The sequence below is a fragment of the Streptomyces sp. NPDC029164 genome (assembly GCF_055563995.1).
Genome location: NZ_JBVHWW010000011.1, coordinates 1 through 102,937, shown reverse-complemented (window position 1 = coordinate 102,937; position 102,937 = coordinate 1). Strand labels below are relative to the sequence as shown.

121 protein-coding genes are annotated in these 102,937 nt (G+C 70.5%); 83 read left to right on the top strand and 38 right to left on the bottom strand.

Translation table 11 applies throughout. From position 1 onward, the window contains the following. Positions 1–125 precede the first annotated feature (125 nt). From ACZ4VT_RS13180 to ACZ4VT_RS13165, 4 genes are all read right to left on the bottom strand, one after another. Positions 126–428, bottom strand: coding sequence for a hypothetical protein (locus ACZ4VT_RS13180; protein WP_467949081.1), 303 nt, complete (start codon positions 426–428; stop codon positions 126–128). A gap of 109 nt (positions 429–537) precedes the next feature. Further along, positions 538–765: a DUF3107 domain-containing protein gene (locus tag ACZ4VT_RS13175; RefSeq protein WP_030709995.1), complete on the bottom strand. Its 228-nt coding sequence runs from the start codon at positions 763–765 to the stop codon at positions 538–540. 141 nt (positions 766–906) lie between these two features. Next, entirely contained in the window at positions 907–1,560 is a 654-nt protein-coding gene (locus ACZ4VT_RS13170; RefSeq protein WP_362797309.1) for a TetR/AcrR family transcriptional regulator, read from the bottom strand. 149 nt (positions 1,561–1,709) lie between these two features. After that, on the bottom strand, positions 1,710–1,925 hold the full coding sequence (locus tag ACZ4VT_RS13165; protein WP_362797307.1) for a hypothetical protein: 216 nt from the start codon (positions 1,923–1,925) through the stop codon (positions 1,710–1,712). Between the two features lie 138 nt (positions 1,926–2,063). Here ACZ4VT_RS13165 and ACZ4VT_RS13160 point away from each other — a divergent pair, with 138 nt between their 5' ends. From ACZ4VT_RS13160 to ACZ4VT_RS13130, 7 genes are all read left to right on the top strand, one after another. Beyond that, complete coding sequence (locus tag ACZ4VT_RS13160; protein ID WP_467949078.1) at positions 2,064–3,065, top strand: alpha/beta fold hydrolase; 1,002 nt, start codon at positions 2,064–2,066, stop codon at positions 3,063–3,065. Between the two features lie 5 nt (positions 3,066–3,070). Next, positions 3,071–4,456 (top strand): DUF3152 domain-containing protein, encoded by a 1,386-nt coding sequence (locus ACZ4VT_RS13155; protein ID WP_467949077.1) that lies wholly within the window; start codon positions 3,071–3,073, stop codon positions 4,454–4,456. Between the two features lie 70 nt (positions 4,457–4,526). Then, on the top strand, positions 4,527–4,622 hold the full coding sequence (locus ACZ4VT_RS13150; RefSeq protein WP_319729120.1) for an Ms4533A family Cys-rich leader peptide: 96 nt from the start codon (positions 4,527–4,529) through the stop codon (positions 4,620–4,622). A 172-nt stretch (positions 4,623–4,794) separates the two neighbouring features. Further along, positions 4,795–6,534 (top strand): ABC transporter substrate-binding protein, encoded by a 1,740-nt coding sequence (locus ACZ4VT_RS13145; protein WP_467949213.1) that lies wholly within the window; start codon positions 4,795–4,797, stop codon positions 6,532–6,534. Then, positions 6,531–7,511: an ABC transporter permease gene (locus tag ACZ4VT_RS13140; protein ID WP_467949075.1), complete on the top strand. Its 981-nt coding sequence runs from the start codon at positions 6,531–6,533 to the stop codon at positions 7,509–7,511. The genes ACZ4VT_RS13145 and ACZ4VT_RS13140 overlap by 4 nt, the downstream gene beginning before the upstream one ends. Beyond that, on the top strand, positions 7,508–8,500 hold the full coding sequence (locus tag ACZ4VT_RS13135; protein WP_467949073.1) for an ABC transporter permease: 993 nt from the start codon (positions 7,508–7,510) through the stop codon (positions 8,498–8,500). The genes ACZ4VT_RS13140 and ACZ4VT_RS13135 overlap by 4 nt, the downstream gene beginning before the upstream one ends. After that, positions 8,497–10,140 (top strand): dipeptide ABC transporter ATP-binding protein, encoded by a 1,644-nt coding sequence (locus ACZ4VT_RS13130; RefSeq protein ID WP_467949071.1) that lies wholly within the window; start codon positions 8,497–8,499, stop codon positions 10,138–10,140. The genes ACZ4VT_RS13135 and ACZ4VT_RS13130 overlap by 4 nt, the downstream gene beginning before the upstream one ends. A 329-nt stretch (positions 10,141–10,469) precedes the next feature. On the opposite strand, the gene ACZ4VT_RS13125 is transcribed toward ACZ4VT_RS13130, so the two are convergent. The 14 genes from ACZ4VT_RS13125 to ACZ4VT_RS13060 all read right to left on the bottom strand — a co-directional run bounded on the left by ACZ4VT_RS13125 (position 10,470) and on the right by ACZ4VT_RS13060 (position 22,760). Continuing rightward, positions 10,470–10,724 (bottom strand): hypothetical protein, encoded by a 255-nt coding sequence (locus tag ACZ4VT_RS13125; protein WP_351599075.1) that lies wholly within the window; start codon positions 10,722–10,724, stop codon positions 10,470–10,472. Continuing rightward, the gene (locus tag ACZ4VT_RS13120; RefSeq protein ID WP_467949069.1) at positions 10,721–11,023 is read right to left on the bottom strand and encodes a hypothetical protein; all 303 of its coding nucleotides are present in this window, start codon (positions 11,021–11,023) and stop codon (positions 10,721–10,723) included. Before ACZ4VT_RS13120 ends, ACZ4VT_RS13125 begins: the two co-directional genes overlap by 4 nt. A gap of 71 nt (positions 11,024–11,094) precedes the next feature. Continuing rightward, the gene (locus ACZ4VT_RS13115; protein ID WP_467949067.1) at positions 11,095–11,994 is read right to left on the bottom strand and encodes a peptidoglycan-binding protein; all 900 of its coding nucleotides are present in this window, start codon (positions 11,992–11,994) and stop codon (positions 11,095–11,097) included. A gap of 250 nt (positions 11,995–12,244) precedes the next feature. Next, positions 12,245–12,610: an ATP-binding protein gene (locus ACZ4VT_RS13110; RefSeq protein WP_467949065.1), complete on the bottom strand. Its 366-nt coding sequence runs from the start codon at positions 12,608–12,610 to the stop codon at positions 12,245–12,247. Between the two features lie 10 nt (positions 12,611–12,620). Next, positions 12,621–13,334 (bottom strand): hypothetical protein, encoded by a 714-nt coding sequence (locus tag ACZ4VT_RS13105; protein ID WP_467949063.1) that lies wholly within the window; start codon positions 13,332–13,334, stop codon positions 12,621–12,623. Then, a complete protein-coding gene (locus ACZ4VT_RS13100) occupies positions 13,334–14,446 on the bottom strand; it encodes a hypothetical protein (RefSeq protein ID WP_467949061.1) in 1,113 nt (370 codons plus the stop codon). Before ACZ4VT_RS13100 ends, ACZ4VT_RS13105 begins: the two co-directional genes overlap by 1 nt. Next, positions 14,443–15,537, bottom strand: coding sequence for a hypothetical protein (locus ACZ4VT_RS13095; RefSeq protein WP_467949059.1), 1,095 nt, complete (start codon positions 15,535–15,537; stop codon positions 14,443–14,445). Before ACZ4VT_RS13095 ends, ACZ4VT_RS13100 begins: the two co-directional genes overlap by 4 nt. Positions 15,538–15,586: 49 nt before the next feature. Beyond that, entirely contained in the window at positions 15,587–16,771 is a 1,185-nt protein-coding gene (locus tag ACZ4VT_RS13090; RefSeq protein ID WP_467949058.1) for a hypothetical protein, read from the bottom strand. Between the two features lie 31 nt (positions 16,772–16,802). Further along, positions 16,803–17,999, bottom strand: a complete 1,197-nt coding sequence (locus tag ACZ4VT_RS13085) for a hypothetical protein (protein ID WP_467949056.1) — start codon at positions 17,997–17,999, stop codon at positions 16,803–16,805. Positions 18,000–18,048: 49 nt separating this feature from the next. Further along, positions 18,049–18,960 carry a phage distal tail protein gene (locus tag ACZ4VT_RS13080; RefSeq protein WP_467949054.1) on the bottom strand — a complete coding sequence of 304 codons (912 nt, stop codon included), beginning with the start codon at positions 18,958–18,960 and terminating at the stop codon, positions 18,049–18,051. Between the two features lie 51 nt (positions 18,961–19,011). Next, entirely contained in the window at positions 19,012–20,295 is a 1,284-nt protein-coding gene (locus ACZ4VT_RS13075) for a tape-measure protein (protein ID WP_467949053.1), read from the bottom strand. Then, on the bottom strand, positions 20,292–21,491 hold the full coding sequence (locus tag ACZ4VT_RS13070) for a phage tail protein (RefSeq protein WP_467949051.1): 1,200 nt from the start codon (positions 21,489–21,491) through the stop codon (positions 20,292–20,294). Before ACZ4VT_RS13070 ends, ACZ4VT_RS13075 begins: the two co-directional genes overlap by 4 nt. A gap of 28 nt (positions 21,492–21,519) precedes the next feature. Next, positions 21,520–22,473 (bottom strand): hypothetical protein, encoded by a 954-nt coding sequence (locus ACZ4VT_RS13065; RefSeq protein ID WP_467949049.1) that lies wholly within the window; start codon positions 22,471–22,473, stop codon positions 21,520–21,522. A gap of 92 nt (positions 22,474–22,565) precedes the next feature. Next, positions 22,566–22,760: a hypothetical protein gene (locus tag ACZ4VT_RS13060; RefSeq protein ID WP_384347880.1), complete on the bottom strand. Its 195-nt coding sequence runs from the start codon at positions 22,758–22,760 to the stop codon at positions 22,566–22,568. 306 nt (positions 22,761–23,066) lie between these two features. Between ACZ4VT_RS13060 and ACZ4VT_RS13055 the strand changes: the two genes are divergently transcribed. Continuing rightward, positions 23,067–24,011: a hypothetical protein gene (locus ACZ4VT_RS13055; RefSeq protein ID WP_467949048.1), complete on the top strand. Its 945-nt coding sequence runs from the start codon at positions 23,067–23,069 to the stop codon at positions 24,009–24,011. Positions 24,012–24,032: 21 nt separating this feature from the next. On the opposite strand, the gene ACZ4VT_RS13050 is transcribed toward ACZ4VT_RS13055, so the two are convergent. From ACZ4VT_RS13050 to ACZ4VT_RS13020, 7 genes are all read right to left on the bottom strand, one after another. Next, positions 24,033–24,272, bottom strand: coding sequence for a hypothetical protein (locus tag ACZ4VT_RS13050; protein ID WP_467949047.1), 240 nt, complete (start codon positions 24,270–24,272; stop codon positions 24,033–24,035). Between the two features lie 188 nt (positions 24,273–24,460). Beyond that, positions 24,461–24,751, bottom strand: a complete 291-nt coding sequence (locus ACZ4VT_RS13045; RefSeq protein ID WP_351596947.1) for a hypothetical protein — start codon at positions 24,749–24,751, stop codon at positions 24,461–24,463. Positions 24,752–24,853: 102 nt separating this feature from the next. Continuing rightward, positions 24,854–25,456 carry a phage tail tube protein gene (locus ACZ4VT_RS13040; protein WP_362806198.1) on the bottom strand — a complete coding sequence of 201 codons (603 nt, stop codon included), beginning with the start codon at positions 25,454–25,456 and terminating at the stop codon, positions 24,854–24,856. A 109-nt stretch (positions 25,457–25,565) separates the two neighbouring features. After that, complete coding sequence (locus ACZ4VT_RS13035) at positions 25,566–25,973, bottom strand: hypothetical protein (RefSeq protein ID WP_467949045.1); 408 nt, start codon at positions 25,971–25,973, stop codon at positions 25,566–25,568. Positions 25,974–26,316: 343 nt separating this feature from the next. Next, positions 26,317–26,535, bottom strand: a complete 219-nt coding sequence (locus ACZ4VT_RS13030) for a MerR family transcriptional regulator (protein WP_467949043.1) — start codon at positions 26,533–26,535, stop codon at positions 26,317–26,319. Next, positions 26,532–27,284, bottom strand: coding sequence for a hypothetical protein (locus ACZ4VT_RS13025; RefSeq protein WP_467949041.1), 753 nt, complete (start codon positions 27,282–27,284; stop codon positions 26,532–26,534). Before ACZ4VT_RS13025 ends, ACZ4VT_RS13030 begins: the two co-directional genes overlap by 4 nt. Next, positions 27,235–27,648 (bottom strand): WhiB family transcriptional regulator, encoded by a 414-nt coding sequence (locus ACZ4VT_RS13020; protein WP_467949039.1) that lies wholly within the window; start codon positions 27,646–27,648, stop codon positions 27,235–27,237. The genes ACZ4VT_RS13025 and ACZ4VT_RS13020 overlap by 50 nt, the downstream gene beginning before the upstream one ends. Before the next feature lie 191 nt (positions 27,649–27,839). Between ACZ4VT_RS13020 and ACZ4VT_RS13015 the strand changes: the two genes are divergently transcribed. The 5 genes from ACZ4VT_RS13015 (at position 27,840) to tuf (ending at position 32,984) form a co-directional block, all read left to right on the top strand. After that, a complete protein-coding gene (locus ACZ4VT_RS13015) occupies positions 27,840–28,301 on the top strand; it encodes a helix-turn-helix domain-containing protein (protein WP_467949037.1) in 462 nt (153 codons plus the stop codon). A gap of 326 nt (positions 28,302–28,627) precedes the next feature. Then, a complete protein-coding gene (rpsL, locus tag ACZ4VT_RS13010) occupies positions 28,628–28,999 on the top strand; it encodes a 30S ribosomal protein S12 (protein ID WP_007265893.1) in 372 nt (123 codons plus the stop codon). A 2-nt stretch (positions 29,000–29,001) separates the two neighbouring features. After that, complete coding sequence (gene rpsG, locus ACZ4VT_RS13005; protein WP_007265894.1) at positions 29,002–29,472, top strand: 30S ribosomal protein S7; 471 nt, start codon at positions 29,002–29,004, stop codon at positions 29,470–29,472. Between the two features lie 39 nt (positions 29,473–29,511). Next, positions 29,512–31,644 carry an elongation factor G gene (fusA, locus tag ACZ4VT_RS13000; RefSeq protein ID WP_467949035.1) on the top strand — a complete coding sequence of 711 codons (2,133 nt, stop codon included), beginning with the start codon at positions 29,512–29,514 and terminating at the stop codon, positions 31,642–31,644. 146 nt (positions 31,645–31,790) lie between these two features. Further along, positions 31,791–32,984 carry an elongation factor Tu gene (gene tuf / locus ACZ4VT_RS12995; protein ID WP_031146566.1) on the top strand — a complete coding sequence of 398 codons (1,194 nt, stop codon included), beginning with the start codon at positions 31,791–31,793 and terminating at the stop codon, positions 32,982–32,984. 179 nt (positions 32,985–33,163) lie between these two features. Here tuf and rfbC read toward each other — a convergent pair whose 3' ends face one another. Both rfbC and rfbA read right to left on the bottom strand, forming a co-directional pair. Next, positions 33,164–33,763, bottom strand: coding sequence for a dTDP-4-dehydrorhamnose 3,5-epimerase (rfbC, locus tag ACZ4VT_RS12990; RefSeq protein ID WP_351592938.1), 600 nt, complete (start codon positions 33,761–33,763; stop codon positions 33,164–33,166). After that, on the bottom strand, positions 33,760–34,635 hold the full coding sequence (gene rfbA / locus ACZ4VT_RS12985; RefSeq protein ID WP_319725466.1) for a glucose-1-phosphate thymidylyltransferase RfbA: 876 nt from the start codon (positions 34,633–34,635) through the stop codon (positions 33,760–33,762). The genes rfbC and rfbA overlap by 4 nt, the downstream gene beginning before the upstream one ends. 81 nt (positions 34,636–34,716) lie before the next feature. Between rfbA and rfbB the strand changes: the two genes are divergently transcribed. The 45 genes from rfbB (at position 34,717) to glmM (ending at position 69,183) form a co-directional block, all read left to right on the top strand. Further along, positions 34,717–35,694, top strand: a complete 978-nt coding sequence (rfbB, locus tag ACZ4VT_RS12980; protein ID WP_467949032.1) for a dTDP-glucose 4,6-dehydratase — start codon at positions 34,717–34,719, stop codon at positions 35,692–35,694. Then, the gene (rfbD, locus tag ACZ4VT_RS12975; RefSeq protein WP_467949031.1) at positions 35,691–36,611 is read left to right on the top strand and encodes a dTDP-4-dehydrorhamnose reductase; all 921 of its coding nucleotides are present in this window, start codon (positions 35,691–35,693) and stop codon (positions 36,609–36,611) included. The genes rfbB and rfbD overlap by 4 nt, the downstream gene beginning before the upstream one ends. Then, entirely contained in the window at positions 36,608–37,942 is a 1,335-nt protein-coding gene (locus tag ACZ4VT_RS12970) for a lipopolysaccharide biosynthesis protein (RefSeq protein ID WP_467949029.1), read from the top strand. The genes rfbD and ACZ4VT_RS12970 overlap by 4 nt, the downstream gene beginning before the upstream one ends. Before the next feature lie 68 nt (positions 37,943–38,010). Further along, positions 38,011–38,700, top strand: a complete 690-nt coding sequence (locus ACZ4VT_RS12965) for a glycosyltransferase family 2 protein (protein ID WP_351290792.1) — start codon at positions 38,011–38,013, stop codon at positions 38,698–38,700. Beyond that, positions 38,697–39,140, top strand: a complete 444-nt coding sequence (locus tag ACZ4VT_RS12960) for a DUF2304 family protein (RefSeq protein WP_467949027.1) — start codon at positions 38,697–38,699, stop codon at positions 39,138–39,140. Before ACZ4VT_RS12965 ends, ACZ4VT_RS12960 begins: the two co-directional genes overlap by 4 nt. 6 nt (positions 39,141–39,146) lie before the next feature. Further along, the gene (locus tag ACZ4VT_RS12955; protein WP_467949025.1) at positions 39,147–40,046 is read left to right on the top strand and encodes a glycosyltransferase family 2 protein; all 900 of its coding nucleotides are present in this window, start codon (positions 39,147–39,149) and stop codon (positions 40,044–40,046) included. 31 nt (positions 40,047–40,077) lie between these two features. Further along, positions 40,078–41,925, top strand: coding sequence for a hypothetical protein (locus tag ACZ4VT_RS12950; RefSeq protein ID WP_467949024.1), 1,848 nt, complete (start codon positions 40,078–40,080; stop codon positions 41,923–41,925). 192 nt (positions 41,926–42,117) lie between these two features. Then, a complete protein-coding gene (locus ACZ4VT_RS12945) occupies positions 42,118–44,724 on the top strand; it encodes a peptidoglycan recognition protein family protein (RefSeq protein ID WP_467949022.1) in 2,607 nt (868 codons plus the stop codon). Positions 44,725–44,825: 101 nt separating this feature from the next. Further along, entirely contained in the window at positions 44,826–45,926 is a 1,101-nt protein-coding gene (locus tag ACZ4VT_RS12940) for a hypothetical protein (protein ID WP_467949021.1), read from the top strand. Between the two features lie 469 nt (positions 45,927–46,395). Next, positions 46,396–46,704: a 30S ribosomal protein S10 gene (rpsJ, locus tag ACZ4VT_RS12935; protein WP_003948644.1), complete on the top strand. Its 309-nt coding sequence runs from the start codon at positions 46,396–46,398 to the stop codon at positions 46,702–46,704. A 14-nt stretch (positions 46,705–46,718) separates the two neighbouring features. Then, positions 46,719–47,363, top strand: a complete 645-nt coding sequence (gene rplC, locus ACZ4VT_RS12930) for a 50S ribosomal protein L3 (RefSeq protein WP_007265899.1) — start codon at positions 46,719–46,721, stop codon at positions 47,361–47,363. A gap of 4 nt (positions 47,364–47,367) precedes the next feature. Further along, positions 47,368–48,018, top strand: coding sequence for a 50S ribosomal protein L4 (rplD, locus tag ACZ4VT_RS12925; protein ID WP_030388861.1), 651 nt, complete (start codon positions 47,368–47,370; stop codon positions 48,016–48,018). Further along, positions 48,018–48,341 (top strand): 50S ribosomal protein L23, encoded by a 324-nt coding sequence (gene rplW, locus ACZ4VT_RS12920; protein ID WP_030154694.1) that lies wholly within the window; start codon positions 48,018–48,020, stop codon positions 48,339–48,341. Before rplD ends, rplW begins: the two co-directional genes overlap by 1 nt. Before the next feature lie 39 nt (positions 48,342–48,380). Further along, complete coding sequence (gene rplB, locus ACZ4VT_RS12915) at positions 48,381–49,217, top strand: 50S ribosomal protein L2 (protein ID WP_008739715.1); 837 nt, start codon at positions 48,381–48,383, stop codon at positions 49,215–49,217. Between the two features lie 12 nt (positions 49,218–49,229). Continuing rightward, a complete protein-coding gene (gene rpsS, locus ACZ4VT_RS12910) occupies positions 49,230–49,511 on the top strand; it encodes a 30S ribosomal protein S19 (RefSeq protein WP_008739713.1) in 282 nt (93 codons plus the stop codon). 43 nt (positions 49,512–49,554) lie between these two features. After that, positions 49,555–49,902 (top strand): 50S ribosomal protein L22, encoded by a 348-nt coding sequence (gene rplV, locus ACZ4VT_RS12905; protein WP_037792011.1) that lies wholly within the window; start codon positions 49,555–49,557, stop codon positions 49,900–49,902. After that, a complete protein-coding gene (gene rpsC, locus ACZ4VT_RS12900) occupies positions 49,902–50,744 on the top strand; it encodes a 30S ribosomal protein S3 (protein ID WP_030230639.1) in 843 nt (280 codons plus the stop codon). The genes rplV and rpsC overlap by 1 nt, the downstream gene beginning before the upstream one ends. 5 nt (positions 50,745–50,749) lie before the next feature. Continuing rightward, complete coding sequence (gene rplP, locus ACZ4VT_RS12895) at positions 50,750–51,169, top strand: 50S ribosomal protein L16 (protein ID WP_008739704.1); 420 nt, start codon at positions 50,750–50,752, stop codon at positions 51,167–51,169. Continuing rightward, positions 51,169–51,393 (top strand): 50S ribosomal protein L29, encoded by a 225-nt coding sequence (gene rpmC, locus ACZ4VT_RS12890; RefSeq protein WP_008739703.1) that lies wholly within the window; start codon positions 51,169–51,171, stop codon positions 51,391–51,393. The genes rplP and rpmC overlap by 1 nt, the downstream gene beginning before the upstream one ends. Then, on the top strand, positions 51,393–51,674 hold the full coding sequence (rpsQ, locus tag ACZ4VT_RS12885) for a 30S ribosomal protein S17 (RefSeq protein WP_030008467.1): 282 nt from the start codon (positions 51,393–51,395) through the stop codon (positions 51,672–51,674). The genes rpmC and rpsQ overlap by 1 nt, the downstream gene beginning before the upstream one ends. A gap of 106 nt (positions 51,675–51,780) precedes the next feature. Continuing rightward, positions 51,781–52,149 carry a 50S ribosomal protein L14 gene (gene rplN / locus ACZ4VT_RS12880; protein ID WP_008739701.1) on the top strand — a complete coding sequence of 123 codons (369 nt, stop codon included), beginning with the start codon at positions 51,781–51,783 and terminating at the stop codon, positions 52,147–52,149. Between the two features lie 2 nt (positions 52,150–52,151). Continuing rightward, positions 52,152–52,463, top strand: coding sequence for a 50S ribosomal protein L24 (rplX, locus tag ACZ4VT_RS12875; protein WP_030008468.1), 312 nt, complete (start codon positions 52,152–52,154; stop codon positions 52,461–52,463). Beyond that, positions 52,463–53,014 carry a 50S ribosomal protein L5 gene (gene rplE / locus ACZ4VT_RS12870; RefSeq protein ID WP_030388859.1) on the top strand — a complete coding sequence of 184 codons (552 nt, stop codon included), beginning with the start codon at positions 52,463–52,465 and terminating at the stop codon, positions 53,012–53,014. Before rplX ends, rplE begins: the two co-directional genes overlap by 1 nt. Positions 53,015–53,019: 5 nt before the next feature. Further along, complete coding sequence (locus ACZ4VT_RS12865) at positions 53,020–53,205, top strand: type Z 30S ribosomal protein S14 (protein ID WP_003956452.1); 186 nt, start codon at positions 53,020–53,022, stop codon at positions 53,203–53,205. A 223-nt stretch (positions 53,206–53,428) separates the two neighbouring features. After that, positions 53,429–53,827, top strand: coding sequence for a 30S ribosomal protein S8 (gene rpsH / locus ACZ4VT_RS12860; protein ID WP_007265911.1), 399 nt, complete (start codon positions 53,429–53,431; stop codon positions 53,825–53,827). Positions 53,828–53,847: 20 nt separating this feature from the next. After that, a complete protein-coding gene (gene rplF, locus ACZ4VT_RS12855) occupies positions 53,848–54,387 on the top strand; it encodes a 50S ribosomal protein L6 (RefSeq protein WP_030008470.1) in 540 nt (179 codons plus the stop codon). Positions 54,388–54,389: 2 nt separating this feature from the next. Then, entirely contained in the window at positions 54,390–54,773 is a 384-nt protein-coding gene (gene rplR / locus ACZ4VT_RS12850; protein ID WP_030008471.1) for a 50S ribosomal protein L18, read from the top strand. Between the two features lie 45 nt (positions 54,774–54,818). Then, complete coding sequence (rpsE, locus tag ACZ4VT_RS12845; RefSeq protein ID WP_030298218.1) at positions 54,819–55,424, top strand: 30S ribosomal protein S5; 606 nt, start codon at positions 54,819–54,821, stop codon at positions 55,422–55,424. After that, complete coding sequence (rpmD, locus tag ACZ4VT_RS12840) at positions 55,424–55,606, top strand: 50S ribosomal protein L30 (RefSeq protein ID WP_005313525.1); 183 nt, start codon at positions 55,424–55,426, stop codon at positions 55,604–55,606. The genes rpsE and rpmD overlap by 1 nt, the downstream gene beginning before the upstream one ends. A gap of 1 nt (position 55,607) precedes the next feature. Then, on the top strand, positions 55,608–56,063 hold the full coding sequence (rplO, locus tag ACZ4VT_RS12835; protein WP_008739693.1) for a 50S ribosomal protein L15: 456 nt from the start codon (positions 55,608–55,610) through the stop codon (positions 56,061–56,063). Between the two features lie 187 nt (positions 56,064–56,250). Then, positions 56,251–57,564 carry a preprotein translocase subunit SecY gene (gene secY, locus ACZ4VT_RS12830; protein ID WP_467949018.1) on the top strand — a complete coding sequence of 438 codons (1,314 nt, stop codon included), beginning with the start codon at positions 56,251–56,253 and terminating at the stop codon, positions 57,562–57,564. Then, a complete protein-coding gene (locus tag ACZ4VT_RS12825) occupies positions 57,564–58,211 on the top strand; it encodes an adenylate kinase (protein ID WP_362806229.1) in 648 nt (215 codons plus the stop codon). Before secY ends, ACZ4VT_RS12825 begins: the two co-directional genes overlap by 1 nt. Positions 58,212–58,303: 92 nt before the next feature. Beyond that, a complete protein-coding gene (map, locus tag ACZ4VT_RS12820) occupies positions 58,304–59,155 on the top strand; it encodes a type I methionyl aminopeptidase (RefSeq protein ID WP_467949016.1) in 852 nt (283 codons plus the stop codon). Between the two features lie 142 nt (positions 59,156–59,297). Continuing rightward, complete coding sequence (gene infA, locus ACZ4VT_RS12815; RefSeq protein ID WP_003956442.1) at positions 59,298–59,519, top strand: translation initiation factor IF-1; 222 nt, start codon at positions 59,298–59,300, stop codon at positions 59,517–59,519. A 74-nt stretch (positions 59,520–59,593) separates the two neighbouring features. After that, entirely contained in the window at positions 59,594–59,707 is a 114-nt protein-coding gene (gene rpmJ / locus ACZ4VT_RS12810) for a 50S ribosomal protein L36 (protein WP_003956441.1), read from the top strand. A gap of 201 nt (positions 59,708–59,908) precedes the next feature. Further along, positions 59,909–60,289: a 30S ribosomal protein S13 gene (gene rpsM, locus ACZ4VT_RS12805; protein ID WP_030710357.1), complete on the top strand. Its 381-nt coding sequence runs from the start codon at positions 59,909–59,911 to the stop codon at positions 60,287–60,289. 54 nt (positions 60,290–60,343) lie between these two features. Then, entirely contained in the window at positions 60,344–60,748 is a 405-nt protein-coding gene (gene rpsK, locus ACZ4VT_RS12800) for a 30S ribosomal protein S11 (protein WP_003956432.1), read from the top strand. A 150-nt stretch (positions 60,749–60,898) separates the two neighbouring features. After that, positions 60,899–61,921, top strand: coding sequence for a DNA-directed RNA polymerase subunit alpha (locus ACZ4VT_RS12795; protein ID WP_008739666.1), 1,023 nt, complete (start codon positions 60,899–60,901; stop codon positions 61,919–61,921). Between the two features lie 104 nt (positions 61,922–62,025). Beyond that, complete coding sequence (gene rplQ, locus ACZ4VT_RS12790) at positions 62,026–62,487, top strand: 50S ribosomal protein L17 (RefSeq protein WP_030154710.1); 462 nt, start codon at positions 62,026–62,028, stop codon at positions 62,485–62,487. A 99-nt stretch (positions 62,488–62,586) separates the two neighbouring features. Beyond that, the gene (gene truA, locus ACZ4VT_RS12785) at positions 62,587–63,438 is read left to right on the top strand and encodes a tRNA pseudouridine(38-40) synthase TruA (RefSeq protein ID WP_467949014.1); all 852 of its coding nucleotides are present in this window, start codon (positions 62,587–62,589) and stop codon (positions 63,436–63,438) included. A 44-nt stretch (positions 63,439–63,482) separates the two neighbouring features. Further along, positions 63,483–65,111 carry an ABC-F family ATP-binding cassette domain-containing protein gene (locus tag ACZ4VT_RS12780; protein WP_362806291.1) on the top strand — a complete coding sequence of 543 codons (1,629 nt, stop codon included), beginning with the start codon at positions 63,483–63,485 and terminating at the stop codon, positions 65,109–65,111. Positions 65,112–65,180: 69 nt separating this feature from the next. Further along, positions 65,181–66,449: a glycosyltransferase family 87 protein gene (locus ACZ4VT_RS12775; protein ID WP_467949012.1), complete on the top strand. Its 1,269-nt coding sequence runs from the start codon at positions 65,181–65,183 to the stop codon at positions 66,447–66,449. A gap of 231 nt (positions 66,450–66,680) precedes the next feature. Further along, positions 66,681–67,124, top strand: a complete 444-nt coding sequence (gene rplM / locus ACZ4VT_RS12770) for a 50S ribosomal protein L13 (RefSeq protein ID WP_008739660.1) — start codon at positions 66,681–66,683, stop codon at positions 67,122–67,124. Between the two features lie 42 nt (positions 67,125–67,166). After that, the gene (gene rpsI, locus ACZ4VT_RS12765) at positions 67,167–67,688 is read left to right on the top strand and encodes a 30S ribosomal protein S9 (protein WP_326588501.1); all 522 of its coding nucleotides are present in this window, start codon (positions 67,167–67,169) and stop codon (positions 67,686–67,688) included. 136 nt (positions 67,689–67,824) lie between these two features. Next, positions 67,825–69,183 carry a phosphoglucosamine mutase gene (gene glmM, locus ACZ4VT_RS12760; protein ID WP_467949011.1) on the top strand — a complete coding sequence of 453 codons (1,359 nt, stop codon included), beginning with the start codon at positions 67,825–67,827 and terminating at the stop codon, positions 69,181–69,183. Here the strand turns inward: glmM and ACZ4VT_RS12755 are convergent. Both ACZ4VT_RS12755 and coaA read right to left on the bottom strand, forming a co-directional pair. Further along, positions 69,180–70,151: a DUF389 domain-containing protein gene (locus ACZ4VT_RS12755; protein ID WP_467949010.1), complete on the bottom strand. Its 972-nt coding sequence runs from the start codon at positions 70,149–70,151 to the stop codon at positions 69,180–69,182. The two genes, glmM and ACZ4VT_RS12755, sit on opposite strands and share 4 nt — an antisense overlap. Positions 70,152–70,167: 16 nt before the next feature. Beyond that, the gene (gene coaA / locus ACZ4VT_RS12750; RefSeq protein WP_467949008.1) at positions 70,168–71,217 is read right to left on the bottom strand and encodes a type I pantothenate kinase; all 1,050 of its coding nucleotides are present in this window, start codon (positions 71,215–71,217) and stop codon (positions 70,168–70,170) included. A 260-nt stretch (positions 71,218–71,477) separates the two neighbouring features. On the opposite strand from coaA, the gene ACZ4VT_RS12745 reads away from it, so the two are divergent. The 8 genes from ACZ4VT_RS12745 (at position 71,478) to ACZ4VT_RS12710 (ending at position 79,444) form a co-directional block, all read left to right on the top strand. After that, positions 71,478–72,239 (top strand): hypothetical protein, encoded by a 762-nt coding sequence (locus ACZ4VT_RS12745; protein WP_467949006.1) that lies wholly within the window; start codon positions 71,478–71,480, stop codon positions 72,237–72,239. A 108-nt stretch (positions 72,240–72,347) separates the two neighbouring features. Further along, entirely contained in the window at positions 72,348–74,195 is a 1,848-nt protein-coding gene (gene glmS, locus ACZ4VT_RS12740) for a glutamine--fructose-6-phosphate transaminase (isomerizing) (protein ID WP_467949004.1), read from the top strand. Positions 74,196–74,218: 23 nt separating this feature from the next. Beyond that, positions 74,219–74,587, top strand: a complete 369-nt coding sequence (locus ACZ4VT_RS12735) for a holo-ACP synthase (protein ID WP_467949003.1) — start codon at positions 74,219–74,221, stop codon at positions 74,585–74,587. Between the two features lie 26 nt (positions 74,588–74,613). After that, positions 74,614–76,002 carry an NAD(P)H-hydrate epimerase gene (locus tag ACZ4VT_RS12730; RefSeq protein ID WP_467949002.1) on the top strand — a complete coding sequence of 463 codons (1,389 nt, stop codon included), beginning with the start codon at positions 74,614–74,616 and terminating at the stop codon, positions 76,000–76,002. A gap of 281 nt (positions 76,003–76,283) precedes the next feature. Next, entirely contained in the window at positions 76,284–77,420 is a 1,137-nt protein-coding gene (alr, locus tag ACZ4VT_RS12725) for an alanine racemase (RefSeq protein ID WP_467949000.1), read from the top strand. A 23-nt stretch (positions 77,421–77,443) separates the two neighbouring features. Next, positions 77,444–78,628, top strand: coding sequence for an alpha/beta fold hydrolase (locus ACZ4VT_RS12720; RefSeq protein WP_467948998.1), 1,185 nt, complete (start codon positions 77,444–77,446; stop codon positions 78,626–78,628). Next, positions 78,579–79,145: a tRNA (adenosine(37)-N6)-threonylcarbamoyltransferase complex ATPase subunit type 1 TsaE gene (gene tsaE, locus ACZ4VT_RS12715; RefSeq protein WP_467948996.1), complete on the top strand. Its 567-nt coding sequence runs from the start codon at positions 78,579–78,581 to the stop codon at positions 79,143–79,145. Before ACZ4VT_RS12720 ends, tsaE begins: the two co-directional genes overlap by 50 nt. 116 nt (positions 79,146–79,261) lie before the next feature. Further along, on the top strand, positions 79,262–79,444 hold the full coding sequence (locus ACZ4VT_RS12710; protein WP_362806253.1) for a hypothetical protein: 183 nt from the start codon (positions 79,262–79,264) through the stop codon (positions 79,442–79,444). Between the two features lie 32 nt (positions 79,445–79,476). Here the strand turns inward: ACZ4VT_RS12710 and ACZ4VT_RS12705 are convergent, their stop codons facing one another. Continuing rightward, positions 79,477–80,037 (bottom strand): hypothetical protein, encoded by a 561-nt coding sequence (locus tag ACZ4VT_RS12705; protein ID WP_467948994.1) that lies wholly within the window; start codon positions 80,035–80,037, stop codon positions 79,477–79,479. A gap of 167 nt (positions 80,038–80,204) precedes the next feature. Here ACZ4VT_RS12705 and tsaB point away from each other — a divergent pair, with 167 nt between their 5' ends. The 5 genes from tsaB to ACZ4VT_RS12680 are packed head-to-tail and all read left to right on the top strand — an operon-like array spanning position 80,205 to position 83,477. Then, positions 80,205–80,867 carry a tRNA (adenosine(37)-N6)-threonylcarbamoyltransferase complex dimerization subunit type 1 TsaB gene (gene tsaB / locus ACZ4VT_RS12700; RefSeq protein WP_467948992.1) on the top strand — a complete coding sequence of 221 codons (663 nt, stop codon included), beginning with the start codon at positions 80,205–80,207 and terminating at the stop codon, positions 80,865–80,867. 38 nt (positions 80,868–80,905) lie between these two features. After that, positions 80,906–81,385 carry a ribosomal protein S18-alanine N-acetyltransferase gene (gene rimI, locus ACZ4VT_RS12695; protein ID WP_362806295.1) on the top strand — a complete coding sequence of 160 codons (480 nt, stop codon included), beginning with the start codon at positions 80,906–80,908 and terminating at the stop codon, positions 81,383–81,385. After that, positions 81,378–82,532, top strand: coding sequence for a tRNA (adenosine(37)-N6)-threonylcarbamoyltransferase complex transferase subunit TsaD (gene tsaD, locus ACZ4VT_RS12690; RefSeq protein WP_467948990.1), 1,155 nt, complete (start codon positions 81,378–81,380; stop codon positions 82,530–82,532). Before rimI ends, tsaD begins: the two co-directional genes overlap by 8 nt. Continuing rightward, positions 82,529–82,801, top strand: a complete 273-nt coding sequence (locus ACZ4VT_RS12685; RefSeq protein ID WP_030710389.1) for a hypothetical protein — start codon at positions 82,529–82,531, stop codon at positions 82,799–82,801. Before tsaD ends, ACZ4VT_RS12685 begins: the two co-directional genes overlap by 4 nt. Positions 82,802–82,853: 52 nt before the next feature. Then, positions 82,854–83,477 carry a hypothetical protein gene (locus ACZ4VT_RS12680; protein ID WP_467948989.1) on the top strand — a complete coding sequence of 208 codons (624 nt, stop codon included), beginning with the start codon at positions 82,854–82,856 and terminating at the stop codon, positions 83,475–83,477. A gap of 255 nt (positions 83,478–83,732) precedes the next feature. Here the strand turns inward: ACZ4VT_RS12680 and ACZ4VT_RS12675 are convergent, their stop codons facing one another. Next, positions 83,733–84,929 carry a class I SAM-dependent methyltransferase gene (locus ACZ4VT_RS12675; protein WP_467948987.1) on the bottom strand — a complete coding sequence of 399 codons (1,197 nt, stop codon included), beginning with the start codon at positions 84,927–84,929 and terminating at the stop codon, positions 83,733–83,735. 195 nt (positions 84,930–85,124) lie between these two features. Here ACZ4VT_RS12675 and ACZ4VT_RS12670 point away from each other — a divergent pair, with 195 nt between their 5' ends. Next, positions 85,125–85,997: a polysaccharide deacetylase family protein gene (locus tag ACZ4VT_RS12670; protein WP_467948985.1), complete on the top strand. Its 873-nt coding sequence runs from the start codon at positions 85,125–85,127 to the stop codon at positions 85,995–85,997. Next, positions 85,994–86,890: a polysaccharide deacetylase family protein gene (locus tag ACZ4VT_RS12665; RefSeq protein WP_467948983.1), complete on the top strand. Its 897-nt coding sequence runs from the start codon at positions 85,994–85,996 to the stop codon at positions 86,888–86,890. The genes ACZ4VT_RS12670 and ACZ4VT_RS12665 overlap by 4 nt, the downstream gene beginning before the upstream one ends. 520 nt (positions 86,891–87,410) lie before the next feature. Here the strand turns inward: ACZ4VT_RS12665 and ACZ4VT_RS12660 are convergent. Both ACZ4VT_RS12660 and ACZ4VT_RS12655 read right to left on the bottom strand, forming a co-directional pair. After that, a complete protein-coding gene (locus tag ACZ4VT_RS12660; protein ID WP_467948981.1) occupies positions 87,411–87,626 on the bottom strand; it encodes a hypothetical protein in 216 nt (71 codons plus the stop codon). Further along, positions 87,619–87,774, bottom strand: a complete 156-nt coding sequence (locus ACZ4VT_RS12655; RefSeq protein WP_467948979.1) for a hypothetical protein — start codon at positions 87,772–87,774, stop codon at positions 87,619–87,621. The genes ACZ4VT_RS12660 and ACZ4VT_RS12655 overlap by 8 nt, the downstream gene beginning before the upstream one ends. 196 nt (positions 87,775–87,970) lie before the next feature. Between ACZ4VT_RS12655 and ACZ4VT_RS12650 the strand changes: the two genes are divergently transcribed. From ACZ4VT_RS12650 to ACZ4VT_RS12640, 3 genes are read left to right on the top strand one after another with little or no spacing between them, the layout of a single operon-like run. Beyond that, on the top strand, positions 87,971–88,405 hold the full coding sequence (locus ACZ4VT_RS12650; protein WP_467948978.1) for a hypothetical protein: 435 nt from the start codon (positions 87,971–87,973) through the stop codon (positions 88,403–88,405). Further along, positions 88,402–88,731 (top strand): hypothetical protein, encoded by a 330-nt coding sequence (locus ACZ4VT_RS12645; protein ID WP_467948976.1) that lies wholly within the window; start codon positions 88,402–88,404, stop codon positions 88,729–88,731. Before ACZ4VT_RS12650 ends, ACZ4VT_RS12645 begins: the two co-directional genes overlap by 4 nt. Continuing rightward, the gene (locus ACZ4VT_RS12640) at positions 88,718–89,185 is read left to right on the top strand and encodes an NUDIX hydrolase (protein ID WP_467948974.1); all 468 of its coding nucleotides are present in this window, start codon (positions 88,718–88,720) and stop codon (positions 89,183–89,185) included. Before ACZ4VT_RS12645 ends, ACZ4VT_RS12640 begins: the two co-directional genes overlap by 14 nt. Positions 89,186–89,632: 447 nt before the next feature. Here ACZ4VT_RS12640 and ACZ4VT_RS12635 read toward each other — a convergent pair whose 3' ends face one another. Beyond that, on the bottom strand, positions 89,633–91,027 hold the full coding sequence (locus tag ACZ4VT_RS12635; protein WP_467948972.1) for an FtsW/RodA/SpoVE family cell cycle protein: 1,395 nt from the start codon (positions 91,025–91,027) through the stop codon (positions 89,633–89,635). 911 nt (positions 91,028–91,938) lie between these two features. Here ACZ4VT_RS12635 and groES point away from each other — a divergent pair. Together groES and groL are read left to right on the top strand one after the other, a co-directional pair. Then, entirely contained in the window at positions 91,939–92,247 is a 309-nt protein-coding gene (gene groES / locus ACZ4VT_RS12630) for a co-chaperone GroES (protein WP_030011064.1), read from the top strand. 112 nt (positions 92,248–92,359) lie between these two features. Then, a complete protein-coding gene (gene groL / locus ACZ4VT_RS12625) occupies positions 92,360–93,988 on the top strand; it encodes a chaperonin GroEL (RefSeq protein WP_467948970.1) in 1,629 nt (542 codons plus the stop codon). 73 nt (positions 93,989–94,061) lie between these two features. Here groL and ACZ4VT_RS12620 read toward each other — a convergent pair whose 3' ends face one another. From ACZ4VT_RS12620 to ACZ4VT_RS12610, 3 genes are all read right to left on the bottom strand, one after another. Then, the gene (locus ACZ4VT_RS12620; protein WP_467948968.1) at positions 94,062–94,772 is read right to left on the bottom strand and encodes an ester cyclase; all 711 of its coding nucleotides are present in this window, start codon (positions 94,770–94,772) and stop codon (positions 94,062–94,064) included. Positions 94,773–94,883: 111 nt separating this feature from the next. Further along, entirely contained in the window at positions 94,884–95,657 is a 774-nt protein-coding gene (locus ACZ4VT_RS12615; RefSeq protein ID WP_467948967.1) for an SDR family NAD(P)-dependent oxidoreductase, read from the bottom strand. Between the two features lie 31 nt (positions 95,658–95,688). Beyond that, positions 95,689–96,375, bottom strand: coding sequence for an MOSC domain-containing protein (locus ACZ4VT_RS12610; protein ID WP_467949212.1), 687 nt, complete (start codon positions 96,373–96,375; stop codon positions 95,689–95,691). A gap of 91 nt (positions 96,376–96,466) precedes the next feature. Between ACZ4VT_RS12610 and ACZ4VT_RS12605 the strand changes: the two genes are divergently transcribed. After that, positions 96,467–97,366, top strand: a complete 900-nt coding sequence (locus ACZ4VT_RS12605; RefSeq protein WP_467948965.1) for a LysR family transcriptional regulator — start codon at positions 96,467–96,469, stop codon at positions 97,364–97,366. Between the two features lie 197 nt (positions 97,367–97,563). Here ACZ4VT_RS12605 and ACZ4VT_RS12600 read toward each other — a convergent pair whose 3' ends face one another. Beyond that, positions 97,564–97,890 (bottom strand): WhiB family transcriptional regulator, encoded by a 327-nt coding sequence (locus ACZ4VT_RS12600; RefSeq protein ID WP_030710411.1) that lies wholly within the window; start codon positions 97,888–97,890, stop codon positions 97,564–97,566. Between the two features lie 388 nt (positions 97,891–98,278). Here ACZ4VT_RS12600 and ACZ4VT_RS12595 point away from each other — a divergent pair, with 388 nt between their 5' ends. The 4 genes from ACZ4VT_RS12595 (at position 98,279) to ACZ4VT_RS12580 (ending at position 102,752) form a co-directional block, all read left to right on the top strand. Further along, positions 98,279–98,890, top strand: coding sequence for a response regulator transcription factor (locus ACZ4VT_RS12595; RefSeq protein WP_003948568.1), 612 nt, complete (start codon positions 98,279–98,281; stop codon positions 98,888–98,890). 348 nt (positions 98,891–99,238) lie between these two features. After that, positions 99,239–99,868 carry a sigma-70 family RNA polymerase sigma factor gene (locus ACZ4VT_RS12590; RefSeq protein ID WP_030389108.1) on the top strand — a complete coding sequence of 210 codons (630 nt, stop codon included), beginning with the start codon at positions 99,239–99,241 and terminating at the stop codon, positions 99,866–99,868. 114 nt (positions 99,869–99,982) lie between these two features. Further along, positions 99,983–101,482: an IMP dehydrogenase gene (guaB, locus tag ACZ4VT_RS12585; protein ID WP_467948962.1), complete on the top strand. Its 1,500-nt coding sequence runs from the start codon at positions 99,983–99,985 to the stop codon at positions 101,480–101,482. A 145-nt stretch (positions 101,483–101,627) separates the two neighbouring features. Then, positions 101,628–102,752, top strand: a complete 1,125-nt coding sequence (locus ACZ4VT_RS12580) for a GuaB3 family IMP dehydrogenase-related protein (protein WP_467948960.1) — start codon at positions 101,628–101,630, stop codon at positions 102,750–102,752. Positions 102,753–102,937: the final 185 nt, after the last annotated feature.

Genomic DNA, 102,937 nt, shown 5'->3' with positions numbered 1-102,937 from the left:
TCCCCCCCCCCCCCCCCCCCCCCCCCCCCCCCCCCCCCCCCCCCCCCCCCCCCCCCCCCCCCCCCCCCCCCCCCCCCCCCCCCCCCCCCGGGGCCGACGTACGTCCGTCAGGAGACCCTCAGGGATCAGCCTTGCGACGGGAGTGAAAACGGAGTCCTGCGGGCGGGCCTGCGGGCCCCGGCGGCCGGACGGAGCAGCAGGGACAGGACCACTGCCGACACGAGCACCCCGCCGACGAAGGTCGCGGTCAGGGTGTTGTGCCCGGGGCCCAGCGCGAAGTGGGTCAGATACGCCCCGAACAACGCCCCCAGCACACCGCTGACCAGCACCACTCTCGGGGACGGCAGCCGGCGTGCGAGCACTCGGGCGGCTGTTGCGGACAGGGCGAGGCCCAGCAGAGCGGAGCCGAGCACTTCCATCAGCAGCATGAGGTCTCTCCCATACGTCAGGGCAAACCGGGTCACTGCCGTCCTACCCGAAGCGGAAGAAAGGGAAACGGCCCGGTGGAAGCAACCACCGGGCCGTTTGCGACAGTTCTCAGAGCGCGCCGAAGCCGACCTTGCGCACGCTCGGCTCACCCAGGTCGACGTACGACAGGCGGTCGGACGGCACCAGGACCTTGCGGCCCTTGTTGTCGGTGAGGCTCAGCAGCGGCTCGTTGCCGGACAGCGCCGCGGTGACGATGCTCTCCAGCTCCTCGGCGCTCAGGTCGCTCTCCAGCACGATCTCCCGGGGTGCGTGCTGCACGCCGATCTTGACCTCCACGGCTTTGTCCCTCCGACGATCCGGTTCGCGCGATCAGCCGCGCCGTACGCGGTCCACATTAGCCCGGTGAGGGGATGGGGACCGCGCGGAACGGACATGCTGGCAGCGAACAACGGCAGGTACGGGCGGGGGCCCCTCGGCTCAGCCCAGTTCGGGACTCGGCTCGGCGCCGTGCAGCGGGAAGCCCGCGATACCGCGCCAGGCGAGCGAGGTCAGCAGGCCGACCGCCGTGTCACGGGCCACCGGGCTCTCGCTGGACAGCCAGTAGCGGGCCACGACCTGCGAGACCCCGCCCAGGCCCACGGCCAGCAGCATCGACTCGTCCCGGGACAGGCCGGTGTCCTCGGCGATGACCTCGCAGATGGCCTCGGCGCACTGGAGCGAGACGCGGTCCACACGCTCGCGCACCGCCGGCTCGTTCGTCAGGTCGGACTCGAAGACCAGCCGGAAGGCGCCGCCCTCCTCCTCCACGTACGCGAAGTACGCGTCCATCGTCGCGGCCACGCGCAGCTTGTTGTCCGTCGTCGACGCGAGCGCGGTGCGCACCGCCAGCAGCAGGGCCTCGCAGTGCTGGTCCAGCAGCGCCAGGTACAGGTCGAGCTTGCCGGGAAAGTGCTGGTACAGCACCGGCTTGCTCACTCCGGCACGCTCGGCGATGTCGTCCATCGCCGCGGCGTGGTAACCCTGCGCGACGAAAACCTCCTGGGCCGCGCCCAGGAGCTGGTTGCGTCGGGCTCGGCGCGGCAGTCGCGTGCCCCGCGGACGCGCTGCCTCGGTCTGCTCGATGGCTGTCACGCCGCCTCCCACTTTCTCTAAGAACACAGTGCGCTCTGCGCCGCGCCCGCCATCGTACTTTTCGGTAACCGAATCTGGAGGGTTCAAGCCGAGTTTTCTCGCGGTACGGACGGCCCGGAGGCGCTGGTCAGCGGTCGGTCGGAGGCCGGTCAGCGGTAGTCGTCCTCGTCCAGCGGCACCACCCGCGCCTGCTCGGCAGCATCCCCGTCCGCGGCCTCGCCCACCTCCGCCCCGGTCATCGGGTCGTCCTCGTCCGGCCGCAGGTCGGCCAGCTGCTCCGCCACATCCGCCTCGGGCGCCTCGGGATCGAGGGTTTCCGGAAACTGCTCCCGGAAGGTGTCCGGCTCCGCTGGGTCGACAGTCATGCCGCTCCCCTCCCTTCCTTGCTCTCACCTATGAGCCTAGGAGGATCGCGGATGCACCGCTATGCGGATCCGGATCCGCTTGTGTCTGTGACCGCGAACACAGGAAGTGGAGCGTGATCGTCTCGTAACATTGCCCGCATGTCTTCGACCGAGCTGCCGGGCGTACGGTCCACCGCCGAGCTGTCCTCCCTGGTGGGGGCCGTCCGGGTGGCCGAGGGAGAGCAGCTGCGCACCGCCGCGCTGCCCGGGCTGGAACTGGCCGTGCGGGTGCGCCCGCCGCTGCGCGCGGGGCTGCCGCCCGCGCTGTTCGTGCACGGACTGGGCGGTTCCTCGCAGAACTGGTCGGACCTCATGGCGCAGCTGGCCGACACCGTCGACGGCGAGGCCCTGGACCTGCCCGGCTTCGGCTGGTCCCCGCCGCCCGCCGACCGCGACTACTCCGTCACCGCGTTCGCCCGCGCCGTCATCCGGCACCTCGACGCCGCCGGGCGCGGTCCGGTCCACCTGTTCGGGAACTCCCTGGGCGGCGCCGTCTCCACCCGGGTCGCGGCCGTCCGGCCCGACCTCGTGCGCACCCTCACGCTGGTCTCGCCCGCCCTGCCCGAACTGCGCGTGCAGAAGTCGGCCGTGCCGACCGCGCTGCTCGCCGTACCGGGGGTGGCGGGGCTCTTCAGCCGGTTGACGCGGGGCCTCAGCGCCGAGCAGCGCACCCGCGGGGTGACGGACCTCTGTTACGGAGACCCCTCCCGGGTGACACCCGAGGGGTTCCGCCACGCCGTGGAGGAGATGGAGCGGCGGATGGCCCTGCCGTACTTCTGGGAGGCGATGACCCGCTCCTCGCGCGGCATCGTCGACGCCTACACCCTCGGCGGCCAGCACGGACTGTGGCGCCAGGCACAGCGGGTTCTCGCGCCGTCCCTGCTGGTCTACGGTGGCCGGGACCAGCTGGTCTCGTACCGTATGGCGCACAAGGCCGCCGCGGCCTTCCGGGGTTCGCGGCTGCTGAGCCTGCCCGAGGCCGGGCACGTGGCGATGATGGAGTACCCCGAGGTGGTCGCCGCCGCCTTCCGGGAGCTGCTGCGCGACACCGGCACGGGCGAGGGCGAGACCGACCGAGATACCGAAGACGGCAGAGGCTGAGGACCGTGGGACGACATAGTCGCAAGGGCCCGAGCCCGGCACCGGCTCCTGCCCCGGCCCCCGCTCCCGTCCCGCCGCAGGCGGGGTACGAGCCGTGGCCGTACGAGGAACCGGCCGACTCGCAGTGGCCCGAACCCACCGTGAACCACCAGGGGTACGTCGCCCAGGACCCGCCGTTCGCCGGCGCGCGGGCCGGGGGCCATCCCCAGCAGTACGAGCCCGGCGGCGCCTGGGGCGCCCGCCCCGACTCCGTGTACGGGGACTGGCGCGGCGTTCCGCGCCCCCGCCGCGCCACCGGCGGTGCGGCCCCGGCGGCCCCCGCGGCGGGTGCGGCCCTCCTGGATTCCGACACCCCGGCCTTCGGCACGCCCGCGGTGGGCTTCCCGCAGGTGGTCCTGGAGCAGCCGGCCCCGGTCCCGGCCCCGGCCCCGTTCCAGGCCCCCGTGCGGGCCCCCGTGTCGGAGCCCGACCCCTTCACCTCCACGGGCTCGCACCGCCGCGTGCCCGGGCCGCGAAAACCGGTCGATCCCGTCGAGGATCCGCCCGGCTCAAGCCGCGGCCAGAAGGTCCGTACGTACACCGGCATGGCCGCCGCGGCCGTCACCACCGTCCTCGCCGTCGTCGTCGCCGGCCAGGTGATCGCGGACGGTGACGGCGCCAAGACCCCGACGGCCGCCGCCCCCGGCGAGGGCCGGTCCGACACGGCCGCCTCCCGCTCGGACGGCCGCCCCACCCCCGAGGCCCCCGCAGCGGCGCCGGCGGCGCCCTCCGCCGCACCCGCGCCGGAGCTGACGTACGAACAGCAGATGGCGCAGCAGCTGCCGATCGACGCGAAGCTCACCGGCCCCGGAACCTTCGACACCGTGCCCGGCGTGGCCAAGGCCCCCGGCAAGGGCAAGCTCGTGCGCTACCGCGTCGACGTCGAGCAGGGACTGGGCCTGGACCCGCAGCTGTTCGCCGAGGCGGTCCAGCGCACCCTCAACGACCCGCGCAGCTGGGCCCACGGGGGCGCGATGACCTTCGAGCGGGTGCCGGGCGGCGAGGCCGATTTCGTGATCACCCTGGCCAGCCCCGGGACCACCGGGGTCTGGTGCGCCAAGTCCGACCTCGACACCACCGTCGACAACGTCTCCTGCGACTCCGCGTCGACCTCCCGGGTCATGATCAACGCGTTCCGCTGGGCGCAGGGCTCCACGACCTACGGGCCGGACCAGATGTTCGCCTACCGCCAGATGCTCATCAACCACGAGGTCGGCCACCGGCTCGGACACGGGCACGTGAACTGCCAGACCCCGGGCGCGCTCGCGCCGATCATGCAGCAGCAGACGAAGTCCCTCGACATCGGCGGAATCCAGTGCAAGGCCAACCCATGGGTGCACCCCGGTAGTTGATGCCCCGGACCGCCGCCCCGGCGGGAATCCGCGTTGACAATCCGTCCGATCATCGGCGATGGTTCTCCGCATGTCGCAGCACCACACCATGACCGCGAGCGCCGCCATTGAGCTGGCGCTGCTTGGTGTGACCGCGCACAGCGTGGCCGACATCTTCTGTCGCTGACGCTCGCCTGAAGCGCCGCGACCCCTTTCCGCATTTCGCCGCGCCCGGGTGTACGCATGCCCGCAGGCGCGGCTCCTTTCTCACCGGTGACCCCTTTCCGGCGCCGATCGCTGCCCCTGGCGTGGCCTCCTCCTCCTTTTCCTCCCTCACGCCGAGAGGTCCTTCTCCGATGTTGCGTCAGTCGTCCCACATATCGCGCCGCGTGGCCGCGGTCGCCGTCAGCCTCGTACTGGCCGGGGGCGCCGCCGCCTGCGGGCCCAAGGACAGCGCGGACAAGGCCGGTTCGGGTGACAAACCGGGCGCCGCCGGGGGTGCGCCGCAGAAAGGCGGCACCCTGACCGTCCTCAACTCCGAGCCGCAGAGCGACTTTGACCCGGCCCGCCTCTACACCTCCGGCGGCGGAAACGTTCCCTCGCTGGTCTTCCGCACGCTGACCACCCGCAACCGCGAAGCCGGGGCGGCCGGCACCAAGGTCGTCCCCGACCTGGCCACCGACACCGGCAAGCCCAACGCCGACGCGACCGAGTGGACGTACACGCTCAAGGACGGGCTGAAGTACGAGGACGGCACCCCGATCACCACCGCCGACATCAAGTACGGCATCGAGCGGTCCTTCGCCGGCGAGCTCTCGGGCGGCGCCCCCTACCTGCGCGACTGGCTCGTCGGCGGAGAGGCGTACGAGGGCCCCTACAAGGACGGCGGCAAGGGCCTCGACTCGATCGTCGTGCCCGACGCGAAGACGATCGTCTTCAAACTGCGCAAGCCCGAGGGCGAGTTCCCCTTCGTCGCCACCCAGACGCAGTTCGCGCCCGTCCCCAAGGCCAAGGACACCGGGGTCACGTACGAGGAGCACCCCGTCTCCTCCGGCCCGTACAAGGTCGTCAAGAACGACAACGACGGCGAGCACCTCACCCTGGAGCGCAACGAGCACTGGGACGAGAGGACCGACGAGGAGCGCAAGGCCTACCCGGACAAGATCGACGTCCGCTCCGGGCTGGACTCCGCCGTCATCAACCAGCGCCTGTCCACCAGCTCCGGCCCCGACGCGGCGGCCATCACCACCGACACCAACCTCGGGCCCGCCGAACTCGCGCAGATCGGCAGCAACAAGGAGCTGGAGGGACGCGTCGGCACCGGCCACTTCGGCTACGTCAACTACCTCGCCTTCAACCCGAAGGCGGCCCCCTTCGACAACCCGAAGGTCCGCCAGGCCGTCTCCTACGCCATCAACCGCACCAGCGTGATCAACGCGGCCGGCGGATCCGCGCTCGCCGAGCCCGCCACCACCTTCCTGCCCGAGCGCGAGGCCTTCGGCTTCACCCCGTACGACCACTTCCCCGCGGGCAAGACCGGCGATCCGGCCAAGGCCAGGCAGCTGCTGGCGGAGGCGGGCTTCCCCGACGGCGTCACCGTCACCCTGACCCACTCCACCGCGCAGAACCGCCAGACCAGCCCCGAGGTCGCCACCGCCGTCCAGCAGTCGCTCGCCGCCGCCGGCATCACCGTCAAGCTGGAGGGACTGGAGAACAACGCCTTCAACGAGAAGCGCTGGGACGCCAAGAACACCCCCGGCTTCTTCCTCTCCCGCTGGGGCGCCGACTGGCCGTCCGGCGGCCCCTTCCTCGCCCCGATCTTCGACGGCCGGCAGATCGTGGCCAACGGCTCCAACTACAACCACGCGCAGCTCGACGACCCGGCCGTCAACGCCGAGATCGACGAGATCGCCAAGCTGACCGACCTCGCGGCGGCCGGCAAGCGCTGGGGCGCCCTCGACAAGAAGATCGGCGAGCAGGCCCTCGACGTGCCGCTCTTCCACCCGGTCTACAAGCGGCTCGTCGGCAAGGACGTCAAGAACGTCGTGATCAGCGACTGGACGGGCGTCCTCGACATCTCGCAGGTCTCCGTCAAGTGACCGTCACCGCCGAACGATCGGTGCCCGTGCCCGGGATCGTCACCCCGGGCGCGGGCACCGTCCGCCAGATCGGGCGGCGCCTGCGCCGCCCCGCGGCGCTCGCGGCCGCCGGCGTCCTCGCCCTGCTCGTCCTGGTCGCCCTCACCGCGCCCCTGCTCGCCCAGCTCACCGGCCAGGACCCGAACGCCTACCACGACGACCTCGTCGACTCCGCGCGCGGCGGCGTCCCGTACGGCTCCTTCGGCGGGATCTCCGCCGACCACTGGCTCGGCGTCGAACCGGGCACCGGCCGCGACCTGTTCACCCGGCTCGCCCACGGCGCCCGGGTCTCCCTGCTCGTCGCCCTCGGCGCCACCGCCGTACAGACCGCCGTCGGGGTGGCCGCCGGGCTCACCGCCGCCCTCGGCAACCGCTTCGTGGGACAGCTCATCGGCCGGTTCACCGACGTGATGATCGCCCTGCCCATGCTGGTGCTCGGCATCGCCCTCACCGCCGTGGTCCCGCCCGACTTCCCGCGGCCGCTGCTGCTGATCCTGATCATCGGACTGCTCGACTGGGGCGGCATCGCCCGGATGGTGCGCGCCCAGACCCTCGCCCTGCGCGGACTGGACTTCGTGGACGCCGCCCGGCTCTCCGGCAACAGCACCCTGCGGATCGCCCGCCGCGAACTGCTGCCCTCGCTGGCCGCACCCGTCATCACCTACGCCGCGATCAAGGTCCCCACCGCCATGGTGGCCGAGGCCTCGCTGTCCTTCCTCGGCGTCGGCGTGAAACCGCCCACCCCCTCCTGGGGGCAGATGCTGTCCAGCGCCCAGACCTGGTTCCGCGCCGACCCCGCCTACGTCCTGCTCCCCGCCGGGCTGCTCTTCGTCACCGTGCTCGCCTTCACCGTGCTCGGCGACGCCGTCCGCACGGCCCTCGACCCGCGCGAAGGCTCCCGCCTGCGGGTCGGCACCGGAAAGGAGCGCAAGCAGTGACCCTCTTCGTGCTCAAACGGACCGGCGGCGCACTGCTCGTGCTGCTCACCCTGTCCGTCCTCATCTACGCCCTCTTCTACCTCGCCCCCGGCGACCCCGCCCGGCTCGCCTGCGGGGAACGCTGCAACCCGGCGCAGATCGCCCAGGTGCGCGAACAGCTCGGACTCGACGAATCGGCGCTCACGCAGTACCTGCACTTCCTCCAGGGGCTGCTGGCGGGCCGCGACCACTCCGGCGGCGCCGGGCTCGTCCTGCACTGCGACGCGCCCTGCCTGGGATTCTCGTACCAGAACGACCAGCAGGTCACCGAGCTCATCCTGGAGCGGCTGCCCGCCACCCTCTCCCTCGCGCTGGGCGCGCTGGTGATCTGGCTGGTGGTCGGCGTCGGCACCGGACTGCTGTCCGCGCTGCGCCGCGGCGGCATCACCGAACGGGCCCTCACCGTCCTCACGCTCGCCGGGACCGGCACCCCCGTCTTCATCCTGGGCCTGCTCCTGCTCATGAGCGTCTGCGCCTACCTCCAGTGGCTGCCCTTCCCGACGTACGTGCCGCTGACCGAGGACCCCGAGCAGTGGGCCTGGAACCTGCTCCTGCCGTGGGTGACGCTCGGCCTCTTCGAAAGCGCCAAGTACGCCCGGCTCACGCGCAGTTCCACCCTGGAGACCCTCGCCGAGGACCACATCCGCACCTTCCGCGCCTACGGGGTGGGGGAGCGGGCCGTCGTCACCCGGCACGCGGTGCGCGGCGCCGTGGCCCCCGTGATCGCGCTCAGCGCCGTGGACTTCGGCACGATGATCGGCGGCGCCGTGCTGACCGAGTCGCTGTTCGGGATCCCCGGACTCGGCAAGACCCTCATCGACGGGGTACGGGTCGTGGACCTGCCCGTCGTGGTCGGCGTCGTCCTGGCCATCGGCACGGCCGTGGTCCTCGCCGGCGCGATCGCCGACCTGCTGTACGCCGCCGCGGACCGAAGGGTGACCCTCGCATGACGGAACCACTGGTGGAGGTCGACGGCCTCGTGGTCGACTTCCCGGTCGGCGGCGCGGGGGAGTACGTACGGGCCGTGGACGCGCTCTCCTTCACCCTGGACGCGGGACGTGCCCTCGGCATCGTCGGCGAATCCGGCAGCGGCAAGTCCACCGTGGCCGCGGCCCTGCTGGGACTGCACCGCGGTACGGGCGCACGGCTGACCGGGACCGTCCGGGTGGGCGGCACCGACGTGGCCGCGGCCCCGCCCGCCGAGCTGCGCCGGCTGCGGGGCGGGACCGCCGCCATGGTCTTCCAGGACCCGCTGAGCTCCCTCGACCCGTACTACGCCATCGGCGACCAGATCGCCGAGGTGTACCGGGTCCACGCGGACGTCTCCCGGCGGGCCGCGCGGGCGCGGGCCGTCGAGGTGCTGGACCGGGTCGGCATCCCGGACGCGGTACGCCGCTCCCGCGCGCGGCCGCACGAGTTCAGCGGCGGCATGCGGCAGCGGGCCCTCATCGCGATGGCACTGGCGTGCGCGCCGCGGCTGCTGATCGCCGACGAGCCGACCACCGCGCTGGACGTCACCGTCCAGGCGCAGATCCTGGACCTGCTGCACGGGCTGCGGGAGGAGCGGGGGCTCGGGCTGCTGCTGGTCACCCACGACGTGGGGGTGGCGGCGGAGAGCGTGGACGAGCTGCTGGTCATGCGGGGTGGTCACGCCGTGGAGCGGGGGGCGGTGGCTTCCGTGCTGGCCGCACCGGCGCAGCCGTACACGCGGGCGTTGCTGGCGGCGGTGCCGAGGCTGGACGGGCCGCGGGCCTCCCGGGCTCTGCCCGGACCCGCGCCTCAATCGCCGGCGGGGATGGATGAGCCCGTGGTCGAAGTGTTCGGGCTGCGGCGGGAGTTTGGGCGGGGGAAGCGGCGGGTCGTGGCCGTGGACGGGGTGTCGCTCGCCGTGCGGGCCGGCGAGACGCTGGGGATCGTCGGGGAGAGCGGCAGCGGCAAGAGCACGCTCGGGCGGATGCTCGTCGGACTGCTGGAGCCCGGTTCCGGGCAGGTGCGCCGGGACGGCGCCGAGGCCGTCGGGATCACGGACGGCGTGCAGATGGTGTTCCAGGACCCGGTGTCCTCCCTCAACCCGCGCCGTTCCATCGGCGAGTCCATCGCCGACCCGCTGCGCGCCGCCGGGGAGCGGGACGAGGCGGCCGTGCGGGCCCGGGTCGGGGAACTGCTGCTGCGCGTCGGGCTGGAGCCGGGGCACTACGACCGCTACCCGCACGAGTTCAGCGGCGGCCAGCGCCAGCGGGTCGGCATCGCCCGGGCCCTGGCGCCCCGCCCCCGGCTGATCGTCTGCGACGAGCCGGTCTCCGCCCTCGACGTGACCACGCAGGCGCAGGTCACCGCCCTGCTGGCGGAGCTCCAGCGGGAGCTCGGCATCGCCCTGGTCTTCATCGCGCACGACCTCGCGGTGGTCCGGCAGGTCAGTGACCGGGTGGCCGTCATGCGGGCCGGCGAGATCGTGGAGGAGGGCCCCGTGGACGAGGTCTACGACCGTCCGGCCCACGCGTACACCCGCCGCCTGCTGGCCGCGGTCCCGGCACTGGACCCCGTACTGGCCGCCGCGCGCCGCACCTCGCGCCAGGGGGCCTTCGCCTAGGTCGCATGGGTCTCAGACCGTACTTCTAGCGTGCTCGAACGCGAACCGTACGGGAAAGTTACGACTCTTCACCCCTTCCGGTGGCGGGGGGGGGGGAAAGAGGGGGGGGAGGGGGGGGGGGGGGGGGGGGGGGGTGGGGGGTGGGGGGGGGGGGGGGGGGGGGGGGGGGGGGGGGGGGGGGGGGGGGGGGAGCATCCACGATTGCGTTCTGTTCCGGTACCACGTCCCCCAGTTTCCTGCTCCCTCCTATTCGACGGCAACCCGCAGTTTGGGGTCCCCGGGGTGGGGCGCCCCGCGGGACGGCCCCCCCCGTGCCCCGGCGGGAGCGCCTACTGGCCGGTGATCTGCCAGGCCGTGACGGCGACGGCGGAGACCGCCGCGAGCGCGGTCACGCTGGCCAGGGGCCAGCGGGCGCGCTCCAGGGAGTCCAGCCGGGCCTCGTGGTCGGCGAGGCGCGCGTCCGTCTGGTCACTGCGCTGCACCAGCAGTGCGAGTGAACCGTCGACGCGGGCGAAGCCGGCCTCCATGGTGCCGCGCAGGCGCTCCAGTTCCACGGCGACGGAGAGCGGGTCGGGGTCGGTCATGCGCGGTCGTCCTCCTCGCGGTCGCCGGTGGCGGTGGCGGTGTCGTTGCGGACGGCGAGGGCGAGGAGTTCCCGGTCGGCGTCGTACGGCCATTCCGTGCGCAGCCAGCCGGGCAGCACCGCCTGGACGCCGGGTACCGCCATCACCCGGGCGAGGGCGCCGGCCGCGGCGAGGGCGCCGGCCACCCAGGGGAGGGTGGCGGGGATCCCGGACGCGTCGACGAGGGCGGGCAGCAGGACGGCTATGGCCAGGGCCGTCTGGACGACGGTGCGCGCGGTGCGCTTCGCGGCATCGGACATGGTGGGCCTTCTTTCGTGGTGCGTGTGCGTGTGTGCGTGTGTGCGCGGTGCGTGTGCGTGGGCGGGTGCGGTCAGCCGGAGTACGGGACCTTGAGGGCGTCCCAGGAGGTGCGGCCCGGCCAGCCGTCGGCGTCGGCGCGACGGAAGCCGAGCTTCTGCTGCCAGCGGGCGTACGAGCGGCGGTCGGCCTCAGACCACTGCGGGCCGGGGCCCACGGAGTAGGCCGAGCAGCCCTCGGCGACCAGACGGCGGCCCATGGCGGTGATGACCGGCGAGTCCGGGGCGGAGGTGAAGAAGCCGGCGCCGGGGAACGGCTGGTAGCCGGAGCCGCCGGTCGCCGGGGCGGGGACCGGCCGGGCGGACCCGCCCCGGCCCGCGGAGCCCGCGAGGCGGGACGCGATCCGGGCGCGCATCGACTCCATGGTGAAACCGCGGGGGTCGACCTTGGTGCCGGTCCACTCCTTGTGACCGATGACGGAGGGGGCCTGCCAGCCGTGGGCGCGGCAGAGGGCGGCGGAGGCGCGCTCGATGGCGCCGAGCTGGGCCTCCGGCCAGGGGTCGCGGCCGTCGCCCAGGTTGACGCACTCGAAGCCGTAGAAGTGGGCGTTGCCGTCGGTGTCGTTGCGGCGGGGGGCGGGGAGCGTGGTCTCGGCGGTGACGGCGTCGAGGACGTCGCCGTCGCCGAGGCCGGCGTGGTTGGTGCGGCCGTGGCCGATGAGGTGGACGACGCCGGCCTTGTCGATCACCGCGTGGCAGAGGGGGCCGGGGAGTTCGTCGTAGCCGTCGTGGCAGAGGGCGACGCTTTCGGCGCTGCCGCTGCTGACGGTGTGGTGCACGATCACGCCGTTGACCGGGCCCCAGGCGCCCTTGTGGTTGCGGTTGTGGGTGCGCCAGCCGGGGTACTCGACGACGTTCACGCCTTCGGCTTTGAGGGCGGCGAGGAGGGTGTCGGCGGTGAGGGGGGTGGCCATGGAGGCTCCTTTGGGCATGGGAAAGCCCCGGCCGCGGGTGTTTTCGCGGGCGGGGCGGGGCGGGGCGATGGGGTGGGGTGGGGGTGCGGTGCGGTGCGGTTGGGCGGGCGGGTGCGGGCCGTTGCCGGGGCCCCGCGGGCCCCGCGCCTCAAACGCCGGCGGGGCTGGATGGGGTGCGGCGGGGCTGGACTGGGTGCGGTAAGGCTGGAGGGCGGGGCGCAGGCGGAAGACCTGGGCTTCGCCCAGGGCCTCAAGCCGGCGTGGGGCCGAACTTGCTGCAGAGGGTGGCGTACGCGGCGGCTCGGGCGTCGAAGTCCGTCAGGGCGGCGGCCACCGCTGTGGGGATGGCCGTGGGGTCGGGGAGGACCGGGCCGGTGGGCGAGGGGTCCAGGACCACCTGGCCGAAGCCGCGGAGCTGGGCGCCGAGGTCGCCGTTCTCCGTGAACTGGGCGGTCACGTACACGGCCGGGTAGCCCGAGACCGGGTCCGGTTCCAGGCTGCCGCCGAGGCCGGCGTCGTAGACGCGGACCAGGACGGTGTGGCCGCCCTCGGTGACGGTGGCGCGGCCCGCGTAGTCGATGGCGATGCCCCAGGGCTGGGTCGGGTCGGTGTTCATGGGAGTCTCCTCAGCTTTGGGTGCCGTACATCATCAGAGGCTGGGCGTAGACGAGCCCGGTGCCGCCGGTGACCATGGCCTGGATCTCGACCTTGAGCAGGCTGCCGAAACGGGCCCCGAAGTCCTCGGTGACCAGCGCCGTGCGGTCGAAGGCGGCCGGTGTGGTGACGGGGTCGCCCCACTGGGTGCCGTCGACGAGGACCCGGACCTGACCGGTGACGCCCGCAGCGGCCGCGGTGAGGAAGTGCAGCCGCATCCGGGGCTGCCAGACCGGGTTGAACGAGCGGGCGACGGTGGTCCAGCCGGTCGCGTTGGTCTGCGGCCAGCGGGTGGTGCTGGTGTCCTGCGGGGGCAGCATGGCCAGCCAGGGGCGGGCCAGGCCACCGGTGACCACGTCGTCCGAGAGGATCTCGTCGTTGTGGGCGTCGAACACGCGCAGCGCCTGGTCGTAGGTGCCGCCGACGACGTTGCGGACGCTCAGGACGGTCTTGCCGCTCTGCCGTTTGATCTCCATGCCGTACTCGGTCGGGGACCAGGCACCGACGCCGAGGATCTTGGTGCCGGCGGGCTCCACCACGGACAGCGAGCCGCCGTCGGCGATCCGGACCTCGCCACCGGAGACGGTGTTCAGCGCCGGGCGCGTGTTGACGGCGGTGGACAGCTGCTGGATCCGGCGCTCCATCGCGGTCAGCCGGTCGATGATGTCCTCGGGCAGCTGGGGCATCAGACCTCCTCAAGGTAGAGCTCGGCGGTGTCCGGACGGCCCCGCTCGGGCGGGCTGACCTTGGCGCCGATGATCCGGTAGCGGGCGTCGAGGCCCTGCGGGAACCACTCGTCGGTGATGCGGATGCGGGCGGTGCGGCCCAGCAGGGTCGGGGGCACGACCCCGCCCAGCCGGATGGTGATCGCGGGGATGACCACGGCGCCGCGGGCCTGGGCCAGCTCGGCGGTGGCGAGCGAGTCCAGGGCGGCCTTGTCGGAGACCTCGTTGTGGTCCGAGGACAGGTCGATGCGCGGCCAGCCGCCGTCGATCAGGTCCTGGGCGACCCGCTCCTCCGAGGCCAGCGGCCGCGACTCCTCCGCCTGGTTGGTGTTGACGGAGGCGCCGCGGGCCCGGGCCGTGGTGCCGCCGCGCGTGGCGTCGCGGGGGAAGGAGTACGCGAGGATCGTGCCGGGCCGGTCCAGTACGAGATCGGTGACGCCCGTGTGGATGCGCGGGCTGCCGAGCCGCAGCTGGCGGGTCCGGGAGCCGGTGACCGGGTCGCGGAAGACGGAGATGTAGTGCTCGAAGCCGTTCTCCGCCGCGGCCAGCGACTCGATCGCCTCGGAGTAGAGGGTCTCGTCGCCGTCCCGCCAGGACGCCGTGCGCAGCCGGGCGGGGGTGGACGTCTCCGTGCCGTAGGTGATGCCGATGCGGCCGCCCGGCGCGGACTGGAGCTTCTCCCACAGGTCGCGTACGAGCTGTAGCTGCTCGGTGCCGGGCGCCGGGCGGGAGATGGTCTCGCGGATCCGGCGCCTGGCCGCGTACGAGTCGAAGGTCGCGGCCTGGATGGAGAGGGTGACCACGCCCCGCTCGGTGCTCTGCAGGGTGCTGGTCCAGATGATCCCGCCCCACCACAGGTCGCCGCCGCGCTCCAGGTAGACCGCGGTGCGGCCTTCCTCGATCCGTGCGACGCGGGCGGCGATGGCGGAGTCCGGCACGGGGATGGTGCCGGACAGGGCGCCCGGCTTGCCGATGAAGTCGTCGATGGAGACGTCCCGCAGGGGCAGGATGTCGATGGTCCGGTCGGTGCGCAGATCGCAGAAGATCGCGCGGTAGGGGGTGTCGGTGGTCACTGGGCCGCCTCGTACGTGGCCGTGCCGAAGATGGTGTGGCCCGCGACCCAGGTCCAGGGGGTGAGGGCGTCGACGAGGCCGGCGTAGAGGATCGAGTCGCCGCTGGGCTGGCCCGAGCTGATCTCCAGCTCGAAGAAGTCGGGCGAGGTGAGGCGTACGCGGGCCACGGCGCGCTCGCGGGTCGTCGCGGTGAGATCGGCGAAGCCGATGCACTTGAAGGCCGAGGCCGCCTTGACCGGGAGGCTGAAGCGCCAGTTGTCGGTGGTGGCCGGGTTCGTGCCGCCGCTGCTGGTGGTGCCGAAGGTGATGGCGAAGTTGAGGTGCACGGTCGGGCCGTTGCGGATGTAGCGGCATTCGACGACGGCGTTGCCGAAGGACGGTGTGGCCAGGCCGGTGGCCGTGGTCCACGCCGGGGTCCAGTTCTGCCAGACCGGCTGCGGCGGGTACGCCTGCCACGCGGTGCCGTCCCAGCGCTGGAGCCCGTTGCCGAAGTCGCGGTACTGGCCCGGGTAGGCGCCGATCGCGGTGTCGGTGGTGACGGGAACGATGCCGCCGATGGCGACGGTGGCCGTGCGCAGGCCGGTCAGGGCGGTGTTCCAGTTGATGCCGCCCGTGCCCGCGCTGGTGCCGGCCGGGACGGCGACCGTGTAGAGCGGGAGGGAGAGCTGCGGCGTCGCCGGGGGGACCGGGGCCGCCGACGGGGCGCCTTGGATGACCTCGACGGAGGCGTCGGTGCGGCCGGTGGCGTCGTACTCGTCGTCGCGGACGCGTATGACGATCAGGTCGATCCGTCCGTACTGGGCGTGCCCGTCGGCGAACGTCAGGGCGGCGGTCTGGGTGAGCGCGACCGGGTAGGCGCCCTGGGAGTCGGTGCCCTGGATGACGGCCCGGCCCGGGTACACGGTCGCGCCCATCGCGGTGGAGCCGGTCACGGTGAAACCGGAGATCCGCCACTTGCCGTCGGTGGAGCCGGGCAGGACACCCGAGCGGGTGGCGACCGGGGAGGTGGGGGTGAGGGCGCCGAGCGAGGCGACGCGGGTGTCGGAGCGGGTCTGGCCGGTGACCGGGAGCCAGGCGGATCGGATGTTCACGGACTTCTCCTCGTGAGGTGCTCGGAAGGGGGAGGGGCGCGACCGGACCTCAGAACAAGTGGTCGATGCGGAGGAAGATGTTGTCGAAGTAGGTCGTCACCCCCGCGGTGCTGGTGCGGTGCATCACCGTCACCGTGTACGGCGCGTCGCCGTTCAGCGGGCCGAGCCGGAGCATGGTCGACACCGAGGAGGCGCGGTCGCCGTGGTGCAGGGCGGAGCGTTCGTCGTCCGGTTCCCAGACGACCGTGGCGCCCTGGGTGATGCGCACGCTGGTGTAGCCGTACGCGTTGTTGTTCGCGACGTTGGTCGTACGGGCGCCGAAGTGCAGCAGGACCTGTCCCGAGGTCGGGGCGTTGAAGGTGGTCTTCACGGCGGTGACCGCGGTGCCCTGCAGGGTCTCGGTGTAGGTGGTCGAGGTGGTGGAGCCCGCGTCGAGGCTCTGCACGAACACCGGGGCCGGGAAGGCGGGCAGCCAGGCGGTGCCGTTCCAGCGCTGGAGCACCCGCTGCGGGGTGTCGCGGTACTGGCCCACGTAACTGGCGGTCGTCAGCGTGCCCTTGGGGGCGATGCCGCCCAGCGCGGACGGGTACGAGACCCAGGCGCTGCCGTCCCAGCGCTGGAGCGCGCCGCCCGAGTCCTGGTACTGGCCGGGGTAGGCGCCGGGGGCGATCTCGCCCATGACCGGCAGGATCCCGCCCAGGGCCACGGTGGCGACGCGGAGGTCGGTGAGGGCGTTGCTCCAGTTGATGCCGCCCTTGCCCGCGCTGGTGCCGGCCGGGACGGCGACGTGGTAGAGCGGGAGGGAGAGCAGCGGGGGCGCCGGGGCGACCGGGGTGGTGGCCGGGGTGCCCTGGATGACCTCGGCCGTGGCCTGCCACTTGTTCGACGAGTCGTAGGAGCCGTCGTAGATGCGCAGGCAGACCAGGTCGATGCGGCCGGCCTGGGCGTCGCCGTCGGCGAAGGTGAGGACGGTATCCTCGATCATGGCCACCGGGTAGACACCCTGCGGGTGCAGGCCCTGGATGGCGGCCCGGCCGTTGTAGAGGGTGGCGGCCATGGCGGACTTGCCCTCCAGCCAGAAGCCGGAGACCCGGTGCTGGCCGCTGTACGAGCCCGGCAGGATGCCCGAGCGGGCCCGGATCGGGTCGATCGGGGTGGTGGCCCCGATCTGGGTGAGGCGGGTGTCCTCGCGGGTCTGGCCGGTCTGGGCCACCCAGCTGGCACGCACGTTCATCGATTGACTCCGTTTCCGGTAGGGGTGAAGGTCAGGACCTGATCCACTCGGCGGCGAGCGAGCAGGCGTAGCCCGAGCCGCCGAGGGTGCGGACGGCGGCGCCGCTGTTCTGGTGGGCGTGCAGCTGGAGGGTCTGGCCGGCGGTCAGCTTGACCAGGGCCTGGCCGCCGACGGAGGTGGCGCCGGGGCCGGCGCCGACGAGCCAGGTGGCGCGCGGGAGTCCGGAGCCGCCCACCATCAGGCGGGCGCCGCGGGAGCCGGTGGTCGAGTCGGCGCTGAAGACGACCTGCCCGGACACCCGCCACCAGCCGGTGCGCGGCACGGTGTAGGTGTCGCTGCCGTTCCAGCCGGTCAGGTCGTCCACGTCGACGCTCTGCAGGGTGATCGCGTACCAGCCGCTCGACGAGGACGAGGGGATGGACTGCAGGGCGGTCTGCGAGGCGCTGAAGAGGACCGCGGTGCGGCCCTCCGCGTACTGCCAGACCGTGCCGTCCCAGCGCTGGAGCACGCCGCCGGCGCCGTCCCGGTACTGGCCGGTGTAGGTGCCCGCGGTCAGCTTGCCCGCCGGGGCGATGCCGCCGACGTCCGGCGGGTACGACACCCAGGTGGTGCCGTCCCAGCGCTGGAACTTGCCGCCCGCGTCGCGGTACTGGCCGACGTACGCGCCCTTGTACCCGTCGCTCGGGACGATCCCGCCGAGGGCGACCGTCGCGTACCGCAGGTTCGTGACGGCCTCGGCCCAGCTGATGCCGCCGTTGCCCGCCGAGGCACCGGCCTTGACCCGGATCGAGTACAGCGGGACGGCCGAGCCGGAGGGGGTGGCCGGGGCCACGGGGACCGCCGCCGGGGTGCCCTTGACCAGCCGGACCAGGGCCTCCGTCTTGCCGCTGCCGTCGTACGCGTCGTCCAGTACGACCAGTTCGATCAGGTCGATCCGGTCCAGCTGGGGATCGCCGTCCGCCAGGGTCAGGTTCTCGGACACGGTGACGGCCACCAGGTAGGCGCCGGGGCTGGTGTTGCCCTGGATGACGGCGCGTCCGGTGCCGATGGAGCACTGCATGGCGGAGACGGGGGTGAGGAGCAGGCCGCCGGGGATGATGCCGCCCCGGGACTTGAGGGGGATGTTGGCGTCGCTCTGCCCGTTGGGGGTGAGCAGGGCCGACAGCGTGATGCGGGTGTCCTCGCGGGTCTGGCCGGTGGGGGTGAGCCAGGCTGCCCGGACGGTCATGATCGGTTCCTTTCGGGAAGGCGGACGAAGGCAGCGGGCCCGGGCCCGGTTACCACTCCGCGCTGCGCCAGCGGACGGACATCTCCGCGCCCGCCTCCGCGCTGTCCGGGCGGAACGACAGCTCGGCGACGCCCGGCCCGAAGGCGAACAGCTCCTCGGGGCTGCTGTCCGCGGTGGCCGTGTGGCGGCGGGACGCGGTGCCGTTGAGGGTGACCGTGCCGGCCGCCGTGTCGACCACCAGCTCGTCACCGGCCGTCAGGTCGATGGCGTAGCGCAGGCGGCGGCGGGTGGTCCGCTCGGTCACCGACGGGGTGCCGCACGGGCCGCGGAAGGTGATCACCGGGTGGGTGGGGGCGGAGCCGGTGTTCTCGGCCCCGGCGTCGCCGGTCTTGGCGGCCCGGCCCCAGTCGAGCGGCCACACCAGCGGCCAGGTCAGGCCGCTTTCCGGCTCCGGGGCCGCGACGATGGCGCTCTGCTCGCCGGTCAGGTACCGGCGCGGATCCGTGGCGGTCCACTGGACGGAGGCCTTGGCCGCGCCCTGGGTGGCGTACACCCGGTCCGCGGGCAGTACCCGCTGGGTGATCCGGGCGCGTACGGCGAGGACCTCGCCGTGCAGCCGTACGGCCAGCCAGCGCTCCTCGTCGCCCAGGGTCATCGCCTGGCGCAGGAGGCGGACGGTGGCCAGCGAGGCGCCGCGCTCGGGCAGCATCCACACGGTGCCGCCGACCTTGCGGGGCTTGGCGTAGCGGGCGCCGGGCCAGGAGCCGTGCCCGGTGGGGCGTTCGGCGTCGGAGCTGTCGAACTCGGGCAGGTCCTCCCAGCCGGTCAGTCCCGCCTTGTCGACGGTGAACGGGGTGCCGGGCCCCATGAGCAGTCCGGCCCACTGCATCTGCCCGTCCTGGGTGATGAGTGAGCCGGGTGCGTGGTCGGCGGTGTAGGTGGTCGTGGTGGTCTCGGCCATGGCGGGCCGTCACCTCGCTCTCAGGGATGGGGGGTGCTGGACACCCCCGTGTCATGCGTGGGCGGCGGCGAGGAAGAGCAGGTCCTCGGCGGTCGATCGGGGGCCCGCGCCGGCCGGCTCCCGGTACTCCCGTATGCGGTGGGGGCCCTTGTTCAGGGACTGCGGGGCGGCGGGTGCGACGCGGCGGTGGTCGAGGTCGGAGACCGGGTTGATCCGCGGGGCCGAGCCCATGGACATCGGCCAGACGACGCCGCCCTCCGCGAGCATCGGGATCTTGTCGAGATCGACGCCGAACTTCTTGCCGAGGATCTCGAAGCTGAGGTCCTCCAGGCCGTCGATGATCCAGTTGGCGAAGGCGATCATGCCGTTGAACGGGCCGGTGACCACGGCGAGCACGGCTTGCAGGCCGGTGGTGACGAAACGGCCGATGCCGCCGAGGGAACCGGCGAGGGAAGAGCTCACCCGGGCGAAGGCGCCGGGGAGGGTGCCGGTCAGGAAGGTGATCACCGGGCGGATCGGGGCCATGATCGCGTTGAAGGCGCCGGAGGCGATCCCGCGCAGCGCGCCGGTGGCCGAGCGGGCGGAACCGCCGGTCTGGGAGAAGCCGTTGACGGCCCCGCGCAGACCTCCGACCACCGACGAGACGACCGTGAAGTACCCCTTGAAGTACGTGGTCACGATCGTGGCGACGGTGGCCAGCACCGGGATGAGGAACTTCAGGTAGCCCTCGAACACCTGGAGGACGACGGTGAAGGTCTGCTCGATGAGGCGCTGTCCGGTCTCGGAGTTCAGGGCGAGCTCGATGAGCCAGGCGCCGAGCGGGATCAGGATGCCGAGCACGAAGCCGAGCGGGTTGGCCCGCATGGCGACGTTCACGGCGGTCATGACGACCGAGCCCACGGTCATGGCGATGCCGAAGGCGCTCATGAGCGTGGAGACGATCCCGATGGCCGGCAACAGGCCGCCGATGACGGCCAGGACGCCGCCGGTCTTCCCGCCCAGCCTCCGCAGCGAGGCCACGACCCCGCGGGCCCCGGAGTCCACCCGCTTGGTGCCGGTGGACGCCCGGGTCGCGGACCGGGTGAGCTTGGCCGCCGACGTGGCGGCCGTACCGGCCTGGGTCTTCAGACCGGCCAGCACCCGGCCGGCCTGGTCGGCCGCCGGCGCGAGCGATGCCGTGTCGGTGGCGGCCTTCCCGACCGCCGAGCCGGCCTGCTTCAGCGACGAGGTGACCTCGCGGGCGTTGCGCGTGGCCGCGCCGGCCTGGGTACGGACGTTGCCCATCGACCGCGTGAGGCGGGCGAAGGGGTTCACCACGACGACGGCCGCACTCATCCGCGCGCCTTCGCCAGGTACATCAGCGCGTCGGCGGTGCGCTGCGGGTCGGTGTTCTGGGCGGCGTAATAGTGCTCGATGTGCAGGGCGGAGCCCTCGCCGGAGCCCGGGGCGGCGGAGGCCATCCGGGCGCGAGCGGCCGTACGGGCGAGCAGGCGGTCGAGCTTGGACAGCGGCAGGACGGCCTCGGCCTCACCGGCCTCGGCGAGGATCGCCGGGACACCGCCGCTGCGCGGCATGACCACACCGCCGGTGGCGAGCATGGGGATGGTGGGCAGGCTGACGCCGAAGCTCTTGCCGCCGACGAAGGGGACCCAGCCGGGGACGCTGACGCGGATCCGGTTGATCCGGCCGATCATCGAGTTGATCAGGCCGATGACGGAGTTGATGGGGGACCGGACCGCTCCGAGGATGGCCCCGAACGCGCCGGAGGCGATGCCCTTGAGCCCGTTCCAGGCGCTGGACATCGCGTTCTTGACGGAGTTGAAGGCGTTCGGGATGGCCGACTTGATCCAGTTGACCACCGGCATGATGACGGCCTTGATGCCGTTCCACACGCTGCTGATGACCGAGCGGACGGCGTTCATGACGGTGCTGATGACCGAGCGGATGCCGTTGAAGGCGGACTGCACGGCACTGCCGATGGCACGCACGATCGGCATGACGGCGCTCTTGACGCTGTTCCACACCGACTTGATGAGGTTGCCGGCGCTGCGGATGATCGGGCCGATGGCCTTGATGACCGTGGAGATCACGGTCCGGATGGCGTTGAACGCGGTCCGGATCACGGTCTGCATGGTCTTCGAGCGCATCGCCATTTCGACGATCTTCTCGATGAGCGGCATGAACAGTTCGAGCAGGCGGGCGAGGAAGTTGCCCCGCATGGACTTGTTGAGCTTGTCCTGGCCCGAGGCGGCGCGGTCGGCGCCGGTCTTGAACCTGCCCAGCTGGGTGCCGGCGCGCTGACCGGTCTGCCCGGCCTTGGACATGGACCGTTCGGCCTGGTCGGCGGCGGTCTTGAGGCTCTTGAGCTGGCCGGTGGAGCCCTGGGCGGACGTACGGAGCGTTCTGAGCTGGCCGGAAGCACTCCTGCCGGCGTCGCCGACCCGCTTGACGGGGGCCGCGGCGCCGGATGCCTGCGTCTTGAGATGGCGCAGGGCGTCCGAGGCCTTCTTCGTGGAACTGGCGAGGGTCATGGCTCACCTCCTTTCGGTGGGACGGGGATCAGCCGAGGGCGGCGGCGGTGGTCTGGGCCGACGAGATGACACCCCGCAGCGCGGGGCCCAGGGGGGTGAGGGCGCCGGTGAGGCTGCGGGTGGCGCTGGTGAGGGTGCGGGCGGCCCGGGCGCTCGACCTCATGTCGGCCGACTTGGGGATGTCGGAGGGCTTGAGGTCCCTGAGGATGATCTTGAGGCGCAGGAAGGCGGAGGTCGCGTCCCTGACCATCTGGACGTTCAGCGCGCGGATGGCCGTGTCGAGCTTCCCGATCGCGGTGGCGGTCCTCGTCAGCGCCGCGTGGTCCCGGGGGAGCTTCTTGGGGTCGAAGTTCCTGAGGGCGGACTTGAGGCTCTTGATGGCGTCGGCTGCCTCGGTGACCGCGGTGTTGTCCTGGGCTGCCACGGCGTTGTTGAGCTTGCCCACGGCCGTCGCCCGGGCGGTCAGCTCCTTGGCCCGGGGGAGCCGCCTGACCTGGTCGGCGTAGGTGCGCAGGAGCGGGTTCGTCGCTTCGAGCTTCGCGCGCAGCTCCTCCACCTGGGCCGCGGTCAGCCCTCCGCCCCCGCCGGCCCCGCCGGTGAAGAAGGTCGGGAGCTTGGTGGTGATCCAGGCGCCGAGGCGCAGCAGGAGGGCGCCGGCGGCCAGGGTGACGAAGATTCCGGCGGCGGCCGTGAGGGCGTACGCCCACCAGGCCTCGTTGTTCTCGAAGAAGGGGCTCTTCTTCAGCGCGGCGGCGAGGGTGTCCAGACGCAACTGCTGCAGCAACTCGACCGCGAGGGGGTTCACGACCTCCTGATGGATGTCCTTGATGTCCTTGATGACGGGCGCGAACTGATCCGTCAGGGCCTTCTCGGTGACCAGGTGGCTCGGAGCGCCGTGCATGGCGTACTCCTTGAACGGAGCCACCAGGTCCTTCACTGCCTTGATGTCCGCCTGGAGTTCTTGTGTGGTGGGGTCTGGCATGGGTGTCTCCGCTTCCGGCCGTCACGGCCAAACGCCGAAAACCCCCGCCGCGTGGAACATCGGCAGGGGCTCGGTCGTACGAAGGGCAGGAGCTAGTGCGCGGGGCGCCGCGACTCGGCGAGGGCGTCGTTCCAGCCGGCCGCGTACGCGCGGGTCTCGCGGCTGGTGATCTCGGCGTAGAGGGAGCCGAGCAGGGCCCTCTTGTCGAGGGGGGCGGGTGCGTCCAGGAGCTGGCTGAGGCGGTCGTGGAGAGTGATCTGCGGTGAGCCCTCGGCCTGCTGGGTCATGAACGCCTGCCTTCCAGTTGCTTGCCCTTGCTGTGTGGTGGCGCCGCGGATCAGGAGCGGGGGCACCGATGGTTGTCGAACGAGTGTGCGAACAGAGTCTGGAACATCTGTTCGGCGTTTGTCGAGCTGGAAAGCCACGTCGGCGAGTCCCGGGACCTGCCGGAGTCCGTCACCTGGGACGGGTCGGCGCCGGAACGGGGTGTTTCCGGACCACCGGGTACGCTGGATCACTGTTCCCCCGCCCGGGACAACGCGGATCGCGCGGGGCGTGAGGGGAGCCCGGGGGCGGGAAGGCAGTGCTGACGCATGGACAGGGAAGCGGGCGCCAGAAGGCGTGACCATGCCATCGACTGGCTCGAAATGGCCCCTGACCTGCCCCATCTGTTCGCCAGGCTGTCCGAACTCGTTCACGCGGCGGGCTACGCTCCCGAGGATCTCGTGCTGATTCCGAGGTCCGAGATCGACCGCCGCGAGACGGCCGCCTTCACCGCCGGATGGGCCGAGGCGATGTCCGAGGAACTGCCCCGGATCCGGCGCGAGTACGAGAAGCGGGTCGCCGACGCCTATGCCGCCGGCGGCGGTGGCCGCGGCGCCGACCCGGCCGCCCGGCGCACGTCCGGCGAGGGCCGGGGCGCCAAGGTGATCCGGCTGCCGTTCGCCACGCTGCTCGAACCCTCGCCCCTGGTCGTGGAGACCGAGGACCGGATGCGCCGGGCCCAGGAGATCCTGGACCGGCGGACCGAGCCCGTCCACGGGCAGGCCGCGGACGCGGACCCGGAGACGGACCCGGCGGCCGGGCAGCCGCGCCCGCACGAAGGCGAGCCCGAGGACCCGCGGCAAGCGCAGCCGGCGCAGGAGCCACGGGAGCCACAGGCACCGCAGGAACCGGCGGGCCCGGGAGGGTCCGCGGAACCCGCCCCGCCGCCGCCCGCCCGGCCCCTTGCGCGCGAGCGGCGCGCGGCTCCGGCCGGCCGGAAGGTCGTACGCCGCAACGGCCGGCCCATCGTGCCGCCGCTCGGCTCCATCCCCGTACAGCCCCGCCCGCAGGGAACCCCCGTCGAGCTTCCGGCGGACGGGCCGGGAGCGGCGGGCGAGCCGGGCGAGCCGGATGAACAGGGCACACAGGGCACACAGGGCACACAGGGCGCACAGGGAGCGCCCAGCCTGGCCGACCGCGCCCGCGCCCTGGCACAGGACATGGAGACCCGGGTCGGCGCGGGCCGGCCCGAGTCCCCCCAGAACGGCCGCTGACCGGGCCGCCGGCCCGCTCCTTCAGCCGAAGAAGCGGACCAGCGTCTCGGCGGAGACGGCCTCGGCCGGGCCCTGGCCGGAGGCCGGACCCGACTGCGGGTCCGACTCCGCGTCGGCGCTTCCGTACGGCTTGCCGTCCGGCCGGGGCACCGGCTCCGGAGCCTCCGGCGGATCGTCGTCCTCCGCCGCGTTGACGCAGGCGAACATCCAGTTGGCGGCCGCCAGGTGATCCACGGTCGCCGCCAGCAGATGGTCGGTCACCGACCAGTCGGCGGCCTCGCCGAACAGCTCCCTGTTGACGGAACTGTCCCGCGGCAGGTGCTTGAGCAGGACCTGGAGGCGCCGCGAGGAGAGCTCCCCGCGGTGCCAGTCCAGGAGGTCCTTGCCGTAATAGCGGAGCAGATCCGCTTCGAGGGCCTCGGCGTGTTCGTCGACGAACTCGACGAGGCTCAGCCTTCCCCCAGGCCGAGCCCCGTCTCCTTGCCGTACGCCTCGAGGATCGCGGCGATGTCCTGCATCGTGATGTCGTGCTGCTCGAAGCGCTCGAACTGCTGCTCGCCCAGGAGGAGCCGCAGCAGACCGTCCACGTCGTTGTCGTCGAGCTTGCGCAGCCCCTTGGCCGCGGCCCGGCTGAGCTCGGTGGGAAGGGTGTACGTCTCCTCGTCCAGCTGGAAGGACCAGGAGCGGCCGAGGGCCTCCTGGCGCTGGGCGCGGGCCGCGTTGACGTCGAAGCCTGCCATGGTGATGGGTCTCCTCTGGGTGAAGGGAAGTCGAGGGAAGTCGTGCGGGAGGGGGCGGGGCGGGGCGGCGCGAGGGCCGTCCCGCCCCTGTCACGGGCTGGATCAGCCGGCGGCGTACGCGCCGTCCTTCATGACGAAGCTCGCCAGCGGCTTGTCGTCGCCCGCCGCGAGGGCGGTGAAGGTGATGCCCAGGGTGGAGGCCGACTTGCGGGCCAGCTTGATGTCGTCGGAGGCGGTGACCTGGCCGCGCGGGATGTAGAAGCGGTAGGTCACGACCGAGCCGTCACTGGCCTTGGTGTCGGTGAACTCCAGGCCGAGGGCGCGGGTGTCCGACTTCGGCGAGTCCGCGATGTCGTAGCGGTAGATGCCGTTGGAGGGGGTGGCCTCGTCGGCCACCGCGCCGCCGCCCATGAAGAACGGCAGCGTCAGCTCGTTGAACTGGAGCAGCGCGAACTTCAGGCTCAGGTCCCGGTCGGAGTAGGTGAAGTGGACCGGGCTGACGGCCTGCCACGAGTCGACCGGCTCCAGCTTGTCCTTCTTGGAGAAGGTGACGCCGTCGGACGTGGTGAAGCCGAGGTCCTTCCAGTTGGCGCCCCAGTCGGTGTCCGGCTTGCCGGTGAAGGCGGTCGGCAGCGCCGTACCGGCGGCGGCGACGAAGAGGCGGCCGCTGCCGGCTACGCGGATCTCGGACGAGTTTCCTGCCATGGTGATGCATCTCCTTATATAGGGGTCCGCCGCACCGGACCGCGGGCGTGTCCGGGTCCGGGTACGGCAAAGGCCCCGCCGGACGGCAGGGCCTTGGTCTGTGGGGGCGTCAGAGGACGCTGAGGGACACCTTGATCACGCAGACGTAGCGGTTCGCGCCGCGGTACAGGTAGTCCGGGAGCCAGCGGGGGCCGTCCTGCTCCTCGACGTCCGTGAAGGTGTTCGAGCCGATGGTCTTGCCGAGGGTGGCGAGCAGGGCGCGCCGGGCGGCGTTGGCCAGGGTGTGGGCGGCGGCCTTGTTCGGGCCGTACACCTCCAGCTCGATCAGCGGCTGGTCGACGTGCAGGTCGCCGGTCCAGGCGCCGCCCCGGCGGTTGACCAGGACGGCCCGCTGCGTGCCGTCGAACCCGGCGGGCGGGTCGACGGCGACGGCCGCGGTGGACAGGGCGGAGTCGGCCTTGAGGACGTCGACGACCAGGGCCTCGACGTCGGGGAAGGCACTCGGGGGAGTGGTCACGACGGTTCACCTCAGCTGGTGGGTGGCGGGATGCCGGGCGGCGCCCGAAGGGGGGCGGGGGCGGGCGCCGCCCGGCGGGGGGAGCGGCCGGCCGCCGCCCGTCCTGCGGGCGCAGCTCTGCCGCTGCACCAACTGTGACACGTTGCGTGCGCGCGCGCAACAAGTTCGTGCGGTCCCTTTCCCCGGGTCCCCCTACGCCTTCCCGTACGGGCGCCGGGCGCGGCCGCGGGCCGGGCCCGCACCGGACCTGGGGCCCGGAACGCCGGATGCCCGGCCTCCGTGGGGAGGCCGGGCATCAGGGGTGGAGCGGGAAGGGGAGGAGGCGGACCGGGCCCGTCGGGGGTCAGACGGCCGGACCGCCGGGCCGCGGGACCGGCGGGCGCCGGCTGGCCGTGCGCTCGGCCGCGAACACGTCCTCCAGCCGGAACAGCTGCGCACGTCCCGCCTTGCCGGCCGCGGTGAGCCGGCCGAGCTGGACCCACTTGCGGATGGTGGCGGGGGCGACCCCGGCCTCCTGGGCGGCCACCGGGCCCGGGACGAGGGCGGGGAGCGGAGCGATCACGGGTGCGTGCCTTCCATCGCGGCGTCGAGTTCCTCCGTACGGCAGCCCGACTCGGCGGCCAGCGCGGCCCACTCGGTCTCGGGCCACAGGTGGCGGTAGGCGGGGTCGTCGTGGCAGCCGCAGTCGGGGACCGCGCACCGGCAGGCCGGGTTCACGCACAGCACGGCCCGGCGGTCGGGGAAGGCGCGCAGCGAGACCGAGTCGCACCAGGGGCAGCGGCCGGACACCCGCACCACCTGCTCGCTGTCCCCCAGTGCGCGGGCACAGCGCCGGGCCATGCGGCGCGTCTCGTCGCGTACGTGCCGTGCCAGTACGGGCTGGGCCTCGATCGCGTCCAGCAGCCCGGCCAGGCGGCGCAGCCGCTCCGGCACCGGGGCCCGGCGGGGCCGCGGGATGCCGAGCCGGGCGCACACGGCCTCCTCCAGCTCGACCACGCCGTCGGTGATGTCCCGGATGGTGTCGGAGACGTGCAGGCGGACCGGGGCGGAGCCGTGGCCGGGCACGGCCAGGCCGTGTTCCTGCTGGAGGAGCAGGGCCTCGCGCCGCTCCACCCGGACGAGCTCGTCGTCGCGCGGGGTCCGGGGCGCGGGGACGTGGGAGGCGAAGGGGGCGGCGCGTCCGGGCGCCATTTCTTCGCAGAGGTCGGGGAAGTGGCGGATCAGCGAGGCGATCCACAGCGCGGTGTCACTGGTGCTGAGGTCAGGCACGGGAGCTCCCGGAGGGCGAGGTGAGGGCGGCGGGCCGGCCATTGCGCCACAGCCGGCCGCCGCAGACCCCGTCGAACCAGCTCTCGGCCGGGGCGACGGCCTCCTCGCACTCGCGCCGGACCGGGCAGGCGGCGCAGGCGCGCAGGGCCGGGGCCGCGACCTTGGCCCGCTTGGCGAAGACGACGTCGGGCGGGAGGTCGCCGCACGCGGCGGCGGCCTGCCAGGGCCAGGGCACGGCGGGCGGCTCCACGGGGCGTGCGGCGGCGGACCGCGCGGTGGCGGACCGTGCGGTGGCGGACCGTGCGGTGGCGGACCGTGCGGTGCCCGGCGGTGCGGTGGCCGGCTGTGCGGCGGTGAAGGGGAGGGGCGGGGTGAGGGGCGGGGCGAGGAACGGGGCAAGGGACATGGCGACTCCGCGAGGTGTGACGGCCGTGGCTCACGGCGGTCACACTGTGACAGGTTGCGTGCGAGCGCGCAATCAGAGGCTGTACGGCCTCAGTTGTGGTTGATTTGTGGAGGACGTAATTCCGTGCGCGCAAGCACGCTAAAGTGTGTTGTCATGGTGCGGACTGCGAACGGCGGACTGAGGAGCGGCACATGAGCACTCTCGAACTGGACGCGTTCGCGGCCTGGGTGGAAACCCTGATGCGGCAGCGCGGGTACGACATCGACAGCCCCCGGGGCGGCGGCAAGTCGAGGATCGCGGACGAGGCCGGGGTGCACCGCGCCGCCGTCACCCGGCTGCTCCAGCGGCAGAGCATGCCCGACCTCGAGACCATGCGCCGGATCGCCCCGCTGCTCGGCGTCTCGGTGCGCGACATGCTGATCCGCTCCGGCCGGGTGGCCCCGGAAGAGCTCCCGCTGGCCTCCCCGGAGCCGGCCCCGGGCGGCCGGCAGCCCACCATCGAGGACTTCGCCCAGTGGCTGGGCGTCCCCGAGGCCCGCCGCGCGGTCTTCGTCAAGGTGGTCAGCCAGTTCCTGGAGCCGGACGGCGCCGACGGCGAGGTGCCCGCCGAGGCGGCGACCGCCGCCGAGGCCCGCCGCCGCGCGCGGGACTGACCCCGGACCCGGTGGGGCCGGGCGGGACCGTTGCGGCGTCCGGGTTCCGGCAGAAGTCCATGCGTCCCGCTTGCGCGCAGTCGGTTTTCGTGCTGGGCATTTGTTTTGACCTACCTCTGTGAGGTAGGTACGCTCTGACCTTGTGCCTGGGGTGTGCCCTGGCTCTCGCGTGTGCATAAGACCCCGCGGAGAGTCGAGAAGAACACACCGTGATCTGTGCCTGCCTCACCTCGGTGAGAGCGTGCAGCATCCGACACACCCGACCGCGTGGGTCGGGGGAGTTCCAGGTTAGTTTCACTACACGGCACACAGAAACCGGAGAAGTAGTGCCTACGATCCAGCAGCTGGTCCGTAAGGGCCGGCAGGACAAGGTCGAGAAGACAAAGACCCCCGCGCTTGAGGCTTCGCCCCAGCGTCGCGGCGTCTGCACGCGTGTGTTCACGACCACCCCGAAGAAGCCGAACTCGGCGCTCCGTAAGGTCGCGCGTGTGCGTCTGACCTCCGGCATCGAGGTCACCGCTTACATTCCGGGTGAGGGACACAACCTGCAGGAGCACTCGATCGTGCTCGTGCGTGGTGGCCGTGTGAAGGACCTGCCGGGTGTTCGTTACAAGATCATCCGCGGTGCGCTTGACACCCAGGCTGTCAAGAACCGCAAGCAGGCCCGCAGCCGCTACGGCGCCAAGAAGGAGAAGTAAGAATGCCTCGTAAGGGCCCCGCCCCGAAGCGCCCGGTCATCATCGACCCGGTCTACGCATCTCCTCTGGTGACGTCGCTCATCAACAAGATCCTCCTGAACGGCAAGCGCTCCACCGCCGAGCGCATCGTTTACGGCGCCATGGAAGGCCTCCGCGAGAAGACCGGCAACGACCCGGTCATCACGCTGAAGCGCGCGCTGGAGAACGTCAAGCCGTCCCTCGAGGTCAAGTCCCGCCGTGTCGGTGGCGCGACCTACCAGGTCCCCGTCGAGGTCAAGCCGGGTCGCCAGTCGACCCTGGCCCTCCGCTGGCTCGTGGGTTACTCCCGCGCCCGTCGTGAGAAGACCATGACCGAGCGCCTCATGAACGAGCTGCTCGACGCCTCCAACGGTCTTGGCGCTGCCGTCAAGAAGCGTGAGGACACGCACAAGATGGCCGAGTCCAACAAGGCCTTCGCGCACTACCGCTGGTAGTCCCAACCCACATCGAGACCGAGAGAAGACTGAGCCGATATGGCTACCACTTCGCTTGACCTGGCCAAGGTGCGCAACATCGGCATCATGGCTCACATCGACGCGGGCAAGACGACCACCACCGAGCGCATCCTGTTCTACACCGGTGTGTCTTACAAGATCGGTGAAGTCCACGACGGCGCTGCCACGATGGACTGGATGGAGCAGGAGCAGGAGCGCGGCATCACGATCACGTCCGCCGCGACGACCTGCCACTGGCCGCTCGAGGACGTCGACCACACCATCAACATCATCGACACCCCGGGTCACGTGGACTTCACCGTCGAGGTGGAGCGTTCGCTCCGCGTCCTCGACGGTGCCGTCACCGTGTTCGACGGTGTCGCCGGTGTGGAGCCGCAGTCCGAGACTGTCTGGCGTCAGGCGGACCGCTACGGCGTGCCGCGCATCTGCTTCGTCAACAAGCTCGACCGCACGGGCGCCGAGTTCCACCGCTGCGTCGACATGATCGAGAGCCGCCTCGGCGCGATCCCGATCGTCATGCAGCTCCCGATCGGTGCCGAGGCCGACTTCCAGGGTGTCGTCGACCTCGTCACGATGAAGGCGTTCGTCTGGTCCGCCGAGGCGACCAAGGGCGAGATGTACGACATCGTCGACATCCCGGCCACGCACGCCGAGGCCGCTGAAGAGTGGCGCGGCAAGCTGGTCGAGACCGTCGCCGAGAACGACGACGAGATCATGGAGCTGTTCCTGGAGGGCAACGAGCCCTCCGTCGAGCAGCTGCACGCCGCCGTCCGTCGCATCATCCTCGGCTCCGGCAAGGGCAAGGGCGAGCCCACGATCACCGCGGTGTTCTGTGGCACGGCGTTCAAGAACAAGGGCGTTCAGCCCCTGCTCGACGCTGTCGTCCGCTACCTGCCGTCCCCCCTGGACATCGAGGCCATCGAGGGCCACGACGTCAAGGACCCCGAGGTCGTCGTGAAGCGCAAGCCTTCCGACGAGGAGCCGCTCGCGGCGCTGGCGTTCAAGATCATGAGCGACCCGCACCTCGGCAAGCTCACCTTCGTCCGGGTTTACTCGGGCCGCCTGGAGGCCGGCACTGCGGTGCTGAACTCCGTCAAGGGCAAGAAGGAGCGCATCGGCAAGATCTACCGCATGCACGCGAACAAGCGTGAGGAGATCGACTCGGTGGGCGCCGGCGACATCGTCGCGGTCATGGGCCTGAAGCAGACCACCACCGGTGAGACGCTGTGTGACGACAAGAACCAGGTGATCCTGGAGTCCATGGACTTCCCGGCCCCGGTCATCCAGGTCGCCATCGAGCCCAAGTCCAAGGGTGACCAGGAGAAGCTGGGTGTCGCCATCCAGCGTCTCGCGGAGGAGGACCCCTCCTTCCACGTTCACTCGGACGAGGAGACGGGCCAGACCATCCTCGGCGGTATGGGCGAGCTGCACCTCGAGGTGCTGGTCGACCGTATGAAGCGCGAGTTCAAGGTCGAGGCCAACGTCGGCAAGCCGCAGGTCGCGTACCGCGAGACGATCCGCAAGGCCGTCGAGCGTCACGACTACACCCACAAGAAGCAGACCGGTGGTACCGGTCAGTTCGCCAAGGTGCAGATCGCGATCGAGCCCATCACCGAGGCCGACGGTCCGGCGTACGAGTTCGTGAACAAGGTCACCGGTGGCCGCGTCCCGAAGGAGTACATCCCTTCGGTCGACGCCGGTGCGCAGGAGGCCATGCAGTTCGGCATCCTGGCGGGCTACGAGATGACGGGCGTTCGCGTCACGCTTCTCGACGGTGGCTACCACGAGGTCGACTCCTCCGAGCTCGCGTTCAAGATCGCCGGCTCGCAGGCCTTCAAGGAGGCCGCGCGCAAGGCTTCTCCCGTGCTCCTTGAGCCGATGATGGCCGTTGAGGTCACCACGCCCGAGGACTACATGGGTGACGTCATCGGTGACATCAACTCCCGCCGTGGCCAGATCCAGGCCATGGAGGAGCGTCACGGTGCTCGCGTCGTGAAGGGCCTCGTGCCCCTTTCGGAGATGTTCGGCTACGTCGGAGACCTCCGCAGCAAGACCTCGGGTCGCGCCAGCTACTCGATGCAGTTCGACTCCTACGCCGAGGTTCCCCGGAACGTCGCTGAGGAGATCATCGCGAAGGCCAAGGGCGAGTAACTCTTCCGAGTACACGCTTTAGGCTTGTCACCGGAACCTCTGGGGCAACAGGAGTAACTCCCGTTGCCCCCGGGGGCCGGCATTCCAGCAAAGATCACCTGGCGCCGATGAGTAAGGCGTACAGAACCACTCTCCAGGAGGACCCCGTGGCGAAGGCGAAGTTCGAGCGGACTAAGCCGCACGTCAACATCGGCACCATCGGTCACATTGACCACGGTAAGACGACCCTCACGGCCGCCATTACCAAGGTGCTGCACGACGCGTACCCGGACCTGAACGAGGCCTCGGCCTTCGACCAGATCGACAAGGCTCCTGAGGAGCGCCAGCGCGGTATCACCATCTCCATCGCGCACGTCGAGTACCAGACCGAGGCGCGTCACTACGCCCACGTCGACTGCCCGGGTCACGCGGACTACATCAAGAACATGATCACCGGTGCCGCGCAGATGGACGGTGCCATCCTCGTGGTCGCCGCCACCGACGGCCCGATGCCGCAGACCAAGGAGCACGTGCTCCTGGCCCGCCAGGTCGGCGTCCCCTACATCGTCGTCGCCCTGAACAAGGCCGACATGGTGGACGACGAGGAGATCCTGGAGCTCGTCGAGCTCGAGGTCCGTGAGCTGCTCTCCGAGTACGAGTTCCCGGGCGACGACCTGCCGGTCGTCCGCGTCTCCGCGCTGAAGGCCCTCGAGGGCGACAAGGAGTGGGGCGAGAAGCTTCTCGGCCTCATGGCCGCCGTCGACGAGGCCATCCCGACCCCGCCGCGTGACACCGAGAAGCCGTTCCTCATGCCCGTCGAGGACGTCTTCACGATCACCGGTCGCGGTACGGTCGTCACCGGCCGTATCGAGCGTGGTGTCCTGAAGGTCAACGAGACCGTCGACATCATCGGTATCAAGGAAGAGAAGACCACCACCACGGTCACCGGTATCGAGATGTTCCGCAAGCTCCTCGACGAGGGCCAGGCGGGCGAGAACGTCGGTCTGCTCCTCCGTGGCATCAAGCGCGAGGACGTCGAGCGCGGCCAGGTCATCATCAAGCCCGGTTCGGTCACCCCGCACACCGAGTTCGAGGCCCAGGCCTACATCCTGTCGAAGGACGAGGGTGGCCGTCACACCCCCTTCTTCAACAACTACCGTCCGCAGTTCTACTTCCGTACCACGGACGTCACGGGTGTCGTCACCCTGCCGGCCGGCACGGAGATGGTCATGCCGGGCGACAACACCGAGATGACGGTCGCGCTGATCCAGCCGGTCGCCATGGAGGAGGGCCTGAAGTTCGCCATCCGTGAGGGTGGTCGTACCGTGGGCGCCGGCCAGGTCACCAAGATCTCGAAGTAATTCGGGTTCTGACCTGGTAGCTCGCTGAAGCGGGCACCAAGTTGCACTGAAGGGCCCCGGCCCATCGCCTCGGCGGTGGGACGGGGCCCTTCGGCGTCACGGTTCCGCGCGCCCGCCCGGATACGGAAGAGGGCCGCACCCCCGGACGGGGTGCGGCCCTCTCTCGTAGGTGCGGTGGGTCAGTTCACGCGCAGGGACTCGGTGAACTCCAGGCAGGCGGCGTGGTCGGGCAGCAGCCCGGTCTCGATCGCCTCGGCCAGCGACGGGGCGGCCTCGTCGCGGGCGGACAGCTGCGGGACGTCCGCCGGCCACTCGATGCCCAGGTCGGGGTCGAGGGGGTGGACCGAGTGCTCGCCGGTCGGGTTGTACGTCTCCGAGCAGAGGTACGAGAGCGTGGCGTCGTCGCTCAGCGCGCAGAAGCCGTGGCCCAGGCCCTCGGGGATGTAGACCGCGCGGCGGTCCACGTCGTCCAGGCGGACGCCTTCCCACTTGCCGAAGGTGGGGGAGCCGACCCGCAGGTCGACGATGACGTCGAGCACGGCGCCGCGCACGCAGGTCACGTACTTGGCCTGGCCGCGCGGCACGTCGGCGAAGTGGATGCCGCGGACCACGCCCGCGGAGGAGACCGAGAGGTTCGCCTGCGCCAGGTTCAGCGGGTGCCCGACGACCTCGGCCAGCCGGTCGAAGCGGTACCACTCGGTGAACAGGCCGCGCGGGTCGCCGTGCAGCTGCGGGGTGACCTCGAAGGCACCCGCTATGGAGAGTTCGCGGAACTTCATCGGGCGTCCTCCTCGTCGAGCAGCGTCAACAGGTAGTTGCCGTAGCCGCTCTTGGTGAGGGGCTCGGCGAGCGCGCGCAGCTGCGCCGAGTCGATCAGGCCGGCCCGCCAGGCCGCCTCCTCGATGCAGCCGATCTTGAAGCCCTGGCGCTCCTCGATCACGCGGACGAACTCGGAGGCCTGGACCATCGACACGAAGGTGCCGGTGTCCAGCCAGGCGGTACCGCGGTCGAGGATCGTGACGTTCAGCTCGCCGGCCTGGAGGTACGCGTCGTTGACGGCGGTGATCTCCAGCTCCCCGCGGGCGCTGGGCTTCAGGCCGCGGGCGATCTCGACGACCTGGTTGTCGTAGAAGTAGAGACCCGGCACCGCGTAGCGGGACTTGGGCTTCTCCGGCTTCTCCTCGATGGAGATGGCCTGGCCGTTCTCGTCGAACTCGACCACGCCGTACGCCGTGGGGTCCGCCACCGGGTACGCGAACACGCGGCCGCCCTTGGCGCCGGTGTGCTGGGCGAGGCGGGTGCCGAGGCCACTGCCGTGGAAGATGTTGTCGCCGAGGATCAGCGCGACGGACTCGTCACCGATGAAGTCGGCGCCGAGGACGAAGGCCTGGGCGATGCCCTCCGGGCGCTCCTGGACGGCGTACTCCAGCCGCAGGCCGAACTGCGAACCGTCGCCGAGCAGCCGCTCGAACTGGTCGCGGTCTTCGGGGGTGGTGATGATCAGGATTTCGCTGATGCCCGCCATCACCAGGGTGGAGAGGGGGTAATAGATCATCGGCTTGTCGAAGACGGGCAGCAACTGCTTCGAGACGGCCCGGGTCAACGGCCAGAGTCGCGATCCGGTGCCACCGGCCAAAAGGATTCCACGCATGGGTGAACCCTATGCGAGAGCGTGCGGGGGAGCCGAGCCAAGGGAATGTGACGTTCGGCAGGCCGCTAGACTCTTCGTATTATGCGCATCCTCGTGACCGGCGGCGCCGGCTTCATCGGTTCAGAATTCGTCCGCCAGCAGCTCGGTGCAGATGCCACGGCGCAGATCACTGTCTTCGACAAGCTGACCTACTCGGGCGTCGAGGCCAACCTCGCCCCGGTCGCGGATCACCCCGGATACACCTTCGTCAAGGGCGACATCTGCGACGCCGAGGCCGTCGACCAGGTGATGCCCGGCCACGACGTCGTCGTGCACTTCGCCGCCGAGTCCCACGTGGACCGCTCCATCGCCGGCGCGGGCCCCTTCGTGATGACCAACGTCGTCGGCACGCAGGTCCTCCTCGACTCCGCCCGCAAGCACGGCGTCGGCCGCTTCGTCCACATCTCCACCGACGAGGTCTACGGCTCGATCGACGAGGGCTCCTGGACGGAGGAGTGGCCGCTGGTGCCCAACTCCCCCTACTCCGCCTCCAAGGCGTCGTCCGACCTGCTGGCGCTGGCCTACCACCGCACCCACGGCATGGACGTGGTGGTCACCCGCTGCTCCAACAACTACGGGCACTACCAGTTCCCGGAGAAGGTCATCCCGCTGTTCGTCTCGAACCTGATGGACGGCAAGAAGGTCCCGCTGTACGGCAACGGCGGCAACGTCCGCGACTGGCTGCACGTCTCCGACCACTGCCGCGGCATCGACCTGGCCATGCGCAAGGGCCGCGCCGGCGAGGTCTACAACATCGGCGGCGGCACCGAGCTCACCAACAAGGACCTCACCGGCGTCCTGCTGGAGGCCGCCGGCCTCGGCTGGGAGATGGTCGAGCAGGTCGAGGACCGCAAGGGCCACGACCTCCGCTACTCCATCGACATCAGCAAGATCGGCGCCGAGCTGGGCTACACCCCGCAGGTCACCTTCGAGGACGGCATCAAGGCCACCATCGACTGGTACCGCGAGAACCGCGCCTGGTGGGAGCCGCTGAAGGCGAAGGCGGCCCTGCAGAAGTGAAGAAGAACCCGCGAGCCGGGCGCTGGCTCGTCACCGGCGCCGCCGGGATGCTCGGCCAGGACGTCCTGGCCGTACTGAAGGCCTCCGGGATCGAGGCCGTGGGCCTGCGCCGCGCCGACCTCGACATCACCGACCCGGCCGCCGTCCGGGCCGCGGTCGAGGGCGTCAGCGTGGTCGTGAACTGCGCCGCCTGGACCGACGTGGACGGCGCCGAGACCGCCGAGGAAGCCGCCACCGCCGTCAACGGCGCCGGCGTGCGCGTCCTCGCCGAGGCCTGTGCCGACGCCCACGTGCGCCTGCTGCACGTCTCCACCGACTACGTGCTGCCCGGCGACGCCTCGGAGCCGTACCGTGAGGACACCGCCACCGGGCCCGTGAACGCGTACGGCCGCTCCAAGCTGGTCGGCGAACAGGCCGTGACCGAACTGCTGCCGCAGGACGGCTACGTGGTCCGCACCGCCTGGCTGTACGGCGAGCACGGCCCCAACTTCGTCGCCACCATGCTGAAGCTGGCCGCCCAGCGGGACACCCTGGACGTCGTCGACGACCAGCACGGCCAGCCCACCTGGTCCTACGCGCTGGCCCGCCGGCTCGTCGAGCTCGGCGAGGCCGCCCTGAAGGGCTGGGCCATGGGCGGGCTCTACCACGGCACCGCGAGCGGCCGGACCACCTGGATGGGGCTCGCCCGCGAGACCTACCGGCTGAGCGGTCTCGACCCCGAGCGGATCCGGCCGACCACCTCCGAGGCGTTCGTCCGCCCCGCCGTCCGCCCCGCCTTCAGCGTGCTCGGGCACGACCGCTGGGACGAGGCGGGAATGGCGCCGCTCGCCGACTGGCGCGAACAGCTGGCCGAGGCCCTGGCCACCCCCGGCTTCGCCGCGCTGGCCGCACAGGCCCGGGACGGCGCCGCGGGATGAAAGCCCTGCTGAACAAGTTGAGCGCGGCGCTGCCGCCGGGCACCGTCGCGGTGGCCGGCGGCACCGTCGTGCTCGGCGCGGCCTCCTACGCCCACCTGGGCGTGGCCGGCCACAGCCTGTCCGACACGGGCTACGCGAACGTCTCGGTGCTGTGGACGATCGTGATGTCCATCGGCATCGGCATCTTCTTCCCGATGGAGCAGGAACTCACCCGGATCGTCTCCGCCCGTGTGGTCCTCGGCCAGGGCGCGGCCCCCGTACTGCGCCGGGCCGCCCTGCTCACCGCGGGCATCCTCGGCGCGACCCTGCTCGTCCTCGTCCTCGGCGCCGGATCCATCGCCGACCTGCTGTTCCACGGGGACCGCGCCCTGGTGGCGGCGCTCGGCAGCGCCTTCGCCGGCATGGCCCTGTGCTACCTCACCCGCGGTGTGCTGGCCGGCCTCGGCCTGTTCGGCGCGTACGGCACCCAGCTCGCCGTCGACGGCGGCCTGCGCATCGTGCTGGCCTTCGGCTGCGCCCTGCTCGGCCTGCACTCCGCACTGGCCTTCAGCCTCATCCTGGCCTTCGCGCCGGTCATCGCGACGCTGGTCACCCTGCCGGCGCTGCTGCGCGCCGTCGGGCCCGGCGAGCCGATCGCCTGGCGCGACCTGTGCAGCGGCCTCGGCCTGCTCGTCTGCGCGACCCTGCTGTCCCAGGTGGTCGTCAACGCGGCCGTCATGAGCACCAAGCTGCTGGCCCCCTCCGACAGCGCGCTGATCGCGGCGCTGATGAGCGCGACCGTGCTCGCGCGGGTGCCGCTCTTCGTCTTCGGCTCGCTCCAGGCCTCGCTGCTCAGCGGCCTCACCGCCGCGTTCACGGCCGGCGACCGGGTGGCGTTCTGGGCGATGCTGCGCCGGATCGCCATGGTCGTCGCCGCGCTCGGACTGCTCGGCGGCGTACCGGCCACGGTCCTCGGCCCCTGGCTCATCGAGGTGCTCTTCGGCACCGAGGACCCGGTGCTGGGCAGCTTCGACTTCTTCCTGCTGTCGGCCGGTACCGCGGCGTACATGTTCGCGATGGTCCTCGGACAGGCGCTCATGGTATTCAAGCGGCACAACCTGCAGCTGCTCTCCTGGGCCCTCGGCACGGCGGTCCTGGTGGGCATCACCTTGATACCGGGCGACGTGGCCGTGCGCGTGATCGTCGCCTACGCCCTCGGTTCGACCGCCACCGTCCTCGCTATGCTGGCAGCCCTCAGGCTGAGCTTCCCCGGAGCCGCCGCCGCAGCCGGTGAAGGCCCCCGGCAGCTGGCCGACACCGGCACCCCGGGCGTGGGAGCGGTCGGGAAATGACCATGCCGCACCACGACGTCACACCGATCACCGAGCACTCGTTTGTGCCACATCCCGCTGGAGCTACCGTGTCCCAATACGACGATGTCTGGCTGGTCATACCGGCCTATAACGAGGGCCAGGTGATCGCCGACGTGGTCGAGGGGGCCCGCAAGACGTTCCCCAACATCGTCGTCGTCGACGACGGCAGCACCGACGACTCGGCCAAGCACATAGCCACCACCGGCGCCCACCTCGTGCGCCACCCGGTCAACCTCGGCCAGGGCGCGGCCCTGCAGACCGGCCTCACCTACGCGCTCGCCCAGCCCGGCGCCCGCTACTTCGCCACCTTCGACGCCGACGGTCAGCACCAGACCAAGGACGTCGAGACGATGGTCGGCGTGCTCCGCCGCGACGAGGCCGACGTCGTGCTCGGCTCCCGCTTCATCGAGCAGAACGGCCAGGTGCCGTGGATCAAGCAGGTCGTGCTGCGCACGGCCGCCGCCGTCAGCCCGACCGCGCGCAAGCTCAAGCTCACGGACGCGCACAACGGTCTGCGCGTGCTCGGCCGGGAGGCCGCCGAGCAGCTGAACATCACCATGAACGGCATGGCCCACGCGTCCGAGCTCGTCGGTTTCCTCGCCGGCTCCACGCTGCGCGTCACCGAGGTACCGGTGGACATCCTCTACACCGACTACTCACGCGCCAAGGGTCAGTCCCTGATCAACGGCGTCAACATCCTTTTTGACATTTCGCTGCGGGAGCGTGGGCGTCGATGAAGTACTTCTGGATCCAGCTGCTCCTGATCGTCGGCTCGGTGTCGATGGCCCTGATGTTCATCCGGACCTGGGGCCAGGCGAAGAACCGGGCGTGGAAGCGCATCGCGTTCTCGGCCTTCGTCATCGTCAACGTCTACGCGGTGCTCCGCCCGACCGACGTCACCTGGCTCGCCCAGCAGCTCGGCGTCGGCCGCGGCACCGACCTGGTGCTGTACGTGATGGTGCTCGCGATGGGCTTCCTCACGCTCAACACCTTCCTGCGCTTCCGCTCCCTGGAGAAGAAGATCACCGACCTCGCCCGGACGGTGGCCATCAACGAGGGCGTCCGGCACAACGACGAGCGTCTGGGCCAGGACGCCGTCGTCGCGCAGGCGACCCCGGAATCCGCCGCCGGTGCCAAGGCCGAGGCCGGCGCAGGCTCCGACTCCGTGAAGGCCTGAAGCCGCATGGTGACCTTCGACTTCATGCTCCCCTACTACGGGGACGTGCAGCTGATGCAGGACGCCGTCCGCAGCGTCCTGGCGCAGACGGACCGGGACTTCCGCCTCGTCGTGATCGACGACGGCAAGGAGCCCGACGTACCCGGCTGGTTCGCACAGCTCGGTGACGACCGGGTCCACTACACGCGCAACGAGCAGAACCTCGGCATCACCAAGAACTTCCAGAAGTGCGTGCGGCTGTCCGAGGCCGACTACGTCGTCATCATGGGCTGCGACGACCTGCTGCACCCGCACTACCTGGAGACCGTGCGCGGGATCGTCGGGGCCCGGCCGGGCATCGGCATGGTCCAGCCCGGCGTCGAGGTCATCGACGGCGACGGCAAGGTGACCGCGGGCCTGGCGGACAACACCAAGAAGCGGCTGTACGCACCGCAGGTCAAGGGCCGCCGGCTGATGGCCGGTGAGGAGCTGGCCGCCAGCGTACTGCGCGGGAACTGGCTCTACTTCCCGTCGATCGCCTGGCGCGGCGAGGCCCTGCGCAAGGTGAACTTCCGCGACGACTACTCGGTGATCCAGGACCTCGCGCTCGTCGTCGACCTGCTCGAAGACGGCGAGGAGATGGTCATCGACAACTCCACCACGGTGTTCCAGTACCGCCGCCACGCGGTCAGCGAGTCCTCGGTGCAGGCCTTCTCGGGAACCCGCTTCGCCGAGGCCGAGCGGTACTTCGCCGCGGTCGCCGCGCGCATGGACGCCCGGGGCTGGCCGAAGGCGGCCCGCGCGGCGCGCTTCCACAGCGCCTCCCGTCTGCACGCGCTGACGATGCTCCCCGGAGCCCTGCGCCGCGGGCACAAGGAGGGCGCTCGTACGCTGGCGAAGCACGCCTTCACCTCCGGCCAGAACTGAGCCGACTCCGCCCACCATGAAACGGACTGAGATGACACACCTGGCCCCCGAGGAGGTCGGTGAGGCCGGCGCTCCGGCGCAGCGGCCTGCCGTACCGGCGCAAGGCACGAGCCACTTGTCCCGCTCGCGGAGCGAGGCGTGGCTGTCCCGGCGGTGGGTGCAGGCCCTGGCCGAGGTCGTCGTCAGTCTGGTGGCAGCCCTCGGGTTCACGCTGCTGAGCACGCACATCAGCGTGAACCCGCTCGTCCGCATCGGTCAGGTCAGCGGCCTCGCCAAGCTCCAGATGTACGCGGCCGTGCTCGGCCTGCCGCTGCTCGCGGTCCTGCTCTACACCGCCTACCGCGGCAACCTCGGCCGCCACCAGCTGGTCAAGCGCCTGGTGTGCGCCGCCCTGGCCGGCCTCGCCACCGGGGTGCTGGCCGGCGGCGTGGTCGTCGCCCTGCGCGGTACGCCCTGGGGCCTCGGCGGCCAGGAGGGCGACCCGAGCGCCCTGATCGCCATGGCCAACTCCTTCCTGCACGGCGAGGGTCCGTCGGGCATCTACCCGCCGCTCTTCCCCGGCCTGATGGCCGTCTGGGCGAAGCTTCGCTACGGCGTCGTCCCCGGCGGGACCGGGTTCGCCCTCAAGGACTTCCAGATCTTCTTCACCGCCATCGCGGGCCCGATGACGTACCTGGCCTGGCGGCTGCTGCTCCGGCCGTTCTGGGCGCTGCTGATCGCCGTGCCGTCGGCCATCCTCTTCATGGACCCGATCCGCCCGTACAGCCACGCCAGCATGCTCGTCCTGCTGCCGCTGCTCGGCTACACGCTGCGCGAGATGCGCCGCGCCGGTGAGCAGCCGCTGCGCCGGGTGCTGCTCCGCGGCGCGGTCCTCGGCCTCGTCTTCGGCGTGGTCTTCCTCTGGTACTCCGGCTGGTACGTCTGGGCCGCGCCCGGCGTGTTCCTGCTGGCGCTGTGCGTCTTCCCGTGGCGGGCCGGCAAGGCGGTGGTCAAGCGGACCGCCGCGTTCGTCGGCGCCACCCTGCTGACGGCCGGGATCGTGGGCGCCCCGCTGATCTACCAGATGGCCCGGCTCGGTTCCCAGACCCCGGACCGCTACGCCTTCCTGGCCGTGTACGTCGACCCGGCGTACGTCCTGGGCTGGGTGTCCGACCGCTCCGGCAAGCTGGAGTACCAGACCTGGCCGGTGGCCGGCGAGATGGCGGGCCAGAGCGGCTTCGCCCTGCTGCTGCTGTTCGCGGTGGGCCTGGGCGTCGGCCTGGCGCTGCGCAACATCATGGTCCTGACCGCCGCCGCCACGCTGGCCGGCGCCTGGCTGGCCCGCTTCTGGTTCGCCTCGCACATGGCGCACGACAAGGCCGTGCAGCTCTTCCCGCGCACCACCTGGATCATCATGTACTGCCTGATGATCCTGGCCGTCCTCGGCATGATGGCCGTGGTGAACCGGAGCTCCGGCTGGGCCGAGCGCACCCTGCGGCCGAGCGGCGCGGCCCCGGCCGCCCGCGTCGTGCCCCGGCGGGTCGTCGCGCAGCTCGCGGCCGGCATGGTGTGCGCGATCGCGCTGTTCGCCACGATGGGCGCGTCCTGGTCGGTCAACCGGTACATGCCGCAGTCCGACAACATGACGATGGGCATCGACGCCTGGCGGGCCCACACCATCAAGAAGGCGGACGGCACCTGCCCGCGCTTCGCGCCGGACAAGAAGAAGTGCGCGGACATCGTCACGAACGACTGGAAGCAGAACGCCGACGACGGCGAGATCTGGTGCGGTGGCATCGGTCCGCTGAACTGGCAGGCCGTCTGCGGGCGCAAGGCGCCGGCGTCGGAGCTGAAGAAGGAAGAGCAGGAGCAGAAGGAGAGGGAGAAGGCGAAGAAGTAGCCTTCGTCCCCATTCCGGACCCCCGTCCCGCGGTTCGCCGAGGGCCGGGGGTCCTCGCGTATCCGTACCCCTGTTCGCCCCAGACCGACCCCCGTGATCGGCGCGGCGCCGGCGGCCAGTAGCATCCGGCCGGTCAGCCAGTAGTTCTGGATCACCACAGGGGCGGGGACGGACAACTTGAAACTAGGTCGTGTGCGCGGGACGGCTCTGGCCGCCGCGCTCGGGGTCGTGGCGGTACTCGGCATCCAGGGCATCGCCAGCGGCACGGGTGCCTCCGACGGGGGAGAGGTGTCGCCCTACAGCACCCGCGCCCGCGAGAAGGGCCCGGTCGAGGGCGAGCTGCACCGGCTCGCGCTGAAGCCCAAGGGCAGGGGCGAGGCCGTCCTCTCCCAGCAGGGCACCGAGCCCTTCGGGCTCCTCGGCGTCTCCTGGAGCGACCCCAAGGCCGAGGTCAAGGGCAAGATCGAGGCCCGCACCCGCGACGCCGACACCGGCAAGTGGTCGAAGTGGGTCGAGCTGGAGCAGGCCGAGTCCGGCCTCGACGGCAAGCGCCCCGGGCTGCGCGGAGCCACCGAGCCGGTCTGGGTCGGCCCGTCCGACGGAGCCGAGGTACGGGTGTCCGGCGGCGCCGAGCTGCCCGCCGGCATGGAACTGAACCTGGTGGACCCGGGCGCCGGCGGCGCGAAGGCCAAGAAGAAGGGCAACCTGGGCCTCGGTCCGGCTGCCTTCGCCCTCCCCGCGGACGATCCCGTGCCGACCCCGGCGACCCCGCCGACCACGCCGGGGCCGGAGTCGACCGCCCCGCGGCCGGACGTGGTCTCGCGCGTGCAGTGGGGCGCGGACGAGTCCCTGAACAACGAGGGCCCGATCTACCTCGCCGGAGCGAAGATCAAGGCGGTCTTCGTCCACCACACCGCCGCGACCGCGCCGTACGAGTGCTCCGAGTCCGCTGCCATCGTCCGGAGCATCCACAAGTACCACGTGGAGATCGAGAAGTGGCGCGACCTCGGCTACAACTTCCTCGTCGACAAGTGCGGCACGGTCTTCGAAGGCCGTCAGGGCGGTGTGGACCAGCCCGTCCAGGGCGCGCACACCTACGGCTGGAACTCCGAGTCGACGAGCGTCTCGATCCTCGGTGACTACACGAACGCGGGGGCCTCGCCCGCCGCGCTCGAAGCCGTCTCCAAGGTCGCCGCGTACAAGCTCGGCCAGTACGACGGCGACATCAACGGCACGACGACGCTGACCGCCGGCGTCACCCAGAAGAACTTCTTCGGCAAGAGCTACACCGAGAAGCAGAGTTACGAGTTCAAGTCGCTCTCGGGCCACCGGGACGGCTTCAACACCCAGTGCCCGGGCAACTCCCTCTACCCGCAGCTGGAGGCGCTCCGTCAGACGGGCCCCGCGGCCCAGCTGAAGCTCGCCGCGGTGAACGGGGCGCCGGCCGTGCCGGGTTCCACGTACCCCGGCGGCGCGGCCCTGACGGTCGACTGGACCACCAGCACGGCCAGTGGCGCGCTGAACAAGTTCGAGCTGCTGGTGGACGGTGAGGCCGCCGCCGTCACCGACGGCGCCGCCCGCAAGGCGACCGCGGTCGTGACCAACGGCAAGCACGAGGTCCGGGTCCGCGCGACCGCCGCGAACGGCAAGGTCTCCACGAGCCTCGCGGTCACCGTCGAAGCGGACGTCAAGGGCGCCAAGTTCGTCCCCCTCGCGCCGAAGCGGCTGATGGACACCCGTACCGGCCTGGGCGTCCGCTCCGGCCCCGTCGGTACCGCCGGCGTCGTCTCCCTGCCGGTGGCCGCCGCCACCGGTGGCACGCCCACCGCGGTGGTGCTGAACGTGACGGCGACCAACCCGACGCAGCCGAGCTTCGTGTCGGTGTATCCGAGCGGGACGACCCGCTCCAGCGCCTCGAACCTGAACTTCACCCCGGGCCAGACGATCCCCAACCTGGTGGTCGTGCCGGTCGTCAACGGGAGCGTCAGCTTCTACAACAACCAGGGCAACGTCGACCTGATCGCGGACGTCACCGGCTACTTCACCTCGGAGGGTGAGGGCGCCACGCAGACCAACTTCGGCCCGAAGCGGCTCATGGACACCCGTACCGGCCTCGGCGTCCCGGCCGGCCCCGTCGGCACCGCCGGCGTGGTCACCCTGCCCGTGGCGGGCGTCGACGGCATCCCGGCCACCGGCGTCAAGGCCGTGGTGCTGAACGTGACGGCGACCAACCCGACGCAGCCGAGCTTCGTGTCGGTGTACCCGAGCGGGACGACCCGCTCCAGCGCCTCGAACCTGAACTTCACCCCGGGCCAGACGATCCCCAACCTGGTGGTCGTCCCGGTGGTGGACGGGAAGGTCAGCTTCTACAACAACCAGGGCAACGTCGACCTGATCGCGGACATCACCGGCTATTTCTCGGACAGTGCCGAGGGCGCCGTGCACGCGAACTTCGGCCCGAAGCGGCTGATGGACACGCGTACGGGCCTCGGCGTCCGCCAGGGCAGGGTCACCGGGGGCGGCGTCGTCACGCTGCCCGTGGCGGGCGTCGGCGGCATCCCGGCCACCGGGATCAAGGCCGTGGTGCTGAACGTGACGGCGACGAACCCGACCGAGGCGAGCTACGTGTCGGTGTTCCCGAGCGGGACGACCCGCTCCAGCGCCTCGAACCTGAACGTCACGGCCGGTCTGACGATCCCCAACCTGGTGGTCGTCCCGGTGGTGGACGGCAAGGTCAGCTTCTACAACAACAGCGGTTCCGTGGATCTCATCGCGGACATCACGGGGTACTTCAGCTAGTGCCGTGAACGCGCCTTTTCGCAGGTGAGGGGCTCCGCCGCAAGGTGCGGGGCCCCTCGCGCATGTCGGGGCCGGGAACGGAAACAGGGGAGACAGGGGACATGGGGAAGAACGAGGACGACAGGACGGGCATCTCCGACGAGGAGCTGGCCCGGTTCATGGAGCAGGCCGCCCGGGGCGCGGGGAACGCCCCGACGGAACCCTCCGCACGGGCGCGGATGGTCACCGAGCGGCTGCGCGCCACACAGGGGCAGGAGCCGCCGGGCTGGCGGACCGGGCCCGTACGGCGGGAGCGCCGGCGCCCGGGGCGGCTGGGGGCGGCTCTGGCCGTCCTCGGCGTCGCCGGGCTCGCGCTGATCGCCGTACGGCCCGAGCTGGTGATCGACCGGATCACCGGCACGACCGAGGCCCGCGAGAAGGCCCGCAACGCCGCTCCGCTGCCCGGTGAGTCCGGACGTCCGACCGCGCCGCCACCGTCGATGGCGCCCGACCAGCCGACGCTGCAGGAACCTTTCCGCGGCTCCCCGGCCCTCCAGTGGGCCGACGGGGCCGCCGGCATCGAGGTCCCCGAGGCCACGGCCGTCGGCGGGATGTCCCAGCAGCAGGTCGCGGACGCGCTGGAGAAGACCAGGCAGTTCCTGATCGCGACCAATCTCGACCCGGCGACCCTGCGCGGGGAGCGGCCGGCCTCCGCCCTGGCGATCCTCGACCCCAAGCAGCCGGAGGTCCCGCAGCGGCTGGAGCAGTCCCTGACCCAGCCCACCGCGGAGAACACCCCGGCGCTGCTCTTCACCCGCTTCGACCCGGCGAAGGTCAAGCCGGTCGGTGACGTGGTCAAGGTGCGCGGGAGCATGCGCGCGGAGGCGGGGGATCCCGGGGAACTGCGCGTGGTGACGGACTACACCTTCGTCCACCCCATGACGAACGGCGGCACGAGCGTGCAGCGCACCATCGTGCGCCGGCAGATCACCCTGAGCCTGCTCGACCCGGCGCGCTGGGCGGCCACCCGGGGCAGGCTCCAGCTGAGCACGTACGTCTCGGAGTGGTCGAACGTCGCATGCGACACCACCGACGGGTTCCTGCACCCGGACTTCCCGCGGGAGGCCCCGGCCGGTCCGGCGCCCACCGGTCCCGCCGTGGACCCGTACGACCGCAGCAGGGACATCCAGGGCGAAGGGTGCGGGACGGTCACACGCTCCTGACCGGGGGAGAAGCCCCGCCGGGCGATGCGCGTGGTGCAGTTTGACCACTCAGCGTGGCGGGGTATTCTCTTCGGCCCGATTGGCCAGGTACGTGCCTCGTATGGCAGACTACTCAAGTTGCTCGGCTGAGTGCCGATGCTGCGCGCCTCCCGCCGGGAGGACCGGAAGCGAGTCCCACAGTACTCGTCGTCCTTAATCTGCCTCTCGGGGCAGCAATGGGGACGGACGTACGGGAATCTTCTGGGAAGCGTCAGCACGGTGCCCACCAGGCGCTCGGTGGGTGTTTCTCCCCCGAAACGCGGTCACAGGGACCGCACCCCCTTGGACGAGGGAATTTCCGTATGGGAATTTTCTGTAGAGGGAGTGCGACACGCCCGACCGCGTGGGTCGGCGAGAGGCCGTGGGATCCGTCCCACAGCCGACCGAGAGCCAGAGCGTTTCCACATACAGACAGGACTACGGAGTAGCCATGGCGGGACAGAAGATCCGCATCCGGCTCAAGGCCTACGACCACGAGGTCATCGATTCCTCGGCGAAGAAGATCGTCGAGACGGTGACGCGCACTGGTGCGTCGGTCGCGGGCCCGGTGCCGCTGCCCACTGAGAAGAACGTGTACTGCGTCATCAAGTCGCCGCACAAGTACAAGGACTCGCGCGAGCACTTCGAGATGCGCACGCACAAGCGCCTGATCGACATCCTCGACCCGACCCCCAAGACCGTTGACTCGCTGATGCGCCTGGACCTTCCGGCCGGCGTTGACATCGAGATCAAGCTCTGAGAGGCGTCGAGAAGATGGCAAAGCAGATCAAGGGCGTCCTGGGCGAGAAGCTCGGCATGACCCAGGTCTGGGACGAGAACAACCGTGTCGTCCCGGTGACCGTGGTCAAGGCCGGACCCTGCGTCGTTACCCAGGTCCGTACGAACGACATCGACGGCTACGAGTCGGTCCAGATCGCCTTCGGCGAGATCGACCCGCGCAAGGTGAACAAGCCCCTCAAGGGCCACTTCGCCAAGGCCGACGTGACCCCCCGCCGCCACCTGGTGGAGCTCCGCACCTCCGACGCCAGCGAGTACACGCTCGGCCAGGAGATCACTGCTGAGGTGTTCGAGTCCGGCGTCAAGGTTGACGTCACGGGCAACAGCAAGGGCAAGGGCTTCGCCGGTGTCATGAAGCGGCACAACTTCCGGGGCCTCGGCGCCGGTCACGGTGTGCAGCGCAAGCACCGCTCCCCCGGTTCGATCGGTGGCTGCGCCACCCCTGGGCGTGTCTTCAAGGGCATGCGCATGGCCGGTCGTATGGGTAACGAGCGCGTCACCACCCAGAACCTGACCATCCACGCGGTTGACGCGGAGAAGGGTCTGCTCCTCATCAAGGGTGCGGTCCCCGGTCCGAACGGCGGCCTCGTCCTGGTCCGTACCGCGGCCAAGGGGGCTTGAGGTAATGAGCACCATTGACATCCTTTCGCCGGCAGGCGACAAGGCCGGTACCGTCGAGCTCCCCGCGGAGATCTTCGACGCGAAGACCAGCGTTCCGCTGATCCACCAGGTCGTTGTCGCTCAGCTGGCCGCTGCCCGTCAGGGCACGCACAAGACCAAGCGTCGTGGCGAAGTCCGTGGTGGTGGCCGCAAGCCGTACCGCCAGAAGGGCACCGGCCGCGCGCGCCAGGGTTCGACCCGTGCGCCGCAGTTCGTCGGCGGTGGCGTGGTCCACGGCCCGCAGCCGCGTGACTACTCCCAGCGGACCCCCAAGAAGATGAAGGCCGCCGCCCTCCGCGGTGCCCTCTCGGACCGTGCGCGTCACTCCCGCATCCACGTCGTCACCGGCGTGGTCGAGGGTGCCGCCTCCACGAAGGCCGCCAAGACGCTGTTCGGCAAGATCTCGGAGCGCAAGAACCTGCTCCTGGTCGTCGACCGCGCCGAAGAGGCCGCGTGGCTGTCCGCCCGCAACCTGCCCCAGGTTCACATCCTGGAGCCGGGCCAGCTGAACACGTACGACGTGATCGTCTCTGACGACGTGGTCTTCACTCAGGCCGCTTTCGAGTCCTTCGTGTCTGGCCCCAAGGCCGATGAGACCGAAGGGAGCGACGCCTGATGTCTGAGGCGACCGTTACCAGCAAGACCTTCACTGACCCGCGCGACCTGCTGATCAAGCCGGTTGTCTCGGAGAAGAGCTACGCGCTGCTGGACGAGAACAAGTACACGTTCATCGTCGCGCCTGGCTCCAACAAGACCCAGATCAAGCAGGCCGTCGAGGCGGTCTTCGGGGTCAAGGTCACCGGGGTCAACACGATCAACCGTCAGGGTAAGCGCAAGCGCACCAAGACCGGTTTCGGCAAGCGCGCTGACACCAAGCGCGCCATCGTGACCCTCGCTGAGGGCGACCGAATCGACATCTTCGGCGGCCAGGCCTCCTAACGGAGGTCTAGTCGTCCGGAATCGGACGAGGACTGAGAAATGGGTATCCGCAAGTACAAGCCGACGACCCCGGGCCGTCGTGGCTCCAGCGTCGCCGACTTTGTCGAGATCACGCGGTCCACGCCGGAGAAGTCGCTGGTTCGCCCCCTGCACAGCAAGGGCGGCCGTAACAACACCGGTCGGATCACCGTTCGCCACCAGGGTGGTGGACACAAGCGCGCCTACCGCGTGATCGACTTCCGTCGTCACGACAAGGACGGCGTGCCGGCCAAGGTCGCGCACATCGAGTACGACCCCAACCGCACCGCGCGCATCGCGCTCCTGCACTACGCGGACGGCGAGAAGCGCTACATCATCGCGCCGAAGGCTCTGAAGCAGGGCGACCGGATTGAGAACGGCCCCACGGCCGACATCAAGCCCGGTAACAACCTCGCGCTCCGCAACATCCCGGTCGGTACCACGATCCACGCGATCGAGCTCCGTCCCGGTGGTGGCGCCAAGTTCGCCCGCTCCGCGGGTGCCTCCGTGCAGCTGCTGGCGAAGGAGGGCACGATGGCCCACCTTCGTATGCCTTCCGGTGAGATCCGCCTGGTCGACGCGCGCTGCCGCGCGACCGTCGGTGAGGTCGGCAACGCCGAGCAGTCGAACATCAACTGGGGCAAGGCCGGCCGCATGCGCTGGAAGGGCGTTCGCCCGTCCGTCCGCGGTGTCGCGATGAACCCGGTTGACCACCCGCACGGTGGTGGTGAGGGCAAGACCAGTGGTGGTCGCCACCCGGTCTCCCCGTGGGGTCAGAAGGAGGGTCGTACTCGCTCGCCGAAGAAGGCTTCGAGCAAGTACATCGTCCGCCGCCGCAAGACGAACAAGAAGCGCTAGGAGCGGGTTTAGATGCCGCGCAGTCTCAAGAAGGGGCCCTTCGTCGACGACCACCTCGTAAAGAAGGTGGACGTCCAGAACGAAGCCGGCACCAAGAACGTCATCAAGACCTGGTCCCGTCGCTCGATGATCATCCCCAGCATGCTGGGTCACACCATCGCGGTGCACAACGGCAAGACCCACGTCCCGGTGTTCGTCACCGAGTCGATGGTCGGCCACAAGCTCGGCGAGTTCTCGCCGACTCGCACCTTCCGCGGCCACGTCAAGGACGACCGGAAGTCGAAGCGCCGCTAAAGGCGGGGTGGTTACGACTATGACTTACACCGAAGGGACAACCATGGAAGCCAGGGCCCAGGCGCGGTACATCCGCGTCACGCCCATGAAGGCCCGCCGAGTGGTGGACCTTATCCGTGGCATGGATGCCACGGAGGCTCAGGCGGTCCTGCGTTTCGCCCCGCAGGCCGCGAGCGTGCCGGTTGGCAAGGTGCTGGACAGCGCCATTGCCAATGCCGCACACAACTACAACCACCCGGACGCCTCCACGCTGGTCATCAGCGAGGCGTTCGTGGACGAGGGCCCGACCCTGAAGCGGTTCCGTCCGCGTGCGCAGGGCCGTGCCTACCGGATCCGCAAGCGGACCAGCCACATCACCGTGGTCGTCAGCAGCAAGGAAGGTTCCCGGTAATGGGCCAGAAGGTAAACCCGCACGGGTTCCGGCTCGGCATCACCACCGACTTCAAGTCGCGTTGGTACGCCGACAAGCTGTACAAGGACTACGTCAAGGAAGACGTCGCCATCCGTCGGATGATGACGTCCGGCATGGAGCGCGCCGGCATCTCGAAGGTTGAGATCGAGCGCACCCGTGACCGCGTGCGTGTGGACATCCACACCGCTCGTCCGGGCATCGTCATCGGCCGCCGTGGCGCCGAGGCCGACCGCATCCGCGGTGACCTCGAGAAGCTCACGGGCAAGCAGGTCCAGCTGAACATCCTCGAGGTCAAGAACCCCGAGCTTGACGCTCAGCTGGTTGCCCAGGCCGTTGCCGAGCAGCTTTCCTCCCGCGTCTCCTTCCGTCGCGCCATGCGTAAGAGCATGCAGGGCACGATGAAGGCCGGCGCCAAGGGCATCAAGATCCAGTGTGGCGGCCGTCTCGGCGGCGCCGAGATGTCCCGCTCCGAGTTCTACCGCGAAGGCCGTGTGCCGCTGCACACCCTCCGCGCGAACGTGGACTACGGCTTCTTCGAGGCCAAGACCACCTTCGGCCGTATCGGTGTGAAGGTCTGGATCTACAAGGGCGACGTCAAGAACATCGCCGAGGTTCGCGCCGAGAACGCTGCGGCCCGTGCGGGTAACCGCCCGGCCCGTGGCGCGCAGGGCGCTGGCGACCGTCCCGCCGGCCGTGGTGGCCGTGGTGGCGAGCGCGGCGGCCGTGGTGGCCGCAAGCCGCAGCAGGCTGCTGGTGTCGAGGCCCCCAAGGCCGACGCTCCCGCCGCCGCTCCGGCCGAGAGCACCGGAACGGAGGCCTGACCGACATGCTGATCCCTCGTAGGGTCAAGCACCGCAAGCAGCACCACCCGAAGCGCAGCGGTATGGCCAAGGGCGGTACTGAGGTCACGTTCGGCGAGTACGGCATCCAGGCGCTGACCCCGGCGTACGTGACGAACCGCCAGATCGAGGCGGCTCGTATTGCGATGACCCGCCACATCAAGCGTGGCGGCAAGGTCTGGATCAACATCTACCCGGACCGCCCGCTGACGAAGAAGCCGGCCGAAACCCGCATGGGTTCCGGTAAGGGTTCTCCCGAGTGGTGGATCGCCAACGTGCACCCGGGCCGGGTCATGTTCGAGCTGTCCTACCCGAACGAGAAGATTGCTCGTGAGGCGCTCACCCGCGCTGCTCACAAGCTTCCGATGAAGTGCCGGATTGTTCGGCGCGAGGCAGGTGAGTCGTGATGGCGACGGGAACCAAGGCGTCCGAGCTGCGTGAGCTCGGCAACGAGGAGCTCGTTGGCAAGCTGCGCGAGGCCAAGGAGGAGCTGTTCAAGCTCCGCTTCCAGGCGGCCACGGGTCAGCTGGAGAACAACGGCCGGCTCAAGTCCGTCCGTAAGGACATCGCTCGCATCTACACCCTGATGCACGAGCGTGAGCTCGGTATCGAGACGGTGGAGAGCGCCTGATGAGCGAGAACAACGTGACTGAGAAGACCGAGCGCGGATTCCGCAAGACCCGTGAGGGTCTGGTCGTCAGCGACAAGATGGACAAGACCGTCGTCGTCGCCGTCGAGGACCGCGTCAAGCACGCCCTGTACGGCAAGGTCATCCGCCGTACGAACAAGCTCAAGGCGCACGACGAGCAGAACGCTGCCGGCGTCGGCGACCGCGTCCTCATCATGGAGACGCGTCCGCTGTCGGCGAGCAAGCGCTGGCGCATCGTCGAGATCCTCGAGAAGGCCAAGTAATTCGTCCGGGGGGTTTCCCCCGGATTCGTTCCGCCAGGCTCGGTGGGGGCGACGCTCTCCGGAGTGAAGCCCCCGCCGGGAACCGGCAGACAAACAGGAGATACACGTGATCCAGCAGGAGTCGCGACTGCGTATCGCCGACAACACTGGTGCCAAGGAAATCCTTTGCATCCGTGTTCTCGGTGGTTCCGGTCGCCGCTACGCGGGCATCGGTGACGTCATCGTCGCCACCGTCAAGGACGCGATCCCCGGTGGCAACGTGAAGAAGGGTGACGTCGTCAAGGCGGTCATCGTTCGCACCGTCAAGGAGCGTCGCCGCCAGGACGGCTCGTACATCCGCTTTGACGAGAACGCCGCCGTCATTCTGAAGAACGACGGCGACCCTCGCGGCACCCGTATCTTCGGCCCGGTGGGCCGTGAGCTGCGCGAGAAGAAGTTCATGAAGATCATCTCGCTCGCGCCGGAGGTGCTGTAAGCATGAAGATCAAGAAGGGCGACCTGGTTCAGGTCATCACCGGTAAGGACAAGGGCAAGCAGGGCAAGGTCATCGTCGCCTTCCCCGCCGACAACCGCGTCCTCGTCGAGGGTGTCAACCGGGTCAAGAAGCACACCAAGGCTGCGCAGAACCAGGCCGGTGGCATTGTGATCACCGAGGCCCCGGTCCACGTCAGCAACGTTCAGCTGGTTGTGGAGAAGGACGGCAAGAAGGTCGTCACCCGCGTCGGCTACCGCTTCGACGACGAGGGCAACAAGATCCGCGTTGCCAAGCGGACGGGTGAGGACATCTGATGGCTACCACTCCGCGTCTCAAGACGAAGTACCGCGAGGACATCGCGGGCAAGCTGCGTGAGGAGTTCTCCTACGAGAACGTCATGCAGATCCCCGGCCTCGTGAAGATCGTGGTCAACATGGGTGTGGGCGACGCCGCCCGCGACTCCAAGCTGATCGACGGCGCCATCAAGGACCTGACGACGATCACCGGCCAGAAGCCGGCCGTCACGAAGGCCCGGAAGTCCATCGCGCAGTTCAAGCTGCGCGAGGGTCAGCCGATCGGCTGCCACGTCACCCTCCGTGGTGACCGCATGTGGGAGTTCCTGGACCGTACGCTGTCGCTCGCGCTGCCGCGTATCCGTGACTTCCGTGGTCTGTCGCCGAAGCAGTTCGACGGCCGTGGCAACTACACCTTCGGTCTCACGGAGCAGGTCATGTTCCACGAGATCGACCAGGACAAGATCGACCGTACCCGGGGTATGGACATCACCGTGGTCACCACGGCGACCAACGACGACGAGGGCCGTGCCCTCCTTCGTCACCTCGGCTTCCCCTTCAAGGAGGCGTAAGCGAGATGGCGAAGAAGGCTCTCATCGCGAAGGCTGCCCGCAAGCCCAAGTTCGGTGTGCGTGCGTACACCCGCTGCCAGCGCTGCGGTCGCCCCCACTCCGTGTACCGCAAGTTCGGCCTGTGCCGCGTCTGCCTTCGTGAGATGGCTCACCGTGGCGAGCTGCCGGGCGTGACCAAGAGCTCCTGGTAAATCACCCTCGTCCGCAAGGACTTGGGCTGTACCAGGCACTCTCGGTAAGCATCTGGACGGTGGGTGCCCGGCCGCGCATGCCTTAGGCTTGTGTGGTTGGGCGTCCGCCGCCCATAACGACTTACTACGCCGTAGGTCCCCGCACCGCACCCGTCCCGCCACTGAGTGGGGAGAGGGATGGCGCATACAGGAAACCCCGGCGAGAGAGGCCGAAGGCCACTTCATGACCATGACTGACCCGATCGCAGACATGCTGACCCGTCTGCGTAACGCTAACTCGGCGTACCACGACACCGTCGTGATGCCGCACAGCAAGATCAAGTCGCACATCGCGGAGATCCTCAAGCAAGAGGGTTTCATCACCGGCTGGAAGGTCGAGGACGCCGAGGTCGGCAAGAACCTCGTCCTCGAGCTGAAGTTCGGGCCGAACCGTGAGCGCTCCATCGCGGGCATCAAGCGGATCTCGAAGCCCGGTCTGCGCGTGTACGCAAAGTCCACCAACCTGCCGAAGGTCCTCGGCGGCCTGGGCGTGGCGATCATCTCCACGTCCCACGGTCTCCTGACCGGCCAGCAGGCAGGCAAGAAGGGCGTAGGTGGGGAAGTCCTCGCCTACGTCTGGTAGTCGGGAACGGAGGAAAAGCAATGTCGCGAATCGGCAAGCTCCCCATCCAGGTTCCCGCCGGTGTGGACGTCACCATCGATGGCAGCACGGTCGCGGTGAAGGGCCCCAAGGGTTCCCTCTCCCACACCGTCAAGGCTCCCATCGCCGTTGTTAAGGGCGAGGACGGCGTTCTGAACGTCACCCGTCCGAACGACGAGCGTCAGAACAAGGCCCTGCACGGCCTGTCCCGCACGCTGGTGGCGAACATGATCACCGGTGTGACCACGGGATACGTCAAGGCTCTCGAGATCAGCGGTGTCGGTTACCGTGTCCTGGCGAAGGGCTCCAACCTGGAGTTCCAGCTGGGTTACAGCCACCCGATCCTGGTGGAGGCGCCCGAGGGCATCTCCTTCAAGGTCGAGTCGCCGACCAAGTTCACGGTCGAGGGCATCGACAAGCAGAAGGTCGGCGAGGTCGCCGCCAACATCCGCAAGCTGCGGAAGCCCGACCCGTACAAGGCCAAGGGTGTCAAGTACGCCGGCGAAGTCATCCGCCGCAAGGTCGGAAAGGCTGGTAAGTAGCCATGGCATACGGTGTGAAGATCGCCAAGGGTGACGCGTACAAGCGCGCTGCCAAGGCTCGCCGCCACATCCGCATCCGCAAGAACGTCTCGGGTACGGCGGAGCGTCCGCGCCTCGTCGTGACGCGTTCCAACCGCAACATCGTTGCTCAGGTCATCGACGACCTCCAGGGTCACACCCTGGCGTCCGCGTCGACCCTGGACGCTTCGATCCGCGGTGGCGAAGGCGACAAGAGCTCGCAGGCCCAGGCTGTCGGCGCGCTCGTCGCCGAGCGTGCCAAGGCTGCGGGTGTCGAGACCGTCGTGTTCGACCGCGGTGGCAACCGATACGCCGGGCGCATTGCCGCTCTGGCTGACGCCGCCCGCGAAGCCGGGCTGAAGTTCTAAGCCCCGGTTCCGGGACTCACGGACGTAACAGAGAGAGGTAATCCAATGGCTGGACCCCAGCGCCGCGGAAGCGGTGCCGGTGGCGGCGAGCGGCGGGACCGGAAGGGTCGCGACGGTGGCCCTGCCGCCGAGAAGACCGCTTACGTTGAGCGCGTTGTCGCGATCAACCGCGTCGCCAAGGTTGTCAAGGGTGGTCGCCGCTTCAGCTTCACCGCGCTGGTCGTGGTGGGCGACGGTGACGGCACTGTAGGTGTCGGTTACGGCAAGGCCAAGGAAGTTCCCGCGGCCATCGCCAAGGGTGTCGAGGAAGCGAAGAAGAACTTCTTCAAGGTTCCGCGCATCCAGGGCACCATCCCTCACCCGATCACGGGCGAGCGTGCCGCGGGCGTCGTGCTGCTGAAGCCGGCTTCCCCCGGTACCGGTGTTATCGCCGGTGGCCCGGTGCGCGCCGTTCTGGAGTGCGCCGGCGTTCACGACATCCTGTCGAAGTCGCTCGGTTCGTCGAACGCGATCAACATCGTGCACGCGACCGTGGCAGCGCTCAAGGGTCTGCAGCGTCCCGAGGAGATCGCGGCTCGCCGTGGTCTGCCCCTCGAGGACGTCGCCCCCGCGGCTCTGCTGCGTGCACGTGCCGGGGCGGGTGCTGCGTAATGGCTCGCCTCAAGATCACGCAGACGAAGTCGTACATCGGCAGCAAGCAGAACCACCGTGACACTCTGCGTTCGCTCGGGCTCAAGCGCCTGAACGACGTGGTCGTCAAGGAGGACCGCCCCGAGTTCCGCGGAATGGTGCACACCGTCCGCCACCTCGTGACGGTTGAGGAGGTTGACTAACATGGCTGAGAACAGCCCGCTGAAGGCCCACAACCTCCGTCCCGCCCCCGGCGCCAAGACCGCGAAGACCCGTGTCGGTCGTGGTGAGGCGTCGAAGGGTAAGACGGCCGGTCGTGGTACGAAGGGCCAGAAGGCCCGTTACCAGATCCCGCAGCGCTTCGAGGGCGGGCAGATGCCCCTCCACATGCGCCTGCCGAAGCTCAAGGGCTTCAAGAACCCGTTCCGCACCGAGTTCCAGGTGGTCAACCTGGACAAGCTCGGCGCTCTCTACCCCGAGGGTGGAGAAGTCACGGTGGCCGACCTGGTCGCCAAGGGCGCGGTTCGCAAGAACAGCCTCGTCAAGGTCCTGGGCCAGGGCGAGCTCTCCGTGGCGCTGCAGGTTTCGGTTGACGCCGTCTCCGCCTCCGCCAAGGAGAAGATCGCCGCTGCCGGTGGCACCGTCACCGAGCTCGTCTAAGACGATTCAAGTGGCTGAATAGCACGAAACCCGACCGGGGATGCCTCACATTTGGGGCATCCCCGGTTGGTCGTTCCACGGGAGGCACACTCGCCGGTAAGGTGGCGTGCACCTTTGCTTTGTCGTATACGTCGATCCCTCAGACCGTCACCTCTGACGCAGTAGCGCGGGGGTCGCAGGAGGCACCGTGCTCACCGCGTTCGCCCGGGCGTTCAAGACGCCCGACCTGCGCAAGAAGCTGCTCTTCACGCTCGGCATCATCGTGCTGTTCCGGCTCGGGTCCCACATCCCGGTACCCGGCGTGAGCTACAAGAACGTTCAGATCTGTGTTGAGCAGGCAGGCAGCAGCAATGGGCTGTTCGGCCTGGTCAACATGTTCAGCGGCGGTGCGCTGCTGCAGATCACGATCTTCGCGCTCGGCATCATGCCCTACATCACGGCGAGCATCATTCTGCAGCTGCTGACCGTGGTCATCCCGAAGCTGGAGACCCTCAAAAAAGAGGGCCAGTCCGGCACGGCGAAGATCACTCAGTACACGCGCTATCTGACGGTCGCGCTGGCGATCCTGCAGGGCACGGGCCTCGTCGCCACGGCCCGCACGGGTGCCCTGTTCCAGGGCTGCTCGGCCGCCCGCGATATCGTCCCCGACCGGTCGATCTTCACCACGGTCGTCATGGTGGTCACCATGACCGCCGGTACTTGCGTCGTCATGTGGCTCGGTGAGCTCATCACCGACCGCGGCATCGGCAACGGTATGTCGATCCTCATGTTCATCTCGATCGCCGCCGGCTTCATCGGAGCCCTCTGGCAGATCAAGCTCCAGGGCAAGATCGCGGACGGCTGGGTCGAGTTCGGCGTGGTCATGCTCGTCGGCCTCGCGATGGTCGGCCTGGTGGTCTTCGTCGAGCAGGCGCAGCGCCGGATCCCGGTCCAGTACGCGAAGCGCATGATCGGCCGCCGTGCCTACGGCGGTACCTCGACCTACATCCCGCTCAAGGTGAACCAGGCGGGCATCATCCCCGTCATCTTCGCCTCGTCGCTGCTCTACATCCCGGCACTGATCGTCCAGTTCAGCGGCTCGACCGCGGGCTGGGCCACCTGGATCCAGAAGCACTTCGTCAAGGGCGACCACCCGTACTACATCGCGACCTACTTCCTCCTGATCGTCTTCTTCGCGTTCTTCTACGTGGCGATCTCGTTCAACCCCGAGGAAGTTGCAGACAACATGAAGAAGTATGGTGGGTTCATCCCGGGTATTCGTGCCGGTCGACCCACCGCTGAGTACCTGAGCTACGTGCTCAACCGGATCACCTGGCCGGGGTCGCTGTACCTGGGTCTCATCGCTCTTGTGCCGACGATGGCGTTGGCCGGCTTCGGAGCGAACCAGAACTTCCCGTTCGGCGGGACGAGCATCCTGATCATCGTGGGTGTGGGTCTGGAAACCGTGAAGCAGATCGAGAGCCAGCTCCAGCAGCGTAATTACGAAGGGTTCCTCCGCTGATGCGAATCGTCCTCGTCGGACCGCCCGGTGCGGGCAAGGGAACGCAGGCCGCGTTCCTCGCCAAGAACCTGTCGATCCCGCACATCTCCACGGGCGACCTGTTCCGGGCCAACATCAGCCAGGGCACCGAGCTGGGCAAGCAGGCGAAGGCGTACATGGACGCCGGCGACCTGGTCCCCGACGAGGTGACCATCGGCATGGCGAAGGACCGGATGGAGCAGCCCGACGCCGTGGGCGGCTTCCTGCTCGACGGCTTCCCGCGCAACGTGTCGCAGGCGGAGGCCCTCGACGTGATGCTGAAGGCGGAGGGCATGAAGCTCGACGCCGTCCTCGACCTTGAGGTCGAGGAGGACGAGGTCGTCAAGCGGATCGCCGGTCGCCGGATCTGCCGCAACGACTCCTCGCACGTCTTCCACGTCGCGTACGCCCCGCCGAAGGCCGAGGGTGTCTGCGACACCTGCGGTGGCGAGCTGTACCAGCGCGGGGACGACTCCGAGGCCACGGTGCGCAACCGGCTGGAGGTCTACCACACGCAGACCGAGCCGATCATCGACTACTACAAGGGCCAGGGCCTGCTGGTGACCATCCCGGCCCTCGGTGAGGTCGCGGACGTCACCAAGCGCGCGATGGACGCCCTCCCCAAGTAGTACCCCCGTAGTGCAAGAACGGCCGCGGTGTCCCCAGGGCATCGCGGCCGTACTGTTGAGAAGACTCGTACCGAGGCTGGAAGGCGTTTTTCATGGTCCAGATCAAGACCCCCGAGCAGATCGCGAAGATGCGCGAGGCGGGGCTGGTCGTCGCCGCGATCCACGCGGCGACCCGTGAGGCGGCCGTTCCGGGCGCCACGACGCATGATCTGGACATGGTGGCCCGCAAGGTGATCGCGGACGCCGGCGCCAAGTCGAACTTCCTCGGCTACGGCGGCTTCCCCGCGACGATCTGCACCTCGGTGAACGAGGTCGTCGTCCACGGCATCCCGGACGACAAGACGGTCCTCAAGGACGGCGACATCATCTCGATCGACGCCGGCGCCATCATCGACGGCTGGCACGGCGACGCCGCGTACACCGCCTTCGTGGGCACCGGGCATGCTCCTGAGCTCCTGGAGCTCTCCCGGGTGACCGAGGAGTCCATGTGGGCCGGCATCGCCGCCATGAAGCTCGGCAACCGCCTCGTGGACATCTCCAAGGCGATCGAGACGTACATCAAGCGCCAGCCGCGTCCCGCCACCGGTGACCACAGCCTCGGCAAGTTCGGGATCATCGAGGACTACGGCGGCCACGGCATCGGGTCCGAGATGCACATGGACCCCCACCTGCTGAACTACGTCTCGCGCAAGCGGGGCAAGGGCATCAAGCTGGTCCCGGGCGTCTGCCTGGCGATCGAGCCGATGGTCTCCCTGGGCACCGCCCAGACGGAGGTACTGGCGGACGACTGGACGGTCATCACGACGGACGGCACCTGGTCCTCGCACTGGGAGCACTCCATCGCCCTGACGGAGGCCGGTCCGATCGTTCTGACCAGCCCGGACTGCGGCAAGGCGAAGCTGGCGGAGTACGGGGTCACCACGGCTCCGGACCCTCTGGCGTAATGATCTACACTCTGGGGCAAACTTTCCGGATTCGTCTTTCTGGGTGCCCTGACGTAGACTGACTCGTCGGCTCTCGTGCACTTCCATGCCTGCAAGCGTGGCGCACCGAGCCGATCAAGGTAGCCGATTCGAAGGGCGAAGCGTGGCCAAGAAGCAAGGTGCCATCGAAATCGAGGGCACCGTGATCGAGTCCCTCCCGAACGCGATGTTCAAGGTGGAACTGCAGAACGGTCACAAGGTCCTCGCGCACATCAGCGGCAAGATGCGCATGCACTACATCCGCATCCTCCCGGATGACCGGGTCGTCGTGGAGCTGTCTCCGTACGACCTGACGCGTGGCCGGATCGTCTACCGATACAAGTAGATCTTGTCCTCACTCCTGCCTGGGCGTCTTGTCCCGGTGCGGGTGGTGGCACTGACCCGGAGAACCTCACCAACATGAAGGTCAAGCCGAGCGTCAAGAAGATCTGCGACAAGTGCAAGGTGATCCGCCGTCACGGCCGGGTCATGGTCATCTGCGACAACCTGCGCCACAAGCAGCGCCAGGGCTGACGCACGCCGACCGACCTGCCTTAACGCAGTTCTTCGCGCGACGTAAGAAAACGTACATACGCAGAATCCGCCCAGCCCTGCAAGGGGCCGGCGGCACCTCCGGCGGGGGCCGGGGACCCGGACGTACCACCACCCATTCAGGTGTGGTCGGCGGTCGGGGCTGATTCTGCGGAAGACCCCCGAACACACAGGAGCCATTGAATGGCACGCGTTTCCGGTGTTGACATCCCGCGCGAAAAGCGTGTGGAGATCGCACTCACCTACGTCTTCGGTATCGGGCGCACCCGGTCCAAGGAGATCCTCGCCTCCACCGGCGTGAACCCGAACACCCGCGTTCGTGACCTGGCCGAAGAGGACCTGGTCAAGATCCGCGAGTACGTGGACGCCAACCTCCGCACCGAGGGTGACCTCCGCCGCGAGATCCAGGCCGACATCCGTCGCAAGGTCGAGATCCAGTGCTACCAGGGTATCCGCCACCGTCGCGGCCTCCCGGTGCACGGTCAGCGCACCAGCACGAACGCGCGTACCCGCAAGGGCCCGCGTCGCGCGATCGCCGGTAAGAAGAAGCCGGGCAAGAAGTAGTCCTGTTCAGCGGTCTTGCGCTGTAGGACCGACCACCTCCCGTAGGAGATTTAGATGCCCCCCAAGGGTCGTCAGGGCGCTGCCAAGAAGGTGCGCCGCAAGGAAAAGAAGAACGTCGCTCACGGGCACGCCCACATCAAGAGCACGTTCAACAACACCATCGTTTCGATCACCGACCCCTCGGGCAACGTGATCTCCTGGGCCTCCGCCGGCCACGTCGGCTTCAAGGGCTCGCGCAAGTCCACCCCCTTCGCCGCGCAGATGGCCGCCGAGTCGGCCGCCCGCCGCGCGCAGGAGCACGGCATGCGCAAGGTTGACGTCTTCGTGAAGGGTCCGGGCTCCGGCCGCGAGACCGCGATCCGCTCCCTCCAGGCCACCGGCCTTGAGGTCGGCTCGATCCAGGACGTCACCCCCACCCCGCACAACGGCTGCCGCCCGCCGAAGCGCCGCCGCGTCTGACGCAGCGGACGCACCTGTGCGTTCTTGAGTGTCCGGGCGGTACGACTCCTTCGGGGGCCGTGCCGCCCGTACCCTTGCAGTAGCCGTACCTCGGTACGGCATCCCGTCGGGCGTCAAATAGTGGGCGTCCACGAATGAAGGAACACAGACATGCTTATCGCTCAGCGTCCTTCGCTGACCGAAGAGGTCGTCGACGAGTACCGCTCGCGGTTCGTGATCGAGCCGCTGGAGCCGGGCTTCGGCTACACCCTCGGCAACTCCCTGCGCCGCACGCTCCTGTCCTCGATCCCGGGTGCCGCTGTCACCAGCATCCGCGTGGACGGCGTCCTGCACGAGTTCACCACCGTGCCGGGTGTGAAGGAAGACGTCACCGACATCATCCTGAACATCAAGCAGCTGGTCGTCTCCTCGGAGCACGACGAGCCGGTCGTGATGTACCTGCGCAAGCAGGGTCCCGGCCTGGTCACCGCCGCTGACATCGCGCCCCCGGCCGGTGTCGAGGTGCACAACCCGGACCTCGTCCTCGCCACGCTCAACGGCAAGGGCAAGCTGGAGATGGAGCTGACCGTCGAGCGCGGTCGCGGCTACGTCTCCGCCGTCCAGAACAAGCAGCTGGGCCAGGAGATCGGCCGCATCCCGATCGACTCCATCTACAGCCCGGTCCTCAAGGTCACCTACAAGGTCGAGGCGACCCGAGTCGAGCAGCGCACCGACTTCGACAAGCTGATCGTCGACGTCGAGACCAAGCAGGCCATGCGCCCGCGTGACGCCATGGCGTCCGCCGGCAAGACCCTGGTCGAGCTGTTCGGTCTGGCGCGCGAGCTCAACATCGACGCCGAGGGCATCGACATGGGCCCGTCCCCGACGGACGCCGCCCTGGCCGCCGACCTGGCGCTGCCGATCGAGGAGCTCGAGCTCACCGTTCGGTCGTACAACTGCCTCAAGCGCGAGGGCATCCACTCCGTGGGTGAGCTCGTCGCCCGCTCCGAGGCGGACCTGCTCGACATCCGCAACTTCGGTGCGAAGTCGATCGACGAGGTCAAGGCGAAGCTGGCCGGCATGGGCCTGGCCCTCAAGGACAGCCCGCCCGGATTCGACCCGACCGCCGCCGCCGACGCCTTCGGCGCCGACGACGACGCGGACGCCGGTTTCGTCGAGACCGAGCAGTACTGAGAAAGCTTGTGGGGGGCTCGCGCCCCCCGCACCCCCTCGTGCAACCGCTTGAGGGAACTGACACCGGTACCTGACACGGCCGGTGCAGATATGAAGGAGTAACAATGCCGCGTCCCGCAAAGGGTGCCCGCCTGGGCGGCTCCGCCGCGCACGAGAAGCACCTCCTCGCGAACCTCGCGAAGGCGCTCTTCGAGCACGGCCGCATCACCACCACCGAGGCCAAGGCCCGTCGCCTGCGTCCCTACGCCGAGCGTCTGGTCACCAAGGCGAAGAAGGGCGACATCCACAACCGTCGCCTGGTGCTGCAGACGATCACGGACAAGAGCATCGTGCACACGCTGTTCACCGAGATCGCCCCGCGCTACGAGAACCGCCCCGGTGGTTACACGCGCATCACCAAGATCGGCAACCGTCGTGGCGACAACGCCCCGATGGCCGTGATCGAGCTGGTCGAGGCCCTCACGGTCGCCCAGCAGGCCACTGGTGAGGCCGAGGCCGCCACCAAGCGCGCGGTCAAGGAGGCGGAGGCTGTCGAGACCCCCGCCGAGGAGACCAAGGAGGCCTGATCCCACGGGATCACGCTTGCTTGATCGGCTCTGAACGGGCCCGCCCCTTCCGGGGGCGGGCCCGTTCTGCATTGCGGTGACTCTGAGAGGATCTGTCACGTGAGTGACGAGGTGGAGCCCGGGCACGTCCGGGTGCGGCTGGACCTGAGCTACGACGGCAAGGACTTCTCCGGCTGGGCGAAGCAGCGTGTGCTGCGCACCGTCCAGGGCGAGCTGGAGTCGGCCCTGCAGACCGTGATGCGGCTGCCCGAGCGGGTCGAGCTGACCGTGGCCGGGCGTACCGACGCGGGCGTGCACGCCCGCGGGCAGGTCGCCCAGTTCGACCTCGCCGAGGAGGTGTGGGCCGAGCACCACGACAAGCTGCTGCGCCGCCTCGCGGGGCGGCTGCCGCACGACGTACGGGTGTGGAAGGTCGCCGAGGCCCCCGAGGGCTTCAACGCGCGCTTCTCGGCCATCTGGCGCCGCTACGCCTACCGCGTCGGCGACCACCAGGGCGGCGTCGACCCGCTGCGCCGCGGCCACGTGCTGTGGCACCAGTGGCCCCTCGACGTGGACGCCATGAACGAGGCCGCCACGGCGCTGCTCGGCGAGCACGACTTCGCCGCGTACTGCAAGAAGCGCGAGGGCGCCACCACCATCCGTACGCTCCAGCAGCTCAGCTGGGAGCGAGCCGAGGACGGCATCGTCACCGCGACCGTCCGCGCCGACGCCTTCTGCCACAACATGGTCCGCTCGCTGGTGGGCGCGCTGCTGCACGTAGGCGACGGACACCGGCCCACCGACTGGCCCGGCAAGGTGCTGGCCGCCGGCGTACGGGACTCCTCGGTGCACGTGGTCAAGCCCCACGGGCTGACCCTGGAGGAGGTCGGCTACCCGGCGGACGAGCTGCTGGCCGCCCGCAGCAGGGAAGCCCGCAACCTGCGCACCCTCCCCGGAGCCGGCTGCTGCTGAGCGCCCGAGAATCGGGTTGGGTGGATCGCCGCCGGACCTGGAGAATGCCGGGCATGGGACATCTCGAAGCCAGCCATCTGGAGTACTACCTTCCCGACGGGCGGGTCCTGCTCCCCGACGTCTCCTTCCGGGTGGGGGAGGGGTCGGTGGTCGCCCTCGTCGGGGCGAACGGGGCCGGCAAGACCACCCTGCTGAAGATGATCTCCGGGGAGCTCCAGCCGCACGGCGGCGGCGTGACCGTCTCCGGCGGTCTCGGTGTGATGTCGCAGTTCGTGGGCTCGGTGCGGGACGAGACGACCGTGCGGGACCTCCTGGTGTCAGTGGCCCAGCCGCGGATCCGGGAGGCCGCCAAGGCCGTGGACCGGGCCGAGCAGCTGATCCTCACCGTGGACGACGAGGCCGCGCAGATGGCGTACGCGCAGGCGCTGAGCGACTGGGCGGACGTCCAGGGCTACGAGGCGGAGACCCTGTGGGACGTCTGCACCATGGCCGCGCTGGCGATCCCGTACGACACCGCGCAGTTCCGCGAGGTGCGCACGCTGTCGGGCGGTGAGCAGAAGCGGCTCGTGCTGGAGGCGCTGCTGCGCGGGCCGGACGAGGTGCTGCTGCTCGACGAGCCGGACAACTACCTCGACGTCCCCGGCAAGCGGTGGCTGGAGGACCAGCTCAAGGCGACCCGCAAGACGGTGCTGTTCGTCTCGCACGACCGGGAGCTGCTGACCCGGGCCGCCGAGAAGATCATCAGCCTGGAGGCGAGCCCGATGGGCTCCGACGTCTGGGTGCACGGCGCCGGCTTCGACACCTACCACGAAGCACGCAAGGAGCGCTTCGCGCGCTTCGAGGAGCTCAAGCGGCGCTGGGACGAGGAGCACGCCCGGCTCAAGGCCCTGGTGCTGCGGCTGCGCAACCAGGCCGCGAGCAGCCCCGACATGGCCTCGCGGTACCGGGCGATGCAGACCCGCTTCCAGAAGTTCGAGGAGGCGGGCCCCCCGCCGGAGCCGCCGCGGGAGCAGGACATCCGGATGCGACTCAAGGGCGGGCGTACGGGCGTACGCGCGCTGACCGTGGAGAACCTGGAGCTCACGGGGCTGATGAAGCCCTTCTCGCTGGAGGTCTTCTACGGGGAGCGGGTCGCGGTGCTGGGCTCGAACGGCTCCGGCAAATCGCACTTCCTGCGGCTGATGGCCGGCGAGGACGTCAAGCACACGGGCACGTGGAAGCTGGGCGCACGGGTGGTTCCCGGCCACTTCGCGCAGACGCACGCCCACCCCGAGCTGTTCGGCCGCACCCTCGTCGACATCCTGTGGACGGAGGCGGCGAAGCCGCTCGGCGCGGCGATGGGCGCGCTGCGCCGGTACGAGCTGGAGCGCCAGGGCGACCAGCCGTTCGAGAAGCTCTCGGGCGGCCAGCAGGCACGCTTCCAGATCCTGCTGCTGGAGCTGGCGGGGACCACGGCCCTCCTGCTGGACGAGCCGACGGACAACCTGGACCTGGAGTCCGCGGAGGCGCTCCAGGACGGCCTGGAGGCCTACGAGGGGACTGTGCTGTGCGTCACGCACGATCGCTGGTTCGCGCGCACATTTGACCGTTACCTGGTCTTCGGTTCCGACGGTGTTGTGCGGGAGACTCAGGAGCCCGTCTGGGACGAACGTAGAGTCGAACGCAAGCGCTAGGGGGCTACCGTCACCCCCTCGGATGAGTGAGGGGCAGGCGTCGTGGGGCTGCGGCCTAGCATCTGGCTGATGAAGTGGGAGAACCAGACCTCCGGGCCGCCGGCCTCGGGGAGCCGGCTGATCGACTGGCTGCTGCGGCCGGCCTCCCGGCCGTGGCAGGTGCTTTCCGTCGCGGTGCTCCTCGGGGTCGCCGTCTCCACGAGCCTGCGCGCGAACTGGGGCTCGGACAACGCCTTCGTGGTCAAGGCGGCGCAGACGCTGCTCGCCGGCGGGTCCCCGTACGAGGACAAGCGCTTCCTCTACCTCCCCAGCGCCGTGATCATGGCGGTTCCGGAGGCTCTGCTGCCGCGGACGGTGCTGCAGTGGGTCCTGCCGGTCGGGATGTCGGGCCTGCTGGGCGTGGGCTGGCTGGCCGCACTGCGGATGTTCTCGGTGCCGCTGCGCTCGCGCTTCGCGGTCGGCGGCTTCGCGGTGTTCGCCCTCGCCTACAAGCCGTACGTGAACCTCGTGCTGATCGGCAACTGGACCGCCATCTCGGCGGCCGCGCTGCCGGTGGCGCTGCTGCTCGCGCACCGGCGGTCGTGGGCGGCGGCCGGGCTGGTGGTCGGGCTGGCGATCGCGTGCAAGCCGATGCTGGTGCCGATCGGGCTGCTGTTCCTGCTCGCCCGGCAGTGGCGGGGGCTGGCCGCCGCCGTCCTGGTGCCGCTGGGGCTCTCGCTGGCCGGCGCGCTGCTGATGCCGAGCCCGTCGCTGTTCTTCACCAAGACCCTCCCCTTCCTGCTCCAGGGGCAGGACGCGTACGCGCTGCCCTGGGACGCCTCGCCGATCGCGGTGCTGCCGCGGCTGGGGGTGCCGGAGCCGATCGCGGTGCTGTTCGCGTTCGCGGGGGCCGGGGCCGGTCTGTGGGCGGTCTGGGTGCGGTGGCGCAGGCCGGACGAGGCCGACGGGGGTGAGCTGCGGCTGGTGGAGACCGCCTGCCTGGTGATGCTCGCCGCATTCCTGGTGTCGCGGCCGTCCTTCGACCACTACCTGCTGGTGGTGCTCCCGCTGCTGCTGGCCTCGGCGGTGCGGCCGGGCTCGATGCCCCGCTCGCCCTGGTTCTGGCTGGCGTTGACGCCCCAGGTGGCCCTGATCCCGTGGCCCTCGGAGCTGGCCCACAAGCGGCGCGCGTTCAAGGACTGCGCCACCCTGTGCGGGCTCGTGTTTCTGCTGGCGCGTCGTGCGCTGCGCTCCGGGCGGGTTACTCTGGTGCCCGTAACAACTGCGGGGTCCCTACCCAGGACCGAACCGGAGTGCGCCGCGACGCCAGCAGAATCGGCATCGCGGACCGCGTTTTGACCCGTATGGGTCTGCTTGGGTATCCTGCTGGTTTGTTATGCGTATTGGCTTTCTCATTCTCACGTGAAAGGGCCTTGCGCCGGTCCACCGGACCGATGACCAGCGGTTCACACGGGTTGCGTCCCCGATGTGAACGAGGGCTGTCGTGATCGTCCGTGGTGACCCTGTCAGGACCTTCCCGTGGGGCTTGCGCCCTTGGGATACCACCACTGAAGAAGCGAAGGCATACGCGTGCGTACGTTCAGCCCCAAGCCCGGCGACATCTCGCGCCAGTGGCTCGTCATCGACGCCCAGGACGTTGTCCTCGGCCGTCTGGCGACCCAGGCCGCTGCCCTCCTGCGGGGTAAGCACAAGCCGACTTACGCCCCCCACATGGACATGGGCGACTTCGTCATCATCGTCAACGCCGACAAGGTTCACCTGTCCGGCAACAAGGCGTCGCAGAAGATGGCGTACCGCCACTCCGGCTACCCGGGCGGTCTCCGCTCCGTGCGCTACGACGACCTCCTGGCGAACAACCCGGAGAAGGCCGTCGAGAAGGCCATCAAGGGCATGCTCCCCAAGAACACCCTGGGCCGTCAGATGCTCTCGAAGCTGAAGGTCTACTCGGGCGACCAGCACCCCCACGCTGCCCAGCAGCCGGTGCCGTTCGAGATCACCCAGGTCGCGCAGTAGTTCCGGCCACCCCCTAAGACGTAGAAAATTCTGAGGAGCATCGTGGCCGAGACCACCGCCGAGACGACCCCCGTCGACGAGTTCGAGGGCAACGTCGAGGAGTACACCAGCGAGTCCGAGGTTGTCGTCGAGGGCGACTACACCTCCGAGTCCCTTGCCGGCCGCTTCGGCGACCCCCAGCCGGCCGCCGGCCTGGGCCGTCGCAAGAACGCCATCGCCCGCGTCCGGATCGTTCCGGGCACCGGCAAGTGGAAGATCAACGGTCGCACCCTTGAGGACTACTTCCCCAACAAGGTGCACCAGCAGGAAGTCAACGAGCCGTTCAAGCTCCTTGAGCTGGACAACCGCTACGACGTCATCGCCCGCATCTCGGGTGGCGGCGTGTCCGGCCAGGCCGGCGCCCTGCGCCTGGGCGTGGCCCGTGCGCTGAACGAGGCGGACGTGGACAACAACCGCCCGGCGCTGAAGAAGGCCGGCTTCCTCTCCCGCGACGACCGTGCGGTCGAGCGCAAGAAGGCCGGTCTCAAGAAGGCCCGTAAGGCTCCGCAGTACAGCAAGCGTTAATCTGCGCCTGCTGTTCTGCAACGAAACCGCCCCGGCAGCACTCTCTGTGCTGCCGGGGCGGTTCGTTTACCGCCACAAGCGGCAAATATCTGTCACAAGCGGTCACAAAGCGATGCGGAAACTCGGGAGGACAACAGTGGGACGACTCTTCGGGACGGACGGTGTACGCGGCGTTGCCAACGCGGATCTGACGGCGGAGCTCGCGCTCGGCCTCTCCGTGGCGGCTGCCCACGTACTGGCCGAAGCGGGCACCTTCGCGGGCCACCGGGCGACGGCCGTGGTCGGCCGGGATCCCCGGGCCTCCGGCGAATTCCTCGAGGCGGCGGTCGTGGCCGGCCTCGCCAGCGCGGGCGTGGACGTCCTGCGCGTCGGTGTGCTGCCCACCCCGGCGGTGGCGTATCTCACCGGTGCGCTGGGTGCCGACCTCGGCGTGATGCTCTCCGCCAGCCACAACGCCATGCCCGACAACGGCGTCAAGTTCTTCGCGCGCGGCGGCCACAAGCTCGCCGACGAGCTGGAGGACCGCATCGAGTCCGTCTACGACGAGCACCGCACCGGCGCCCCCTGGGACCGGCCCACCGGCTCCGGCGTCGGCCGGGTCTCCGACTACACCGAGGGCTTCGAGAAGTACGTCGCCCACCTCATCGGCGTCCTCCCCAACCGCCTCGACGGGCTGAAGATCGTCCTGGACGAGGCGCACGGCGCGGCCGCCTACGTCTCGCCCGAGGCCTTCGCCCGGGCCGGCGCGGAGATCATCACGATCGGCGCCGAGCCGGACGGCCTGAACATCAACGACGGCTGCGGCTCCACCCACCTCGGCCTGCTCAAGGCGGCCGTCGTCGAGCACGGCGCCGACTTCGGCATCGCGCACGACGGTGACGCCGACCGCTGCCTCGCCGTGGACGGCTCCGGCGCGGAGGTCGACGGCGACCAGATCCTCGCGGTGCTGGCGCTGGCCATGCGTGAGGCCGGCCAGCTGCGCGAGAACACCGTGGTCGGCACCGTGATGTCCAACCTGGGCTTCAAGCTGGCCATGGAGGGCGAGGGCATCCAGGTCGTGCAGACCGGGGTCGGCGACCGGTACGTGCTGGAGTCGATGAAGGAGCACGGCTACGCGCTCGGCGGCGAGCAGTCCGGCCACGTGATCATCCTCGACCACGCGACGACCGGTGACGGCACGCTGACCGGCCTGCTGCTGGCGGCGCGGGTCGCGGCCACCGGCACGTCCCTCGCCGACCTGGCGGGCGTCATGCAGCGGCTGCCGCAGGTGCTGGTCAACGTCCCCGACGTGGACAGGTCCCGGGTCACCACCTCCGCGGAGCTGGCGGCGGCCGTGGCCGACGCCGAGCGCGAGCTGGGCACCACCGGACGCGTGCTGCTCCGTCCGTCCGGTACGGAGCCGCTCGTACGGGTGATGGTCGAGGCCGCCGACATCGAGCAGGCCCGTGCGATCGCCGGCCGCCTCGCGGACGTCGTGAAGTCGGCGCTGGGCTAACCCCCGCCGTTCACCACGCCTGGCGCACCCGGCTTCCGGACCATCCGGCCCTGCTGGGTGCGCCACAGCATTTTCCAGGCGATGAGGGTGAGGGTGCCGGAGAGGATGATGCCGCCCAGGTTGAGTGCCAGCTGGACGGCCGAGCCCCACATCTGGGCGAAGTCCCCGTAGCTGAGCGCCACGGCGGCGTTGGCGCCCGCCGGGACGGTGGTGACGGAGATCGCCACGCCGACCAGCGCACCGGCCTTCGCCGAGGTCAGCGACAGCATGCCGGCCACTCCGGCGAGCAGCGCCACGACGAAGGAGAACGGGTCGGGCTGCCAGATGAAGCTGGTGTTCGGCCGGGGCTCGTCGAGCATTCCCTCGTGGAACAGGTCGAGCGCGTCCATTCCCAGGCTGAAGACCGTCGTCGCCGCGATCGCCGCCGCGAAGCCGATGACCAGGGCGAAGAGGGAACGCCCGGCGAGCCGCGGGCGGCGCTGGACCAGGCCCGTGCAGATGCCGGCGAGCGGCCCGAACTCCGGGCCGACGGCCATGGCACCCACGATCAGGATCGCGTTGTCCAGCACCACACCACAGGCCGCGATCATCGTCGCGACGATCATGAAGGCGGCGTAGGTGATCGTGAGGGTGGACTCCTCGTGGGTCGCCTCGGCCAACTGCTCCCAGACCACGGCGTCGGCGGCCTCGCCCGGGGCCTCCTCCTCGGCGTCGTCGGCGCGCGTCGAGATCGACAGGTCGATGTTCTCGACGGCGATGGAACCGCTCTTGTCGATGCCGAGGCCGCGCATCTCCTGGAGGAGCTCGTCCGCCGCCTCGCGGGCGACATCGCACAGCACGAGATCGCCCTCGGGGTTGCGGGCGGCACCTGCCAGCACGACCAGGTGCGTGGTGCCGACCGTGTTGTCGATCAGCTCCACCACCTGCTCCGTGAGGTGGTGCGGGGTGATCATCCGCAGATGCAGCATGCCCGCAGAGTAGCTTTCAGAGCTTGCGGAGGCTCAGCTTCTGCACCTTGTGGTCCGGACCCTTGCGGACGACGAGGGTGGCCCGGCCGCGGGTGGGCGCCACGTTCTCCAACAGGTTGGGCTTGTTGATCGTCCGCCACATCGTCTGTGCGTACTCCATGGCCTCCTCCTCGGAGACCTGGGTGTACTTGCGGAAGTAGGAGAAAGGATTCTGGAAGGCGGTCTCGCGCAGCTTCCGGAAGCGGCTGAGGTACCAGCGCTCGATGTCCTCGGGGCGCGCGTCCACGTACACGCTGAAGTCGAAGTAGTCGGCGAGGGCGACGCGGGTGCGGCCGTCCGTGCCGGGGAGGGCCGGCTGGAGCACGTTGAGGCCCTCGACGATGAGGATGTCCGGGCGGCGGACGACGAGCTCCTCGCCGGGGACGATGTCGTAGATCAGGTGCGAGTAGACCGGGGCCCTGACCTCGTCCTTCCCGGCCTTGATGTCGGCGACGAAACGGGTGAGCGCGCGGCGGTCGTAGGACTCCGGGAAGCCCTTGCGGGAGGTGAGACCGCGCCGCTGGAGCTCCTTCATCGGGTACAGGAACCCGTCGGTGGTGACCAGCTCCACGCGCGGGTGCTCGGGCCAGCGGGCGAGCAGGGCCTGGAGGAGACGGGCGACCGTGGACTTGCCGACGGCGACCGAACCGGCGACCCCTATGACGAAGGGCGTGCCCTGCTGGGCGCCGTGGCCGTTGCCCGCGTCCCCGAGGAAGGTGTTCAGGGTGCCCCGGAGGTTGCTGGTGGCGCCGACGTAGAGGTTCAGGAGGCGGGAGAGCGGCAGGTAGACGTCGCGGACCTCGTCGAGGTCGATGACGTCGCCGAGGCCGCGCAGCCGCTCCACCTCGTCGGCGGTCAGCGGCAGCGGGGTCCGCTCGCGCAGGGCGCTCCACTCGGCCCGGGTGAGGTCGACGTACGGCGAGGCATCGGGGCCCCGGCGGTGGGCGGGGCGCGTGGGGTGCCCCTCCCGGCCGCGTCGCTCCGTTGCGTCGTCCGGCGTGCTGCTTCGTGGCGGCGAAGTGATCACACGGCCATTGTCGGGGCTCGGGGACGCTTGTGGGTGGTGTGGTCGGTCACGTGCGCGGGGGCCGGGGGAGGGTCGGGCCGGGGGTTGTGGCGGGGCGGGTCTCGATTGGGGGCAAAGGGGGTCTCGCCCCGATCACGATCCGGAGCCCACGCGGAAAACCTCGGTCGGTTGATCGAACGGCCCGTACATTGTTGATCACCGCAGCGCTGAGGACCTTTCGTGCTGCCCGGATGTCGTTTGCTCCATGGGGGAGAACTTTCGTGCGTACCGCTCTTGTCCGTCGTACCGTCCTGACCGCGTCCGCGGTGTCCCTGACCCTGCTGGCCACGGCCTGCGGCTCCGACAAGGCCGACACCAAGGCCGATGGCAAGCCGTCGGCCGCCGCCTCGTCGCCGGCCCCGGCCGCCCCGGCCGCCAAGGCGAAGACGGACGCCGAGCTGTCCGCCCTGATCCTGACCAAGGCCGACCTGCCGGACCACATGGTCGTCGCCGTCCCGAAGGACGAGGTGGCGCTCGGCGAGGCCGCGTCCGGCGACAAGGCCGAGTGCCAGCCCGTGGTCAAGACGCAGGGCACGGCGACCGTCGGCAAGGCCGCCGGTACGGCGCGGATGAAGGCCGTCGCCAAGCCCAAGGAGGGCGCCAGCCCGGAGGACACGGCCGCCGCGGGGCTGAAGGCCCTCGCCGGCACCCGGACCTCGGTCACCCTCGCCTCGTACGAGGGCAAGGGCGCGGAGGAGGCCTTCGCGGCCATCAAGACCGCGGCCACCGCGTGCGCCGGCGGCTTCACGCTGACGATGGAGGGCGAGGTCACCAAGATCGACAAGGTGGTGTCCGGCACCGCCACCGGGGGTGACGAGGCGCTCGCCCTCACGCTGGAGGCCGATGTGGAGGGCACGAAGGTCACGACCGAGACCGTCGTCGTCCGCAAGGGCGACACCCTGGCCACCCACACCGCGTCGGCCCTGGGCGTCGCGGACAAGCCGACCGCCATCGTGACCGCGCAGGTGAAGAAGCTCGGCTGAGCCCCGCCCGACCGAACGTCAACCCCGCTCCGGCTCATTCGCCGGGGCGGGGTTTTCGTCTTGTTCGGCTACGGGGCAGACGGCCAACTACGGCGTACGCTGCGGCCTATGTGCGGAATTGTGGGTTACGTGGGAGCGCAGTCTGCGCTCGATGTGGTCATCGCCGGACTCAAGCGGCTGGAGTACCGCGGCTACGACTCGGCAGGGGTCGCCGTGCTCTCGGACGGCAGCCTGGCCGCCGCCAAGAAGGCCGGCAAGCTCGTCAACCTGGAGAAGGAACTGGTCGGGCACCCGCTGCCGGCCGGCTCCACGGGACTCGGACACACCCGGTGGGCCACCCACGGCGGGCCCACCGACGTCAACGCCCACCCGCACCTCGACAACTCGGGGCGGGTCGCCGTCGTGCACAACGGCATCATCGAGAACTTCGCCGAGCTGCGGGCCGAACTCGCCGAACGCGGACACCGGCTGGAGTCCGAGACGGACACCGAGGTCGTGGCGCACCTGCTGGCCGAGCACTTCTCGGCGACGGGCGACCTCGCCGAGTCCATGCGGCAGGTGTGCCGGCGCCTGCAGGGCGCCTTCACGCTGGTCGCCGTGCACGCCGACGAGCCGGACGCGGTGGTCGGCGCGCGCCGCAACTCGCCCCTGGTGGTGGGTGTCGGAGAGGGCGAGAACTTCCTCGCCTCGGACGTGGCCGCGTTCATCGCCCACACCCGGTCCGCGATCGAGCTGGGCCAGGACCAGGTCGTGGAGCTGCGCCGCGAAGGGGTCACGGTGACCAACTTCGACGGCACGGCCGCGGCCGTGCGGGCGTACCACGTGGACTGGGACGCCTCGGCGGCCGAGAAGGGCGGCTACGACTACTTCATGCTCAAGGAGATCGCCGAACAGCCGAAGGCCGTCGCCGACACCCTCCTGGGCAGGATCGACGCGAGCGGCTCGCTGACCCTGGACGAGGTGCGCATCCCCGTCTCGGTGCTCCGGGAGGTCGACAAGGTCGTGATCGTGGCGTGCGGTACGGCCTACCACGCGGGCATGATCGCGAAGCTGGCCATCGAGCACTGGACGCGCATCCCGTGCGAGACGGAGCTGGCGAGCGAGTTCCGCTACCGCGACCCGATCCTGGACCAGCGGACACTGGTCGTCGCGATCTCCCAGTCCGGCGAGACCATGGACACGCTGATGGCGCTCCGGCACGCGCGCGAGCAGGGGGCCAGGGTGCTGGCCGTCTGCAACACGAACGGGTCGACGATCCCGCGCGAATCGGATGCCGTGCTCTACACGCACGCCGGTCCCGAGGTGGCCGTCGCCTCGACCAAGGCGTTCCTGACGCAGCTGGTCGCCTGCTACCTCGTGGCGCTGTACCTCGGGCAGGTGCGGGGGACGAAGTGGGGCGACGAGATCCAGGCCGTGGTCCGGGAACTGTCGGACATCGCCGCGGCGGTGGACACCGTACTGGAGACCATGGAGCCGGTGCGGCAGCTCGCGCGGTCCCTCGCCGACAAGAACACCGTGCTGTTCCTCGGCCGTCACGTCGGCTATCCGGTGGCGCTGGAGGGCGCGCTCAAGCTCAAGGAGCTCGCGTACATGCACGCCGAGGGCTTCGCGGCGGGCGAGCTCAAGCACGGGCCGATCGCGCTGATCGAGAAGGACCTGCCGGTGGTGGTCGTCGTACCGTCGCCGCGCGGACGGTCCGTGCTCCACGACAAGATCGTGTCGAACATCCAGGAGATCCGGGCGCGCGGGGCGCGGACCATCGTGATCGCGGAGGAGGGCGACGAGGCGGTCGTCCCGTACGCCGACCACCTGATCCGGATCCCGGCGACGCCGACGCTGCTCCAGCCGCTGGTGGCGACGGTGCCCTTGCAGGTCTTCGCGTGCGAACTGGCCACGGCGCGGGGGAACGAGGTCGACCAGCCGCGTAACCTCGCAAAGTCCGTGACCGTGGAGTAGTGACCTGGCTGGAGCTGTAAGACGTGATTATCGGCGTCGGGATCGACGTGGCGGAGATCGAGCGGTTCGGCGCCGCGCTGGAGCGCACGCCGGGCCTCGCGCAGCGGCTGTTCGTCGACGCCGAGTTGACGCTGCCGAGCGGTGAGCGGCGCGGGACCGCCTCGCTCGCCGCGCGGTTCGCCGCCAAAGAGGCGCTGGCCAAGGCGCTCGGCGCGCCCGCCGGGATGCTGTGGACCGACGCCGAGGTGTGTGTGGAGGACAGCGGGCAGCCCCGGCTGCGGGTGTCGGGGACGGTGGAGGCGCGGGCGCTGGCGCTGGGCGTCAAGTCCTGGCACATCTCGCTGAGCCACGACGCCGGCGTCGCCTCCGCCGTGGTGATCGCCGAGGGATGACGCCTGCCGTGGGGCAGGCTGGTGCCATGCGTACTGCTTACAGCGTGGAGACCGTACGGGCCGCCGAGCGGGAGCTGATGGCCCGGCTGCCCGAAGGCGCCCTGATGCAGCGGGCGGCGGCCGGACTGGCCGCCGTCTGCGCGGGGCTGCTCGGACGGGTGTACGGGTCACGGGTCGTGCTGCTGGTCGGGTCCGGCGACAACGGGGGCGACGCGCTCCACGCCGGGGCGCGGCTCGCCCGGCGCGGGGCCGCGGTGACGGCGGTGCCGATGGACCCCGAACGGATGCACGCGGGCGGGCTGGCCGCGCTGCGGGCCGCCGGGGGCCGGGTCGAGGAGGCCGTCCCGCAGCGGGCGGACCTCGTACTCGACGGGCTGCTCGGGATCGGCGGGCGGGGCGGGCTGCGGCCGGCGGCGGCCGCGCTCGTGGACGGGATCCCGCCGGGGGTCCCGGTGGTGGCCGTGGACCTGCCGAGCGGGGTGGACGCGGACACGGGCGAGGTGGCGGGGCCGGCCGTCACGGCCGACGTGACGGTGACCTTCGGGGCGTACAAGCCCGGTCTGCTGATCGACCCCGGGGCCTCGCGGGCGGGGGTGGTGCGGCTGGTGGACATCGGGCTGGAGCTGCCGTCGCCGCAGGTGGAGGCCTTGCAGCACGCCGACGTCGCGGGGCTGCTGCCGGCGCCGACGGCGGCGAGCGACAAGTACCGGCGGGGCGTGGTCGGGATCGCCGCCGGCTCCGCGCAGTACCCGGGGGCGGCCGTACTGGCCGTGGCGGGAGCACTGCGGGGCGGTGCGGGTGCGGTGCGGTACGTGGGGCCGGCGGCGGAGGCCGTGCTCGCGCGGTACCCGGAGACGCTGATCGGGCCCGGCCGGGTGCAGGCCTGGGTGGTCGGGCCGGGACTCGGGGAGGGGCGCGCGGGCGAGGTCGCGGACCTGCTCGCGGGCGACGTACCGGTGCTGGTCGACGCGGACGGGCTGCGCGGGCTGGACGCGGACGTACTGCGGGCCCGTACGGCCCCGACCCTGCTGACCCCGCACGCGGGGGAGGCGGCGGCGCTGCTCGGGGTGTCGCGGGAGTCGGTGGAGGCGGGGCGGCTGGGGGCGGCGCGGAGGCTGGCGGCCGGGTACGGGGCGACGGTCCTGCTGAAGGGCTCGACGACGCTGGTCGCCTCCGGCGGTTGCGCGGTCCGGGTGAATCCGACGGGGAGTCCGTGGCTGGCCACCGCGGGCAGCGGGGACGTGCTGTCGGGGCTGGCGGGGTCGCTGCTGGCGGCGGGCCTGTCGGGGGTGGACGCGGGTGCGGTGGCGGCGTACCTCCACGGCTCGGCCGCCCGACTCACCGGCGGCCCGCTGCTGGCCCACCAAGTGGCCGAAGCCCTCCCCGCTGCGTGGCGCAACGTCAGCCACCCCTGACCCCCAGCTCTTCCAGCCCCTCCGGCGTTTGAGGAGCGGGGTTCGGGGCGGAGCCCTGAGAAACGGTGAAAGGGCGGGGCGGGGAGAACGCTCCGCGCAGCGGCGCCGTTGCCGGGGGCCAGCCCCCGGACCCCCGCGCCTCAAACGCCGGCGGAGCTGAAAGAGCGGGGCCGGCCCGGACCCCGCGCCTCAAACGCCGGCGAGGCTGAAACGGCGCGGCGCAGCCGGAGGGGCGCGGCGCAGCTGAAAGGCACCGTGGGGGTTCTGAGAGACTGGGGGCGATGAACGAGACACCGACGCGCGTGTACGCCGAGATCGATCTTGACGCCGTACGGGAGAACGTGCGCGCACTGCGCGAGCGGGCGCCCCGGGCCGAGTTGATGGCCGTGGTCAAGGCGAACGCCTACGGGCACGGCGCCCCCGCCTGCGCCAAGGCCGCCCAGGAGGCCGGCGCCTCCTGGCTGGGGACCGCCACCCCCGAGGAGGCGCTCGCGCTGCGCGCCGCCGGCGTCGAGGGCCGGATGCTGTGCTGGCTCTGGACCCCCGGCGGGCCCTGGCGGGAGGCCGTCGAGGCCGACATCGACGTGTCCGTCAGCGGTATGTGGGCCCTCGACGAGGTGCGGGCGGCCGCCCGCGCCGCGGGCCGGACCGCGCGCATCCAGCTCAAGGCCGACACCGGCCTCGGCCGCAACGGCTGCCAGCCCGCCGAATGGGAGGCCCTGGTCGGGGCGGCCGTCGCCGCCCAGGCCGAGGGGACCGTCCGGGTCACCGGCGTCTGGTCGCACTTCGCCTGCGCCGACGAGCCCGGCCACCCCTCCATCCAGCTCCAGCTCGCCGCCTTCCGCGACATGCTCGCGTACGCCGAGAAGGAGGGCGTCGAGCCCGAGGTCCGGCACATCGCCAACTCGCCGGCCACCCTCACCCTGCCCGAGTCCCACTTCGACCTGGTGCGCTGCGGGCTGGCCGTCTACGGGGTCTCGCCCGCGCCCGAGCTCGGCACCCCGGCCCAGCTGGGCCTGCGGCCCGCGATGACCCTCAAGGCCTCCCTCGCCCTGGTCAAGACCGTCCCCGCCGGGCACGGGGTCAGCTACGGCCATCACTACGTCACCGGGACCGAGACGAACCTCGCGCTGGTCCCGGCCGGCTACGCCGACGGCATCCCGCGGAACGCCTCCGGGCGCGGGCCGGTGCTCGTCGCCGGCCGGATCCGCCAGGTCGCCGGGCGCGTCGCCATGGACCAGTTCGTGATCGACTTGGGAGAGGACCACGCCCTCGTCGGCGACGAAGCCGTCATCTTCGGGGACGCGGAACGCGGTGAACCCACCGCCGAGGACTGGGCACAAGCGGCGAACACGATCGCGTATGAGATCGTCACCCGTATCGGTGGCCGTGTGCCCCGGGTGTACCTGGGCGGCTGAGCGAGCGGAGTGAGGGCGGCGGCGTGAGCGAGAACTGGCGCAAGGCCGGCTGGGCCGGCGCCGCCATCGGCGTGATAGCCGCAGGCGCGGCGGCCGGTGTCGCGGTCGAACGGATCACCGTGGGGCGCGGCATGCGCATGAAGGCGCGCCTGGCCCTCGACGCCGCAGGGGACTACGGCTCCCTGCGCGGCACCGAGGGCACCTGCCGGGCCGAGGACGCCACCGAGCTGTACTACGAGGTCGAAGAGGTGCCCGACGAGGGCAAGCGGCGCCGGCTGCGGCGCAAGGCCGCGCCCCCGGCCACCGTCGTCTTCTGCCACGGCTACTGCCTCAGCCAGGACTCCTGGCACTTCCAGCGCGCCGCCCTGCGCGGAATGGTCCGCGCGGTCTACTGGGACCAGCGCAGCCACGGCCGCAGCGCCCGCGGCCTCGCCCAGGCGGACGGCGAGCCGCTGACCATGGAGCAGCTCGGCCGCGACCTGAAGACCGTCATCGACACCGCCGCCCCCGAGGGCCCGCTGATCCTCGTGGGTCACTCGATGGGCGGAATGACCATCATGGGATTCGCCGAGCAGTTCCCCGACCTCGTGCGCGAGCGCGTCGTCGGCGTGGCCCTGGTCGGGACCTCCAGCGGCCGCCTCGGCGAGGTGACGTACGGACTGCCGTCCGTCGGGGTGGGGGCCGTGCGCCGGATCCTGCCGAGCGTGCTCAAGGCGCTCGGCTCGCAGGTGGAACTGGTGGAGAAGGGCCGCCGGGCCACCGCCGACCTCTTCGCCGGCATGATCAAGATGTACTCGTTCGGCTCCCGGGATGTGGACCCGGGCGTCACGCGCTTCGCCGAGCGGCTCATCGAGGCCACCCCGATCGACGTGGTCGCCGAGTTCTACCCGGCCTTCCAGACCCACGACAAGACGGCCGCGCTCCGGCTGTTCGCGGACATCCCGGTCACCGTCATCGCCGGCGACAAGGACATGATCACCCCGCCGGGGCACAGCCTGGCCATCAAGGAGGCGCTGCCGGGCGCCGACCTCGTGGTCCTGGAGTCCACCGGGCACCTGATGATGCTGGAGCGCCCGGAGACCGTGACGCGGCTGCTCACCGGACTGCTGGCGCAGACCGGCGCGGTCCCGGTCCCCACACCGACTAACGTTGGCGCGCATGGAAGAAGTACCGCTGGAAGCACAGCGCAGCCAGGCGCCGGCACCTGAGGCCGAGGACAGCGCAGAGACCCGGATCACCGTCGGCTCCCCGGCCGCGATGCAGGAGTTGGGCCGCAGGATCGCCGCGCTGCTGCGCCCCGGCGACCTCGTCCTGCTGACCGGTGAGCTGGGGGCGGGCAAGACCACGCTGACCCGCGGCCTGGGCGAGGGCCTGGGCGTGCGCGGGGCCGTGACCTCGCCGACCTTCGTGATCGCCCGTGTGCACCCCTCGCTGACCGGCGGGCCGGCACTCGTGCACGTGGACGCGTACCGCCTGGGCGGCGGGCTGGACGAGATGGAGGACCTGGACCTCGACGTCTCGCTGCCCGAGTCCGTGGTCGTCGTGGAGTGGGGCGACGGCAAGGTGGAGGAGCTCTCCGACGACCGGCTGCACGTGGTGATCGCGCGGGCGGTCGGCCACGAGGAGGTGCTGGACGACGTGCGCGAGGTCGCCGTGCGCGGGGTCGGGGGGCGCTGGAGCGCCGGGGCCGGGCTGGACTCCCTGGCCGGCGCCTTCTCGGAGTAAACGTCCCGACAACTCGTCGGCAAGATATTGCGCTGGTGGCAGCCCTCGTGGTGACATGGTACCGAGAGTTTCTTAGGTATGCCTAAGTTCGGTGTCCCGGGGTCCAGGAGGCAGCCATGTCGGCACCAGCAGGAGCACAGCGCGATCCCCGCCCGTCCGTCGTCTCCATGCGCACGCTGCTCGCCGCCGGCATGGCCGCCACCGCCGTCTCGACACCGCCCGCACGTGAGGACGTACCGGGCGGGCCGCAGGACGGCGTCGCACGCGAAGAGGCCGCTCCGGAATCCGAAGCGGCCTGAGTCGCACGTACGGGTGAAGTCGGGCCCCGCCGTCAGGGAACGACGACGACCTTCGAGTTGATCGTCGCGAAGGCCCACATCGCGTCGCCGTCGGCGCGCGTCATGCGGATCCCGCCGGTCTTCTTCGCCGCGTCCGGCGCCGGCGTCGCGCCGTCCAGCCGGGCGCTGAAGCCGACCGCCACACCCTCGGCGGTGGCGAACCGCACGACGTGCTCGATCGGCACGCCGTCCGAGCCGGTGACCGAACCGGAGCGCGAACCGACGAGGTAGCTGCCCGCCTTCGGGTGCACCGTGCTCGGCATCACCGTGAACGACTTCGGCTCCTGCCCGGCGTCGCCCACCAGCCACACCCGCTTCTGGCCCACCGAGTACACGACGCGCGTCCCGGTGCCGGAGCCCTCCGGAACGGGCACCGGCTTCGCCGGGTCCTGCTTGGCGGCGGCGGCCTGGCTCGGGGCGGGGGCCGCGTTCTGCGCGGCCGCCTTCGGAGGGGGCGGCGGCGCCGTGGCGGAGGCCTGGTAGCCGAGGAAACCGACCGCCGCCACCGCGGCGATGGTGAGCCCGGCCACGATTCCCGAGCTGCTGCGTGCCACCTTGCTCCACCTCTCCGCGCTGACCGACACCTCGACCGATGTCTCGACCGACAGTTCGGCCGACGGCTCGACCGATACCTCAGTGATCCCTCGGTCGAAAGGTAGCAGCCGCCCCCCTTTCCGACCGGCCGCAAGGGGCGCGGCCGCCGGAGTCGTAGGCTGTTCGCGTGCTCCTGCTCGCTGTAGATACCGCCACGCCCGCCGTCACCGTCGCCCTGCACGACGGCGAGACCGTCCTCGCCGAGTCCCACCAGGTCGACGCCCGCCGCCACGGGGAGCTGTTGCTGCCCTCCGTGGACCAGGTCCTCGCCGAGGCCGGGGTGAAGCTCGACGCCGTCACCGGCATCGTCGTCGGGGTCGGCCCCGGCCCCTACACCGGGCTGCGCGTCGGCCTCGTCACCGCCACCACCTTCGCCGCCGTGCTGGGCGTGCCCGTGCACGGCCTGTGCACGCTCGACGGCCTCGCGTACGCCGCCGGCACCGCCGGGATCGAGGGCCCCTTCACCGTCGCCACCGACGCGCGGCGCAAGGAGGTCTACTGGGCCCGGTACGAGGACCCGCGCACGCGCGTCGGCGAGCCCGCCGTGGACCGCCCGGCCGAGATCGCCGAGCAGGTCGCGGGGGTGCCCGCGGTGGGCCAGGGCGCGCTCCTGTACCCCGAGGTGTTCCCGGACGCGCGCGGCCCCGAGCACCAGTCCGCCGCCGCGCTGGCCTCACTGGCCGCGGAACGACTGGCGGCGGGGGCGGAGTTCCTGCCTCCGACCCCGCTCTACCTGCGCCGGCCCGACGCGCAGGTGCCCAAGAACTACAAGGTGGTCACCCCGCAGTGACCCCGGCGACCCCGCACACCCCGCACACCCTGCGCGAGATGCGCTGGTGGGACATCGGGCCCGTGCTGGAACTGGAGCACGAGCTGTTCCCCGAGGACGCCTGGTCCGCCGGGATGTTCTGGTCCGAGCTCGCCCACGCGCGCGGCCCGCAGGCCACCCGCCGCTACGTCGTGGCCGAGGACGCCTCGGGCCGGCTCGTGGGATACGCCGGGCTGGCCGCCGCCGGCGACCTGGCCGACGTACAGACCATCGCGGCCGCCCGCGACCAGTGGGGGACCGGGCTCGGCGCCCGGCTCCTGACCGACCTGCTGCGGGCCGCCACCGCGTTCGAGTGCGCCGAGGTACTGCTGGAGGTACGGGTGGACAACGCCCGCGCCCAGAAGCTGTACGAGCGCTTCGGCTTCGAGCCCATCGGCTTCCGGCGCGGCTACTACCAGCCCGGCAACGTCGACGCGCTCGTCATGCGACTGACCGACCCCGCACAAGCACGAACTGAGAGCAGTGAGAGCAATGGCTGACGAACCGCTCGTCCTCGGCATCGAGACGTCCTGCGACGAGACCGGCGTCGGCGTCGTCCGCGGCACCACCCTGCTCGCGGACGCCATCGCGTCGAGCGTCGACGAGCACGCCCGCTTCGGCGGCGTCGTTCCCGAGGTGGCCTCGCGGGCCCACCTGGAGGCGATGGTCCCCACCATCGAGCGCGCGCTGAAGGAGGCCGGGGTCAGCGCCCGCGACCTCGACGGCATCGCGGTCACGGCCGGGCCCGGCCTCGCGGGGGCACTGCTGGTGGGCACCTCGGCGGCCAAGGCGTACGCGTACGCGCTGGGCAAGCCGCTCTACGGGGTGAACCACCTGGCCTCGCACATCTGCGTGGACCAGCTGGAGCACGGCCCCCTGCCGGAGCCGACCATGGCGCTGCTCGTCTCCGGCGGGCACTCCTCGCTGCTGCTGGCCCCCGACATCACCTCCGACGTACGGCCGCTGGGCGCGACCATCGACGACGCGGCGGGCGAGGCCTTCGACAAGATCGCGCGCGTGCTGCAGCTGGGCTTCCCCGGCGGCCCGGTCATCGACCGGCTCGCGCGCGAGGGCGACCCTAACGCGATCAACTTCCCGCGCGGGCTGACGGGGCCGCGCGACGCGGCGTACGACTTCTCGTTCTCCGGCCTGAAGACGGCCGTGGCGCGCTGGATCGAGGCGAAGCGGAACGCGGGCGAGGAGGTGCCGGTGCGCGACGTGGCGGCGTCCTTCCAGGAGGCCGTGGTGGACGTGCTGACGCGCAAGGCGATCCGGGCGTGCAAGGACGAGGGCGTCGACCACCTGATGATCGGCGGCGGTGTGGCCGCCAACTCCCGGCTGCGGTCGCTCGCGCAGGAGCGCTGCGACGACGCGGGGATCGTCCTGCGGGTGCCGCGGCCGAAGCTGTGCACGGACAACGGCGCGATGGTGGCGGCGCTGGGCGCGGAGATGGTCAAGCGGAACCGGGCCCCCTCCGACTGGGACCTGTCGGCGGACTCCTCGCTGCCGGTGACGGACCCGCACGTGCCGGGGACGTCCCACGCGGGCGGCGGCGACGGTCACGGGCACGGCCACGGGCATGCGCACGGGCACGGGCACGACCACGATCACGTGCACGAGCTGAGCAAGGACAACCTCTACTCATGAGCACCGTCGCGCTGATGTGGGAGGTCCGGGCCGCCGACGGCCGGGGCAACGAACTCCTGGAGTGGGCCCGGGCCCAGGTCCTGGCCCGGGAGCCGGTGCGCCGCGAGGTGTTCCGGGCGCCGCAGGACCGGGTGCTCGTGATCACCTGGTGGGAGGCGGCCGAAGGGGTGTCGGCGGACCTCCCCGAACTGCCGGAGCCCGCGGCCGACTTGATCACGCGGGCCGTGCACCGCTGGCGGTTCGAGTCGGTGGAGGTCGACGGGGCCTGACGGCTCCGGCCCGGTCCGGGCATGGCCCCGGGCTGCGGCTATGGTCATGTGCATGCCTCGCCGTGACCTGCCGCCTCCGCCGCCGCCCGCGCACCTGCGCGCCTGGCCGGACGAGGGCCACGTACGGGCCGACCGTGCGCGCTTCCTGCACGACCTGGGCCAACGCAGCCTGGGCATCGGGCGGTTGCTGCTGCTCTGGGCCGTCTCCGCCGTCTTCGCCCTCGGCTGGTCCTTCGTGGGCATGGCCCTGGTGGCCTTCGAGCAGGGCGACCCGGTCTCGTTCGTCCTCGCGCTCGTCTTCCTCGTACTGGGCGCCGGCGTACTGGTCCCGGCCGGGTTCTGGTTCGCGTGGGGCGCCCGCCGCGACCGCGAGGTGTGGCGGCTGCTGTGCGCGTGGGCCGAGGCGGGCCGGGACCCGGAGGCCGACGCCCTGATGCGCGCGCCCGGCCGGAGCCTGACCTGGCTGCTGGCCTCCCTCGCACTGGGGGCGGCCGGGCTGTGGGTGACCTTCGGCGTCGCCGTCTCGGCCCGCCCGGGCGAGGAGACGTACGGGGAGGTCGCGTACTACATGGGCCTCGGCCTGATCCTGTGGATCACCGCCCTCCTGGGCGTCGCCAAGGCGACCGCCCACTACCGCTGGGCCCTCCGCACCACCCGCACGCCGCCCCCGGCATAGCTGGAGTACCAACGGCCACGGCCCAGCAACCGGGCCGCGGGCCCGCAACCGGGCGCCGGGCCCACGGCCGGGCGCTGGCCGTGGCCGGGCTCCGGCCCGCGCCGGTTGTGCCGGTCGCCGGGCGGCGCCGGCCCCGCGCCGGCTCCGCCAGTCGGGCCCGCCGCACGTGCTCCGCCGGCTGGCCGGGTCGCGGCCGCGCGGATGCCACTGCTCAGGCGGCACGGCAGGCGTCACGGCAGGCGGCACGGCAGGAAGTCACTGGTCGGGCAGCGCCGCAGGCGACCCGGCGGGGTGGCCGATCAGCATCGACGGGGCGCCCGCCACCCGGGTCAGGAAGACCGTCGCGGAGTTCGGGCCCTGCGGTTTGACCTTCTTGCGCAGCTCCTCCGGCTCGACCGCCGAGCCGCGCTTCTTCACGGTCAGGATGCCGACCCCGCGCTCGCGCAGCAGGGCCTTCAGCTTCTTCAGGCCGAACGGCAGCACGTCCGTGATCTCGTACGCCGTCGCGTACGGCGTCGCGCGCAGCTCGTCGGCGGTGATGTACGCGATGGTCGGGTCGATGAGCCGGCCGTCCAGCTGTTCGGCGACCTCGGCGACCAGGTGGGCGCGGATCACGGCGCCGTCGGGCTCGTACAGCCAGCGGCCGACCGGCCCGGCCGGCGGATCGGGCAGCGGATCGGCGGTCCGGAGCTCGCGCGGCCCGGGCAGCAGGGTGGCGCGCACGGTCCCCGGCGCGGTCCCGAACCAGAGCACCGCCTCCTTGACGTCCCCCTGGTCGGAGATCCACTCGGCCTCGGCCTCCTCCGGCACGGCCTCGTGCGGGATCCCGGGGGCGATCTTGATGGCCGCGTACTTCGCCGTACGGGCGGTGGCGACGGCCCAGGACAGCGGCGGCGAGTACGACTCCGGGTCGAAGACCCGCCCGCGCCCACCGCGCCGGGCCGGGTCGATGAAGACGGCGTCGTAGCCGGAGGCGTCGACCTCCGTCACGTCCGCCTCCCGGACCTCGATCAGGTCCGCCAGACCCAGCGCCTCGGCGTTGGCCCGCGCGACGGCGACCGTCAGCGGGTCGCGGTCCACCGCGAGCACCCGGATGCCGAGCCGGGCCAGGGCGAGGGCGTCCCCGCCGATGCCGCAGCACAGGTCGGCGAGGCTGCGTACGCCGAGGGCCGCGAGCCGCTCCGCCCGGTAGGCGGCCACGGACGCACGGGTGGCCATCTCGCCGCCGCCGGGCGTGAAGTACATCCGGAAGGCGTCCTCGGCGCCGAACTTCACCACCGCGCGCTGCCTCAGCCTGGCCTGCCCGAGCACGGCGGAGACCAGCCCGGCGGGGTGCTCGCGGCGCAGCCGGGTGGCCACGGCCAGCTCCTGGGCGGGGTCGTAGTCGCGGAGCGAGTCGAGGAGGGCGCGGCCCTCGGGGGTGAGGACGGCGGCGAAGTCTTCGGGGGTCACGGGTCCATTGTCGGCGACGGGGCGGACCCGGACGGTGTGGGCCAGTCGAAGGAAGGTGGGACCGCGTTCGCGGTGTCTTCCGGGGAGCCCGTGTGTCGGGTGCCAGGATGCGCTGCTATGCAGCTAGTACGACAAAAGGAACATAACTCGCAACAGGGTCACCGGTACGCGGCGGGTCCGCGCAGCCGGTTCGGGGTGGCCGTGGCAGCCCTGCTCGTCGCCGCCCTCGGAACGGCATGCGGCTCCGGCGGATCCGACGGGCCGGACAAGGCCGCGAAGGAGAAGGCCGCCAAGGCCGCCGAGGCGGGCGCCGCGGGCGCGCTCAGCGCCGCCGAGAAGGCCAAGGCGGCCCAGCAGGCACGCGTCGCCGCGGCGAAGCGGTGGGGGCTGCGCAAGACGCCTCTCACCGCCCCGGCCGCGCCGAAGGAGAAGCCCGAGATCACCACGCGCGACGGCTTCGAGGTCGAGGACCAGGAGGAGTACCCGCCGGTCTTCACCACCGTCCCGACCGAGGACAAGGTCGTCTTCCTGACGATCGACGACGGGTCGGAGAAGGATCCCGAGTTCCTGAAGATGATGAAGGAGCTGAAGATCCCGTACACGGCCTTCCTCAGCGACTACGTCGTGCGGGACAACTACCCGTACTTCAAGGAGATGCAGGCCGCCGGCGTCACCCTGAACAACCACACGATCAACCACCGCTACATGCCCGGCCTGTCGTACGAGCAGCAGCGCGAGGAGATCTGCGGTCAGCAGGACACCATCCAGAAGCAGTTCGGCAAGCGGCCGACCCTCTTCCGGCCGCCGTACGGCAACTACAACCAGGACACGCTGCGCGCCGCGAAGTCCTGCGGCATCAAGGCCGTCCCGCTGTGGAACGCCGAGGCGTTCACGAACCGCATGGACTACCGCGAGTGGGACCGGGACCTGCACCCCGGTGACATCATCCTCACGCACTTCCGGGGGAAGGAGGACTGGAAGGGCACGATGCCTGACATGATCCGTCATGTCATGAAGACCGTCACGGACAAGGGGTATGCCGTGGCCCGCCTGGAGGATTATCTGTGAAGCACGCGCGCCGGTTCGTAGCCGGAACGCTGGCGGCCGGCGCGCTCGCGCTGTCTCTGACGGGGTGCGGGGACAGCGCGGACAGCAGTGGACGACTGGGCCGCACGACGCAGGAGACGGAGACCGGGTCCAAGGACCCGAAGGGCGCCGACGCCACCAAGCCGTCGGCGCCCGCGACGCCTGCGCCGGGGGGCGCGGGCGACGAGGCGTACAGGAAATGGGGCCTGACGGCCCCGCTCGCCTACGCGCCGAAGCCCGCCCAGAAGCCGCAGATCCCGAAGGCGGACCCCGGCAAGGTCCCGGTGATAGACCGAATACCCGTGCCGGCCGGGGAGAAGGTCGTCTTCCTGACCTTCGACGACGGCGCGGAGAAGGATCCTGAATTCCTCAAGATGGCAGCCGACCTCAAGCTGCCGATCAGCATGTTCCTGACGCACAGTGTCGCGTCGTCGGACTACGGGCACTTCGAGAAGCTCCGCGACAACGGCTCCGGCAGCACGATAAACAACCACACGCTGAGCCACCCGAACCTCCGGACGCTCTCCTTCGCGGCGCAGAAGAAGGAGATATGCGGCCAGCAGGACCACCTGCAACAGCGCTTCGGCACGCGCCCGCCGCTCTTCCGCCCGCCCTTCGGCAACTACAACGACGACACCCTCCGGGCGGCCTCGGAGTGCGGTGTCTCGTCCCTGGTCCTGTGGCGGGTGTCGATGCAGATCAACAACTTCCAGTACGCCGAGGGCTCCGCCCTCCACCCGGGCGACATCATCCTGGCCCACTTCCGCGGCCCGTCCGAACTCAAGGGCACGACGGAGACCCAGATGACGACGCGCATGCTCCAACGCATCCAGGAACAGGGCTACCGCATAGGCCGCCTGGAGGACTACTTGTAGGGGGGCAGGGCTTCGGGGGCGGGGCTTCGGGCTGGGCGGGATCAGAGAAGCGCGGGCGGGGTTTCCCGTCAGTCTCTTCGTCCTTCCGTGTCGGGCCGGCCCCTCAAGGGCGCTCCTTCGTCGCGTCGCTACGCGATGGCCTACGGCCACCCTTGACCGACCGACCCGCCACGGAAACCCGAAGACAGCCGAGAAACCCCCAAAAGAACGAGCCGGGCGATCCAAGCAGGGACGGCCCCATCACAGATACGCGGGCAGGGGTCCCGGTGCGCACCACATCGCTACGCGCTCCCCACATCTCAGCGTCTGCCAGCCGTCCTGGGCCGGACATAAGCCGCATGCGATCGCTACACGCTTCGCACGTATCAGCGTCCGCCGACCGTCCTGGGCTGGACATAGGCCGCGTGCGCTCGCTACGCGCTTCGCACGTCTCAGCGACTGCCGGCCGTCTTGGGTCGGACATAGGCTGCATGCGATCGCTACCCGTTCCGCGATCACGGCGACTGCGATCGCAGGTGCGTCACTCTGCGGCCTCGGCCTCGACGTTGTTCACCGCAGTGGTGAATTCGCGGCCGGACGCGCCGCGGATGTAGGCCAGCTCCATCCAGTGCTCGGCGTCGGTGGCCGAGACGTTTTCGTTGATCACGGCCATCAACTCACCCTCGGCGCCGGAGGCGATGTCGCGGACGCGGCGGCGCAGGAGCCGGTGCGGCAGGTATTCATGCCGCTCACTCATCGGACGCCCCCTGCAAGGTGTCCAGGAATCGCTCCCAGCCGACCAGCGCCCGATCCAGCAAATCCGCGCTGGGCTCGTCCACCCCCGCTGTCCAGGCCGAGGGGGCGTCTTCTGTTGCGTTGCTGAACACGTTGCGGTGCTGCCGCATGCAGATCGCTCCTCCGTCACGAGCCCGCTCCGCGAGCGGCTCTCCTCTTCGCGGCCGAGGCGCCGTACGGCGCCCTGGGTCAGGCATGCATCGATGTTCCGTCGCTCGTCAGAGCGTTGCCACCGCGTTCGCAGGACGTTTGGGACGCTTCGCCACTACGGTTCATTCCGTCCCTGACGGGCTGTGGAGGCGAACTGTGAACCATGCGCTGCGCCGAGCGATGGCGAGTGCCAAGATGACCGAAGTGCAGCTCGCAGAAGCTTGTGGGGTCGATGCGAAGACGGTCGGTCGATGGGTCACCGAGTCGAACCGCATTCCTCACGCCCGCCACCGATGGGCAGCCTGCGAGGCCTTAGGCGAGGAGGAGGCAGCCTTGTGGCCCAACGCCGTCCGGTCAGCACTCACCACGGGGCCGGACAGAGAAGTAATCCAGGTCTTCCCCTATCGCTCGGCCGCGCCGGCAAGCCTGTGGAAGTCCCTCGTGACGAAGGCCCAGCGCGAGCTGGTATTCGCCGGATACACCAACTACTTCCTGTGGTTGGAGCAGGCGAACATGGCAGGCGCCCTGCGTCGTAAGGCCCAGGGTGGATGCCGGGTGCGGTTCCTGATCGCGACCCGGACAGCTCGGTGACTGCAGCACGAGAAGCTGAGGAAGGTGTACCGCTGACACTTTCCACCCGCATCGCCGTGACGCTGAACGAGCTGGAGAAGCTGCGCGACGTCACTGGTATCGAAGGCCGGTTCGAGACCGGGCACGTCAACCTTTCCGTGTTCCGGTTCGACGACGAGATGATCGTTACCCCGATCCTGGCCCGCAGGGTCGGCCACGATTCGCCGATGATGCACCTACGACGCAGGCAGGTGGACGGAATGTTCGACCGCTTCGTCGCTCACGTCGAAGAGCTGTGGAGTCGCGGACGCGACATTCGGGAGACGAGGCAAAATGCCCAGGCGTGACTACCAGGACGACCCCAATGCCCCCATAGCGAACAGCCTGGTGCCGGCGGCTTCAACGGTAGTCGTCGACGACCGCGGTCGGGTGTTGCTGCAGCGTCGCACAGACAACGGGATGTGGGCTCTGCCGGGCGGCAAGATGGAACTGGGGGAGAGCATCGGCGACTGCGCGGTCCGGGAGACTCTTGAGGAAACCGGCATCACGGTCGAGATCACGGGAATCGTCGGTACGTACACCGACCCGGGACACGTCTTTGCCTACGACGACGGCGAAGTCCGGCAGGAATTCTCGATCTGTCTTCTCGCGCGCCCCACCGGGGGCAGCTTCCGAACGTCTGACGAGTCATTCGAAGTCGCGTGGTTTACTCCCGAGGCCACTGACGACCTTCCGATGGTGCCCAGCATCCGCAAACGCATCAGCGATTGGCGAGCCGGGCGGGGCCCTGTCGTCCGCTGATGCCACGGAGCTTCTATGGCCTATGTCCTGCTACAGGCAGATCGCAGTCGCCGTGATCGCGGAGCGCGTAGCCCAGGACGGTCGGCGGACGCTGATACGTGCGAAGCGTGTAGCGATCGCATGCGGCCTATGTCCGGCCCAGGACGGCTGGCAGACGCTGAGATGTGGGGAGCGCGTAGTGATCGGGTGCGCACCGGGACCCCCGCCCGGAAGGCGCCGACGGGGCCGTCCCTGAAAGGAGGACCCGGCTCGTTCTTTTGGGGGTTTCTCGGCTGTCTTCGGGTTTCCGTGGCGGGTCGGTCGGTCAAGGGTGGAGCGCAGCGACATCGCGTAGCGACGCGACGAAGGAGCGCCCTTGAGGGGCCGGCCCGCCACGGAAGGACGATGAGACTGACGGGAAACCCCGCCCGCGCTTCTCTGATCCCGCCCAGCCCGAAGCCCCGCCCCCTACACCCGCACCACCGGCGTGATCGTCGTTTCCGCCGGGCCGCGGGCGTCGGCTTGGCGTTGGCGTTCCGCGCTGTCGCTGATGCGCAGGAGGAGGGCGATCATGATCCAGTTGGCCAGGAGGGACGAGCCGCCCTTGGCCAGGAAGGGGAGGGCCTTGCCGGTCAGGGGAATCAGGCCCGTCACGCCGCCCGCGACCACGAACACCTGTAGGGCCAGCGCCGAGGCCAGGCCGACCGCCAGCAGTTTGCCGAACGGGTCGCGGGCGCCGAGTGCCATGCGCAGCCCCCGCTGCACGAGGAGTGCGTAGAGGATCAGTACGGCCATGACCCCGGCCAGGCCGAGCTCCTCGCCCACCGTGGTCAGGATGAAGTCGCTGCGCCCCGCGAACGCGATCAGCTCGGGGTGGCCCAGGCCGAGGCCCGTGCCCGAGATGCCGCCCGTGCCGAAGCTGAACAGCGCCTGCGCCGACTGGTCCGAGGTGACCCCCGGCGGCCGGTTCTCCCAGTAGTACGACAGCGGGTTGAGCCACGCCGCCACACGCGCCTTGACGTGGGGCTCCGTCGAGCCGACGACGAACGCGCCGGCCGAGGCCATGACCAGGCCGCAGACGATCCAGCCGGTGCGCTCGGTGGCGACGTACAGCATGACCACGAACACGCCGAAGAAGATCAGCGAGGTGCCGAGGTCGCGCTCGAAGACCAGCACCAGCATCGAGACGATCCACACCGTGACGATCGGCCCGAGCTGCCGCATCGGCGGCAGCCGCATGCCCAGGAACCTGCGGCCCGTCAGCGCCAGCGAGTCCCGGTGGATGACCAGGTACCCGGCGAAGAAGACCGCGATCATGATTTTCACGAACTCACCGGGCTGCAGCGAGAAGCCGAAGAGTTTGATCCACCGCTTCGCGCCGTAGGTGTCCGCGCCGAAGAAGGCCGGCGCGATCAGCAGCACCAGCGCGACGGCCATCGTGATGTAGATGAACCGTTGCAGCAGCCGGTGGTCGCGCAGCAGCGCCAGCACCAGCAGGCAGGCGGCGACCCCTACCACCGTCCACATCAGCTGCCCGGGGGCGTTCGCGTCCGAGTTGTAGCGCTCGATATAGCCCTGGTCGAGGCGGTGGAGCAGCACCAGCCCGAGCCCCGTCAGCAGCATCGCGAGGGGGAAGACCAGGGGGTCCGCGTAGGCCGCGAAGCGGCGCACGCCCAAGTGCCCCACCAGCGACAGCAGGGTCATGCTGATGGTGAAGCCGGCGAGGTTGGGCGGCAGCTCGTCGTTCATGGCGAGGCCCGCGGCGGCGTGGCCGAAGACGGCGATGGCGATCACGAAGACCAGGAGCAGCGCCTCGGTGCGGCGGCGGGCGCCCGCCGAGGTCAGGGGCTTCAGTCCACGCACGGGATGCCGCCACCGTCGTTGGGGGCGGACGGGGGTGAGGACGGTGCGCCGGGGCCGGGGGAAGCCTTCGGTCCGATCTGCTCGATAATGAGGCGCTTTATCTTCATATCATCTACGACGTTGATGCCCTCCCCATGGTTCCTTCCGAAGCCTTCGATGGGAAGCGTGGTGAACCGCACCGTCCTGCTTCGCGGCGTCGACCAGCTTGAGCCTGGCCCCTGCGGGGGGCTCGGCGGTGTGTGGCTGGCCCCCTGCGGGCGGTTCGAAGGTGTGGGTCGGTGCCCCGCACGAGGGTCTCCTCGGCTCGCGCCTGCGGGGATGGTCCAGTGGTGCGGCCTGGGTTGCGCGCTCGTCCTGCGGGGACCCTCCTGCGTGTCCCCGCCCCACGCCTGGGCTTCGGCGGCGGGAGGGGAGTGGGGACGTGGCGGGGTGTCCCCGCAGGCCGAGCGCGCAACCCGGGCCGAACGGCCGGGACAGGCCCGCAGGCGCGAGCCGAGGAGACATCCCGGCGCGGCACCACGGACCGACCCCTACCGACAAGCCCGCCGGAAACCCTGCCGAGCCGCCCGCAGGGCAAACGCGCCGCGGGTCGACTCCCGCCGACAAGCCCGCAGTGCCGCCCGCAGGGCAACCGGCCGAGGAACGGCTCCGCCGACGGGGCCGGAAAGCCTGCCGGGCCGCCGCAGGGCAACCGGGGGGCCGGGCCGGGCCCGGGGAAAACGACACCCCCGGCGGCCAGAATTGGCACTCCGCTTGACCGAGTGCTAATCGCCGGAATAGTCTCGCACCTGGCACTCGCCGCTGGTGAGTGCCAACACAGCGACAGGCAGATCCGGCACCCGCGACGACGGATCGACCTGGTCGCCACCTCAGACAGTTAACCCCGGATCTCCGAAGGGGGAGGTCGGATCGTGACGACCGCCAGCTCCAAGGTTGCCATCAAGCCGCTTGAGGACCGCATTGTGGTCCAGCCGCTCGACGCCGAGCAGACCACGGCCTCCGGCCTGGTCATCCCGGACACCGCGAAGGAGAAGCCCCAGGAGGGCGTCGTCCTCGCGGTGGGCCCGGGTCGCTTCGAGGACGGCCAGCGTCTCCCGCTGGACGTCACCGTCGGCGACATCGTGCTCTACAGCAAGTACGGCGGCACCGAAGTGAAGTACAGCGGCGAGGAGTACCTCGTCCTCTCGGCTCGCGACGTGCTCGCGATCGTCGAGAAGTAATTCTCTTCATCAGTACTGCTTTGAGCTGCGCCCCTGGTCACCCCGCTGATTGCCGGGCGGCGAGGGGCGCAGTTCGTTAAACCCGAGTTTTCGAGAGGGCTGAACCGCTCCCATGGCGAAGATCCTGAAGTTCGACGAGGACGCCCGTCGCGCCCTCGAGCGCGGCGTCAACAAGCTTGCCGACACGGTCAAGGTGACGATCGGCCCCAAGGGCCGCAACGTCGTCATCGACAAGAAGTTCGGCGCCCCCACCATCACCAACGACGGTGTCACCATCGCCCGCGAGGTCGAGCTGGACGACCCGTACGAGAACCTGGGCGCGCAGCTCGTGAAGGAGGTGGCGACCAAGACCAACGACATCGCGGGTGACGGCACCACCACCGCCACCGTGCTGGCCCAGGCGCTGGTCCGCGAGGGTCTGCGCAACGTCGCCGCGGGTGCCTCCCCGGCCGCCCTGAAGAAGGGCATCGACGCCGCGGTCAAGGCGGTCTCCGAGGAGCTCCTCGCGACCGCCCGCCCGATCGAGGACAAGTCCGACATCGCCGCCGTGGCCGCGCTCTCCGCGCAGGACCAGCAGGTCGGCGAGCTCATCGCCGAGGCGATGGACAAGGTCGGCAAGGACGGTTTCATCACCGTCGAGGAGTCCAACACCTTCGGCCTGGAGCTGGAGTTCACCGAGGGCATGGCCTTCGACAAGGGCTACCTCTCCCCGTACATGGTCTCCGACCAGGAGCGTATGGAGGCCGTCCTCGACGACCCGTACATCCTGATCAACCAGGGCAAGATCTCCTCGATCCAGGACCTCCTGCCCCTGCTGGAGAAGGTCATCCAGGCCGGCGGCTCCCGCCCGCTGCTGATCATCGCCGAGGACGTCGAGGGCGAGGCGCTCTCCACCCTCGTCGTCAACAAGATCCGCGGCACCTTCAACGCGGTCGCCGTCAAGGCCCCCGGCTTCGGTGACCGCCGCAAGGCGATGCTCCAGGACATGGCCACCCTCACCGGTGCCACCGTCATCGCCGAGGAGGTCGGCCTCAAGCTCGACCAGGCCGGTCTGGACGTACTGGGCTCCGCCCGCCGCGTGACCATCTCCAAGGACGACACCACCATCGTCGACGGTGGCGGCAGCCACGAAGAGGTCGTCGGGCGCGTCAACCAGATCAAGGCCGAGATCGAGTCCACCGACTCGGACTGGGACCGCGAGAAGCTGCAGGAGCGCCTGGCGAAGCTCGCCGGCGGCGTCTGCGTCATCAAGGTCGGCGCCGCCACCGAGGTGGAGCTCAAGGAGAAGAAGCACCGCCTTGAGGACGCCATCTCGGCGACCCGCGCCGCGGTCGAGGAGGGCATCGTCTCCGGCGGTGGCTCCGCGCTCGTCCACGCCGTCAAGGTCCTCGAGGGCAACCTCGGCCTGTCGGGCGACGAGGCCACCGGTGTCGCGGTCGTGCGCCGCGCCGCCGTCGAGCCGCTGCGCTGGATCGCCGAGAACGCCGGTCTCGAGGGTTACGTCATCACCTCGAAGGTCGCCGAGCTCGACAAGGGCCAGGGCTTCAACGCCGCCACCGGCGAGTACGGCGACCTGGTCAAGGCCGGCGTCATCGACCCGGTGAAGGTCACCCGTTCCGCGCTGGAGAACGCCGCCTCCATCGCCTCCCTGCTGCTCACGACCGAGACCCTGGTCGTCGAGAAGCCGGCGGAGGACGAGGGCGACGCCGGTCACGGCCACGGTCACGGCCACAGCCACTGATCGCGCACCACGCCGAGAAGGCCCCGTTCCGCAGCCGCGGAGCGGGGCCTTCCCCGTGGTTCGGCCCCGGGCCTCAGGCTCCGTAGGGCGATCCGGAGCCGCCCATCTGGCGCTGCAGTGCTCCGGGGTTGTAATGCCACCAGCCCTCGACGATCTCTCCGTCCAGGCACCGGAAGGTGGTGCTCCCGGACATCTCGTACGTCTTCCCGGTCGGTGCGACCCCCATGAACATCCCCTTGTGGGTGCCGCGCCAGTTCCACACCGTCGTGACCATGTCGCCCTCGGCCAGCTGGGCCGTCGGCTCGAAGGTCATGTCGAAGGCGGCGCGCCAGGTCTCCATGTCCGACCGCATGGCGTCGCGTCCGATGACGGTGGATTCCTCCTTGCTGACGTCGTGGTCGATGTAGTTCGTCGCGAAGCACTCGTCCAGGACGCTCATGTCGCCCTTCATGGCCGCTTCCTGGAACACCCGGTCGGCGAGCTGCTTGTTGAGGTGCTCGTCGCGGACCACATCGAGGTTCATGAACTTCGGCATGCCTTCGCAGAGGGCCACCATCTCCTTGAACATCCGGTCCGTCTCCGGGAGCTGAGAGTTCTTCATGGCCTCCTCGTACGAGGCGAATTCCACCATGTCCACGTAGTGGCTCGGGGCCTCGCGGTCCTGGCCGATCATCGTGTGCGTGGCGGTCCGCCGGCCGCTGCTCTGCTCCGCCCAGCGGTCGATGAGCGCGTTCATCTCATCGAACCGCTTCGTCTCATAATCGATCACTTGTACGAATGTCATCGCGTCGCCTCCCGCTGGAGATGGGACATGTCCAGTTTAGGGAGAGTTCGCCCGTTTGGCGGTCCGGCGGCGGCTTACCGACAGGTCGCGCTCACCGACGGGTCACGGACGCTATTGGGGCCCGTACTTGCGGCCCGTACGCGAGGACACCCCGCCGAGCAGGCCGCGCGGCGTCAGCTTCACCACGCCCATCAGCGCCTTGTACCGCGGGTCCGGGATCGACACCGTCTTGCCCCGTGCCAGGTCGGCCAGGGCCGCCGCCACCAGCTTGTCGGCGTCCAGCCACATCCAGCCCGGGATGTTGTCCGTGCCCATGCCGGCGCGCTGGTGGAACTCCGTACGCACGAAGCCGGGGCACAGCGCCATCAGCCGCACCCCGGACCCCGCCAGGTCCCGCGCCGCGCCCTGGGTGAACTGCACGACCCAGGCCTTGCTCGCCCCGTACGTGCCGCGCGGCACGAAGGCGGCGACCGAGGCCACGTTGATCACGCCGCCGCGGCCGCGCGTGCGCATCGACTCGGTGGCCGCCGAAGTCAGCCGCAGGACCGCCTCGATGTGCACCTTCAGCATGGTCAGCTCGTCGGCCATGGAGACTTCGAGGTAGCGGCCCTTGTTGCCGAATCCGGCGTTGTTGACCAGCAGGTCCACCGGGTGGGTGCGGTCGCCGAGCCGCCGCTCGACCGCCGCGATGCCCCCCTCCGTGGAGAGGTCGGCGGCCAGCACCTCGGCCTCGATGCCGTGCCGGTCGTGCAGCTCGGTGGCCTGCTCGCCGAGCCGCTTGGTGTCACGCGCCACCAGCACCAGGTTGTGGCCCTGGGCGGCGAGCCGCCGGGCGAAGGCGGCGCCGATGCCCGCCGTGGATCCCGTAATCAACGCAGTCGTCATAGGCGCAACCTAGCCGCCCCGGGTGACGGCGCTACCGCGCCCCTGCGCCGGCCCCGTGCTTCTCCATGTACCGGCGCACCCGCTCGTGGGCCTCCGGTTCCATCGCCGCCCCCGCCGCCAGGGTGCGCGGCAGCAGCGCGCGTTCGGTGGTGAAGGCGCGGAACCACAGTTCCACCGTCACGTCGTGGTCCGGCCGGTGGACGATCTCGACGGCGTCGCCGGGGGAGACCGAGCCCTCCCGGATCACCCGCAGGTACGCGCCCGGCCGGGCGGCCTGGGTGAACCGCTTGACCCAGGCGGTCTCGCCCAGGACCCCCTGGAAGGTCCGGCACGGGATGCGGGCCGAGGCCACTTCGAGGACGAGGTCCGGGCCGACCCGCCAGTGGTCGCCGAGCCGCGCGGTGTTCAGGTCGATGCCGGAGGTGGTGAGGTTCTCGCCGAAGATCCCGCCGGGCAGCTCGCGGCCCAGCTCGCCCGCCCACCAGTCCAGGTCCTCGCGCGCGTACGCGTAGACGGCCTGGTGGTCGCCGCCGTGGTGGCGCCGGTCGCAGACGGCGTCGCCCTCCAGGCCGCTGCCGCGCCCGGTGGCCTTCGGGCCGGGGGCGCTGACGCGGACCGGCCCGGGGACGGGGCGCTTGCCGATGCCCGTCACCCCGCCCTCGGCGTCGGTGTAGTCGACGGCCGTTGCGCGGCCGAGGTTGACGGAGATCAGTTGCATGGTGCCCATGGGGACACGCTAGCGGCGCGTGAGACCCAAAGCGTCCCGGAGAGATTCGCGCGGCAGTCAAAGCAGGGCTTATGCTCGAAGGGTGATCGAGGCACGTCATCTCCGGGTTCTGCGCGCTGTCGCCGGGACCGGATCCTTCTCCGCCGCCGCCCGCGAGCTCGGCTGCACCCAGCCCGCCGTCTCCCAGCAGATGAAGGCGCTGGAGCAGTCGGCCGGCACGCCGCTGCTCATCCGGACCGGCCGCGAGATGCGGCTGACCCAGGCCGGTGAGGCCCTGGTCCGGCACGCCGCCGGGATCCTGGCCGGGCTGACCGCCGCCGAGGAGGAGGTCGCGGCCATCGCCGGGCTGCGCGCGGGCCGGGTCCGGCTCGTGTCCTTCCCCAGCGGCAGCTCCACGCTGGTGCCGACCGCGCTCGCGGCGATGCGTGCCGAGCACCCGGGCACCCGGATCTCGCTGGTCGAGGCGGAGCCGCCGCGGTCGGTGGAGATGCTGCGCGAGGGCGACTGCGACCTGGCCCTCGCCTTCCGCTACGGCGGGGCCGCCGGCTCCGCCGCGGAGTGGGAGGACCTCATCGTGCGGCCGCTGCTGACGGACCGGCTCGTCGGGCTGGTCCCGGACGGGCACCGGCTGGCGGGGGCGGAGCGCGTGGGCATGGCCGAACTGGCCGACGAGCCCTGGATCGCGGGCTGTCCGCGCTGCCGCCGCCACTTGGTGGAGGTGTGCGAGGGCGTCGGCTTCACCCCGCGCATCGACTTCGCCACCGACGACTACCCGGCGGTGGTCGGGCTGGTCGGCGCGGGGCTGGGCGTCGCGGTGCTGCCGGAGCTCGCGGTGGAGTCCGTACGGGCCAAGGGCGTGAGCACGGTCGTCGTGGAACCGGCCGTCGAGCGGGAGGTCGTGGCGCTGACCCTGCCCGACCTGGCCCGCGTACCTGCGGTGGCCGCGACCCTGGCCGAGCTGGAGCGGGCCGCCACGCGCTGACGACCGGGCTGACGACCGCGCTGACGACCGCGCCGGCGGGACCGCGTGCGACCGCCGGCGAACCGCGCGCAACCGGCCGTACGCACACACTCAGCTGGGTGCGTACGGCCGAACGCGTGAAATCCGGGCCCGGAGGCGACACGCCCGGGCGTGCAGGTGATTCGCAGAAACGTTCCTTCGGACGTTTCGTCGAGCGCTCAGTCCGGAGCGATGGGCCCGATCGCACTCGACGCGGGGATCAGGCGATGCCGGGCGCGGCCCATCAGTTCCTCGCGTTCGTCCTCGGTCAGGCCTCCCCACACTCCGTAGGGCTCGCGGACGGCGAGTGCGTGCGCGGCACATTCCGCGCGGACCGGGCATCGCATGCAGACCTCTTTAGCCGAGGCCTCGCGCGCGCTCCTGGCCGCGCCCCGCTCGCCTTCCGGGTGGAAGAAGAGGGAGCTGTCGACCCCGCGGCAGGCAGCCAGCAGCTGCCAGTCCCAGAGGTCGGCGTTCGGTCCGGGGAGGCGGGAGAAATCTGCCATTGGTAGTCCTCTTGGTGCCGGTACTGAGGCGGATACGGTCGATTCTCCAAGGGTCTCCACACCTACTGTCGGAGTAGATGTAAATATGACTCATTGGGAATCTAGCCTCAGACACATGCCAAACGGAAGGAAAGCCGCCAAATAGGGCATAGCTCCAGATGGAGGACAGGTGGCTTGTGGCGTCGACGCCGTGATCGCTTCCTCACGTAGAGTGCCGAAGGTGTCCGTCCGACCCGTAACTCTTTCGAGTGACCATCGTTGAGAGTGCGAAGGCGGTTGAACCAATAAGTTCTCGGACAGGTGTCCGGGGGCATCGACCGCACAGGTGACGATACGTACCAGCCTGGAGGCTCAAGGTGACGCGCATCAGCAGCTGCGGAGGGCGGTCATGACATCCGTCCTCGTCTGCGACGACTCCCCGCTTGCCCGAGAGGCGCTCCGTCGCGCGGTTGCCACCGTGCCCGGCGTCGAGCGTGTGACGACGGCTGCCAACGGCGAGGAAGTCCTCCGCCGCTGGGGTGCCGACCGCTCCGACCTGATTCTGATGGATGTACGGATGCCCGGGCTCGGCGGTGTGGAGACGGTCCGTCGGCTGCTCTCGGCCGACCCCGGAGCCCGCATCATCATGCTGACGGTCGCCGAGGACCTGGACGGCGTGGCCCTCGCGGTCGCCGCCGGCGCCCGCGGCTACCTGCACAAGGACGCCTCGCGCGCCGAACTGCGGGCCACGGTCACCCAGGCCCTGGCCGACCCGACCTGGCGACTGGCCCCGCGCCGGCTCCGCTCGGCCGAGATGGGCGCCGCGCCCACGCTCACCGCGCGCGAGATCCAGGTACTGGAGGGCATGAGCCACGGCCGGTCCAACGCGGAGATCGGGCGCGAGCTCTTCCTCTCCGAGGACACGGTCAAGACGCACGCCCGCAGGTTGTTCAAGAAGCTCGGCGCCTCGGACCGGGCGCACGCCGTGGCACTCGGATTCCGCTGGGGTCTGGTCCGCTGACCCGCAGGTCGCGGCCGGGCCCGGCCCGGTCCGCCGCAGACCGCGGATCGTCGAGAGCGGTCCCGTCCGCCACGGGCGGACGGGGCGGCGCGCCGCCCTCGATTCCGGTGTAGCCCTGTCCCGCCGTACCCGGTGCGCACCCGGGGGTTGGCGGGGCACAATCCGGGGGACGTCTCGCTTCGCGCGCGATGCCGCATCCTTGAGGGTGTGGAGTCTCTCGGAGACTATTCGGCCGAGCGGGAGGGGAGGGCGCAGATGACGAGCTCAGGCGCACCCGCTCATAACGCTTCGATGCACAACAAGGGCCACGGTGCCGCGGATGCTCCGGCGCCAAGGCACCATGGATTGATGCGCGACGACGAGGCCCTGGGGTCACCCGCGGCCACAGGCCCCACCGGCGCCGCCAAAGGCGGCAGTGCCGGGGGTGTCAGCGCGCTCGTACGCAGGGCGGTCGAGGGCGACGAGCAGGCCACGCACGACCTGCTCGCCTTCGTGCACCCCCTCGCGATCCGCTACTGCCGCACGCGGCTGTCACGGCTCCCGGGTGACGCTCGTCACTTCGTGGAGGACCTGGCGCAGGAGGTCTGCGTCGCGGTGCTGATGGCCTTGCCGCGCTACCGGGACACCGGGCGGCCCTTCGAGGCCTTCGTCTTCGCCATCGCCGCGCACAAGGTCGCCGATCTGCAGCGGGCCGCCATGCGGCACCCCGGCAGTACGGCCGTGCCCTCCGACGAGATGCCGGAGCGGCCCGACGACTCGCTGGGCCCGGAGGAGCGGGCGCTGCTGAGCAGCGACGCCGCCTGGGCCAAGAAGCTGCTGGCCAACCTGCCGGAGAACCAGCGCGAGCTCCTCGTACTGCGGGTGGCCGTCGGGCTGACCGCGGAGGAGACCGGGCAGATGCTCGGAATGTCCCCCGGAGCCGTGCGCGTGGCACAGCACCGGGCGCTCAGCAGGCTGCGGGCACTCGCCGAGCAGTAGGAGGAGTCGTAGGAAGCGACGAATCTTCTGCTTGACCTTGGTCGTGGAATGAGACGCGTCGGGATCCCGTTAGCATGGACATCCGCGCTGAGCAAGACCATTTGGGAAGGTGTCATGACCGCCGACGGAGTGCCCGACAAATTCGCCACGCTCGGACTGACCTACGACGACGTGCTGCTGCTGCCGGGCGCGTCGGACATGTCGCCTGATGCGATCGACACCTCTTCCCTCATCTCCAAGAACGTCCGTGTGAACGTCCCGCTGCTGTCCGCGGCCATGGACAAGGTCACCGAGGCCCGCATGGCCATCGCGATGGCCCGCCAGGGCGGCGTGGGCGTGCTGCACCGCAACCTCTCCATCGTCGACCAGGCCAACCAGGTCGACCTGGTCAAGCGCTCCGAGTCCGGCATGGTCACCGACCCGATCACGGTGCACCCGGACGCGACGCTGGGCGAGGCCGACCAGCTCTGTGCGAAGTTCCGCATCTCCGGCGTCCCGGTCACCGACGCCGCCGGCAAGCTCCTCGGCATCGTCACCAACCGCGACATGGCCTTCGAGTCGGACCGCAGCCGCCAGGTGCGCGAGGTCATGACGCCGATGCCGCTGGTCACGGGCAAGGTCGGCATCTCCGGCGTGGACGCCATGGAGCTGCTGCGCCGCCACAAGATCGAGAAGCTTCCGCTGGTCGACGACGCGGGCATCCTCAAGGGCCTCATCACGGTCAAGGACTTCGTCAAGGCCGAGAAGTACCCGAACGCCGCCAAGGACAAGGGCGGCCGGCTGCTCGTCGGCGCGGCCGTCGGTGTCGCCGGCGACGCGTACGAGCGCGCCCAGGCGCTGATCGAGGCGGGCGCCGACTTCATCGTCGTCGACACCGCCCACGGCCACTCCCGCCTGGTCGGCGACATGGTCGCCAAGATCAAGTCGAACTCCACCGTCGACGTCATCGGCGGCAACGTCGCCACCCGCGACGGCGCCCAGGCGCTGATCGACGCCGGCTGCGACGGCATCAAGGTCGGCGTGGGCCCCGGCTCCATCTGCACCACCCGCGTCGTCGCCGGCATCGGCGTCCCGCAGGTCACCGCGATCTACGAGGCCTCGCTCGCCGCCAAGGCGGCCGGCGTCCCGGTCATCGGTGACGGCGGCCTGCAGTACTCCGGCGACATCGCCAAGGCCCTGGTCGCGGGCGCCGACACGGTGATGCTCGGCTCGCTGCTCGCGGGCTGCGAGGAGTCCCCGGGCGAGCTGCTCTTCATCAACGGCAAGCAGTTCAAGTCCTACCGCGGCATGGGCTCGCTCGGCGCGATGCAGTCCCGCGGCGACCAGCGCTCCTTCTCCAAGGACCGCTACTTCCAGGAGGGCGTGGGCGGCGACGACAAGCTCATCCCCGAGGGCATCGAGGGCCAGGTCCCGTACCGCGGCCCGCTCTCCGCGGTCGTGCACCAGCTCGTCGGCGGCCTGCGCCAGTCGATGTTCTACGTCGGCGGCCGCACGGTCCCCGAGCTGCAGGACCGGGGCCGCTTCGTCCGGATCACCTCGGCGGGGCTCAAGGAGAGCCACCCGCACGACATCCAGATGACGGTGGAAGCACCGAACTACTCCCGCAAGGGGTAGCAGCCGACCCAGAGGGGCGGGCCCGGGAGACCGGGGCCCGCCCCTTCGGCGTGGGGGCCGCTCGTCCGTACAGCGGTCACCGGAACGCGGGCCCCCGGCGTTCGGGGATACTGGACGGGCAGACCCAGAGGAAAGGCCACCACACGTGACTGAGATCGAGATCGGGCGCGGCAAGCGCGGCCGCAGGGCGTACGCGTTCGACGACATCGCCATCGTCCCGAGCCGGCGTACCCGGGACCCGAAGGAGGTCTCGATCGCCTGGCAGATCGACGCGTACCGCTTCGAGCTCCCCTTCCTGGCCGCCCCCATGGACTCGGTCGTCTCCCCGCAGACCGCGATCCGCATCGGCGAGCTCGGCGGCCTCGGCGTGCTGAACCTCGAAGGCCTGTGGACCCGGTACGAGGACCCGCAGCCGCTGCTCGACGAGATCACGGAGCTGGACGAGGAGTCCGCCACCCGCCGTCTCCAGGAGATCTACTCCGCGCCGATCCAGGCGGACCTGATCCGCCGGCGGATCAAGGAGGTGCGCGACTCGGGCGTCGTCACCGCCGCCGCGCTCTCCCCGCAGCGCACCGCCGAGTTCTCCAAGGCCGTCGTCGACGCGGGCGTGGACATCTTCGTGATCCGCGGCACCACCGTGTCGGCCGAGCACGTCTCGGGCGCCGCCGAACCGCTGAACCTCAAGCAGTTCATCTACGAGCTCGACGTCCCGGTCATCGTGGGCGGCTGCGCCACCTACACGGCGGCCCTGCACCTGATGCGCACCGGAGCCGCGGGCGTCCTGGTGGGCTTCGGCGGCGGCGCCGCGCACACCACGCGCAACGTGCTCGGCATCCAGGTCCCGATGGCGACCGCCGTCGCGGACGTGGCCGCGGCCCGCCGCGACTACATGGACGAGTCCGGCGGCCGCTACGTGCACGTCATCGCCGACGGCGGCGTGGGCTGGTCGGGCGACATCCCGAAGGCCGTCGCCTGCGGCGCGGACGCCGTGATGATGGGCTCCCCGCTGGCCCGTGCCACGGACGCGCCCGGCAAGGGCAACCACTGGGGCATGGAGGCCGTCCACGAGGACGTGCCGCGCGGCAAGAAGGTCAACCTCGGCACGGTCGGCACCACCGAGGAGATCCTCACCGGTCCCTCGCACAGCCCGGACGGATCGATGAACATCTTCGGCGCGCTGCGCCGCTCGATGGCCACCACCGGCTACAGCGAGCTCAAGGAGTTCCAGCGGGTCGAGGTCACCATCGCGGACTCGCAGCACAGCCGCTGACCGCCGCGCCCGTACGCCGGAGGGGGGGGGGGGGGGGGGGGGGGGGGGGGGGGGGGGGGGGGGGGGGGGGGGGGGGGGGGGGGGGGGGGAGGGGGGGGGGGGGGAGGGGGGGGGGGGGGGGGGGGGGGGGGGGGGGGGGGGGGGGGGGGGGGGGGGGGGGGGGGGGGGGGGGGGGGGGGGGGGGG

Coding starts and splice junctions, on each gene's coding strand:
- rpmD (WP_005313525.1), top strand. CDS start 55,424: ATGGCTCGCCTCAAGATCACGCAGACGAAGTCGTACATCGGCAGCAAG.
- rpsM (WP_030710357.1), top strand. CDS start 59,909: ATGGCACGCGTTTCCGGTGTTGACATCCCGCGCGAAAAGCGTGTGGAG.
- ACZ4VT_RS13160 (WP_467949078.1), top strand. CDS start 2,064: ATGTCTTCGACCGAGCTGCCGGGCGTACGGTCCACCGCCGAGCTGTCC.
- ACZ4VT_RS13040 (WP_362806198.1), bottom strand. CDS start 25,456: ATGGCAGGAAACTCGTCCGAGATCCGCGTAGCCGGCAGCGGCCGCCTC.
- ACZ4VT_RS12940 (WP_467949021.1), top strand. CDS start 44,826: ATGGGGAAGAACGAGGACGACAGGACGGGCATCTCCGACGAGGAGCTG.
- rplP (WP_008739704.1), top strand. CDS start 50,750: ATGCTGATCCCTCGTAGGGTCAAGCACCGCAAGCAGCACCACCCGAAG.
- ACZ4VT_RS12780 (WP_362806291.1), top strand. CDS start 63,483: ATGCCGGGCATGGGACATCTCGAAGCCAGCCATCTGGAGTACTACCTT.
- ACZ4VT_RS13130 (WP_467949071.1), top strand. CDS start 8,497: ATGACGGAACCACTGGTGGAGGTCGACGGCCTCGTGGTCGACTTCCCG.
- rpsE (WP_030298218.1), top strand. CDS start 54,819: ATGGCTGGACCCCAGCGCCGCGGAAGCGGTGCCGGTGGCGGCGAGCGG.
- ACZ4VT_RS12595 (WP_003948568.1), top strand. CDS start 98,279: ATGACATCCGTCCTCGTCTGCGACGACTCCCCGCTTGCCCGAGAGGCG.
- ACZ4VT_RS12610 (WP_467949212.1), bottom strand. CDS start 96,375: ATGCAACTGATCTCCGTCAACCTCGGCCGCGCAACGGCCGTCGACTAC.
- rplD (WP_030388861.1), top strand. CDS start 47,368: ATGAGCACCATTGACATCCTTTCGCCGGCAGGCGACAAGGCCGGTACC.
- glmS (WP_467949004.1), top strand. CDS start 72,348: ATGTGCGGAATTGTGGGTTACGTGGGAGCGCAGTCTGCGCTCGATGTG.
- ACZ4VT_RS12970 (WP_467949029.1), top strand. CDS start 36,608: ATGAAAGCCCTGCTGAACAAGTTGAGCGCGGCGCTGCCGCCGGGCACC.
- rplB (WP_008739715.1), top strand. CDS start 48,381: ATGGGTATCCGCAAGTACAAGCCGACGACCCCGGGCCGTCGTGGCTCC.
- rfbB (WP_467949032.1), top strand. CDS start 34,717: ATGCGCATCCTCGTGACCGGCGGCGCCGGCTTCATCGGTTCAGAATTC.
- ACZ4VT_RS12655 (WP_467948979.1), bottom strand. CDS start 87,774: ATGCGGCAGCACCGCAACGTGTTCAGCAACGCAACAGAAGACGCCCCC.
- ACZ4VT_RS13065 (WP_467949049.1), bottom strand. CDS start 22,473: ATGCCAGACCCCACCACACAAGAACTCCAGGCGGACATCAAGGCAGTG.
- rplO (WP_008739693.1), top strand. CDS start 55,608: ATGGCTGAGAACAGCCCGCTGAAGGCCCACAACCTCCGTCCCGCCCCC.
- ACZ4VT_RS12795 (WP_008739666.1), top strand. CDS start 60,899: ATGCTTATCGCTCAGCGTCCTTCGCTGACCGAAGAGGTCGTCGACGAG.
- ACZ4VT_RS13165 (WP_362797307.1), bottom strand. CDS start 1,925: ATGACTGTCGACCCAGCGGAGCCGGACACCTTCCGGGAGCAGTTTCCG.
- groL (WP_467948970.1), top strand. CDS start 92,360: ATGGCGAAGATCCTGAAGTTCGACGAGGACGCCCGTCGCGCCCTCGAG.
- ACZ4VT_RS13025 (WP_467949041.1), bottom strand. CDS start 27,284: ATGGCCGGCCCGCCGCCCTCACCTCGCCCTCCGGGAGCTCCCGTGCCT.
- guaB (WP_467948962.1), top strand. CDS start 99,983: ATGACCGCCGACGGAGTGCCCGACAAATTCGCCACGCTCGGACTGACC.
- rfbA (WP_319725466.1), bottom strand. CDS start 34,635: ATGCGTGGAATCCTTTTGGCCGGTGGCACCGGATCGCGACTCTGGCCG.
- rpsH (WP_007265911.1), top strand. CDS start 53,429: ATGACCATGACTGACCCGATCGCAGACATGCTGACCCGTCTGCGTAAC.
- ACZ4VT_RS12660 (WP_467948981.1), bottom strand. CDS start 87,626: ATGAGTGAGCGGCATGAATACCTGCCGCACCGGCTCCTGCGCCGCCGC.
- rplE (WP_030388859.1), top strand. CDS start 52,463: ATGGCTACCACTCCGCGTCTCAAGACGAAGTACCGCGAGGACATCGCG.
- rplQ (WP_030154710.1), top strand. CDS start 62,026: ATGCCGCGTCCCGCAAAGGGTGCCCGCCTGGGCGGCTCCGCCGCGCAC.
- rplC (WP_007265899.1), top strand. CDS start 46,719: ATGGCAAAGCAGATCAAGGGCGTCCTGGGCGAGAAGCTCGGCATGACC.
- ACZ4VT_RS12955 (WP_467949025.1), top strand. CDS start 39,147: ATGGTGACCTTCGACTTCATGCTCCCCTACTACGGGGACGTGCAGCTG.
- ACZ4VT_RS12590 (WP_030389108.1), top strand. CDS start 99,239: ATGCGCGACGACGAGGCCCTGGGGTCACCCGCGGCCACAGGCCCCACC.
- ACZ4VT_RS13080 (WP_467949054.1), bottom strand. CDS start 18,960: ATGGCCGAGACCACCACGACCACCTACACCGCCGACCACGCACCCGGC.
- ACZ4VT_RS13055 (WP_467949048.1), top strand. CDS start 23,067: ATGGACAGGGAAGCGGGCGCCAGAAGGCGTGACCATGCCATCGACTGG.
- rpsC (WP_030230639.1), top strand. CDS start 49,902: ATGGGCCAGAAGGTAAACCCGCACGGGTTCCGGCTCGGCATCACCACC.
- ACZ4VT_RS13125 (WP_351599075.1), bottom strand. CDS start 10,724: ATGACCGACCCCGACCCGCTCTCCGTCGCCGTGGAACTGGAGCGCCTG.
- rpsK (WP_003956432.1), top strand. CDS start 60,344: ATGCCCCCCAAGGGTCGTCAGGGCGCTGCCAAGAAGGTGCGCCGCAAG.
- ACZ4VT_RS12730 (WP_467949002.1), top strand. CDS start 74,614: ATGCGTACTGCTTACAGCGTGGAGACCGTACGGGCCGCCGAGCGGGAG.
- alr (WP_467949000.1), top strand. CDS start 76,284: ATGAACGAGACACCGACGCGCGTGTACGCCGAGATCGATCTTGACGCC.
- ACZ4VT_RS13085 (WP_467949056.1), bottom strand. CDS start 17,999: ATGACCGTCCGGGCAGCCTGGCTCACCCCCACCGGCCAGACCCGCGAG.
- rpmJ (WP_003956441.1), top strand. CDS start 59,594: ATGAAGGTCAAGCCGAGCGTCAAGAAGATCTGCGACAAGTGCAAGGTG.
- ACZ4VT_RS13015 (WP_467949037.1), top strand. CDS start 27,840: ATGAGCACTCTCGAACTGGACGCGTTCGCGGCCTGGGTGGAAACCCTG.
- ACZ4VT_RS12710 (WP_362806253.1), top strand. CDS start 79,262: ATGTCGGCACCAGCAGGAGCACAGCGCGATCCCCGCCCGTCCGTCGTC.
- rplF (WP_030008470.1), top strand. CDS start 53,848: ATGTCGCGAATCGGCAAGCTCCCCATCCAGGTTCCCGCCGGTGTGGAC.
- ACZ4VT_RS13110 (WP_467949065.1), bottom strand. CDS start 12,610: ATGAACACCGACCCGACCCAGCCCTGGGGCATCGCCATCGACTACGCG.
- ACZ4VT_RS13060 (WP_384347880.1), bottom strand. CDS start 22,760: ATGACCCAGCAGGCCGAGGGCTCACCGCAGATCACTCTCCACGACCGC.
- rpsG (WP_007265894.1), top strand. CDS start 29,002: ATGCCTCGTAAGGGCCCCGCCCCGAAGCGCCCGGTCATCATCGACCCG.
- rplV (WP_037792011.1), top strand. CDS start 49,555: ATGGAAGCCAGGGCCCAGGCGCGGTACATCCGCGTCACGCCCATGAAG.
- ACZ4VT_RS12775 (WP_467949012.1), top strand. CDS start 65,181: ATGAAGTGGGAGAACCAGACCTCCGGGCCGCCGGCCTCGGGGAGCCGG.
- rpsS (WP_008739713.1), top strand. CDS start 49,230: ATGCCGCGCAGTCTCAAGAAGGGGCCCTTCGTCGACGACCACCTCGTA.
- ACZ4VT_RS13020 (WP_467949039.1), bottom strand. CDS start 27,648: ATGTCCCTTGCCCCGTTCCTCGCCCCGCCCCTCACCCCGCCCCTCCCC.
- ACZ4VT_RS12680 (WP_467948989.1), top strand. CDS start 82,854: ATGCCTCGCCGTGACCTGCCGCCTCCGCCGCCGCCCGCGCACCTGCGC.
- ACZ4VT_RS13090 (WP_467949058.1), bottom strand. CDS start 16,771: ATGAACGTGCGTGCCAGCTGGGTGGCCCAGACCGGCCAGACCCGCGAG.
- rimI (WP_362806295.1), top strand. CDS start 80,906: ATGCGCTGGTGGGACATCGGGCCCGTGCTGGAACTGGAGCACGAGCTG.
- ACZ4VT_RS12865 (WP_003956452.1), top strand. CDS start 53,020: ATGGCGAAGAAGGCTCTCATCGCGAAGGCTGCCCGCAAGCCCAAGTTC.
- tsaD (WP_467948990.1), top strand. CDS start 81,378: ATGGCTGACGAACCGCTCGTCCTCGGCATCGAGACGTCCTGCGACGAG.
- ACZ4VT_RS12620 (WP_467948968.1), bottom strand. CDS start 94,772: ATGACATTCGTACAAGTGATCGATTATGAGACGAAGCGGTTCGATGAG.
- rplW (WP_030154694.1), top strand. CDS start 48,018: ATGTCTGAGGCGACCGTTACCAGCAAGACCTTCACTGACCCGCGCGAC.
- ACZ4VT_RS13120 (WP_467949069.1), bottom strand. CDS start 11,023: ATGTCCGATGCCGCGAAGCGCACCGCGCGCACCGTCGTCCAGACGGCC.
- rplX (WP_030008468.1), top strand. CDS start 52,152: ATGAAGATCAAGAAGGGCGACCTGGTTCAGGTCATCACCGGTAAGGAC.
- rpmC (WP_008739703.1), top strand. CDS start 51,169: ATGGCGACGGGAACCAAGGCGTCCGAGCTGCGTGAGCTCGGCAACGAG.
- ACZ4VT_RS12755 (WP_467949010.1), bottom strand. CDS start 70,151: ATGCTGCATCTGCGGATGATCACCCCGCACCACCTCACGGAGCAGGTG.
- map (WP_467949016.1), top strand. CDS start 58,304: ATGGTCCAGATCAAGACCCCCGAGCAGATCGCGAAGATGCGCGAGGCG.
- rpsJ (WP_003948644.1), top strand. CDS start 46,396: ATGGCGGGACAGAAGATCCGCATCCGGCTCAAGGCCTACGACCACGAG.
- ACZ4VT_RS12950 (WP_467949024.1), top strand. CDS start 40,078: ATGACACACCTGGCCCCCGAGGAGGTCGGTGAGGCCGGCGCTCCGGCG.
- ACZ4VT_RS12615 (WP_467948967.1), bottom strand. CDS start 95,657: ATGACGACTGCGTTGATTACGGGATCCACGGCGGGCATCGGCGCCGCC.
- ACZ4VT_RS13105 (WP_467949063.1), bottom strand. CDS start 13,334: ATGCCCCAGCTGCCCGAGGACATCATCGACCGGCTGACCGCGATGGAG.
- rplR (WP_030008471.1), top strand. CDS start 54,390: ATGGCATACGGTGTGAAGATCGCCAAGGGTGACGCGTACAAGCGCGCT.
- fusA (WP_467949035.1), top strand. CDS start 29,512: ATGGCTACCACTTCGCTTGACCTGGCCAAGGTGCGCAACATCGGCATC.
- rpsQ (WP_030008467.1), top strand. CDS start 51,393: ATGAGCGAGAACAACGTGACTGAGAAGACCGAGCGCGGATTCCGCAAG.
- ACZ4VT_RS13180 (WP_467949081.1), bottom strand. CDS start 428: ATGCTGCTGATGGAAGTGCTCGGCTCCGCTCTGCTGGGCCTCGCCCTG.
- ACZ4VT_RS12685 (WP_030710389.1), top strand. CDS start 82,529: ATGAGCACCGTCGCGCTGATGTGGGAGGTCCGGGCCGCCGACGGCCGG.
- tsaE (WP_467948996.1), top strand. CDS start 78,579: ATGGAAGAAGTACCGCTGGAAGCACAGCGCAGCCAGGCGCCGGCACCT.
- ACZ4VT_RS12640 (WP_467948974.1), top strand. CDS start 88,718: ATGCCCAGGCGTGACTACCAGGACGACCCCAATGCCCCCATAGCGAAC.
- ACZ4VT_RS13045 (WP_351596947.1), bottom strand. CDS start 24,751: ATGGCAGGCTTCGACGTCAACGCGGCCCGCGCCCAGCGCCAGGAGGCC.
- rfbC (WP_351592938.1), bottom strand. CDS start 33,763: ATGAAGTTCCGCGAACTCTCCATAGCGGGTGCCTTCGAGGTCACCCCG.
- ACZ4VT_RS13075 (WP_467949053.1), bottom strand. CDS start 20,295: ATGAGTGCGGCCGTCGTCGTGGTGAACCCCTTCGCCCGCCTCACGCGG.
- ACZ4VT_RS13115 (WP_467949067.1), bottom strand. CDS start 11,994: ATGGCCACCCCCCTCACCGCCGACACCCTCCTCGCCGCCCTCAAAGCC.
- ACZ4VT_RS13070 (WP_467949051.1), bottom strand. CDS start 21,491: ATGACCCTCGCCAGTTCCACGAAGAAGGCCTCGGACGCCCTGCGCCAT.
- ACZ4VT_RS12600 (WP_030710411.1), bottom strand. CDS start 97,890: ATGGCAGATTTCTCCCGCCTCCCCGGACCGAACGCCGACCTCTGGGAC.
- ACZ4VT_RS12960 (WP_467949027.1), top strand. CDS start 38,697: ATGAAGTACTTCTGGATCCAGCTGCTCCTGATCGTCGGCTCGGTGTCG.
- ACZ4VT_RS12825 (WP_362806229.1), top strand. CDS start 57,564: ATGCGAATCGTCCTCGTCGGACCGCCCGGTGCGGGCAAGGGAACGCAG.
- ACZ4VT_RS13150 (WP_319729120.1), top strand. CDS start 4,527: ATGTCGCAGCACCACACCATGACCGCGAGCGCCGCCATTGAGCTGGCG.